The 112689-nt window shown below is 66.9% G+C and carries 90 protein-coding genes and 1 pseudogene (1 of these 91 cut by a window edge); 32 read left to right on the top strand and 59 right to left on the bottom strand.

Annotated features, from left to right (window positions below):
- The 5 genes and pseudogenes from AC5P6E_RS18195 to AC5P6E_RS18175 all read left to right on the top strand — a co-directional run.
- Positions 1-382: pseudogene (locus AC5P6E_RS18195) on the top strand (methyl-accepting chemotaxis protein); the annotation flags it as partial.
- Positions 383-419: 37 nt separating this feature from the next.
- A complete protein-coding gene (locus tag AC5P6E_RS18190) occupies positions 420-1289 on the top strand; it encodes a CheR family methyltransferase (RefSeq protein ID WP_019338555.1) in 870 nt (289 codons plus the stop codon).
- The gene (gene cheD, locus AC5P6E_RS18185) at positions 1286-1882 is read left to right on the top strand and encodes a chemoreceptor glutamine deamidase CheD (protein WP_014037083.1); all 597 of its coding nucleotides are present in this window, start codon (positions 1286-1288) and stop codon (positions 1880-1882) included. Before AC5P6E_RS18190 ends, cheD begins: the two co-directional genes overlap by 4 nt.
- A complete protein-coding gene (locus AC5P6E_RS18180) occupies positions 1879-2952 on the top strand; it encodes a protein-glutamate methylesterase/protein-glutamine glutaminase (protein ID WP_019338554.1) in 1074 nt (357 codons plus the stop codon). The genes cheD and AC5P6E_RS18180 overlap by 4 nt, the downstream gene beginning before the upstream one ends.
- Before the next feature lie 238 nt (positions 2953-3190).
- Positions 3191-3562: a hypothetical protein gene (locus AC5P6E_RS18175; RefSeq protein ID WP_043398942.1), complete on the top strand. Its 372-nt coding sequence runs from the start codon at positions 3191-3193 to the stop codon at positions 3560-3562.
- Between the two features lie 140 nt (positions 3563-3702).
- Here AC5P6E_RS18175 and acnB read toward each other — a convergent pair whose 3' ends face one another.
- From acnB to AC5P6E_RS18160, 3 genes are read right to left on the bottom strand one after another with little or no spacing between them, the layout of a single operon-like run.
- Complete coding sequence (gene acnB / locus AC5P6E_RS18170) at positions 3703-6294, bottom strand: bifunctional aconitate hydratase 2/2-methylisocitrate dehydratase (protein ID WP_019338552.1); 2592 nt, start codon at positions 6292-6294, stop codon at positions 3703-3705.
- Between the two features lie 43 nt (positions 6295-6337).
- On the bottom strand, positions 6338-6736 hold the full coding sequence (locus AC5P6E_RS18165) for a type II toxin-antitoxin system VapC family toxin (protein ID WP_010482492.1): 399 nt from the start codon (positions 6734-6736) through the stop codon (positions 6338-6340).
- 6 nt (positions 6737-6742) lie between these two features.
- Positions 6743-6967, bottom strand: coding sequence for an AbrB/MazE/SpoVT family DNA-binding domain-containing protein (locus tag AC5P6E_RS18160; RefSeq protein ID WP_005409505.1), 225 nt, complete (start codon positions 6965-6967; stop codon positions 6743-6745).
- A gap of 301 nt (positions 6968-7268) precedes the next feature.
- On the opposite strand from AC5P6E_RS18160, the gene acnA reads away from it, so the two are divergent.
- Positions 7269-10022, top strand: a complete 2754-nt coding sequence (acnA, locus tag AC5P6E_RS18155; RefSeq protein WP_483698904.1) for an aconitate hydratase AcnA — start codon at positions 7269-7271, stop codon at positions 10020-10022.
- Positions 10023-10100: 78 nt separating this feature from the next.
- Here the strand turns inward: acnA and AC5P6E_RS18150 are convergent, their stop codons facing one another.
- Both AC5P6E_RS18150 and AC5P6E_RS18145 read right to left on the bottom strand, forming a co-directional pair.
- Positions 10101-10544 (bottom strand): hypothetical protein, encoded by a 444-nt coding sequence (locus tag AC5P6E_RS18150; protein ID WP_029550860.1) that lies wholly within the window; start codon positions 10542-10544, stop codon positions 10101-10103.
- 92 nt (positions 10545-10636) lie between these two features.
- On the bottom strand, positions 10637-12187 hold the full coding sequence (locus tag AC5P6E_RS18145) for a BCCT family transporter (RefSeq protein ID WP_019338549.1): 1551 nt from the start codon (positions 12185-12187) through the stop codon (positions 10637-10639).
- 170 nt (positions 12188-12357) lie between these two features.
- Here AC5P6E_RS18145 and betI point away from each other — a divergent pair, with 170 nt between their 5' ends.
- From betI to rpfF, 5 genes are all read left to right on the top strand, one after another.
- A complete protein-coding gene (betI, locus tag AC5P6E_RS18140; protein WP_005409501.1) occupies positions 12358-12948 on the top strand; it encodes a transcriptional regulator BetI in 591 nt (196 codons plus the stop codon).
- Positions 12949-12986: 38 nt separating this feature from the next.
- The gene (gene betB, locus AC5P6E_RS18135; protein ID WP_019338548.1) at positions 12987-14459 is read left to right on the top strand and encodes a betaine-aldehyde dehydrogenase; all 1473 of its coding nucleotides are present in this window, start codon (positions 12987-12989) and stop codon (positions 14457-14459) included.
- 101 nt (positions 14460-14560) lie between these two features.
- Positions 14561-16243: a choline dehydrogenase gene (gene betA, locus AC5P6E_RS18130; RefSeq protein WP_010482497.1), complete on the top strand. Its 1683-nt coding sequence runs from the start codon at positions 14561-14563 to the stop codon at positions 16241-16243.
- Positions 16244-16414: 171 nt separating this feature from the next.
- Positions 16415-18091, top strand: a complete 1677-nt coding sequence (locus AC5P6E_RS18125; protein ID WP_010482498.1) for a long-chain fatty acid--CoA ligase — start codon at positions 16415-16417, stop codon at positions 18089-18091.
- Between the two features lie 200 nt (positions 18092-18291).
- The gene (gene rpfF / locus AC5P6E_RS18120) at positions 18292-19161 is read left to right on the top strand and encodes a diffusible signal factor synthase RpfF (protein ID WP_019338547.1); all 870 of its coding nucleotides are present in this window, start codon (positions 18292-18294) and stop codon (positions 19159-19161) included.
- A gap of 12 nt (positions 19162-19173) precedes the next feature.
- Here the strand turns inward: rpfF and AC5P6E_RS18115 are convergent, their stop codons facing one another.
- The 8 genes from AC5P6E_RS18115 to AC5P6E_RS18080 all read right to left on the bottom strand — a co-directional run bounded on the left by AC5P6E_RS18115 (position 19174) and on the right by AC5P6E_RS18080 (position 31550).
- Positions 19174-21897: a response regulator gene (locus AC5P6E_RS18115; RefSeq protein WP_099560710.1), complete on the bottom strand. Its 2724-nt coding sequence runs from the start codon at positions 21895-21897 to the stop codon at positions 19174-19176.
- Between the two features lies 1 nt (position 21898).
- A complete protein-coding gene (rpfG, locus tag AC5P6E_RS18110) occupies positions 21899-23038 on the bottom strand; it encodes a cyclic di-GMP phosphodiesterase response regulator RpfG (RefSeq protein WP_006364528.1) in 1140 nt (379 codons plus the stop codon).
- A 205-nt stretch (positions 23039-23243) separates the two neighbouring features.
- Positions 23244-24755 (bottom strand): lysine--tRNA ligase, encoded by a 1512-nt coding sequence (gene lysS, locus AC5P6E_RS18105; RefSeq protein ID WP_019338545.1) that lies wholly within the window; start codon positions 24753-24755, stop codon positions 23244-23246.
- A 164-nt stretch (positions 24756-24919) separates the two neighbouring features.
- Positions 24920-26560, bottom strand: coding sequence for an acetolactate synthase large subunit (locus tag AC5P6E_RS18100; RefSeq protein ID WP_019336233.1), 1641 nt, complete (start codon positions 26558-26560; stop codon positions 24920-24922).
- A gap of 63 nt (positions 26561-26623) precedes the next feature.
- The gene (locus AC5P6E_RS18095) at positions 26624-28009 is read right to left on the bottom strand and encodes an aldehyde dehydrogenase family protein (RefSeq protein WP_019336234.1); all 1386 of its coding nucleotides are present in this window, start codon (positions 28007-28009) and stop codon (positions 26624-26626) included.
- A gap of 551 nt (positions 28010-28560) precedes the next feature.
- Positions 28561-29343, bottom strand: a complete 783-nt coding sequence (locus AC5P6E_RS18090) for a helix-turn-helix transcriptional regulator (RefSeq protein WP_008267447.1) — start codon at positions 29341-29343, stop codon at positions 28561-28563.
- A gap of 153 nt (positions 29344-29496) precedes the next feature.
- A protein-coding gene (gene prfB / locus AC5P6E_RS18085) for a peptide chain release factor 2 (RefSeq protein WP_097048047.1) occupies positions 29497-30622 on the bottom strand; the annotation gives its coding sequence in 2 pieces (ribosomal slippage) (positions 29497-30546 and positions 30548-30622; 1125 coding nt in all).
- A gap of 70 nt (positions 30623-30692) precedes the next feature.
- Entirely contained in the window at positions 30693-31550 is an 858-nt protein-coding gene (locus AC5P6E_RS18080) for a LytTR family DNA-binding domain-containing protein (RefSeq protein ID WP_019336235.1), read from the bottom strand.
- A gap of 175 nt (positions 31551-31725) precedes the next feature.
- On the opposite strand from AC5P6E_RS18080, the gene AC5P6E_RS18075 reads away from it, so the two are divergent.
- Positions 31726-32925, top strand: a complete 1200-nt coding sequence (locus tag AC5P6E_RS18075; RefSeq protein WP_019336236.1) for an acyltransferase family protein — start codon at positions 31726-31728, stop codon at positions 32923-32925.
- Between the two features lie 102 nt (positions 32926-33027).
- Here AC5P6E_RS18075 and AC5P6E_RS18070 read toward each other — a convergent pair whose 3' ends face one another.
- The 7 genes from AC5P6E_RS18070 to dapB all read right to left on the bottom strand — a co-directional run bounded on the left by AC5P6E_RS18070 (position 33028) and on the right by dapB (position 44947).
- Positions 33028-35937 (bottom strand): DUF2135 domain-containing protein, encoded by a 2910-nt coding sequence (locus tag AC5P6E_RS18070; protein WP_495231166.1) that lies wholly within the window; start codon positions 35935-35937, stop codon positions 33028-33030.
- A gap of 145 nt (positions 35938-36082) precedes the next feature.
- Complete coding sequence (recJ, locus tag AC5P6E_RS18065; protein WP_019336238.1) at positions 36083-37840, bottom strand: single-stranded-DNA-specific exonuclease RecJ; 1758 nt, start codon at positions 37838-37840, stop codon at positions 36083-36085.
- Positions 37841-38015: 175 nt separating this feature from the next.
- Positions 38016-38933, bottom strand: a complete 918-nt coding sequence (locus AC5P6E_RS18060) for a hypothetical protein (RefSeq protein WP_019336239.1) — start codon at positions 38931-38933, stop codon at positions 38016-38018.
- 4 nt (positions 38934-38937) lie between these two features.
- Positions 38938-39402, bottom strand: a complete 465-nt coding sequence (greA, locus tag AC5P6E_RS18055; protein ID WP_026347191.1) for a transcription elongation factor GreA — start codon at positions 39400-39402, stop codon at positions 38938-38940.
- An 8-nt stretch (positions 39403-39410) separates the two neighbouring features.
- Positions 39411-42653, bottom strand: a complete 3243-nt coding sequence (carB, locus tag AC5P6E_RS18050; RefSeq protein WP_019336240.1) for a carbamoyl-phosphate synthase large subunit — start codon at positions 42651-42653, stop codon at positions 39411-39413.
- 148 nt (positions 42654-42801) lie between these two features.
- The gene (carA, locus tag AC5P6E_RS18045) at positions 42802-43929 is read right to left on the bottom strand and encodes a glutamine-hydrolyzing carbamoyl-phosphate synthase small subunit (RefSeq protein WP_010482524.1); all 1128 of its coding nucleotides are present in this window, start codon (positions 43927-43929) and stop codon (positions 42802-42804) included.
- 289 nt (positions 43930-44218) lie between these two features.
- A complete protein-coding gene (dapB, locus tag AC5P6E_RS18040; protein WP_029550629.1) occupies positions 44219-44947 on the bottom strand; it encodes a 4-hydroxy-tetrahydrodipicolinate reductase in 729 nt (242 codons plus the stop codon).
- A gap of 90 nt (positions 44948-45037) precedes the next feature.
- On the opposite strand from dapB, the gene AC5P6E_RS18035 reads away from it, so the two are divergent.
- From AC5P6E_RS18035 to AC5P6E_RS18020, 4 genes are all read left to right on the top strand, one after another.
- Positions 45038-45799, top strand: coding sequence for a 3-oxoacyl-ACP reductase (locus tag AC5P6E_RS18035; protein ID WP_414610382.1), 762 nt, complete (start codon positions 45038-45040; stop codon positions 45797-45799).
- A gap of 4 nt (positions 45800-45803) precedes the next feature.
- Positions 45804-46199, top strand: a complete 396-nt coding sequence (locus AC5P6E_RS18030) for a MerR family transcriptional regulator (protein ID WP_019336244.1) — start codon at positions 45804-45806, stop codon at positions 46197-46199.
- A 55-nt stretch (positions 46200-46254) separates the two neighbouring features.
- A complete protein-coding gene (locus AC5P6E_RS18025; protein ID WP_029550630.1) occupies positions 46255-46836 on the top strand; it encodes an NAD(P)H-dependent oxidoreductase in 582 nt (193 codons plus the stop codon).
- Positions 46837-46952: 116 nt separating this feature from the next.
- Positions 46953-47414, top strand: coding sequence for a DUF4304 domain-containing protein (locus AC5P6E_RS18020; protein WP_019336246.1), 462 nt, complete (start codon positions 46953-46955; stop codon positions 47412-47414).
- 79 nt (positions 47415-47493) lie between these two features.
- On the opposite strand, the gene AC5P6E_RS18015 is transcribed toward AC5P6E_RS18020, so the two are convergent.
- The 3 genes from AC5P6E_RS18015 to AC5P6E_RS18005 are packed head-to-tail and all read right to left on the bottom strand — an operon-like array spanning position 47494 to position 49864.
- Positions 47494-47748, bottom strand: a complete 255-nt coding sequence (locus AC5P6E_RS18015; RefSeq protein ID WP_010482530.1) for a DUF6587 family protein — start codon at positions 47746-47748, stop codon at positions 47494-47496.
- Complete coding sequence (gene feoB / locus AC5P6E_RS18010; RefSeq protein ID WP_019336247.1) at positions 47748-49613, bottom strand: FeoB small GTPase domain-containing protein; 1866 nt, start codon at positions 49611-49613, stop codon at positions 47748-47750. Before feoB ends, AC5P6E_RS18015 begins: the two co-directional genes overlap by 1 nt.
- A complete protein-coding gene (locus AC5P6E_RS18005) occupies positions 49610-49864 on the bottom strand; it encodes a FeoA family protein (protein ID WP_005416370.1) in 255 nt (84 codons plus the stop codon). The genes feoB and AC5P6E_RS18005 overlap by 4 nt, the downstream gene beginning before the upstream one ends.
- 119 nt (positions 49865-49983) lie before the next feature.
- On the opposite strand from AC5P6E_RS18005, the gene AC5P6E_RS18000 reads away from it, so the two are divergent.
- The 5 genes from AC5P6E_RS18000 to yeiP all read left to right on the top strand — a co-directional run bounded on the left by AC5P6E_RS18000 (position 49984) and on the right by yeiP (position 53555).
- Positions 49984-50772 (top strand): enoyl-CoA hydratase-related protein, encoded by a 789-nt coding sequence (locus AC5P6E_RS18000; protein ID WP_019336248.1) that lies wholly within the window; start codon positions 49984-49986, stop codon positions 50770-50772.
- A 2-nt stretch (positions 50773-50774) separates the two neighbouring features.
- Positions 50775-51176, top strand: coding sequence for a VOC family protein (locus AC5P6E_RS17995; RefSeq protein WP_019336249.1), 402 nt, complete (start codon positions 50775-50777; stop codon positions 51174-51176).
- Positions 51173-52069, top strand: coding sequence for a hydroxymethylglutaryl-CoA lyase (locus AC5P6E_RS17990; RefSeq protein ID WP_049453505.1), 897 nt, complete (start codon positions 51173-51175; stop codon positions 52067-52069). Before AC5P6E_RS17995 ends, AC5P6E_RS17990 begins: the two co-directional genes overlap by 4 nt.
- Positions 52070-52169: 100 nt before the next feature.
- Complete coding sequence (locus AC5P6E_RS17985) at positions 52170-52940, top strand: SDR family oxidoreductase (protein WP_049453502.1); 771 nt, start codon at positions 52170-52172, stop codon at positions 52938-52940.
- A 48-nt stretch (positions 52941-52988) separates the two neighbouring features.
- On the top strand, positions 52989-53555 hold the full coding sequence (gene yeiP, locus AC5P6E_RS17980) for an elongation factor P-like protein YeiP (protein WP_019338531.1): 567 nt from the start codon (positions 52989-52991) through the stop codon (positions 53553-53555).
- Positions 53556-53719: 164 nt separating this feature from the next.
- On the opposite strand, the gene AC5P6E_RS17975 is transcribed toward yeiP, so the two are convergent.
- The 4 genes from AC5P6E_RS17975 to AC5P6E_RS17960 all read right to left on the bottom strand — a co-directional run bounded on the left by AC5P6E_RS17975 (position 53720) and on the right by AC5P6E_RS17960 (position 59203).
- Complete coding sequence (locus AC5P6E_RS17975) at positions 53720-54412, bottom strand: MliC family protein (protein WP_019338530.1); 693 nt, start codon at positions 54410-54412, stop codon at positions 53720-53722.
- An 83-nt stretch (positions 54413-54495) separates the two neighbouring features.
- Complete coding sequence (locus AC5P6E_RS17970; RefSeq protein WP_019338529.1) at positions 54496-54888, bottom strand: DUF4440 domain-containing protein; 393 nt, start codon at positions 54886-54888, stop codon at positions 54496-54498.
- Entirely contained in the window at positions 54869-58018 is a 3150-nt protein-coding gene (locus tag AC5P6E_RS17965; protein WP_313208084.1) for a multidrug efflux RND transporter permease subunit, read from the bottom strand. Before AC5P6E_RS17965 ends, AC5P6E_RS17970 begins: the two co-directional genes overlap by 20 nt.
- Positions 58019-58054: 36 nt before the next feature.
- The gene (locus AC5P6E_RS17960) at positions 58055-59203 is read right to left on the bottom strand and encodes an efflux RND transporter periplasmic adaptor subunit (RefSeq protein WP_019338526.1); all 1149 of its coding nucleotides are present in this window, start codon (positions 59201-59203) and stop codon (positions 58055-58057) included.
- Between the two features lie 129 nt (positions 59204-59332).
- Between AC5P6E_RS17960 and AC5P6E_RS17955 the strand changes: the two genes are divergently transcribed.
- Positions 59333-60049: a response regulator gene (locus AC5P6E_RS17955; protein WP_020424480.1), complete on the top strand. Its 717-nt coding sequence runs from the start codon at positions 59333-59335 to the stop codon at positions 60047-60049.
- Complete coding sequence (locus AC5P6E_RS17950) at positions 60049-61125, top strand: ATP-binding protein (RefSeq protein ID WP_019338525.1); 1077 nt, start codon at positions 60049-60051, stop codon at positions 61123-61125. The genes AC5P6E_RS17955 and AC5P6E_RS17950 overlap by 1 nt, the downstream gene beginning before the upstream one ends.
- On the opposite strand, the gene AC5P6E_RS17945 is transcribed toward AC5P6E_RS17950, so the two are convergent.
- The 3 genes from AC5P6E_RS17945 to AC5P6E_RS17935 all read right to left on the bottom strand — a co-directional run bounded on the left by AC5P6E_RS17945 (position 61103) and on the right by AC5P6E_RS17935 (position 64759).
- Positions 61103-62998: a DUF7844 domain-containing protein gene (locus tag AC5P6E_RS17945; protein WP_483698885.1), complete on the bottom strand. Its 1896-nt coding sequence runs from the start codon at positions 62996-62998 to the stop codon at positions 61103-61105. The two genes, AC5P6E_RS17950 and AC5P6E_RS17945, sit on opposite strands and share 23 nt — an antisense overlap.
- Before the next feature lie 10 nt (positions 62999-63008).
- Complete coding sequence (locus tag AC5P6E_RS17940; RefSeq protein ID WP_019338523.1) at positions 63009-63308, bottom strand: DUF2388 domain-containing protein; 300 nt, start codon at positions 63306-63308, stop codon at positions 63009-63011.
- Positions 63309-63370: 62 nt separating this feature from the next.
- The gene (locus tag AC5P6E_RS17935; RefSeq protein ID WP_019338522.1) at positions 63371-64759 is read right to left on the bottom strand and encodes an FAD-binding oxidoreductase; all 1389 of its coding nucleotides are present in this window, start codon (positions 64757-64759) and stop codon (positions 63371-63373) included.
- Positions 64760-64928: 169 nt separating this feature from the next.
- Between AC5P6E_RS17935 and serA the strand changes: the two genes are divergently transcribed.
- Positions 64929-66170, top strand: a complete 1242-nt coding sequence (gene serA, locus AC5P6E_RS17930; protein WP_010482552.1) for a phosphoglycerate dehydrogenase — start codon at positions 64929-64931, stop codon at positions 66168-66170.
- A 94-nt stretch (positions 66171-66264) separates the two neighbouring features.
- On the opposite strand, the gene AC5P6E_RS17925 is transcribed toward serA, so the two are convergent.
- Positions 66265-66879 carry an NUDIX hydrolase gene (locus AC5P6E_RS17925; RefSeq protein ID WP_019338521.1) on the bottom strand — a complete coding sequence of 205 codons (615 nt, stop codon included), beginning with the start codon at positions 66877-66879 and terminating at the stop codon, positions 66265-66267.
- 133 nt (positions 66880-67012) lie between these two features.
- Between AC5P6E_RS17925 and AC5P6E_RS17920 the strand changes: the two genes are divergently transcribed.
- The 5 genes from AC5P6E_RS17920 (at position 67013) to mtnC (ending at position 72562) form a co-directional block, all read left to right on the top strand.
- A complete protein-coding gene (locus tag AC5P6E_RS17920) occupies positions 67013-68488 on the top strand; it encodes an amino acid permease (RefSeq protein ID WP_010482554.1) in 1476 nt (491 codons plus the stop codon).
- Between the two features lie 82 nt (positions 68489-68570).
- Positions 68571-69998 carry an amino acid permease gene (locus tag AC5P6E_RS17915; protein ID WP_010482555.1) on the top strand — a complete coding sequence of 476 codons (1428 nt, stop codon included), beginning with the start codon at positions 68571-68573 and terminating at the stop codon, positions 69996-69998.
- 572 nt (positions 69999-70570) lie between these two features.
- Complete coding sequence (locus tag AC5P6E_RS17910; protein WP_029550637.1) at positions 70571-71212, top strand: methylthioribulose 1-phosphate dehydratase; 642 nt, start codon at positions 70571-70573, stop codon at positions 71210-71212.
- Positions 71213-71305: 93 nt separating this feature from the next.
- A complete protein-coding gene (locus AC5P6E_RS17905) occupies positions 71306-71863 on the top strand; it encodes a 1,2-dihydroxy-3-keto-5-methylthiopentene dioxygenase (RefSeq protein ID WP_019336326.1) in 558 nt (185 codons plus the stop codon).
- A gap of 3 nt (positions 71864-71866) precedes the next feature.
- Positions 71867-72562 carry an acireductone synthase gene (gene mtnC / locus AC5P6E_RS17900; RefSeq protein ID WP_019336325.1) on the top strand — a complete coding sequence of 232 codons (696 nt, stop codon included), beginning with the start codon at positions 71867-71869 and terminating at the stop codon, positions 72560-72562.
- 115 nt (positions 72563-72677) lie between these two features.
- Here mtnC and AC5P6E_RS17895 read toward each other — a convergent pair whose 3' ends face one another.
- The 6 genes from AC5P6E_RS17895 to AC5P6E_RS17870 form a co-directional block, all read right to left on the bottom strand.
- The gene (locus AC5P6E_RS17895; RefSeq protein ID WP_483698881.1) at positions 72678-75296 is read right to left on the bottom strand and encodes a beta-mannosidase; all 2619 of its coding nucleotides are present in this window, start codon (positions 75294-75296) and stop codon (positions 72678-72680) included.
- Between the two features lie 77 nt (positions 75297-75373).
- Positions 75374-76600 (bottom strand): AGE family epimerase/isomerase, encoded by a 1227-nt coding sequence (locus AC5P6E_RS17890; RefSeq protein ID WP_313208078.1) that lies wholly within the window; start codon positions 76598-76600, stop codon positions 75374-75376.
- Positions 76597-77592 (bottom strand): carbohydrate kinase family protein, encoded by a 996-nt coding sequence (locus AC5P6E_RS17885; RefSeq protein ID WP_495231158.1) that lies wholly within the window; start codon positions 77590-77592, stop codon positions 76597-76599. The genes AC5P6E_RS17890 and AC5P6E_RS17885 overlap by 4 nt, the downstream gene beginning before the upstream one ends.
- Before the next feature lie 7 nt (positions 77593-77599).
- Positions 77600-78856: an L-fucose:H+ symporter permease gene (fucP, locus tag AC5P6E_RS17880; RefSeq protein ID WP_392422457.1), complete on the bottom strand. Its 1257-nt coding sequence runs from the start codon at positions 78854-78856 to the stop codon at positions 77600-77602.
- A 117-nt stretch (positions 78857-78973) separates the two neighbouring features.
- Positions 78974-80023 carry a LacI family DNA-binding transcriptional regulator gene (locus AC5P6E_RS17875; RefSeq protein ID WP_010482566.1) on the bottom strand — a complete coding sequence of 350 codons (1050 nt, stop codon included), beginning with the start codon at positions 80021-80023 and terminating at the stop codon, positions 78974-78976.
- Positions 80024-80119: 96 nt separating this feature from the next.
- Complete coding sequence (locus AC5P6E_RS17870) at positions 80120-82585, bottom strand: GH92 family glycosyl hydrolase (protein ID WP_392422455.1); 2466 nt, start codon at positions 82583-82585, stop codon at positions 80120-80122.
- Between the two features lie 1080 nt (positions 82586-83665).
- Here AC5P6E_RS17870 and AC5P6E_RS17865 point away from each other — a divergent pair.
- Together AC5P6E_RS17865 and AC5P6E_RS17860 are read left to right on the top strand one after the other, a co-directional pair.
- Positions 83666-86743, top strand: a complete 3078-nt coding sequence (locus AC5P6E_RS17865; RefSeq protein WP_057504288.1) for a TonB-dependent receptor — start codon at positions 83666-83668, stop codon at positions 86741-86743.
- A 199-nt stretch (positions 86744-86942) separates the two neighbouring features.
- Positions 86943-87137: a heavy-metal-associated domain-containing protein gene (locus AC5P6E_RS17860; RefSeq protein ID WP_010482571.1), complete on the top strand. Its 195-nt coding sequence runs from the start codon at positions 86943-86945 to the stop codon at positions 87135-87137.
- A 77-nt stretch (positions 87138-87214) separates the two neighbouring features.
- Here the strand turns inward: AC5P6E_RS17860 and cueR are convergent, their stop codons facing one another.
- The 19 genes from cueR to hisS form a co-directional block, all read right to left on the bottom strand.
- Entirely contained in the window at positions 87215-87670 is a 456-nt protein-coding gene (gene cueR, locus AC5P6E_RS17855; RefSeq protein WP_010482574.1) for a Cu(I)-responsive transcriptional regulator, read from the bottom strand.
- An 11-nt stretch (positions 87671-87681) separates the two neighbouring features.
- Positions 87682-90183: a heavy metal translocating P-type ATPase gene (locus tag AC5P6E_RS17850; protein ID WP_392421575.1), complete on the bottom strand. Its 2502-nt coding sequence runs from the start codon at positions 90181-90183 to the stop codon at positions 87682-87684.
- Positions 90184-90311: 128 nt separating this feature from the next.
- On the bottom strand, positions 90312-93269 hold the full coding sequence (locus tag AC5P6E_RS17845) for a TonB-dependent receptor plug domain-containing protein (RefSeq protein ID WP_392421576.1): 2958 nt from the start codon (positions 93267-93269) through the stop codon (positions 90312-90314).
- Positions 93270-93678: 409 nt separating this feature from the next.
- On the bottom strand, positions 93679-94416 hold the full coding sequence (locus AC5P6E_RS17840) for a copper homeostasis protein CutC (RefSeq protein ID WP_495231156.1): 738 nt from the start codon (positions 94414-94416) through the stop codon (positions 93679-93681).
- Entirely contained in the window at positions 94413-95411 is a 999-nt protein-coding gene (locus tag AC5P6E_RS17835) for a glycosylasparaginase (RefSeq protein WP_495231154.1), read from the bottom strand. The genes AC5P6E_RS17840 and AC5P6E_RS17835 overlap by 4 nt, the downstream gene beginning before the upstream one ends.
- Before the next feature lie 51 nt (positions 95412-95462).
- Positions 95463-96485 (bottom strand): glucokinase, encoded by a 1023-nt coding sequence (locus AC5P6E_RS17830; protein ID WP_241888310.1) that lies wholly within the window; start codon positions 96483-96485, stop codon positions 95463-95465.
- A gap of 84 nt (positions 96486-96569) precedes the next feature.
- Positions 96570-96854, bottom strand: coding sequence for a hypothetical protein (locus AC5P6E_RS17825; protein ID WP_005409434.1), 285 nt, complete (start codon positions 96852-96854; stop codon positions 96570-96572).
- A 34-nt stretch (positions 96855-96888) separates the two neighbouring features.
- Entirely contained in the window at positions 96889-98478 is a 1590-nt protein-coding gene (locus tag AC5P6E_RS17820; RefSeq protein WP_495231152.1) for a calcineurin-like phosphoesterase C-terminal domain-containing protein, read from the bottom strand.
- Between the two features lie 98 nt (positions 98479-98576).
- Positions 98577-99197: a bifunctional phosphoribosyl-AMP cyclohydrolase/phosphoribosyl-ATP diphosphatase HisIE gene (hisIE, locus tag AC5P6E_RS17815; protein ID WP_049436248.1), complete on the bottom strand. Its 621-nt coding sequence runs from the start codon at positions 99195-99197 to the stop codon at positions 98577-98579.
- Positions 99187-99963 (bottom strand): imidazole glycerol phosphate synthase subunit HisF, encoded by a 777-nt coding sequence (hisF, locus tag AC5P6E_RS17810; protein ID WP_012480036.1) that lies wholly within the window; start codon positions 99961-99963, stop codon positions 99187-99189. Before hisF ends, hisIE begins: the two co-directional genes overlap by 11 nt.
- Positions 99957-100691, bottom strand: coding sequence for a 1-(5-phosphoribosyl)-5-[(5-phosphoribosylamino)methylideneamino]imidazole-4-carboxamide isomerase (hisA, locus tag AC5P6E_RS17805; protein ID WP_329836142.1), 735 nt, complete (start codon positions 100689-100691; stop codon positions 99957-99959). The genes hisF and hisA overlap by 7 nt, the downstream gene beginning before the upstream one ends.
- Positions 100688-101290 (bottom strand): imidazole glycerol phosphate synthase subunit HisH, encoded by a 603-nt coding sequence (gene hisH / locus AC5P6E_RS17800; protein ID WP_019338503.1) that lies wholly within the window; start codon positions 101288-101290, stop codon positions 100688-100690. Before hisH ends, hisA begins: the two co-directional genes overlap by 4 nt.
- Positions 101287-102360, bottom strand: a complete 1074-nt coding sequence (hisB, locus tag AC5P6E_RS17795; RefSeq protein ID WP_329836139.1) for a bifunctional histidinol-phosphatase/imidazoleglycerol-phosphate dehydratase HisB — start codon at positions 102358-102360, stop codon at positions 101287-101289. Before hisB ends, hisH begins: the two co-directional genes overlap by 4 nt.
- Positions 102357-103451 (bottom strand): histidinol-phosphate transaminase, encoded by a 1095-nt coding sequence (gene hisC / locus AC5P6E_RS17790; RefSeq protein ID WP_043397215.1) that lies wholly within the window; start codon positions 103449-103451, stop codon positions 102357-102359. Before hisC ends, hisB begins: the two co-directional genes overlap by 4 nt.
- The gene (gene hisD, locus AC5P6E_RS17785; RefSeq protein WP_312717393.1) at positions 103448-104743 is read right to left on the bottom strand and encodes a histidinol dehydrogenase; all 1296 of its coding nucleotides are present in this window, start codon (positions 104741-104743) and stop codon (positions 103448-103450) included. Before hisD ends, hisC begins: the two co-directional genes overlap by 4 nt.
- Positions 104740-105651: an ATP phosphoribosyltransferase gene (hisG, locus tag AC5P6E_RS17780; protein WP_019338500.1), complete on the bottom strand. Its 912-nt coding sequence runs from the start codon at positions 105649-105651 to the stop codon at positions 104740-104742. Before hisG ends, hisD begins: the two co-directional genes overlap by 4 nt.
- Before the next feature lie 34 nt (positions 105652-105685).
- Entirely contained in the window at positions 105686-105994 is a 309-nt protein-coding gene (locus AC5P6E_RS17775) for a YerC/YecD family TrpR-related protein (RefSeq protein ID WP_108754790.1), read from the bottom strand.
- A gap of 415 nt (positions 105995-106409) precedes the next feature.
- Positions 106410-106706: a hypothetical protein gene (locus AC5P6E_RS17770; RefSeq protein ID WP_495231148.1), complete on the bottom strand. Its 297-nt coding sequence runs from the start codon at positions 106704-106706 to the stop codon at positions 106410-106412.
- Entirely contained in the window at positions 106703-108100 is a 1398-nt protein-coding gene (hisS, locus tag AC5P6E_RS17765) for a histidine--tRNA ligase (RefSeq protein ID WP_312717392.1), read from the bottom strand. Before hisS ends, AC5P6E_RS17770 begins: the two co-directional genes overlap by 4 nt.
- A gap of 127 nt (positions 108101-108227) precedes the next feature.
- Here hisS and AC5P6E_RS17760 point away from each other — a divergent pair, with 127 nt between their 5' ends.
- The gene (locus AC5P6E_RS17760; RefSeq protein WP_043397202.1) at positions 108228-108980 is read left to right on the top strand and encodes a Crp/Fnr family transcriptional regulator; all 753 of its coding nucleotides are present in this window, start codon (positions 108228-108230) and stop codon (positions 108978-108980) included.
- Positions 108981-109109: 129 nt separating this feature from the next.
- On the opposite strand, the gene thrC is transcribed toward AC5P6E_RS17760, so the two are convergent.
- The 3 genes in view from thrC to thrA are tightly spaced (at most 29 nt apart) and all read right to left on the bottom strand, a layout consistent with a single transcriptional unit that may run on beyond the window.
- Positions 109110-110399, bottom strand: a complete 1290-nt coding sequence (thrC, locus tag AC5P6E_RS17755; RefSeq protein ID WP_495231146.1) for a threonine synthase — start codon at positions 110397-110399, stop codon at positions 109110-109112.
- Positions 110400-110428: 29 nt separating this feature from the next.
- Positions 110429-111343, bottom strand: a complete 915-nt coding sequence (locus tag AC5P6E_RS17750; protein ID WP_312717390.1) for a homoserine kinase — start codon at positions 111341-111343, stop codon at positions 110429-110431.
- Positions 111340-112689, bottom strand: partial view of a bifunctional aspartate kinase/homoserine dehydrogenase I gene (gene thrA, locus AC5P6E_RS17745; protein ID WP_495231145.1) — the 3' portion only. It continues 1155 nt past the right edge of the window; only the last 1350 of its 2505 coding nucleotides appear in the window; the start codon falls outside the window, past its right edge; the stop codon is at positions 111340-111342. Before thrA ends, AC5P6E_RS17750 begins: the two co-directional genes overlap by 4 nt.

Raw genomic sequence — 112689 nt, 5'->3', positions numbered from 1 at the left:
CTCGGTGCAGCGCGTGACCGACATCATGGCCGAGATTTCCGCTGCTTCGCAGGAACAGTCGGCCGGCATTGAGCAGGTCAACCAGACCGTGGTGCAGATGGACGAGACCACCCAGCAGAACGCCGCGCTGGTGGAGGAAGCTACCGCTGCCGCGCGCGCGATGGAAGAACAGGCTGGCCAGCTGGCCGACGCCGTGGCGATCTTCCGCCTGGACAACCAGGTCTCCGCCGCAATGAAGGCGGTGGCCGCGCGTGTCGAACCGGTGCGTGTTGCCACCGCCGTGGCGCGCCCGCAGCCGGTTCCAACGCCGGCACCGGTCCGCCGCACCGGCAGCAACGCCAGCACCTTCGTCGCCAGCGACAGCGACTGGCAGGAATTCTGAGACCCACCCGCGGCGGCTTCGGCCGCCGCCTCTGCCGATGGACACGTCCCCCGTGCAAAGTCCTACTCCCATCGTCACCGGCCCGCGCGAATTCGAGTTCGCCGACCGTGATTTCCGCCGCGTCTGCGACCTGATCTACCAGCGCGTGGGCATCGCCCTTGCACCGGCAAAGCGCGACATGGTCTATGGCCGCCTGTCGCGCCGCTTGCGCACGCTGGGCATGCGCAGCTTCCAGCAGTATCTGGACCATCTGGAGCAGGAAGACGGCGACGAGTGGCAGGCGTTTACCAACGCCCTGACCACCAACCTGACCTCGTTCTTCCGCGAGCCGCACCACTTCGACAAGCTGCGCGAGGAACTGCAGCAGCGCTCCAGCCGCACGCCGCTGCTGCTGTGGTCATGCGCGGCGTCCACCGGTGAAGAACCCTATTCGATGGCGATCACCGCCTGTGAGGCCTTCGGTACGCTGAAGCCGCCGGTGCGCATCGTCGCGACCGATGTTGATACCCAGGTACTGGCCACCGCCGGCCGTGGCGTCTACAACATCGACCGGGTCACCAATCTCGACCCGGATCTGCGCCGGCGCTATTTCCAGCGTGGCAGCGGCCCCAATGAGGGCCAGTGCCGCGTGCTGCCGGCACTACGCGAGCTGATCGAGTTCCGCCCATTGAATCTGCTCGCCCCGCGCTACGACGTCGGCGGACCATTCGACGCGCTGTTCTGCCGCAATGTGATGATCTATTTCGACAAGCCGACCCAGCGTGCCATCCTCGGCCGCCTGGTGCAGCACCTGGCCGATGACGGCCTGCTTTACACCGGACACTCGGAGAACTACCTGCACGCCGCCGACCTGATCCAGCCCTGCGGCCGTACGCTGTATCGCCGTGCGGCAAAGGCCGGCGCATGAACGCCTCGCTGCGTACCGACGATGTGATGCGCTACCAGGATGCGCGCTTCCAGACCATCGCGGCCAAGCTGCTGCCGACCCAGTACCTGGTGGTGGACGACACCACCGCGCTGACCACCACGCTGGGTTCCTGCGTGGCCGCGTGCCTGCGCGACCCGGTACTGAAGATCGGCGGCATGAACCACTTCCTGCTGCCCGAGGGCAATGCCGGTGACGGCGCGCCCGCGCGTTACGGCAGCTATGCGATGGAACTGCTGATCAACGACATGCTCAAGCGCGGCGCCCACCGCAAGCGCATCGAAGCCAAGGTGTTCGGCGGCGCCAACGTGCTCAAGGGCTTCACCAGCAATCCGGTCGGCACGCGCAACGCCGAGTTCGTGCGCCAGTACCTGCAGGCCGAGCATATTCCGATCATCGCCGAGGACCTGTGCGGCATCCATCCGCGCAAGATCTGGTTCTTCGCCGATACCGGCCGCGTGGTGGTGCAGCGCCTGCCGCACGCCCATGAAGCCGAGGTGGCCGCGACCGAATCGGCGGTGCGTGCACGCCTGTCCAAGGCCCCTGTCACCGGCGGCGTGGAGCTGTTCGAATGACCTTGACCGGCAACGCCCCCTGCCGGGTCCTGATCGTCGACGACTCCGCCGTCGTGCGGCAGATGCTCACGGAAATCCTGTCCAGCGATCCGGCCATCGACGTGGTCGGCACCGCCGCCGACCCGCTGCTGGCGCGCGAGAAGATCAAGCGCCTGGCCCCGGACGTGATCACCCTGGACGTGGAAATGCCGCGCATGGACGGGCTGGCGTTCCTGGAAAACCTGATGCGCCTGCATCCGCTGCCGGTGGTGATGATCTCCTCGCTGACCGAGCGAGGCGCCGACACCACGCTGCAGGCACTGGCGCTGGGCGCCGTGGATTTCGTTTCCAAGCCCAAGCTGGACGTGGCCCGCGGCCTGCAGGGCTACGCCGACGAGATCATCGCCAAGGTCAAGATGGCGGCGCGCTCGCGGGTGCGCCCGCTGGTGCGCGCTGCAGTCCCGAAACTCATGCTGGACGCAGCCCCCTCGATGCGCCCCGCCTCACCGCAGTTCCGTACCACCGATCGCCTGATCGCGATCGGCTCGTCAGCCGGTGGCACCGAAGCGCTGCGCGTGGTGCTGGAAGGCATGCCCGCCGACGCGCCCGCCGTGGTGATGACCCAGCACCTGCCGGCCAGCTTCAGCAGCGCCTTTGCCGAACGCCTGGACCGACACTCGGCGATGGCCGTGCGCGAGGCCAGCGACGGCGAAGCGGTGCTGCCCGGCCACGCCTACCTCCCACCCGGCGGCAAGCACCTGCGCATCATCCGCGATGGTGCGCGCTGGCGCTGCCGCGTCGATGACGGCCCGGCAGTGAACCGGCACAAGCCCGCGGTGGACGTGCTGTTCCGTTCGGTCGCGCAGAACGCCGGCAGCAACGCCATCGGTGCCATACTCACCGGGATGGGCGATGACGGCGCACGCGGCCTGCTGGAGATGCGCCAGGCCGGCGCGCCGACACTGGTGCAGGACGAGGCCACCAGTGTGGTCTGGGGCATGCCCGGTGCAGCGTTCAAGCTTGGCGCCGCCGAGGAACAGGTGCCGCTGGAGCGGATTGCCGAACGTCTGCTCGCCCTCGCCCGCGGCTGATTGCGCGCCGCGGCCCAAGGACTCCGCGAGCGGTAGATCCACGCCATGCGTGGATGCCGGTGTAGAGTCGAGCCACGCTCGACTCAGCGCGCATCGCACGAACAGCAGCCAAGCATGGACTCGGCGCTACAGGCCATCAGGCAACAGAAAAAGGCGCCGGTTTTCATCGGGGTTCTTCGTTTCAACGCGTTACCCGCATGTGTGCTTTGATAGCGGTATTGCACAAGGAATGCTGCACATGATCAAAGGCATATGGAAGGCCGCCCTGGCGGCCGTACTGCTTTCATTGCCACTGGCACCCGCCAGCGCCAGTGGCGATCTGTTCTACTTCGAGGCCAAGCAGGGTGATGTGTTCTTCATGCTGATGCTGGTGGGTCGCGAAGACCCCGGCGCGGTAAGCGTCAGCTGGAAAGGCGCGTCGATCCCGCCGTACCCCAACGTGCATCGCCGCTACTACATCGAATTCAACCGTGCAAAGCGCCAGGCCTACGTGCGTCCACTTGACCGTGATGGACTGCCCTGGTTCGAGATGGATGTCTCCGGTAAGCGCGGCAACGTGCTGATCGGCGGCCGTCGGTTGCAGGGCAACGCAGACTGGACCGTGCAATAGCGGATGCAGCAGACAAAAACCCCCGGCTTTCACCGGGGGTTCTTCGTTTCAACGGGAGGCCGGCCAGCGGCCGGCACTACCGTGCATCGTCGGCGCACAAAAAAACCCCCGGCGCGAGCCGGAGGTTTTTCGTTACCTCATCAAGCAGCGACCGTCTTGGCCACGTCCTGGTATTCCTCGATCTGGTCGAAGTTCATGTAGCGGTAGATTTCCGCGCCGCTGGCGGCGATCACGCCCACATCGGCCATGTACTCTTCCTTGGTCGGGATGCGGCCCAGGCGCGAGCAGATCGCGGCCAGTTCCGCCGAACCCAGGTACACGTTGGTGTTGCGGCCCAGGCGGTTCGGGAAGTTGCGGGTCGAGGTCGACATCGCGGTGGAGCCTTCGCGGATCTGCGCCTGGTTGCCCATGCACAGCGAGCAGCCCGGCATTTCCATGCGTGCGCCGGTGGCACCGAAGGTGCCGTACACGCCTTCCTTGGTCAGCTCCGAGGCATCCATCTTGGTCGGCGGGGCCACCCACAGGCGGGTCGGCAGGTCACGCTTGCCTTCCAGCAGCTTCGCAGCGGCACGGAAGTGACCGATGTTGGTCATGCACGAACCGATGAACACTTCGTCGATCTTGGCGCCAGCGACTTCGGACAGGGTCTTCACGTCGTCCGGATCGTTCGGGCAGGCCACGATCGGCTCGTGGATGTCGGCCAGGTCGATCTCGATGACGGCAGCGTATTCGGCGTCCGCATCCGGCTCCAGCAGCTGCGGGTTGGCCAGCCACGCTTCCATCTTCTCGATACGGCGCTGCAACGAACGCGGATCCTGGTAACCCTCGGCAATCATCCACTTCAGCAGCGTGATGTTGCTGGTCAGGTACTCGATGATCGGTTCCTTGTTCAGGCGCACCGAGCAACCGGCGGCCGAACGCTCGGCCGAGGCGTCGGACAGTTCGAACGCCTGCTCGACCTTCAGCTCCGGCAGGCCTTCGATTTCCAGGATACGGCCGGAGAAGATGTTCTTCTTGCCAGCCTTGGCCACGGTCAGCAGGCCGGACTTGATCGCGTACAGCGGGATCGCGTTGACCAGATCACGCAGGGTCACGCCCGGCTGCATCTTGCCCTTGAAGCGCACCAGCACCGACTCCGGCATGTCCAGCGGCATCACGCCGGTGGCCGCGGCGAAGGCGACCAGGCCCGAACCGGCCGGGAACGAAATGCCCACCGGGAAACGGGTGTGCGAGTCACCACCGGTGCCGACGGTATCCGGCAGCAGCATGCGGTTGAGCCAGCTGTGGATCACGCCGTCGCCCGGACGCAGCGAAACGCCGCCACGGGTGGAAATGAACTCCGGCAGGGTGTGGTGGGTCTTTACGTCCACCGGCTTCGGGTAGGCGGCGGTGTGGCAGAACGACTGCATCACCAGGTCGGCCGAGAAGCCCAGGCACGCCAGGTCCTTCAGCTCGTCGCGGGTCATCGGGCCGGTGGTGTCCTGCGAGCCGACCGAGGTCATCTTCGGTTCGCAGTACGTGCCCGGGCGCATGCCCTGGCCTTCCGGCAGGCCACAGGCGCGGCCGACCATCTTCTGCGCCAGCGAGAAGCCCTTGCCGGTGTCGGCCGGCTGCACCGGCAGGCGGAACAGGTCGGTCGGGGCCAGGCCCAGCGCTTCGCGCGCCTTGCCGGTCAGGCCACGGCCGATGATCAGCGGGATGCGGCCACCGGCACGCACTTCGTCGAACAGCACGTCGGACTTGACCTGGAACTCAGCGATCACTTCGCCGTTCTTCAGCGCCTTGCCTTCGTACGGACGCAGCTCGACCACATCGCCGTGCTCCATCTTCGACACGTCCAGCTCGATCGGCAGCGCACCGGCATCTTCCATGGTGTTGTAGAAGATCGGCGCGATCTTGCCGCCCAGGCACACGCCACCGGCGCGCTTGTTCGGGATGTACGGAATGTCATCGCCGGTCCACCACAGCACGCTGTTGGTGGCCGACTTGCGCGAGGAGCCGGTGCCGACCACGTCGCCGACGTAGGCAACCAGGTGGCCCTTGTCCTTCAGCGACAGGATCTGCTGGATCGGGCCGCGCTTGCCGTCTTCTTCCGGGGTGAACGGCGCGTCGTCGCGCTTGTTCTTCAGCATCGCCAGGGCGTGCATCGGGATGTCCGGGCGGGTGGTCGCGTCCGGCGCCGGCGACAGGTCGTCGGTGTTGGTCTCGCCCGGCACCTTGAACACGGTGACGGTCAGGCTCTGCGGCACTTCCGGGTTGCCAGTGAACCACTCGGCATCGGCCCAGCTCTGCAGCACGGCCTGGGCGTTGGCGTTGCCGGCCTTGGCCTTTTCCTGCACGTCGTGGAAGGCGTCGAACACCAGCAGGGTCTTCTTCAGGCCGTTGGCGGCGATGGTGCCGACGCTGGCGTCGTCCAGCAGCTGCACCAGCGGAGCGACGTTGTAACCGCCGAGCATGGTGCCCAGCAGTTCGGTGGCGCGCTCGCGGCTGATCAGCGGGTTCTGCTCGCTGCCCAGCGCGATCGCGGCCAGGTACGAGGCCTTGACCTTGGCGGCGTCATCGACGCCGGCCGGCACGCGGTGGGTCAGCAGGTCGAGCAGGAACTCGGCCTCGCCCTGCGGCGGGTTCTTCAGCAGTTCGATGACATCGGCCGTCTGCTGCGCGCTCAGCGGCAGCGGCGGGATGCCAAGCGCAGCGCGCTCGGCGACGTGGTGGCGGTAGGCTTCCAACATGACAACTCCCGGGTAATGCGTAGGTTGAAATAACAAAGTGGGCTCAGGCGTGCGGCACGATCAGCTTCAGGCCCTTGAAGTAGTCGCGGTAAAACGTGTCGTTCCAGGTGATCAGGCCATCGCACTGCAACAGTGCGTGGGCGCCGACCATGAATTCGTCCAGGCTGCGGCGGCTGCCGCTGCGCTGGCGGTGGCGACGGTGCATCTCGCCGGCGCGCAACGCCGACTTGGCTTCCATCGGGTTGAAGTGCACGCCCATTTCTTCCAGCGCTTCGAGCACCTCGGCGCCGCCGCGCAGCGATGCGCAGACCTCGGCCAGGGTCGCGCCGCAGACCACCACGCGGCCGCCGACCAGGCTCTGCCGGAGGATGGCTTCCACGGCATCGGCCTGCGGGCCATTGCTGAGCAGCTCGACCAGTACCGGTGAATCGACGGCGATCATCACGGCTTATTCCTCGTCGCGCACCGCGCGTACTGCCGCATCGGACGACTCGAAGCCGTCCAGCGCGAACTTGCCGCGCGCCCGTGAAATGGCATCGTCAACACTCTTGCGCAGGATGATGCGGCTGCCGTCCAGCTCGACCTTCAGCAGCGTGCCCTTGGTCAGGCCGAGGGCATCACGCACCGCCTTGGGCAGGGTGATCTGTCCGCGTTCTGCAACAGTGGCTTCCATCGGTAGGCCCTCCAGAGTATGCACAAATTATACATACTTCCCCGGGCATACTTCCACCCTGAACAGGACCGGCGACCCGCCAGCCCTTGCCTCGCAAAGGATCGGCCACAAACGTGACATACGCCATACACCTTCCCCTGTAGTCTGGAACCGATGCCGCAGGCCGGACCCGGCCCGGGTGAATCCATTCAGTTTCGGGTTCATACTGGAACCTCCGGGGCCACCAGGCCCGCGGCGACCGCAAGCAGGTCCGCCCATGCGCGGGCCACTGCAAGCCATCCGCAAGAAGGAGTTACCCCGCATGAGCGATTCGTTCTCCACCCGCAGCCAACTGAACGTCGGCGGCAAGACCTACGACTACTTCAGCCTGCCCACGCTGGGCCAGCGCTTCGACATCTCCCACCTGCCCTACTCGATGAAGATCCTGCTGGAGAACCTGCTCCGGCACGAGGATGGCGGCATCACCGTCGGCAAGGACCACATCGAAGCAGTGGCCCGCTGGAACCCGGCGGCCGAGCCGGACACCGAGATCGCCTTCATGCCGGCGCGCGTGGTCCTGCAGGACTTCACCGGCGTGCCCTGCGTGGTCGACCTGGCCGCGATGCGCGATGCGGTGGTCAAGCTCGGCGGCAAGCCGGAGCAGATCAACCCGCAGATTCCCTCCGAACTGGTCATCGACCACTCGGTGCAGGTCGATGTGTTCGGCAAGCCCGACGCGCTGGACCTCAACGGCAAGATCGAATTCCAGCGCAACCAGGAACGCTACGGCTTCCTGCGCTGGGGCCAGAAGGCCTTCGACAACTTCAAGGTGGTGCCGCCCAACACCGGCATCGTCCACCAGGTGAACCTGGAAAACCTCGCCCGCGTGGTGATGACCGCGGACAAGGACGGCAAGGCCGTGGCCTACCCGGATACCGTGTTCGGCACCGACAGCCACACCACCATGATCAATGGCATCGGCGTGCTGGGCTGGGGCGTGGGCGGCATCGAAGCGGAGGCCGCCATGCTCGGCCAGCCGTCGTCGATGCTGATCCCGCAGGTGGTCGGCTTCAAGCTGACCGGCAAGCTGCCCGAAGGCGCCACCGCCACCGACCTGGTGCTGACCGTCACCCAGATGCTGCGCAAGCTGGGCGTGGTCGGCAAGTTCGTCGAGTTCTACGGTGACGGCCTGCAGCATCTGCCACTGGCCGACCGCGCCACCATCGGCAACATGGCCCCGGAATACGGCGCCACCTGTGGCATCTTCCCGATCGACGCCGAGTCGTTGAACTACCTGCGCCTGTCGGGCCGCAGCGAAGAGCAGATCGATCTGGTCGAGGCCTATGCCAAGGCGCAGGGCCTGTGGCACGACGCCAACAGTGCACATGCGCAATACAGCACCACGCTGGAACTGGACATGGGCACGGTGAAGCCGTCGCTGGCCGGCCCCAAGCGTCCGCAGGACCGCGTGCTGCTGGAAGACGTGCAGAAGAACTACCGCGAAGCGCTGGTCGGCATGACCGCCAACCGTGACAAGCGCAGCGACGACGTCTCCTCCTTCGTCAATGAAGGCGGCGGCGCCGCGGTCGGCAACGAGCAGCTGGCCAAGGGCTACGCCGACATCGAGATCGAAGGCCGCAAGGTGCGGCTGAAGGATGGTGCAGTGGTCATCGCCGCCATCACCTCCTGCACCAATACCTCCAACCCGGCGGTGATGATCGGTGCCGGCCTGCTGGCCCGCAACGCGGCCGCCAAGGGCCTGAACCGCCAGCCGTGGGTCAAGACCTCGCTCGGCCCAGGCTCGCGCGTGGTCACCGACTACCTGGAAAAGGCTGGCGTACTGAAGGAGCTGGAGAAGATCGGCTTCTACGTGGTCGGCTACGGCTGCACCACCTGCATCGGCAACTCCGGCCCGCTGCCGACCGAAGTCAGCGCCGGCATCGCCACCGGCGATCTGGTGGTCACCTCGGTGCTGTCGGGCAACCGCAACTTCGAGGGCCGCGTGCACCCCGAAGTGAAGATGAACTACCTGGCCAGCCCGCCGCTGGTGGTGGCCTACGCCATCGCCGGCACCACCGACATCGACCTGACCACCCAGCCGCTGGGGACCGGCAGCGATGGCCAGCCGGTGTTCCTGCGCGACATCTGGCCGAGCAACAAGGAAATCGGCGATGTCATCGCCGCCACCATCGGCCCGGAGATGTTCAAGCAGAACTACGCCGATGTGTTCAAGGGTGACACCCGCTGGAACACCATCGCCTCGCCGGACGGCAACCTGTACGAGTGGAGCGACGCCTCCACCTACATCAAGAACCCGCCGTACTTCGATGGCATGACCATGCAGACCGGCAGCATCGACGACGTGCATGGTGCACGCGTGATGGGCCTGTTCGGCGATTCGATCACCACCGACCACATCTCCCCGGCCGGCAACATCAAGAAGGACTCGCCGGCAGGCCGCTTCCTGCAGGAGCGCGGCGTGCAGCCGGCCGACTTCAACAGCTACGGCAGCCGTCGCGGCAACGATGACGTGATGGTCCGCGGCACCTTCGCCAACATCCGCATCAAGAACCTGATGTTCGGTGGCGAGGAAGGCGGCAACACCCTGCACTACCCCGCCGGCGGCGGTCAGCCGGAGAAGCTGGCGATCTACGATGCGGCCATGAAGTACAAGGCTGACAAGGTGCCGCTGGTGGTGCTGGCCGGCAAGGAATACGGCACCGGCTCGTCGCGCGACTGGGCGGCCAAGGGCACCCTGCTGCTGGGGGTGAAGGCGGTCATCGCCGAAAGCTTCGAGCGCATTCACCGCTCCAACCTGGTCGGCATGGGCGTGCTGCCGCTGCAGTTCCGCAACGGCGAAAACGCGCAGTCGCTGGGCCTGGACGGCTCGGAGGTGATCGACATCACCGGCCTGCAGGACGGCGCCAGCAAGCGCGCCACGGTCACCGCCACCAAGGCCGACGGCACGAAGAAGACCTTCGAGGTGTCGGTGATGCTGCTGACCCCGAAGGAAGTCGAGTACTTCCGCCACGGCGGCCTGCTGCAGTACGTGCTGCGCCAGCTGGCAGCCAAGTAGAGTCGAGCTCGCTCTACTGCGACCACCTGCATTACCCAGACGGCCGGATCCAAGGATCCGGCCGTCTGCTTTACACGCTCAAGGTCGCACACCAAAGAGATGCCACGGGGCATTCTGGAGCGGACCATGAGCATCCAGGAAGCCCAGCCCCTCTTCCCAGGCGGTGTGTCCATCAGGTGCGTCGACGTTGACGACCTGCACCACCATCACGCCTCCAGCATGCGGCACGTCCTCGGTGCGATAGCAGACCGCGCCGCGGCCTTCGCCATACAGGTTGGACTGGAAGCCCGGCGGGCACTGCACACTGGTCACCTCGTAGCCACTGACTACTGCGCTGTACCTGCTGTTCGTGTGGATCGAGTAGGCAGCCAGCCCGCCCGCATGCGGAGCCAGTTGCAGGCGTACCGGCGCGGTTTCGCCCAGCGCCAGCACCGGGAAATCAAGCTGCACCGGAGGTGCGGCCAACGCCGCAGGCAGGAAGGAAAGGGACAAAAGTAAAGAAAGACCCAGCGTGCGAATCATCACTCGACTCCAGCAGCGAAATGTCGAGCGATGATTGCAGCCGGCAGGCGCAGCTGTCTTTCAGACAACAACGAAATCGCGACCTCCTGACCTCAGCGCCGCGGCGCGTCCGGGTCGGTACGCAGCGCCTTCAGCAGGCCCCACATGTAGAACGCCAGGGTGAACGAGAACGGCAGGCCGCACAGCACCACCGCGGTCTGCATCGCACTGAAGTTGCCGGCCAGCAGCAGGCCAACGCTGGCCACGGTGATGCCTACAGCCCAGAACACGCGCAGCCAGATCGGCGCGTCATGGCCATCTTCCACGCCATCGTCAACGCGACGGGTGCACAGGTTGGCGATCATCAGCGTGCCCGAATCGACCGGGGTCAGGAACAGCACGAAGCCGATCACCACCGCAGCACCCGCCACGTACGGCGCGCCGGGCAGGTATTCCAGCAGCTTGAACAGCGTCATCGCCGCATCGTGCTGGGCCACCTCACCCAGGATCGCCTGGCCATGGTTGAGCACCAGGTCGATGGCGGTGTTGCCGAAGATCGACAGCCAGGCCAGGGTGAAGCCGAGCGGGATCAGCAGCACGCCCATGATCACTTCACGGATGGTGCGGCCACGCGAGATGCGCGCCACGAAAAGGCCGACAAACGGCGCCCAGGCGATCCACCAGGCCCAGTAGAACAGTGTCCACGAACCCATCCACTCACGGCCCTTCGGGTCGTTGAGGTACATGTCGAAGCTCTTGCGCACGAACGCGCCGAGGTAATCGCCGGTGTTCTGGATCAGGCCGTCGAACAGGTGCAGGGTCGGGCCGGTGACCAGCACGAACAGCAGCAGGCCGCACAGCAGGCGCACGTTGAGGTTGGAGAGCCAGGCAATGCCCTTTTCCACGCCAGCAACCACGCCGATGGTGGCCACCACCATCATCACCAGCACGATCGCCACCAGCACCTGCGGCGTATCCGGGATATGGAACAGGTAGACCAGGCCGGACTGCACCACCAGCGCACCGATGCCGAGGTTGGTCACCATCGAGATCAGCGTAGCCAGGATACCGAAGCCATCCACCATGTCGCCGATGCGGCCATGGATGCGCTCACCGAAGATCGGGTACAGCGCCGAGCGCAACGCCAGCGGCAGGTCGCGGCGGTAGGCGAAGTAGCCCAGCGCCACGCCGACCAGCGCGTACAGCGCCCAGCCGTGCAGGCCCCAGTGCAGGAAGGTCAGCACCATCGCCTCGCGGCCGGCGGCCACAGTCCCGCCGGGCTGCCCGGGCGGATTGAGGAAATGGTCCAGCGGTTCGTAGGCACCGTAGTACAGCAGCGCGATGCCGATGCCGGCCGAGAACAGCATCGACACCCATGCGACGTAGCCGAAGGCCGGTGATTCCTCGTTGTGGCCCAGGCGGATGCGGCCATACGGCGAGAACGCCAGCCACAGCACGAAGCCGAGGCACAGCACGATCAGCAGCATGTACCACCAGCCGAACGCGGCCGACACTTGGGCCTGCGCCCATTGCAGCCAGTGCTCGCTGCCTTCGGGATAGAGAACGGTGAGCAGCCCGAGGATGCCGATCGACACCGAGGAACTGAAGAACACGAAACGGTTCAAGCGCAGGGGCGAACGCTTGGGATGAGCCAGGGAAGACATGGGGTCGTCTCATCAAGTCCGAGGGAGCACATGGGCGGGGCCGGACCGGTAAACCGGGCCCATGGCGTGGGGCGCGAGCGCATCCTATGGTTTATTGATTGAACGTTCAATCAATAAAAAGCATAATGGCGGGCAGCCCGATCCTTCGGGTCGCAATCCGTGGAGAGACAATGCCGAAGAAAGGCGTGGAACCGGTACGGCGCGAGCAGCTGATCCGGGCCACTTTCCAGACCATCGACGAGATCGGCATGGCCGATGCGACCGTCGCCACCATCGCGAAGAAGGCCGGGCTGTCCAGCGGCATCGTCGCCCACTACTTCGGCGACAAGGACGGCCTGCTCAATGCTGCAATGCGGCAGATCCTGCGCGAACTGAAGGACGCGGTCGCCCGCTACCGCGCCGACGCCAGCGACGACCCGCGCGAGCAGCTGCGCGCCATCGTCGATGGCAACTTCGACGACAGCCAGATCAACGGCACCGCCATGCGCGTCTGGCTCACCTTCTGGGCCGCGAGCATGCACCAGCCGGAACTGGCCCGGCTGCAGCGCGCCAACGACCAGCGCCTGTTCTCGAACCTGTGCCACCAGTTCAACCGCCTGCTGCCCCACCCGCAGGCCCGCCTGGCCGCCCGCGGCCTGGCCGCGATGATTGACGGCCTGTGGCTGCGCGGCAGCCTGGTCGGCGGCCAGTTCAATGCCGAGAAGTCCCGGCGCATCGCTTACGGCTATATCGACTTCCAGTTGCAGGCTGTCGCGCTATAAGCGCTTCAGCACCCGCCCCCTTCCAAGGAGTACGCCCCATGACCACCCTGCCCGTCCAACAGCTCTACATCCACGGCCAGCGCGTCGATGCCACCAGCGGCAAGACCTTCAAGACCATCAACCCGGCCACCGGCGAGGTGATCGCTGAAGTGCAGGTCGCCAGCCAGACCGACGTCGAGCGTGCCGTGCAGAGCGCAGCCGAAGGCCAGAAGGTGTGGGCCGCGATGACGGCCATGGAGCGTTCGCGCATCCTGCGCCGTGCCGTCGAGCTCCTGCGCGAGCGCAACGACGAACTGGCCCACCTGGAAACCCTGGACACCGGCAAGGCGCTGGCCGAAACCACCACCGTGGACATCGTCACCGGCGCCGACGTGGTCGAGTACTACGCCGGCCTGGCCACCGCCATCGAAGGCATCCAGCTGCCGCTGCGCGAATCGAGCTTCTTCTACACCCGCCGCGAGCCGCTGGGCGTGGTCGCCGGCATCGGTGCTTGGAACTACCCGATCCAGATCGCCATGTGGAAGTCGGCCCCGGCCCTCGCCGCCGGCAACGCAATGGTGTTCAAGCCCTCCGAAGTCACCCCGTTGACCGCGATCCGGCTGGCCGAGATCTACACCGAAGCCGGCGTGCCGGCCGGTGTGTTCAACGTCGTGCAGGGCCCGGGCCGCGAGATCGGCCAGTGGCTGACCGAGCACCCGGTGATCGAGAAGATCTCCTTCACCGGCGGCGTCGCCACCGGCAAGAAGGTCATGGCCAGCGCCGCGTCCTCGTCGCTGAAGGAAGTGACCATGGAGCTGGGCGGCAAGTCGCCGCTGGTGATCTGCGATGACGCCGATCTGGACCGTGCCGCCGACATCGCGGTGATGGCCAACTTCTTCAGCTCCGGCCAGGTCTGCACCAACGGTACCCGCGTGTTCGTGCCGCGCAGCATGCTGGCCGCGTTCGAAGCCGCTGTTGTCGAGCGCGTCAAGCGCATCCGCATCGGCGACCCGATGGCCGCCGAGACCAACTTCGGCCCGCTGACCAGCTTCCCGCACATGGAAAACGTGCTGCGCTACATCGAAAGCGGCAAGACCGAAGGCGCCCGCCTGCTGACCGGCGGCGGCCGCGCCACCGAAGGCGCGCTGGCCAATGGCGCCTACGTGCTGCCGACCGTGTTCTCCGACTGCCGCGATGACATGACCATCGTCAAGGAAGAGATCTTCGGGCCGGTGATGAGCATCCTCGCCTACGACGACGAGGACGAAGTGGTGCGCCGCGCCAACGACACCACCTTCGGCCTGGCCGCCGGCGTGGTCAGCAAGGACGTCAGCCGCGCCCACCGCATCATCCACCGCCTGGAAGCCGGCATCTGCTGGATCAACACCTGGGGCGAATCGCCGGCCGAAATGCCGGTCGGCGGCTACAAGGAATCCGGCGTCGGCCGCGAGAACGGCATCTCCACCCTCGGCCACTACACCCGCATCAAGTCGGTGCAGGTCGAGCTGGGCGACTACGCCAGCGTGTTCTGACCGGCGCGCGCTGCGCGCGCCCCATCGTCCGGCCATCGTGCCGATCCGACATTCCGCCGGGACGCCTGCATGCAGCGCGCCCCGGCCTGCAGGAGACACCCATGAGCACCCATAACGAGTACGACTACATCATCATCGGCGCCGGTTCGGCCGGCAACGTGCTGGCCACCCGCCTCACCGAAGATGCCGATGTCAGCGTGCTGCTGCTGGAAGCCGGTGGCCCGGACTACCGGCTCGACTTCCGTACCCAGATGCCGGCGGCACTGGCCTTCCCGCTGCAGGGCAAGCGCTACAACTGGGCGTACAAGACCGATCCCGAGCCCTTCATGAACAACCGCCGCATGGACTGCGGCCGCGGCAAGGGCCTGGGCGGCTCGTCGCTGATCAACGGCATGTGCTACATCCGCGGCAACGCGATGGACTACGACAACTGGGCCAGCATGCCGGGCCTGGAAGACTGGACCTACCTGGACTGCCTGCCCTACTTCCGCAAGGCCGAAACCCGCGACATCGGCCCCAATGACTACCACGGTGGCGACGGCCCGCTGCGCGTGACCACGCCGAAGGCCGGCAACAACGAGCTGTTCGCGGCGATGGTCGAAGCCGGCGTGCAGGCTGGCTATCCGCGCACCGACGACCTCAACGGCTACCAGCAGGAAGGCTTCGGCCCGATGGACCGCACGGTGACCCCGAAGGGCCGTCGCTCCAGCACTGCCCGCGGCTACCTGGACCTGGCCAAACCGCGTCCGAACCTGACCATCGTCACCCACGCGCTGACCGACCGCATCCTGTTCTCGGGCAAGCGTGCGGTGGGCGTGCAGTGGCTGCACAACGACCAGCCGCAGCGTGCCACCGCCCGCCGCGAAGTACTGCTGTGCGGCGGCGCCATCGCCTCGCCGCAGATCCTGCAGCGCTCGGGCGTCGGCCCGGCCGACCTGCTGCGCAGCCTGGACATCGACCTGGTACACCACCTGCCCGGCGTCGGCGCCAACCTGCAGGATCACCTGGAGATGTACCTGCAGTACGAGTGCAAGAAGCCGGTCTCGCTGGCGCCGGCACTGAAGCTGTACAACCAGCCGGCCATCGGTGCCGAGTGGCTGTTCCTGGGCACCGGCATCGGCGCCAGCAACCAGTTCGAAGCCGGTGGCTTCATCCGCAGCGATGCCGAATTCGACTGGCCGAACCTGCAGTACCACTTCCTGCCGGTGGCGATCAATTACAACGGCTCCAACCCGATCAAGGCGCACAGCTTCCAGATGCACGTCGGTTCGATGCGCTCGCCCAGCCGCGGCCGCATCCATGTGCGTTCGAAGGATCCGCGCGAACATCCGAGCATCCTGTTCAACTACATGTCGCACGAGCAGGACTGGCGTGAGTTCCGCGCGGCGATCCGCATCACCCGCGAGATCTTCGCGCAGCCGGCGCTGGCACCGTACAGCGGCCGCGAGATCTCGCCGGGCAGCGCGCTGCAGACCGACGCGCAGATCGACGCATTCGTGCGCGAGCATGCCGAGACCGCCTACCACCCGTCGTGCTCGAACAAGATGGGCCATGCCGATGACCCGATGGCGGTGGTCGATGGCCAGGGCCGCGTGCACGGCCTGGAAGGCCTGCGCATCGTCGATGCCTCGATCATGCCGCAGGTGGTGACCGGCAACCTCAACGCGCCGACCATCATGATGGCCGAGAAGCTGGCCGACGTGATCCGCGGCCGCACCCCGCTGGCCCGCAGCACCGCGCCGTACTACAAGGCCAACGGCGCACCGGTGCGCAAGCAGGGCTGACGCAAGCGGCCCGATCGAGCGCAGATGCCGGCCAGCGGCCGGCACTACCCAGCAAAGAGGCCCTTCGGGGCCTCTTCGCGTTTTCCCTACGGCGGGGTATGCTGCAATGAACGGCCATTGTCGCTACGCTCAGGGCCGAACCTAATACATCACGATTCCTGGAGGGGGAATATGAGTCTGGATCGTCCCTGGCTGCAGAGCTATCCGAAAGGCGTTCCCGCCGAAATCGACGTCAACGAATTCCATTCGGTCGCCTCGGTCTTCGACGCTTCCGTCGCGAAATTCCGCGACCGTCCCGCCTACTCCAGCTTCGGCAAGGTCCTCACCTATGGTGAGACGGATGCGCTGGTCACCCAGTTCGCCGCCTACCTGCTGGGTGAGCTCAAGCTCAAGAAGGGTGACCGCGTCGCCCTGATGATGCCCAACTGCCTGCAGTACCCGGTGGCCACCTTCGGCGTGCTGCGCGCCGGACTGACCGTGGTCAACGTCAACCCGCTGTACACCGCGCGCGAACTCAAGCACCAGCTGGTCGACGCGGGCGTCAGTGCGCTGGTGGTAGTCGACAACTTCGGCGACACCGTCGAGCAGGTCATCGCCGACACGCCGGTCAGGCACGTGGTCACCACCGGCCTGGGCGACCTGCTCGGCGCCAAGGGCGCGATCGTCAACTTCGTGCTGAAGTACGTCAAGAAGATGGTGCCCAACTACCACATCAAGGGCGCCGTCCGCTTCAAGCAGGCGCTCAAGCTGGGCAGCCGCCACGCGCTTCCGCCGGTCGAGATCGACCACGACGACATCGCCTTCCTGCAGTACACCGGCGGCACCACCGGCGTGGCCAAGGGTGCGATGCTGACCAACCGCAACCTGATCGCCAACATGCAGCAGGCGTCGGCGTGGCTGTCCACCTCGGGCATCGAGCCGGGCAAGGAAGTGATCATCACTGCCCTGCCGCTCTACCACATCTTCGCGCTGACCGCTAATGGCCTGGTCTTCATGAAGTTCGGTGGCTGCAATCACCTGATCACCAACCCGCGCGACATGAAGGGCTTCGTCAAGGAGCTCAAGGGCACCCGCTTCACTGCCATCACCGGCGTCAACACGCTGTTCAACGGCCTGCTCAACACCCCGGGCTTCGACGAGATCGACTTCTCTTCGGTCAAGTTCACTCTGGGCGGCGGCATGGCGGTGCAACGTGCCGTGGCCGAACGCTGGAAGAAGGTCACCGGCGTGACCCTGGTCGAAGCCTACGGCCTGACCGAGACCTCGCCGGCAGCCTGCATCAACCCGCTCACCCTGCCCGAGTACAACGGCGCCATTGGCCTGCCGATCCCGTCCACCGATGCCTGCATCAAGGACGACAACGGCAATATCCTGGCGCTGGGCGAAGTGGGCGAGCTGTGCATCAAGGGCCCGCAGGTGATGAAGGGCTACTGGCAGCGGCCGGAAGAAACCGCCACCGCCATCGACGCCGACGGCTGGCTGCACACCGGCGACATGGCGAAGATGGACGAAAAGGGCTTCTTCTACATCGTGGACCGCAAGAAGGACATGATCCTGGTGTCCGGCTTCAACGTGTACCCGAATGAGGTCGAAGACGTCATCGCGATGATGCCGGGCGTGCTGGAAGTCGCCGCCGTCGGTGTCCCGGACGAGAAGTCCGGCGAAGTGGTCAAGGTCGTGATCGTGAAGAAGGACCCGAACCTGACCGCGGAAATGGTCAAGGAACATGCGCGGGCAAACCTGACCGGTTACAAGCACCCCAGAATCGTAGAATTCCGAAAAGAGCTGCCGAAGACCAATGTCGGCAAGATTCTCCGTCGCGAGCTGCGTGATACGCCCGCCCAGTAAGGGTTTCCGGGCAACGGGACAATACAGGGACCCCGCCGGAGACGGCGGGGTCTTTCTGTTACCGGAACATGGCCGGTACAGCGCTTGCGGGCGGTTCACGACGGGTGCATAGAATCAGTCGCCGCCGCACGTTCAGCCCGCCCCCCTCACTCCTCTCCGTCCGCTCTGCGGTTGGCCGGACGGTCACACGGAGAACTCCCATGTCCGCAGTACGCCCCATCATCACCCGCCCCTCGCAGCACCCTACCCTGCGTATCACCGAGGAGCCCGAGCGGGATGTCTACTGGATCCACATGCACGCCAACCTGGTCAACCAGCCAGGCCGGCCGTGCTTCGCCTCGCGCCTGGTCGATGACATCGTCGACTACCAGCGCGACCTGGGCGACCGCCTCAGCGCCTCGCACGCCCTGTCACCCCATGTCGTTCTTGCCTCGGACAGCGACGTGTTCAACCTGGGGGGCGACCTCGAACTGTTCTGCCGCCTGATCCGCGAAGGCGACCGCGCCCGCCTGCTCGACTATGCCCAGCGCTGCGTGCGCGGCGTGCATGCCTTCCATGCCGGCCTGGGCACCCGTGCCCACAGCATCGCCCTGGTCCAGGGCAATGCACTGGGTGGCGGCTTCGAGGCCGCACTCAGCTGCCACACCATCGTCGCCGAGGAAGGCGTGCTGATGGGCCTGCCGGAGGTGCTGTTCGACCTGTTCCCGGGCATGGGCGCCTACTCCTTCCTGTGCCAGCGGATCAGCCCGCGCCTGGCCGAGAAGATCATGCTGGAAGGCAACCTCTACACCGCCAGCCAGCTGAAGGAGATGGGCCTGGTCGACATCGTGGTGCCGGCGGGCGAAGGCGTTGCTGCGGTCGAACAGGTGATCAAGGAAAGCCGACGCATTCCGCACGCATGGGCAGCGATGCGTGAGGTCAACGAGATCGCCACCATGGTGCCGCTGCATGAAATGATGCGGATCACCGAGATCTGGGTGGACACCGCCATGCAGCTCGGCGAGAAGTCCCTGCGCACCATGGATCGGCTGGTACGGGCGCAGGCCCGGCGCAATGGCGACCCGGCCTGAGCGTCTGGCGGGTCAGGACGGGCTGCGCTCGCTGTCGTCGCGGTGCGGTGCCCCCGCGCCACGGGCAGCCAACGCATTCCTGCCGTTGCGCAGGGCGGTCGCCAGGCTGCCGAGGCGGGCGCTCCATTCACCCTTCAGCTGCCAGTCCGCCATGCGCATGATTTCGCCACTGGAGGCGGCAACCTGGACAAGCCCCAGGTTGCTCGCCACACCGCGCAGCGCGTGTGCGTGCTCGCGGAAATCCTCCCAGGCCTGGCGCTCGCCGCAGCCCTGCAGCTGGCCCATGCTCGCGTCGACGTCCGCCAGGCATTGGTCGATGAACTTGCGTTCGAAGCCATCGCCCATGCCCAGCGACGCCAACTCGTCCAGTACTGCGGTATCGAGCACGCCATCGCCGACCGGCAATGCCGGCACCGACTGGATGCCGGACTCGGCGCGGGTGTTGGCGGCGACATCGGCCAGCACTTCAAGCAGGCGGGTGGCCACCACGGGCTTGGCAAGGAAGGCGCGGGCACCGGCCTGCTCGCAACGCAGGATGGACTCGGGGGTGACGTCCGCGCTCAGCACCATGACTGGAACGTAAGGCATGCCACTGGCCTGCATCACCCGCAACTGCTTGAGCAGATCCAGTCCGCTCATGCCGGGCATGTGCAGGTCGACGATCGCCGCGTCGTAACTGGCCTGCTCCAACGCATCCAGCACTTCGGCGCCGCCATTGACGCAGGTGACCTTGTGGCCGGCCTTCTCCAGCAACCGCTGCAGCACCATGCGGTTGGCTTCGTGGTCGTCGGCCACCAGAACCCGCAGGCTGCGCACCCGTGCACGATGGCGCAGGAAGGGATTGGAAAACGCGATGACATTCCCAGCCTCAGCCACCTCGGACGGAACCGCCGGGGCTGATGAGGTGTCTGCGACGTCCAGCGTGATCTCGACCCAGAACACGCTGCCGCGCGGGCTGTTCGGCGCATAGCCGACCTGCCCGCCCATCGACTCGACCAGGCCCTTGGCAATGGCCGTGCCCAGACCGGTGCCTTCATGGCGACGGGCCAGGCCGACATCGCCCTGCTCGAAGGCATTGAACAGGCGCCCGCGCAACGCCATCGGCACGCCGATGCCGGTATCGACGATCTCGAATCGCAGGCGCATCCGCTCGCTGCCCAGCGCATCGGGGCTGGACACGCGCAGATGCACGTAGCCGCTGTCGGTGAACTTGACCGCGTTGCCCATCAGGTTCAGCAGGATCTGCTGCAGATGCCCGGCATCACCCAGCAGGCGCGGCGGCACGTTGTCGTCCACCTGCACGCGATAGTCCAGCGATTTGGAGCGGGTCTGCGGGGTGAGGATCAGGTTGATCGCCTGCAGCACATCGGCCAGCGCGAACTCGTGCCACTCCACGCGCACCTTGCCGGCTTCGATCGCGGAGATGTCCAGCACTTCTTCCACCAGCGCCAGCAGGCTGCGCGTCGAGGCCTGGATGGTGTTCAGGCACTCGCGCTGTTCATCGTCCAGGCGGGTGGTGGCCAGCACCTCGGTCATGCCGGCCAGCCCGTTCAACGGCGTGCGGAATTCATGGCTCATGTTGGCCAGGAAGCGGCTCTTGGCTTCATTGGCCTGGCGCGCCTCGGCCACCGCCCGGGTCAAGGCATGCAGCAGCGAATCGAAGTACAGCGGAATCGCGCCCAGGCCCAGCAGCAGGCCCCAGCCCAGATAGTCGTGGCCGCGCCAGTATGGCGACAGCATCACCGTGCACAGGAAGGCCAGGCAGCCCATGGCAGTGGCCACGCGCAGGTAGGTGCTGCCGTAGCGCATGCCGTTGCCGATCGTGACCCACAGCATCACCGCATACAGCGGTGCCGCCGGCTCGCCCTGGATCGTCATGATCCAGGCCATGCAGGTGTAGTCGGTCAGCATGCCGATCACCCTGCGCACATGCGACACACCCGGATTGACCAGGATCGCGGTCAGCAGGCCGGCGGAAATGGTCAGCTCGAAGGCGAGGATCAGCCACGTCGTCGTCAGCGCTTCACCGCCACCGCTCAGCGAACGCCAGCCGAGATAGCTGATGAACAGCGCCGTGATGATGATGCGGATCAGGTTCTGCGCGTGCTCGCTGTCCTCGCGCCCGGACAGGCGCTGCTTGAAGCGGGCCAGCAGCGAGCGCTTGTCGGAGCCAGCGGCGGGCGTCGTATCCATGGTCGGATGTCGCATCCTTCGGCGCAGCAGGGAGGAGCAGCACAACGGTACTGCCAGCAACCCCAACCACAGGGAAATGGCCAGGCCCAGATTGGCCTGCCAGTAAGGGGTCAACAGCACGGTGGTGCCGAAACTGACCATCGCCAGCACGATGGCAGCGGCCAGGTAGCGCGGCCCGAAGCGCAGGCCGTTGCCCACCGTGACCCACATCACCACCGCGTACACCCACGCCAGCGGCTCGCCCATCTGGATCATGCCGACCGCGATCAGGCCGTAATCGGCCAGCATCCCGGCCACCCGCCGCGGGTCCGAGCGCTCAGGCTTCCACAGCAGCCAACCGCACAGCAGTAGCGACAGGCCCAGCCCGGTCAGCACCGTTGCCAGCACGCCCTGGTACTGGTCCAGCCGGTGCAGGCGGGCACCTGACAACAGTACATAGACCAGGATCAGCGAGATCAGCACCACCCGCACGATCGCCTGGCCATGTTCCGAATCCGGACGCTGCGCCAGCCGACGCCTCACGCGTGCGAACAGGTCCTGCATGTCACCCACCCGGTCGCGTCGATGCCGTCGAGTGCTGGGCGCAGATATCCATCAACTGCTGGTGACCGCGCATCAGCGCATCCACGCAGCGCGGGTCGAACAGTCGGCCACGCTGGGCGTACAGATAAGCCAGTGTGGCTTCCATGGTCCATGCTTCCTTGTACGGACGGGGTGAGATGAGTGCGTCGAAGACATCGGCCACGGCGACGATGCGCGCTTCCAGCGGAATCGCCTCACCGACCAGCCCATCCGGGTAGCCGCTGCCGTCGTATCGTTCGTGGTGGCGCAGCGCGATCAATGCGCCGACCTGGATGAAGCGGTTCTGGCTGCCGCTGAGCAGTTCATGGCCGATGCGCGGGTGACGGCGCATGATCGCCAGCTCCTCGTCGTTGAGCTTGCCCTGCTTGAGCAGCACGGCATCGGGAATGGCGATCTTGCCCATGTCATGCAGGGGCGCGGCCATCTCGATCAGGCGCACGTCGTCTTCGGGCAGGCCCAGCTGCTCGGCGATCAGCCCTGCCACGCGCGCCATGCGCTCGAGGTAGGCACTGGTGCCGGCATCACGGAACTCGATCGCCCGCGCCAATCGCGACAGGGTCTCGCGTTCGCGTTCCTCGACCTCGTGCATGCTTGCCAGCAAGCGCTGCTCCAGCGACAACGCGCGTTGCTTCACGTTCTCGGTCTGCTGGCGCAGCTGCAGCAGGTTGTAGCAGCGCGCGCGCAGTTCGCGCGGGCGGATCGGCTTGACCAGGAAGTCGATGACCCCCGCTTCCAGCGCCGCCTGACGAATCGGCTCGTCGCCGACCACGGTGATCAGGATCACCGGAATGTCGCGATGCTTGGGCAGGCGGCGGAAACGGCGGGCGAACTCCAGCCCGTCCATCTCTGGCATGCGGTAATCGAGCAGCAGCAGGTCGACCGGATGCGCCTCGCACCAGGCCAATGCGGTCAGCGGATCACCGAAGTCATACACGCTCAGTTCGGGCGCGATGTCCTCGATGACGTGACGCAGCATCGTCCGGGCGGACGTCTGGTCGTCAACAATGACGATGTTCAACGCGTACTCTGCCTGGTTTCTCGACCATGCTGGATCATCAGCAGGCGAGGATACCCTGCCGCTGCGAACGCTCGCACCCTGCATCGGCCTGACTCCCGTGTCATGCGTCCCGGTTCATGATCGTCATCACATTGTGAAGCGGACTCTCCACAATGCGCACTCCCCCTGGCGCCGATCACGCCATAACAGACGTCAAGGTAGTGCATTAACGATACGCCGAGTGCGGGAGGCGTCAATCGCGCCGTCTCATTTCGCGACGGCGCGCACAAACAGGAGTCAAAAAGACGACTTACTGCTCCGGACGCATGTACGGGAACAGCAGCACGTCGCGGATCGAGCTGCTGCCGGTCAGCAGCATTACCAGGCGATCGACGCCGATGCCGAGGCCGCCGGTCGGGGCCATGCCGTACTCCAGCGCACGGATGTAGTCGGCGTCGTAGTGCATGGCCTCGTCGTCGCCACCCTCCTTCGCCGCCACCTGCGCCTGGAAGCGCTGGGCCTGGTCTTCCGGGTCGTTCAACTCGGAGAAGCCGTTGGCCAGCTCCTTGCCGTTGACGAACAGCTCGAAGCGGTCGGTGTAGCCCGGATCGTTGTCGTTGGCGCGGGCCAGCGGCGAGACTTCCACCGGGTGGTCGGTGATGAAGGTCGGCTGGATCAGCGTGTGCTCGACAGTGGCCTCGAAGATCTCCAGCAGCAGCTTGCCCCAGCCGTAGGACGGCTTGACGCGGATCTTCAAGCGCTCGCAATGGCGCAGCAGGGCGTCGCGATCGGTGCAGTCGGCCGCGGAGATTTCCGGGTTGTGGTGACGCACCGCCTCGTCCATGCGCCAGCGGCGGAACGCCGGACCCAGGTCGATCTTCGCACCGTCCCACTCCACCTCGGTGCCGCCGTTGACCGCCTTGGCCACGTCACGGATGACGCCTTCGGTCAGGTCCATGATCTCGTTGTACGTGGCATAGGCCTCGTACAGCTCCATCATGGTGAATTCCGGGTTGTGGCGGGTGCTGACGCCTTCGTTGCGGAAGTTGCGGTTGATCTCGTACACGCGCTCCAGGCCACCCACGGTCAGGCGCTTGAGGTACAGCTCCGGCGCCACGCGCAGGTACAGGTCCAGGTCCAGCGCGTTATGGTGGGTGGTGAACGGCTTGGCCGCCGCGCCGCCGGGGATGTAATGCATCATCGGCGTCTCGACTTCCAGGAAGTCGCGGTTGTCCAGCCACGCGCGCATGGCGCGGATGATCTTCGAGCGCTTGATGAATACCGCGCGCGATTCCGGGGTCACGATCAGGTCGACGTAACGCTGGCGATAGCGCTGCTCGACGTCGGCCAGGCCATGCCACTTGTCCGGCAGCGGGCGCAGCGACTTGGTCAGCAGGCGGATCGATTCGGCCTTGACCGACAGCTCGCCGGTCTTGGTACGGGTCAGGCCGCCTTCCACGGCGATGATGTCACCCACGTCCCAGCCCTTGAAGGCGGTGTAGGCATCGCCCAGCACGGCGCCCTGCAGGAACAGCTGGATGCGGCCGGACTCGTCCTGGATCTGGGCGAAGCTGGCCTTGCCCATGATGCGCTTGGCCATCAGGCGGCCGGCCATCTTCACCTGGCGGCCGTTACCTTCCAGGGCCTCGGCGGTCCACTGTTCGGCATCGGCGAACTCTTCCTGCAGGCGGCCGGCGAAGTCCTCGCGACGGAAGTCGTTCGGGTACGCGATGCCCTGCCCACGCAGCGCTTTGAGTTTCTCACGGCGCTCGGCAATCAACTTGTTTTCGTCGACGGGGGGGGTATCGGTAGCTTCGCTCATGGATCTGCGGGAATCGTGTAGTGAGGGGGGATGCTGCGCCGGCAAAGCCGGTTGGACAGCATACCAAAACCGCCCCGCCCCGGCCCCGGCAGCGCCCGGTAGCGCCGGGCCATGCCCGGCGGTCGGTCGGCGCACGAATCCGCCGGGCGTGGCCCGGCGCTACCTCAGCCGTTCCCCGGGAAGGCCTGCCGCAGCTCGTCCACCAGTACCCGCTGGTTCTCCGAGTAATCGATCGGCACCGACACCAGGTGCACGCCTCCCTCGTTGAACGCCGCCTCCAGTGTCGGGATGAACTGCTCGATGGCGGTCACCTCATGGCCCTTGCAGCCATAGGCCTGCGCGTACTTCACGAAATCGGGATTGCTGAAGGTCATGCCGTAGTCGGTGAAGCCATCCACCGCCTGCTTCCAGCGGATCATCCCGTAGGCGCCATCGTTGAGGATCAGCACCACCAGGTTCAGGCCCAGCCGGCGCGCGGTCTCCAGCTCCTGGCTGTTCATCATGAAGCCGCCATCACCGCACACCGCCAGCACCCGCCGCTGCGGATGCAGGATCGAGGCCATGATCGCCGACGGCAGGCCCGCACCCATGGTCGCCAGCGCGTTGTCCAGCAGCAGCGTGTTGGCCACCTGGGTGCGGTAGTTCCGCGCAAACCAGATCTTGTACATGCCGTTGTCCAGCGCCACGATGCCGTCCGGCGGCATCACCTGGCGCACGTCATGCACCAGCCGCTGAGGAGTGAAGCCGTCCTCCTCGGCACGGGCGGCCAGGTGCTCCAGGATGGTCGCGCGCAACGGCAGCAGCGCATCGGCGTTCGGCACCGCGCCTTCGATGCGGTCGGCCAGCTGGGTCAGCGAGCGGCCGATATCGCCGATCACTTCCACCTGCGGGAAGTACACCTGCTCCACCGCCGCCTGCGAATAGCCGATATGGATCACGGTCGGCCCACCCGGACGCATCACGAACGGCGGCTTCTCGGTGACCTCATGGCCGATGGTCACGATCACATCGGCCTGGTCGATGGCCATGTGCACGTAGTCGCGCTCGGTCAGCGCCGCGGTGCCCATGTACAGGCCCGAACCACCGGCCACCGCGCCCTTGCCCATCTGCGTGGTGAAAAACGGGATGCCGGCACGCAGCACGAACGCCGACAGCGCCTCGCTGGACTGCGGCCGCGACGCCGCCGAAGCGATCATCAGCAACGGTCGCTTGGCATTGCGGATGATCTCCGCCGCACGGTCCAGTGCTTCCGGACTGGCGATGGGACGATCCACCGCGTGCGGCGGAATCAGCGCCACGTCCCCGACCTCATCGGCCGCGATGTCTTCGGGCAGCTCCAGCAGCACCGGGCCCGGGCGCTCTTCCAGCGCGGTGCGGAATGCCTCGCGCACGATCGTCGGGATGGTGCGCGCCGAGACGATCTGCCGCGCCTGCTTGGTCAGTGGCTTCATCGTGCTGACGATGTCGACGATCTGGAAGCGTGCCTGCTTGCTGGCCACGATGCCCTTCTGGCCAGTGATCATGATGACCGGCCACGCACCAAGCAGCGCGTAGGCGGCGCCGGTGGTGAAGTTCAGCGCGCCCGGCCCCAGCGTGGCCAGGCACACCCCGGGCTTGCCGGTCAGGCGGCCATAGGTGGCCGCCATGAATACCGCTGCCTGCTCGTGGCGGGTGATGACCAGCTCGATGCTGGAATGGCGCAGCGACTCGACCACGTCGAGATTCTCTTCGCCGGGGATACCGAAAATGCGCTCGACGCCTTCGTTCTCAAGTGCGGCGACAAGCAGATCTGAACCCTTGGACATTGGAATGCCGTCCTTTTCGCTGGACTGATGATGGATCGTTGCAGGAAGGATGGAAGCTGCGCGTCAACGCTTGTCGAACCAGACCGTCTGCGCGTTGACGAACTCGCGGATGCCGAAGTGCGAGAGTTCGCGGCCGAAGCCGCTCTTCTTCACGCCCCCGATCGGCACGCGCGGGTCGGAAGCAGAGAATCCGTTGACGAACACGCCGCCGGTCTGCAGCCGGCGCGCCAGCTGCATCGCACGGGCGCGGTCGCCGCTCCACAGGTTGCCGCTGAGGCCGAACTCGCTCTGGTTGGCCAGCTCCACCGCATGGTCGGCATCACGAGCGCGGCTGATCGAGGCCACCGGACCGAAGGTCTCGGTATCGAAGGCCTGCATGCCCGGCTCCACGTCGGCCAGCACGGTGGGTGCGTAGAACGCGCCCGGGCGATCCAGCTGATGGCCACCGACCAGCAGCTTCGCGCCCGCGTCCACCGAAGCGCGCACCTGCGCGTCCAGCTGTTCCAGCAGGTCCTGGCGTGCCATCGGACCAATGCGATTACCCGCTTCACGGCCATCGCCGATGGTCAGCGCCTGCACCTTCTGGCAGAACTGCGCCACGAAACGGTCGTATACCGCGTCTTCAACGATGATGCGCTTGCCGGCGATGCAGACCTGCCCGGTGTTCTGGAAGCGTGAGGCCACCGCCGCATCGACGGCAGCGTCCAGATCGGCGTCGGCCAGCACGATGAACGGATCCGAGCCGCCCAGCTCCAGCACCACTTTCTTCAACGCCTGCCCGGCCTGGGCGGCGATGCTGCGGCCGGCCGCCACGCTGCCGGTCAGAGTCACCGCCGCGATGCGGTCATCGGCGATTGCACGACTGGTGCCGTCGCGGCTGATGTTGGCGGCGATGAAGGTGCCTTCCGGCAGCCCTGCATCACGCCACGCCGCGTCGAGCAGCTGCGCGGTACCGACGATGTTCTCGGCCGGCTTCAGCAGGAAGCCGTTGCCGCCCATCAGGATCGGCACCGCCGCGCGCATCACCTGCCAGTACGGGAAGTTCCACGGCATGATGCCCAGCACCACGCCCAGCGGCAGGTAGGACACGTAAGCCTTGTCGTCAGGCACCTGGGTCGGCTCGTCGCGCAGGAACTGCGCACCGTGGTCGGCATACCAGTCGCACAGCACGGCGCACTTCTCGATTTCGGCCAGGGATTCGGCCTGGACCTTGCCCATTTCGGCGGTAGCCAGCGCAGCCAACTTCTCACGGTCGCGGCGCAGTACCGCGGCCATCGCACGCAGTACATCCGCGCGCTGTTCGAGGCTCTTGGCGCTCCAGGCCGCGAAGCCGACCTGACCGCGGTCGAGGATTGTTTCCAGTTCGGCGTCGGTGGCGAAGGGATGGCTGGCGATCTGTTCACCGGTGGCCGGATCGCGCGAAATGGCAGTGCTGGGGGCAGCGGACATGCAGGGCTCCTGTTGTCTCGAAAACGGGCGGTGGCCCGTCTCCTGCACAGGAATGTGGACCCGATTGGCGGAGGCAACAAGGCGTCTGCTTATCCTGTGACCTGCACTTACCTGTCTGAATGGGGGAGGTGTCGGCAGGGCTGCGCCCTGCACCCGCAGAGGCCAGGGCAACGTCAAGGTCAAAGGCCTGCATTCCGTGGGATGGCGGGGTGGGTCCGCGATCTGTCGGAAATACTTTTGGGGTCAGATCCGTTTTCCTGTGGAAAACGGATCTGACCCCCGGAATTTCATTCGATATCTGACAGATGTGTCGACCAAGGTCGACACCTACCTACAGCCACTACCTACAGCCACGTGAACCTGTCGAAGGTGGGGCGGTGTCGGAGTGCGGGGTGTCAGCCGCATGGATGCGGCTGCCAAGCCCCCAGGGACGGGTTTACGGCGTCCCCGCACTCCGACACCGCCCCGCCATCTCACGGAATGCCCGCTGTTGCTGTTGCTGTCGCTTCGGCCTCTGCTGGTGCAGGGCTGCAAGCCTTGCCGAACACCCCCTACTTCCGCGGCAGGTAAGTCACCAGGGACAGATCGTGCCGGCTCTCCGGCACCAGCGCCACGTACTGCAGGTCCAGCAACCCGCGCGTGGGATGGTTCAGCTTCTTCGCCCCTTCATCGAACCGTCGCACGTCGTGCTCCGGCCACCACTGGCGGAACTCCTCGCTGTGCGCGGCGATGTCCTCGACCAGCGCCAGGAACGGGGCCTTGTCCGGCGCCTGCGCCATCGCCGCGCGGAAGCCTGCCAGCAGGCCGCGGGTCATTTCTTCCCAGTTGAGGATCAGCGTGCGGTAAGGCGGGTACAGGAACATCAGCCGCAGCGTATTGCGCTCATGCGGCGCCAGCTGGCTGTAGTCCACGAACAGCTCGGCGATGGCCGGGTTCCAGGCCAGGATGTCGAAGCGTGTATTGCGCACATACGCAGGGATCGGCTGCATCGCCTCCACCAGCTGGCGCAGGCCATCGGTCACGCTTTCGTCCGGTGATTCCAGTGGCACGCCATAGCCGGACAACGCGAACGCATAGGCGCGTTCGTCGTCGCTCATGCGCAGCACCTGCGCCAGGCGCTCAAGCACCTCGGGCGAGGCACGCACTTCGCGGCCCTGCTCGATCCAGGTGTACCAGCTGACGCTTACGCCGATGGCCAGCGCCACTTCCTCGCGCTTCAGGCCCGGGGTGCGCCGGCGCCCGGCCGGAAGGCCGAGCGTGGCGGGATCGACACGGGCGCGGCAGGCCTTGAGGAAGCCGCCCAGTTCCTTGCGTTCACTTTCGCTGCGCATCATCGCTACCGCCGTGCCCGTTGTAGCGTCGAGCCATGCTCGACGCATCTGCTACCCCGCGAAATGCAGCTGAGCATGGCTCAGCTCTACAGGACGTGTGATCGACCACCCTCGGCGTTGCGCACGAGGGTGACGATATCCGCGCAGGCGCGCCGATCAGGCATCGACGCGCTTGGAGCCCACAGCCAGGCCGGCCTTCAGGCTGGCCTCGACGAACTCGTCCAGGTCGCCATCCAGCACCTTCTGCGTATCTGAACGCTCGATGCCGGTGCGAAGGTCCTTGATGCGGCTCTGGTCCAGCACGTAGTTGCGGATCTGGCTGCCCCAGCCGATGTCGGACTTGGTGGCTTCCACCGCGTCCTTCTCGGCGTTGCGCTTCTGGATCTCCAGCTCGTACAGCTTGGCGGCCAGCATCTTCATCGCGTTGTCGCGGTTCTGGTGCTGGCTGCGGCCGGTCTGACAGGCCACAACGATGTTGGTCGGGATGTGGGTGATTCGCACCGCCGACTCGGTCTTGTTCACGTGCTGGCCACCGGCACCGGACGAACGGTACACGTCGGTACGCAGGTCGGCCGGGTTGATGGTGATGTCGATGTTGTCATCGATCTCCGGCGACACGAACACCGAGGTGAAGCTGGTGTGGCGGCGGTTGTCCGAGTCGAACGGCGACTTGCGCACCAGGCGGTGCACGCCGGTCTCGGTCTTCAGCCAGCCATAGGCGTAGTCGCCTTCCACGCGCAGGGTGGCCGACTTGATGCCGGCGACGTCGCCACCGGAGACTTCCATCAGCTCGGTCTTCCAGCCGCGCGATTCACACCAGCGCAGGTACATGCGCAGCAGGATCTCGGCCCAGTCCTGGGCTTCGGTGCCACCGGCACCGGCCTGGATGTCGACGAATGCGGCCGCATTGTCCATCTCGCCGGAGAACATGCGCTGGAATTCCAGCTTCTCGACGTGCGACTGGTGCTTGTCCAGGTCGGCGACCACGGCCAGCGCGGTGTCCTCGTCCTGCTCGGACTCGGCCAGCTCAAGCAGTTCGGTGGCATCAGCCAGGCCGTCGAGCACCGAGGCGATGCCGCCCACGGTCTTTTCCAGGCTGGAGCGCTCGCGGCCCAGATTCTGGGCGTACTCGGCGTTGTTCCAGACGTCGGGGCTTTCCAGCTCCCGCGTTACTTCTTCAAGACGCTCTTTCTTGGCGTCGTAGTCAAAGATACCCCCGAAGCGACAGCACGCGATCGGTCAGATCGGTGATGCGCTGGCGGACAGGATTCAGTTCGATCATGTCGGCGGTTATGCATTCAAAAGATGACTGGTAATGATACCGCAGGCCGGGGATGCCCGGAATGAGGGCCTCATCCGGCCCCCAACGCCTGCCGCAGCAGCGGCAGCTGGCGCCGGCTGCAGGGCACCTTGGCCCCGTCAGCCATGTGCAGCAGGGCCTCGCCGCCGTCCAGCGGCTCGATCGAGCGCAGCTGGCCCCGATGGATCAGCCAGCTGCGGTGCGGGCGCAGGAACTCGCCCGGGTCGAGCCGCTGCTCCAGCACTGCCATGGTGATCCGCAGCGGATAGTCGTGGCCGCGTACCCGCAGGTTCACATAGTTCCCTGCGGCCTGGGCGTACTCCACGTCCGCCGTGGCGACCAGGAACTCCTTGCCCAGCTTGCGCACCAGGAAGTGCTGGGGGCGCTCGACCGGCTCCACCGGCGGGCCGACGTCCGGCTCGGCCAGCAGGCTCGCCTCGCCCTGCCTGCGCCGGCCGAACCAGCTGGCAAAGTGCTCCAGTGCCACGAATATCGCAAACGTGCGTACATCCTTCAGGTATTCGTAGGCAAAACGCTCCAGCCAGCCGGCATCATCCTGGTAGCGATGGCCCAGCGACCCGTAGGCCAGGTGCCGCAGCAGCACCATCCCCACCACGTGCAGCAGCGACCAGCCGACGCTGGCCAGCAGATACAGCGGCAACCGCTGCTTCCAGGTATCGGCATGCAGCGGCCAGCGCTCGCAGCCCCACCACAGCAGCGGCAGGGTCAACAGGACCAGGCCGAGGCTGCTGAACTCCCAGATCATCGGCTCCCACAGCCCGAGATCGGCGCCGCGGCGACTGGCGTCCATCACTTCCACCAGCGCATTGGTCACTGCCGAGGCCGACAGGATCGTCGCCCATACCAGCAGGCGCGTTGAAGTACGCCAGCGCGGTCGGCCCTGGGTCATTGCTGCATCCATGTCGTTGCGGTGCTCCAGCCTGCCTCAAGGGACCAAAGGTAGCCGCTCCATTGGTCCCGCCACCCCCGCCATTGGTCACTGCGCGGGTTCCGGCGGCCCCTTGGCAGTGGCTGCACAGGCCGGACGGCGTCACGTTGGCTCGACCTTCCGGCACACCTCCACCATGACCCGACGCCACGACATCGACGCCCTGCGCGTGTTCGCCTTCGCCCTGCTGATCCTCTACCACACCGCCATGGCCTATGTGGACGACTGGGGCTTCCACCTCAAGAGCGTGCATACCGCCGAATGGCTGCAGTGGCCGATGCTGTTCGTCAACCGCTGGCGGATGTCGCTGCTGTTCCTGATTTCAGGCATCGCCATCGCGCTGATGCGGCCGGAAAGCAGGCCGCTGCGCTTTGCCGGCCTGCGCACGTGGCGGCTGCTGCTGCCCCTGCTGTTCGGCATGTTCGTGATCGTGCCGATCCAGCCCTACTGCGAGGGCGTGGCCAACGGTCATGTTGCGCCCGGCTTCGGGCATTTCCTGCTGCGCTACTGGCAGGTGCGGCCGTGGCCGGAAGGCAGTTTCGCCGGCTGGCAATACGGCATCACCTGGAACCACCTGTGGTACCTGGCCTATCTGTGGAACTACACGCTGGCCCTGGCCCTGCTGATGCCATTACTGGGAACGGCCGTGGTGCGCCGTGCGATCGCGTTCTGCGCCGCCTCGCCGATACTGCTGATCGGAATTCCGTCTGCGCTGCTGCTGGCCTGGGTGATCTGGCTGGAGCCGGTCTATCCGTCCACCAATGCCCTGCTTGGCGACTGGTATCAGCACGCGAAGTACGCGACAGTGTTCCTGGCCGGCTACCTGCTCGGTCGTGAGCCGGTGTTCTGGCAGCGCCTGGTCTCCCTGCGCCGCACCACGCTGTGGCTGGCGCTGGCGGCGGTCGGCTGGTATCTGGGGTTGCGCATCCTCGGCCAGGTGCTGCCGGCTGACTCCTCGCTGCGGCAATGGCCTGAAACGTTCTGGGACCTGCAGGGCAGGACCAGCCAGTCGGTGTACGTCTGGACCGCGCTGCTGGCCATCCTCGGCTGGGGCAAGGTCTTCCTCGACCGCCCGTTCGGCTGGCTACCGTACTGCACCGAGGCCATCTATCCCTGGTACATGCTGCACCAGAGCCTGATCATCGTGCTGTTGTTCTGGCTCAAGCCATTGCAACTGGGTCCTTGGCTGGAGCCGTCGCTACTGCTGGGCGGCACCGTCGGCGGCTGCCTGCTGATCCACGAACTGCTGATCCGTCGCGTGCGCTGGCTGCGCCCCCTGTTCGGCCTGCGCGCCAATCCGCCAGCATCGCCGGTTGCACACGCTGCGCAGTTGTAGAGCCGAGCCAACGCTCGGCTGCCTCTGCCATGAGCCGAGCATGGGCTCGGCTCTATACCAACGTGGTCGAGCGCGCTCGACTCCATACGGGCGTGCGAGCGGTCAACGCACCTCGAACTCGCCCACCAGCACGGTTTCGGCTCGGTCCTTCAACCGCATCGTGACCATCTGGTCCTTCTGCTTCGACGTGCCCCAGTGGGTGGTCAGGCGCAGCATCAGCTTCGTCGCCCCGGTCACCAGCTGCTGGCGGCTGCCGAAGTAGTTCGCCTCCACCTTGTACTTGCCCGGCTTGGCGTTGCGTAGCGAGAACTGCTCGGGACCATAGCCGCCGGTGAAGTCCTGCGACATCTGCCCGCCCTGGTAGGTCAGGCGGTTGCCGTAGTAGGCGCGCTCGCCGTTCGGGTCGGTCACCCACAGGTCCATGTCGCTGTTGTCGGCATCCCACGACAGCACCACCCGCAGGTCCAGCGGCATCGCCTGCAGCAGGCGCGGGTCGATGCCGGTGGTATCCAGCCGGGGCGTGCTGCGGGCCACCAGGTTCGTCAGTTCATCCAATGCGATCAGGGCGATGCCATCGAAGCGGCTGTCCCACGGCCGCACCACCACCTGGTACAGCGGCGCCAGCGCCTGCTGCGGCTTGCCGGCCGCCGCCAGTGCCAGGCCGAGGTCGCGGAAGCTCTGCGGTTCCTCCTGGCCCATCGCCAGCACCTGCTCGAACACCGGCACCGCCAGCGCGGGAGCATCGGCCTGCATCAGTCGGTAACCGAGCACGCGCAGCAGGTGGCGGTTGTCCAGGTCCATCTCGGCCAGGTTCGACAACACGCGCAGTGCCAGGTCGCGCTGACCCTGCGCCAGCAGCAGGTCGGCCACGTCGAGGAAGAATGCGCTGCTGTCGGCATGGGCATCGCGCTCGGCCAGGTAGCGGTCATACAGTTGCGACGCCGGGCCCTGGCGCAGGCGCCGGGCGATGGCCGAGTCCGGCTGCCAGGCCGCCAGCTGGATGCCGAGCTCGCCCTCGTTGGCGGCAGCGGGCGCAGCGACACGGCCACCCGTGACCGTGATTGAATCCAGGGCCTTGTTCGATGCAGGCGCCGAGCGACGTGCACGCGCGCTGCTGGCTTCCATGCGCTGCTCGGCGGCGGCCATCGGTGCCGGGGCGGGCGGTGCCGCAGGGGCCGGCGCGGCGAGCATCGCCACCGGCGCCGATTCCATCGCGTAGTCCGCGGAGGCCACTTCCAGTGCCCCGCCCTTCGGCTGCGGCGGCATTCCCTTCGGCCAGCTGCGGTTCCACCATTGCTGGCGCTCCTTCCAGCGTGCAGCCACTTCATCCAGGCGCTCGCGATCCGCAGCGGCGCGATCCGCCACCTGCACGGCGAATCGTGCATCGTATTCGGTGCGGAGCGTGCCAGACGGACGGATCGCATAGCGCAGGTAGTCATCCAGGGTTTCCAGCACGATCAGCGAGGTATCCGGCCCCACCAGGCCAAACTGCTGGGACAGGCGCTGCATGGCCTCACGGTTGCTGCGGCGGTCGACGGCCAGTTGCTGCAGGCGCGCCTGCGCCCACAGGCCGGCCAGCAGTTCGCCGTCATCGCTTTTCTGCGTGGCCGGCAGCGCCTGCCATTCGCCGCCACCCACGCGCACCCGCATCGGCACACCGTCGGCCGCTAGTCGTGCGTGCAGCCACAGCCAGCCCTGGGCTTCACTGCGACGATCGATCACCACGTCCTGCACGCCGCGCCCCGCATCGACCTGCACATCCAACGGCGACGACAGCAGCTCGCGCGCCGCTGCATCGACATCCTCACCCAGTGCAACAAAGCGGCCACCATGCGCTTCGCTCCAACCACGCAGTCGCACGGCATCGGTGCGCGCACCGGCGCTGCTGATCGCAAACAGGCGTTGATCCGCCACCATCGCCGGTAGCTGTTCCGGCCCATAGGTCAGCAGGCCATCGCTGACCAGCAGGTATTCCTTCACGCCCGGCTGCGGCTGCCACTGTGCCAGCGCGCTGGCACCGTCCGGGCGCACGGCCTGCAGGGCTGCGCGCAGTTCACTCCAGTTGCCGGCGCGGATACGGAATCGACGCACCTGTTCGGCGCGATCGCGCAGCACGGTCAACGCCACGGTGCCGTCACCCATCGCGGCGAAGTACCGATCCAGCAGGGCGAACTCGCGCGTGCGGTCACGCTGCCCACCCGAGCCGGAGCCATCCCACAGCAGGCCGATCTCGCGGGGCAACGTGCGCGGCGTGCTGCCGGTCGACACCGGCAGCTGCGCCAACAGGTAGTGCCCGTCCTGCCAGGGCGCCACCTGGACCTGCGCCTGACGTGCTGCGGGCAGGCTCCACTGCAGCTGCTTCGGCAACTGCGCGCCCCTGCCCTGCCACTGCAGCTGGCCCGCGCTGATGCGGAATGGCGCCGTACCCGCGGCCGTCGCGCCCGGGGCCTGCAGCTTCAGTTCAACCGAGGCTGCACCGGCGGCGAACTGCAGCGGCAGCGTCCATTGCCAGCCGTGGCCGTCGAAGGCCAACGGCTCACGCATCACCAGCTGCACGCGCCGACTGCCGCCGGCCGGCAGCGGGTAGATGCGCAGGCGGAACTGGTTGCCAGCGGTCTGTTCCAGCAGGCCCGGGTCGACGCCGCGGCGGGCAATCTCCTCGAATACCTGACGACCGCGGTCCTTGGGCACCGGCACCGCGTCACGCAGCTCGCCGTTGATATCCAGCGCGAAGCCGCTGATCTGCTGACCGTCGCCCAGCGGGAACTGCAGCTCACCTTCCAGCACGCGCCGGTTCGGGTTATGGAATTCCAGGGTGATCCGGGTCTGGGCGATGCCCGCCTGGACTTCGCCCTCGATGCGTGCGCGCTGCAACTGCACCGGTTGTTCGGCGGCCGGCGCGATCAGCAGCGGCGTGGCGGCCTGCGGCCGGGAGATCGGGGGCGACTGCGCGCCAGCGGGCCAGGCCACAAGGGCCAGCAACAACACAGTGCAGCATCGGACGAAGACCATGACCGGACTCCAGTGGGATCGTAGACCGTTGAACGCACGAGCTGCCGGAACGGGGTTGGCGGGGTCCCAAAAAAGGGGACGGAGGGGATTAAGTCGCAATAGCAACCAAGGCAAAAACGACTTGATCCCCTCCGTCCCCTTTTCTTCAAGCGGGGAGGCTGTGCTCCACAATCAGCTGGATGGCGCTGCCGCCGCGATAGTCGTCGCAGGCGAGCCGGTAGGCGAGATGCACGTGGCGGCCCGGTGCGTTGCCGTGCCAGCCGCCGAAATGGATCGCGTTGATCGTGCCGGGTACGCCCGGCAGGCGCAGCTCCAGCTTGAGGTGGCGCTCCTTCAGCACGCGCCAGTTGGCCACTTCGAAGTAGCCGTCGAACAACGGTTCGGGGAAGCCCTGGCCCCACGGTCCGGCCAGGCGCAACGCGACGGCGTGGCGATGATCGAGCTCGTCGGCGGCCAGTTCGCCGTCGCTGAGAACCTGCTGCTGCAGTGCCGCCGGATCGAGCATTTCCAGCACCACGGCCACAAAGGCGGCCTTGAAGTCATCGACGTGATCCAGGCGCATGCTCAGTCCAGCCGCCATGGCATGCCCACCGAAGCGTTCGATCAGACCCGGATGGCGCGCATCGACCAGCGCCAGTGCGTCACGGATGTGCAGGCCAGGGATCGAGCGCGCCGAGCCACGCAGGGTGTCGGCGCCCGGTTCGGCCGGCGCGAAGGCGATCACCGGGCGATGCAGGCGATCCTTCATCTTCGATGCAACCAGACCGACCACGCCCGGATGCCAGTCCGCGTCGAACAGGCAGGCAGCCACCGGGCGCTGGCCGGCCATGTCCAGCACCACGCGGGTCAACGCCTGCTCGGCGTCGTCGGTCATCGACTGCTGCACGGCGCGCCGTTCCGCATTGATCTGCTCCAGCGTCTGCGCGATCTCGCGCGCCTGCCGTGGGTCTTCGGTCAGCAGCAGCGCGATGCCCAGCACCATGTCTTCCAGCCGGCCCGCCGCGTTCAGGCGTGGGCCGAGTGCGAAGCCAATATCGGTGGCCGTCAGTCGCGTGGCGTCACGGCCACTGGCTTCGATCAGCGCACGCAGGCCGACACAACCCTGCCCTGCGCGCAGACGGCGCAGGCCCGCGCTGACCAGCGCCCGGTTGTTCGGGTCCAGCGCCACCAGATCGGCGACGGTGCCGACCGCCACCAGGTCCAGCAGCGTGGTCAGGTCCGGTCCCTTGCCATCGGCAAAGACACCGGCCTCGCGCATCTGCCGGCGCAACGCCATCAGCACGTAGAAGATCACGCCGACGCCTGCCAGCGACTTGCTGGGGAAGGCGTCGCCGTCGAGATTGGGATCGACGATGACATCGGCCGGCGGCAACTGCGGACCGGGAAGATGGTGATCGGTGACCAGCACCTGCCAGCCACGCGCCTTGGCCGCGATGACACCGGCGTGGCAGGCAATGCCGTGGTCGACCGTGACCAGCAGGTCCGGCTGCAGCGCGGCCAGCTCCTCCACCAGCGACGGCGACAGGCCGTAGCCGTGCACCATGCGGTTGGGCACCGCGTGGAAGACATGCTGCGCGCCGAGCATGCGCAGGCCACGCACGCCGACCGCGCAGGCGGTGGCACCATCGCAATCGAAATCGCCGACCACCAGGATGCGCTTGTCGTTGGCGATGGCCTCGACCAGCAAGCCCACCGCATCGTCGATGCCGGTCAGCAGCTCGGGGGCGTGCAGATTGCCCAGTTTCGGCTGCGCCAACTCCGGTGTACCTGCACCGCGACTGGCGTAGAGCCGCGCCAGCAACGGCAGAGTGCCCTCCGGCCAGAGGCCGGGCACGACCGCATCGCGGCGGCGGATCATCGGCGTATCAGAGGACGACTGCACAGCATCGGCGGCAAGGGACATCGGCATCGCCGGTTACGAAAGACAGAGGGATGATACCGCGCGTGGGAGAGGCTGGCGGGATTGCGCCCGGCAGCTGCGGTAGTGCCTGCCGCTGGCCGGCAACCCCGGCAAACATCGGGGTCAGAGCCGTTTTCCGATGGAAAACGGATCCGACCCCGCTCTGCCGAGGCCCCACTCAGTCGTGAAGCTGGCGCGGCTTCTTCCAGAACTGCCAGCGCTGTCCACGGTCCAGCTGGAACTGCAGGCCGTCTTCGAAATCCAGCACCAGCCGCTGCAGCTCACCACGCTTCAGCGCGGCCAGCAGCGGACGGATCGCTTCATTGCCGAGCTGCTGCAGGGAACGCAGCTGGCGCAGATCCACCAATGCATCCACCGCCTGCTCGCCGTCCACGGCGACGCCAGCCGCCAGGGCCAGGCCCTGCAACAGGGCATCGCGGCTTCGCACCTGTGCGTGCGGCGTGCTGACCGACACCGGCATCACGCCACCGCCCCAGAACCACAGCGAATTGATCGGCTGTTGTCCCTGCACGGCGCGCTGCTGGTTCCAGGAATGGTTGTGCAGCAGTACCTGCGCTTCGGTCATCAGCGCCCGCCAGCGGCGGCCGCCCTCGCCTTCGGGCAGGTGAGAGAACAGGTCATCGCCCAGCACCTCGTCCGGACTGTCGAAGTCCGGCAGGGCCAGGTCGATCGGAAGCCGCAGGTACCAGCGCGACGGGTCCGGTGCGTCGAGCACGAATCCGGCATCGGCAAACAGCGGCTGCAGCACCGGCAACAGGGCCAGGCAGTCCGCCAAGGTCGGCCGCAGCGTCTCGCCGTAGGCCATCATCCGCGCGCCGTGCATGTCCGGCACCATGCAGGCCGGGTCGGCACGCAGCCAGCTGGCGCCGGCTGCATCGCCGACGTCGCGCTGGCGGGTCAACGCGGCCACCGGCCAGTGCGGCGCGGCAACCGTGAAATGGCGCGTCAGTTGTGCGCGTTCGCCCGGTGCGACCTGCACCATCGTGGCACGGCCGAGCGCACGCGCCACATCGTCCGGCAGCGCAGCCGCGGCAAAGCGGCTGCGTGCAGGCAACAGCAGGGTCGCCGTCGCCACGTGGTCAGTCCACGTAGCTGACGCTGACGATCTCGTACTCGCGCTGGCCGGCCGGGGCGTCGATCACGATCGAATCGCCTTCCAGCTTGCCGATCATCGCGCGCGCGACCGGCGAGGAAATCGCGATCAGGCCCAGCTTGATGTCCGCTTCCAGGTCACCAACGATCTGGTACTTCTTCTCTTCGTCGGTTTCCACGTCGGCCAGCGTCACGCTGGCGCCGAACACCACCTTGGAGCCGGCATTGAGCTTGCTCACGTCGATGATTTCGGCGTGCGACAGCTCACCTTCCAGCTGCTTGATGCGGCCTTCGATGAAGCCCTGTTCCTCGCGCGCGGCATGGTACTCGGCGTTCTCCTTCAGGTCACCGTGCTCACGCGCCTCGGCGATCGCGGCGATCACCTTCGGGCGCTTGACCGACTTCAGGTGATCCAGTTCGTCGCGCAGCTTCTGCGCGCCCTTCATCGTGATGGGGGCTCTCATGCATTCAACTCCTTGTGCAGCTCCTGCAGCGACCAGACGGGGCCGGTGCCGCGGAATTCCAGTGAATCCACCAGCGCCTTGGCGCCGGCAATGGTGGTCGAGTAGGTGACGCGATGCTGCAGTGCCTCGCGACGGATCGAGAACGAGTCGTTGATCGCCGAACGACCTTCGGTCGTGTTGACGATGTAGACGATCTCGCCGTTCTTGATCGAGTCGACGATGTGAGGACGGCCTTCGACCACCTTGTTGATGATCTCGCAGTCCATGCCATGCTGCTGCAGCCACGCGGCGGTGCCACGGGTGGCGACCAGGCTGTAGCCACGCGCCAGCAGCGCCTTGGCCACCGGCAGCACGCGCTTCTTGTCCGGATCACGCACCGAAACGAAGGCCTTGCCGACCGGCGGCGCCTTGATGCCACCGGCTTCCTGCGCACGCGCGAAGGCGGCGTTGAAGGTGCGGCCTACGCCCATCACTTCACCGGTGGAGCGCATCTCCGGCCCGAGGATCGGATCGACGCCCTGGAACTTGGCGAACGGGAAGATCGCTTCCTTCACCGAGTAATAGTCCGGCACGATTTCCTTGGTTGCACCCTGCTCGGCCAGGCTCTTGCCAGCCATGCAACGGGCGGCGATCTTGGCCAGCGGCATGCCGGTGGCCTTGGACACGAACGGCACGGTGCGCGAGGCACGCGGGTTCACTTCCAGCAGGTAGATGGTGTCGGAACCTTCGTCGCTGGTCTGGATCGCGAACTGGGTGTTCATCAGGCCGACCACGTTCAGGGCCTTGGCCAGCTCCACCACCTGGCGGCGCAGTTCGGCCTGGGTTTCAGCCGACAGCGAGTACGGCGGCAGCGAGCAGGAGGAATCGCCCGAGTGCACGCCAGCTTCTTCGATGTGCTCCATCACGCCACCGATCAGGACGTTGCCATCCTTGTCGGCGATGATGTCGACGTCGCACTCGACGGCGTTGTCGAGGAAGCGGTCCAGCAGCACCGGCGAATCGTTGGACACCTTCACCGCGTCGCGCACGTAGCGGGCAAGGTCGGCTTCGCCGTAGACGATCTCCATCGCACGGCCGCCCAGCACGTAGCTCGGGCGCACCACCAGCGGGTAGCCGATCTCGCGGGCCAGCAGCAGGGCTTCCTGGTCGTTGCGGGCGATGCGGTTCGGCGGCTGCTTCAGGCCCAGCTTGTCGACCAGCTGCTGGAAGCGCTCACGGTCTTCGGCCAGGTCGATCGAGTCCGGGCTGGTGCCGATCACCGGCACGCCGTTGGCTTCCAGCGCGCGCGCCAGCTTCAGCGGGGTCTGGCCGCCGTACTGCACGATCACGCCCTTCGGCTGTTCCAGCTCGACGATTTCCAGCACGTCTTCCAGGGTCAGCGGTTCGAAGTACAGGCGGTCGGAGGTGTCGTAGTCGGTCGACACGGTTTCCGGGTTGCAGTTGACCATGATGGTTTCATAGCCATCCTCGCGCAGCGCCAGTGCCGCGTGCACGCAGCAGTAGTCGAACTCGATGCCCTGGCCGATGCGGTTCGGGCCACCGCCCAGGATCATGATCTTGTCGCGGTTGCTCGGCGCGGCCTCGCACTCGTCCTCGTAGGTCGAGTATAGGTAGGCGGTACCGGTGGAGAACTCACCGGCACAGGAGTCAACGCGCTTGTAGACCGGACGTACCTTGTGCGCACGGCGCAGCGCGCGGATGGCCGCTTCGTTGGTGCCGGTCAGCTGCGCCAGGCGGGCGTCGGAGAAACCGGCACGCTTCAGCTTGCGCAGGCGCGCAGCGTCCAGCGCGTCGATGCCATCGGCGGCGACGGCGGTTTCCGCGGCAATGATTTCCTCGATCTGGTCCAGGAACCAATGATCGATGAACGACAGTGCGTAGATCTCTTCCACGCTCATGCCAGCGCGGAACGCATCGGCGACGAAGAACAGGCGCTCCGGACCCGGCGCCTTCAGCTCGCGACGCAGGGTCTGCAGGTCTTCTTCGTTGCTCAGGTCCAGGCCGGTCGGGTCGAAGCCGACCTTGCCGGTTTCCAGGCCGCGCAGGGCCTTCTGCACCGACTCCTGGAAAGTGCGGCCCATCGCCATCACCTCGCCCACCGACTTCATCTGGGTGGTCAGGCGTGCATCGGCAGCCGGGAACTTCTCGAAGGCGAAGCGCGGGATCTTGGTGACGACGTAGTCGATGGACGGCTCGAACGAGGCCGGGGTCAGGCCACCGGTAATTTCGTTCTTCAGTTCGTCCAGGGTGTAGCCCACGGCCAGCTTCGCGGCGACCTTGGCGATCGGGAAGCCGGTGGCCTTGGAGGCCAGCGCCGAGGAACGCGACACGCGCGGGTTCATCTCGATGACCACCACGCGGCCGGTCTTCGGGTTGATGCCGAACTGCACGTTCGAGCCACCGGTATCGACACCGATCTTGCGCAGCACGGCGATGGAGGCATCGCGCAGGCGCTGGTATTCCTTGTCGGTCAGGGTCTGCGCCGGCGCCACAGTGATCGAGTCACCGGTGTGCACGCCCATCGGGTCCAGGTTTTCGATCGAGCAGACGATGATGCAGTTGTCCGCAGTATCGCGGACCACTTCCATCTCGAATTCCTTCCAGCCCAGCACCGACTCTTCCACCAGCACTTCGGTGGTCGGCGACAGTTCCAGGCCGCGGCTGACGATCTCGACCAGCTCTTCGCGGTTGTAGGCAATGCCGCCACCGCTGCCGCCCAGGGTGAAGCTGGGGCGGATGATGGTCGGGTAGCCGACGCGGGTCTGGATCTCCAGCGCTTCGTCCAGGGTGTGGGCGACGGCGGCGGTCGGGCATTCCAGGCCGATCTCACCCATGGCCACGCGGAACAGCTCGCGGTCTTCGGCCATGCGGATCGCTTCGCGCTTGGCGCCGATCAGTTCGACGTTGTACTTCTCCAGCACGCCGTTGTCGGCCAGGTCCAGCGCGCAGTTCAGCGCGGTCTGGCCACCCATGGTCGGCAGCAGCGCGTCGGGCTTTTCCTTGGCGATGATCTTCTCGACCGTCTGCCAGTTGATCGGCTCGATGTAGACGGCGTCGGCCATCTCCGGGTCGGTCATGATCGTGGCCGGGTTGCTGTTGACCAGCACCACGCGGTAACCCTCGTCACGCAGGGCCTTGCAGGCCTGGGCGCCGGAGTAGTCGAACTCGCAGGCCTGGCCGATGACGATCGGGCCAGCACCGATGATGAGGATGGTCTTGAGGTCAGTGCGCTTGGGCATTTTCTTCTCTAAGTCAGTACAGCGTGACAAGGGGGGTGATCGCACGCTGTCGATCAGGAATCTTGATCCGCAGCGCCGCGCCGGGGGCAGCAGCGATGCGGGGTTTACGGTCCATCGCGACGCCACCGGGGGGCCGGCGGCGTACTGATCACGCCTTGGCCTGCTCCATCAGCACCACGAAGCGGTCGAACAACGGACCGACGTCGGTCGGGCCCGGCGACGCTTCCGGGTGGCCCTGGAACGAGAACGCCGGCACGTCGGTGCGGGCCACGCCCTGGTTGGTGCCGTCGAACAGCGAACGGTGGGTCACGCGCAGGGTCGGCGGCAGGGTCGCTTCATCGATCGCGAAGCCGTGGTTCTGCGAGGTGATCATCACCCGGCCGCTGTCCAGGTCCTGCACCGGGTGGTTGGCACCGTGGTGGCCGTGGCCCATCTTCATGGTCTGCGCGCCCGAGGCCAGGCCCAGCAACTGGTGGCCCAGGCAGATGCCGAAGGTCGGGATCTTCACGTCGATGAAGGTCTTGATCGCTTCGATGGCGTAGTCGCACGGTTCCGGGTCACCCGGGCCATTGGACAGGAACACGCCGTCCGGCTTCAGCGCCAGCACTTCGGCGGCCGGAGTCTGCGCCGGTACCACGGTCACTTCGCAGCCACGCTCGGCCAGCATGCGCAGGATGTTGGTCTTCACGCCGAAGTCGTAAGCCACGACCTTGAACCGGGACGGCACGCTGACGAAGGCGTTGGCATCCAGGTCCAGCTGGCCCTCGGTCCAGGTGTAGGTCTTCTCGGTAGTGACAACCTTGGCCAGATCCATGCCCTTCAGCCCCGGGAACTTGCGGGCGGCTTCCAGTGCCTTTTCCACGTCGATGTCGCCGGCCATCAGTGCGCCGTTCTGCGCGCCCTTCTCGCGCAGGATGCGGGTCAGCTTGCGGGTGTCGATGCCGGCGATGGCGACCACGCCGCGCTGGATCAGCCAGTCCTGCAGCGACACCTGGCTGCGCCAGTTGCTGGGACGGCGGGGAACGTCGCGCACGATCAGGCCGGCCGACCACACCTTGGACGCTTCATTGTCCTGGTCGGTCATGCCGGTGTTACCGATATGCGGATAGGTCAGCGTGACCATCTGCCGGGCGTAGGACGGGTCGGTCAGCACTTCCTGGTAGCCGGTCATGGCGGTGTTGAACACCACCTCACCGACGGACAGGCCGGGCGCGCCTACGGATTCGCCCTCGAATACGGTGCCGTCTTCGAGGACGAGGATTGCGGCTTGGGTCACGGGAATCTCACTTTGGCTACCGAGGGGGCTGCCGAAGTCACGCCTGCGCTTCACGGAAATCCGGTTGCAAAAAAGCGCGGACGTACGGTCTGGGACCGGTCCGGCTTTCGTGATTCGGCGAGTGCGAATTGTAGCGCTGCCGGGGCGCTCGCGCCAGCGGTTATCGCGCTTGATGAACAGGCGATTGCGTATTCATTTCAATCCGGCGGCGTATGCGGCGCCCGCTGGTAGCGCCGGGCCATGCCCGGCGGAACCGACACCGACGCCGGGCACGGCCCGGCGCTACCGGTTAACGCGGCCCGTCCAGTAGATCCCGCACCCGGTAGCTGCCCGGAGCCCGGCCCTGCAGCTGGCGGGCGGCGAACAGCGCGCCGCGGGCGAAGATGTCGCGGTTGGTGGCCCGGTGCACCAGCTCGATGCGCTCGCCCAGCCCAGTGAACTGCACCAGGTGCTCGCCGACGATGTCACCGGCGCGCAGGCTGGCGTAATGCGGTTCCGCCCCACCCCGCTGCGCTGCCGCGCCCAGGGTCAGCGCGGTGCCCGACGGCGCATCCTTCTTCTGGGTGTGGTGCGACTCGACGATGTCACAGTCCCAGCCGGCCAACGCCTGCGCCGCGCGCTCGACCAACTCGTCCAGCACCGCCACGCCCAGGCTGAAGTTGGAGGCCCAGACCAGCGGGATCTTCGCAGCCGCCGCGTCCAGCGCCTGGCGCTGCGTGCTGGAGATCCCGGTGGTGCCCGACACCAGCCCGGCACCCCGCTCCACGCACAACGCCAGCATCGGGTCGAAACCCTCCGGCAGGCTGAAGTCGATCGCCACGTCGAACACCGGCGCGCCGGGCAGTTCGCTGGCACCGAAGAACGGCACGCCGTCGACCACGCGCTGCGCCGGCGCACGGCCGGCCACTGCGGCCACGATCTGCAGGGTTTCGGGATGTTCGGCGGCCAGCCGCAGCAGGGCCTGGCCCATGCGCCCGGAGGCACCGTGAATGAGCAATCGCAGGGGAGTCTGGTTCATGCCTGAAGGCTAGCGGCAGCAAGCCCGCTCGGGCAAGCGCAATCGCTGCTACGCTGCATGCCCTTTCATGCAATGGATGGCAGCTCCCTCATGCAGATCAGCGAACAGCTGGTGCTGGTCACCGGTGGCGGACGCGGACTTGGCCAGCACATCGCCCGCGCGTTCGCTGCACAGGGTGCGCGCGTCATCGTCAACTACCACCACAGCGAAGGCACCGCTCGGGCGCTGGCCGCCGAGCTGGGCGGACAGGCGATCGCACTGCCGGCCGACGTCACTGATCGCCGCCAGGTCGATGCGATGCTGCAGCACGCCCTGGCCCACTTCGGCCAGGGCGTCACCACGGTGGTCAACAACGCACTCGCAGCGTTCTCGTTCAATGGTGATGCCCGCGACAGTGCCGCCACCATCGGTTGGCCCGCCTTCCAGGCACAGTTCGAGGGCAGCGTGCGCGGCGCGCTGAACACCGTGCAGGCGGCCCTGCCCGGCATGCAGGCCCGTCGCTTCGGCCGGGTGATCAACATCGGCACCAACCTGTTCCAGAACCCGGTCGTGCCCTACCACGACTACACCGCCGCCAAGGCCGCACTGCTGTCGCTGACCCGCACCCTGGCCGGCGACCTCGGCCCGCATGGCATCACCGTGAACATGCTGTCCGGTGGCCTGCTGCGCACCACCGATGCCAGCGCCGCCACGCCCGAAGCGGTGTTCGACTACATCGCCGCCAACACGCCACTGCGCAGCGTCACCACACCGGCCGAATTCGCCGATGCCGCGCTCTTCTTCGCCAGCCCCTGGTCGCGCGCGGTGACCGGCCAGAACCTGGTGGTCGATGGCGGACTGGTGCGGAACTGAACCGATGCGCATCTCCGAGGTCAGCCGCCTGACCGGTGCCAGCGCCAAGGCCATCCGACTATACGAGGCGCGTGGCCTGTTGCCGCCGGTGCCACGACTGAACCGCTATCGCGACTACAGCGAACAGGACGTGGCCTGGGTGCAGCTGATCCGCCAGGCACTGGCGCTGGGTATCACCCTGGCGGCGATCTCGCGCCTGCAGGGCCGCGACGGGCGGCTCGACTGGCCTGCGGTGCTGGCCTTGCTGGAACAGCAGCGCACACGCATAGCCAGCGAACGGGCGCGGCTGGCGCAGGTCGAGCGCGCTTTGCAACAGGTCAGCGACGAACTGCAGCAGTGGCTGCGCTCCGGCAGCAGTGACTGCGTGCTGGAACCCAGCGGCTGCACGAACCGGGCTTGACTCTGCCCCTGGGGCAGACCGCAGCCTCGCGCACTTTCCATTGCCCGAGGTTGCCGTGTCCCGTTCCATCCTGATCCTGCTCGGCCATCCCGACCGCGAGAGCCTGTGCGGCTCGCTCGCCCAGCGCTATGCCACCGCCGCTGAAAACGCCGGCCACCGGGTACGCCTGATCGCACTGGGCGACCTTGAATTCGACCCGGTGCTGCGCCACGGCTACCGCCAGATCCAGCCACTTGAAGCCGATCTGCAGGACGCCGCCGAGGCGATCGAAGCCTGCGATCATCTGGTGCTGGTCTACCCCACCTGGTGGGGTGCAATGCCGGCCCTGCTGAAGGGCTTCTTCGATCGCGTGCTGCTGCCGGGGTACGCCTTCCGCTACCGGCGCGATTCGGTGTGGTGGGACCGGCTGCTGGCCGGACGCAGCGCACGGGTGATCACCACCCTGGACACGCCGCCCTGGTATTACCGCTGGATCTACCGCGACCCGGGCATCAGCCAGATCCGCGCCACCATCCTGCAGTTCTGCGGCATCCGCCCGGTGCGGGTCAGCCGCGTGGGCGCGGTACGCAGCAGCTCGCCGGAGCAACGCAATCGGTGGCTGGCGCTGGCAGCAGAGCTGGGCTCACGCGCCCGGTAGATCCACGCCATGCGTGGATGAAATGCTGGCCAGTGTTCCGGATGTCGCGTTTGCCAATTGACCGTCAGGCACTGCGCCTCAAGGCTGTGGCCCGTCTTCCGGCCCAGGCAGAACCCATGAAATCCTCGACCGTCTTCAGCAAGTGCGCCAGGAAGACCGGCTTTGCCGGAACGTCTACGACCCGCTACCGCTTGCTGGATGCCGCCCTGCTTGTCGTGAATCACCAACGCGCCAACGAAAACCGGGGCTTCTATGTGAATGCTGGACTCTACTTTCCAGAGCTGCTCGAGTATCCGCTCGCGCCTGACGATCTTGAAACGGCCTTCAGGTACCGCTCCAGCATTCCCACGCCCCATGTCGACTGGCGGATCGAAGAGACGCCAGGCCTGCGCCGGACCTTCATCCAGCAGGATCTTGAAGATCTGCTGCAGGCCGGCAACCGCGACGCGCTGAAAGGCCTGCTGCTCTTTGCCCTTGCCGACGTGGCCGGCTTCGCGGCCAGCCATGGAAACCGGGAATCGGTGCGGCGATTGAATCAGGATGGCCGCTTCCGGGCGGTCATCCGCAAAGAGGTCTAGTAGATCCACGCCATGCGTGGAATGAACCCCGCAAGCGTGCGAACCAGGGTTCGCACCCACCAGCGCAGGAAAAGCAGCGTCAGTGCTGCTTCGGTGGAGTTGGCCCGCAGCTGTCACAACCACCACAGGCACCACCACCTCCAGTCGCCGGCGGCGCAATCTTCCGCCCCAGCGCCTGCATCCAGCCGGGGCGACCCGGCTTCAGCAGGGCCAGCGCCAAGGCCCCGCGCAGCGTGCGCACGGTGCCCGGGAACTGCTTCTTCAGCACCACCCAGGCACTGACCAGCACGGCCACCGCGATGATCAGGTACTGGATCAGCAGGCCGGTATCCATCAGCCGCCTCCCAGCGCCTTGGTCACCTGGTAGGTGATCAGCGCAGCCACATAGGCCGCGGCGAACAGGTAGAACGCGGCGAAGCCCATCTGCTTCCACGAATTGGTCTCACGCTTGATGGTGGCCAGCGTCGAGATGCACATCGGGGCGTAGATGTACCAGACCAGCAGCGACAGCGCGGTCGCCAGCGACCAGCCGTCGCTGATCAGTGGGGTCAGCGCCTGGCTGGCGGCATCGTCATCGGCCGCGGACAGCGCGTAGACCGTGGCCAGCGACGATACCGCCACTTCGCGCGCGGCCAGGCCCGGGATCAGTGCGATGCAGATCTGCCAGTTGAAGCCCAGCGGCGCGAAGAACACGGCCATCGCATGGCCGATCTGGCCGGCGTAGCTGTAGTCGATGGCCGGCATCGTGGCGCCAGCGGGAGCCGCCGGGAACGACAGCAGCACCCACAGCAGGATGGTCAGCGCCAGGATGATGCCACCGACGCGCTTGAGGAAGATCATGCCACGCTCGTACAGGCCCACGGCCAGGTCACGCGCATGCGGCAGCCGGTACGACGGCAGCTCCAGCATCAGCGGGTGCTCGCTCTTGTCGCGGCGCCACTTCTTCATGATCCACGACATCGCCAGCGCGCTGAGGATGCCGGCCGCATACAGGCCGAACAGCACCAGGCCCTGCTGGTTGAACACGCCCCACACCGTCTTCTGCGGGATGAACGCACCGATCAGCAGCGCGTACACCGGCAGGCGTGCGGAACAGGTCATCAACGGCGCCACCAGGATCGTGGCCAGGCGGTCACGCGGGTCTTGGATGCTGCGCGTGGACATGATGCCCGGCACCGCGCAGGCGAAGCTGGACAGCAGCGGGATGAACGAGCGGCCGGACAGGCCGGCGGCGGCCATCATGCGGTCGAGCAGGAACGCCGCACGCGGCAGGTAGCCGGATTCCTCCAGCACCAGAATGAAGAAGAACAGGATCAGGATCTGCGGCAGGAACACCACCACGCCACCGACGCCGGCGATGATGCCGTCGGTCAGCAGGCTGGCCAGCGGCCCTTCCGGCAGCACGCTGCCGACGAACTGACCCAGCCAGGCAAAGCCGGCCTCGATGCCGTCCATCAGCGGCGTCGCCCAGGCATACACGGCCTGGAAGATCAGGAACATCACCACCGCCAGGCTGACCAAGCCGAACACCGGGTGCAGCAGCCAGCGGTCCAGCGCGTCGTCAATCTTCGCGGTCCGCGCCGGCATGCGCACGGCCACCGACAGGATCTGGCGCACCTTGGCGTGGTAGTCGATGCCACCTTCCGGCCCGGGTACCGGCGCATCCAGGTGCGGCACCATCGCGTCCAGCCGCTCGACCAGGGCCTTGGCACCCTGCTTGCGCACCGCCACGGTCTCCACCACCGGCACGCCCAGCTCGCGCTCCAGCGCGGCCACATCCACCCGGATGCCACGGCGCTGGGCGGCGTCAACCATGTTCAGGGCCACCACCATCGGCTTGCCCAGCTCGCGCAGTTCCAGCGCGAAACGCAGGTGCAGGCGCAGGTTGGTGGCGTCGATCACGCACAGCAGCACGTCCGGCGCGGCCTCACCCGGATAGAAGCCCCGGCACAGGTCACGGGTGATCGCCTCGTCCAGGCTGGCCGGATGCAGGCTGTAGGCCCCCGGAAGGTCGAGTACCGCGAACTCGCGGCCGGACGGCGCACGCAGGCGGCCTTCCTTGCGCTCGACGGTGACGCCGGTGTAGTTGGCAACCTTCTGCCGGCTGCCGGTCAGCTGGTTGAACAGTGCGGTCTTGCCGCTGTTCGGGTTACCGACCAGCGCAACGCGCAGGGGGGCGGTAGTGGCAGTAGCAGTCATGCGCGTCGTTCCTGGCTGGCGGCGTCGACCACGACCCGCTTTGCTTCACTGATCCGCAGCGCGAAACGGGTGAACCCGACCTGCACCAGCAGCGGCTCGCCCCCCACCGGACCCTTGGCCACCAGGCGTACTTCCTCGCCATTCACGAAACCCAGCTCGCGCAGGCGACGGGCAATGGCATCGTTGGCATGCAGGTCCTGCACGGACTCGACCACGGCCGAGGTGTGCAGCGGCAGTTCGGACAGCGTCATCTAGCGTGTTCTCTGCTGGATGTAAATGGTTCTCGATTCTAACATTCCCGCGTCGCGTCATGGCCCATGACCAATGGCCCGCTATGATCCATACAGGTATGGAGTGACCCTGGAATCCCATGAACGATGCTTTGCAGATCGAGCGCAGCGGCGCCGTCCTCACCCTTTGGCTGAACCGGCCGGAGTTGCACAACGCCTTTGACGCCGGGCTGATCGCCCGCCTGACCGCCGCACTGGAGGCCGCCGGCCACAATGATTCGGTGCGCGCGGTGGTACTGGCCGGCCACGGCGCCTCCTTCTCGGCAGGTGCCGACATGCAGTGGATGCGCGGCATGGCGGCGGCCAGCGAAGCCGATAACCGCGAGGACTCGCTGGCCCTGGCCCGGCTGATGCGCACCCTGGACGAGCTGCCCAAACCGACCCTGGCCCGGGTCCATGGCGCGGCCTTCGGCGGCGGCGTCGGCCTGGTCGCCTGCTGCGACATCGCCATCGCCAGCACCTCGGCCCGCTTCGGCTTGACCGAAAGCCGCCTCGGCCTGCTGCCGGCGGTGATCTCGCCCTATGTGATCGAAGCCATCGGCCCGCGCCAGGCCCGCCGCTGGTTCGCCACCGGCGAGCATTTCGACGCCGACACCGCGCTGCGCATCGGCCTGGTCCACCAGCTGGTCGAGCCCGAACGCCTGGACGAGGCCTTGCAACGCCAGCTGGCCCTGCTCGACAAGGCCGGCCCGATCGCCTCGTCCACCGCCAAGCAGCTGGTCCGCCAGGTCCGCGACAGCCATGACCGCGACACCCTGGATCGCGATAATGCCGCCCTGATCGCGCGCCTGCGGGTGTCCGCCGAGGGCCAGGAAGGCCTCGGCGCCTTCCTCGACAAGCGCGCGCCCCACTGGGTCACGGAAGCCTGAACATGCTCGATCATCTTGGTTTGACCAGCGCCGACCTGGCGCGCAGCAAGGCCTTCTTCCTGCAGGCACTGGCGCCGTTGCAGATCGGCGTGGTGATGGAAGTGACCGCCGAACAGACCGGCGCCCACGACCACATCGGCTTCGGCAACGACGGCAAGCCGTTCTTCTGGCTTGGCAATGGCGGCACTGCCAGCCACGGCGTGCACGTGGCTTTTGCCTGCGCCAGCCGCGCCCAGGTGGACGCCTTCCATGCCGCCGCGCTCGCCGCCGGTGGCCGCGACAATGGCGCCCCGGGCCTGCGCCCCTGGTACCACCCGGATTACTACGGCGCCTTCGTGCTCGACCCCGACGGCAACAACATCGAGGCGGTCTGCCACCGCCCTGCCAACGGGGCAACCGCATGAGCGACTACGTCCGCATCGTCGAGGTCGGCCCGCGTGACGGCCTGCAGAACGAAAAGCAGTCGGTGTCCACCGCCGACAAGATCGAACTGATCAACCGCCTGTCGGCCACCGGCCTGCGCAGCATCGAGGCAACCAGCTTCGTCAGCCCGAAGTGGATCCCACAGCTGGCCGACGCCGCCGAGGTCTATGCCGGCATCCAGCGCCGGCCGGGCATCCACTACCCGGTACTGGTGCCGAACGAACAGGGCTACGACCGCGCCCGTGCGGTGGGCGTGGAGGAAGTAGCGGTGTTTACCGCTGCCTCCGAAGCGTTCAACCGCACCAACACCAATGCCGGCATCGACGAATCGCTCGCCCGGTTCGAGCCGATCCTGCGCCGCGCCGCCGCCGATGGCGTGCGCGTGCGCGGCTACGTCTCCACCGTGCTCGGCTGCCCCTACCAGGGCGAGGTGCCGCTGGCCGACGTGGTGCGGGTGGCGCGCGCCCTGCACCAGATGGGCTGTTACGAAATCTCACTGGGCGACACCATCGGCGTCGGCACCCCGCGCAAGGCACGGGCGATGCTGCAGGCGGTCGCCGCCGAGATCCCGATGGCGGCGCTGGCCGTGCATTTCCACGACACCTACGGCCAGGCCATCGCCAACATCGCCACCTGCCTGGAAGAAGGCGTGCGCGTGATCGACAGCGCGGTATCGGGGGCCGGTGGCTGCCCGTATGCGAAGGGCGCCAGCGGCAACGTCGCCAGCGAGGACGTGGTCTATCTGCTGCAGGGGCTCGGCCTGGACAGCGGCGTGGACCTGCCGGCCCTGGCCGAGACCGGCCGCTGGCTGGCCGGCCTGCTCGGCCGCGCCACCGCCAGCCGCACCGGCCAGGCGCTGGCCGCCGCCGGTTGATGGTGGCACTGCGCCGCCCTTGCCGGGCGGCGCAGTGCACAACGGCGAAGGTCGCGGCTTCCGTTAGAATCGGCGGTTCTCGAACCTGCAGGACCGTTCAATGCAGCTGTCTTCCGTACGTGCCGTGATCACTGGCGGCGTCTCCGGCCTCGGCCTGGCCGTGGCCCAGCACCTCGTCGCCCAGGGCGGCAAGGTGGCCCTGTTCGACCTCAACGACGACAAGGGTGCAGCCGCCGTTGCCGGGCTGGGTACCGACAAGGCCCGCTATTTCAACGTCAACGTCAGCGATGAAGCAGCCGTGGCTGCGGCCATCGACCAGGCCCACGATTTCCTCGGCGGCCTGAACGTGGCGATGAACTGTGCCGGCATCCTCGGCGCCGGTCGCGTGCTGGGCAAGGAGGGCCCGATGCCGCTGGCCGGCTTCCAGGGCACGGTGATGGTCAACCTGGTCGGCAGCTTCAACGTCGCCAAGGCCGCGGCCAACCGCATGCAGCACAACGAAGCCGGCACCGACGGCGAGCGCGGCGTGATCATCAACACCGCCAGCATCGCTGCCTATGAAGGCCAGATCGGCCAGGCCGCGTATGCCGCCAGCAAGGGCGGCGTGGTCTCGATGACGCTGCCGATGGCGCGCGAACTGTCGCGCTTTGGCATCCGCGTCAACACCATCGCCCCGGGCGTGTTCTGGACGCCGATGGTCGATGGCATGCCCGAGGCCGTGCAGCAGTCGCTGGCCGCCTCGATCCCGTTCCCGTCGCGTCTGGGCAAGCCGGAAGACTTCGCCAGCCTGGTCGGCTTCATCCTTGGCAACACCTACCTCAACGGCGAGACCATCCGCCTGGACGGCGCTACCCGCCTCGCTCCGAAGTGATTCCCCCGGGCGCCGGGACGGCGCCCTCCCCCAACGACCTAGATCACCATGAAAGCCAACGACATCAAGAAGGGCAACGTCGTCGAGTACAACAACGGCGTGTACCAGATCCGCGACATCGAACGCAGCTCGCCGCAGGGTCGCGGCGGCAACGTCCGCTTCCGCTTCATCATGTACAGCGTGCCGGGCGGCAACAAGCTCGACGCCAGCTTCGATGCCGACGACAACCTGGTCGAGGTCGAACTGCTGCGCCGCCAGTCCACCTATTCGTACAAGGATGGCGATGCCTTCGTGTTCCTCGATGACGAGGACTACACCCCCTACACCCTGGACGCGGACGTGATCGGCGATGAAGCCGGCTACATCACCGACGGCCTGACCGGCATCTACGTGCAGGTGATCGACGAGCAGCCGGTGGCGATCCAGCTGCCGGCCTCGGTGGTGCTGGAAGTGATCGAGACGCCGCCGGAGCTGAAGGGTGGCACCGCCACCAAGCGCCCGAAGCCGGCCAAGCTCAACACCGGCATCGAAATCATGGTGCCGGAGTACATCGTCAACGGCGAACGCGTGCTGGTGAACACCGCCACCGGCGAATTCGCTGGCCGTGCCGACTAAGCGCCTTGCGCTGATCGGCTGCCTGTCCCTGCCTGCGGCGTGTTCGCCGCAGGCAGCAAGCAGCGCATCGTTGACAGCAGTGGTGTAGAGCCGAGCCCACGCTCAGCTGCAGTGCCTGTGCAGAGCACAACGCAGCCGAGCGTGGGCTCGGCTCTACAGAGGGCTTACGGCTGCTTCGCGCCGAAATTGCCACAGCCGTGGTACTGGCGCGTGCCGACTGTCAGCATCACCTTGGCCTCGAACGCCTCGCCACTCATGTCGTCCTGGCAGGTGGTGCGCTGGAAGCTGAGCTTGACGTCGGTGCCATCGGATGCCTTGCCACTCCAGCCATCAGCACCTTCGGTGGGCTTGGCGACATCGAAGCGGCGCTCGCCATAGTCGACTTCCACCTGCAGGCCCGGCGTGTCGCCATCAACGACCGCAAGCCACCCCGGCTCGTTGCCGGTGGCACGGAACGCGGCGTTGCCGGCACTGCCATCGCCTTCAGCGGCTTCGACCGCATGGCACTCGCGATCGGCTTCGCCCTTCAGGCTCAGCAGGCCGTCATCACTGCCCCTGGTCCAGAAGCTGTTGCCCTGGCCATCGCCATACTTGGCGCCGGACGCCGCGCGTTCGGAGGTCATGGCGAAGGTGCGGTCGCCGATCACCACCGTGGCTGCATCCTCGCCATTGAAGGTCGCGCGCACGCTGAGATCACCACACTGGTAGGTGGTCTCGCTGCCACCTTCGGTGCTGGCACTTGGCTGCGGCGTCGCAGGCGGGGCATCATTGCCGCCTGCGGCGGGCGGCGGGGCTGGCTGGCACGCGGCCAGCACCACCCCGAGGGAGGCTGCCAACAGACTGGGAACTACACGCATGGCTCGACTCCTTGTCGACACTACAGAGAGGCTCGACCCTACCATCTGCCGGTGAGCGGGGCCTGAAAGCGGCCTGACCGCACTCAGGCGGCCAGCACCGCCATCGACAGCAGCTGTGCGCCACTGCCGCCGGAACTGCAGGTCCACACCCGCAGCAGCCGCAGTTTCAGCTCGCGCTCCTGGCCCTGCGCGCGCACCGACAAGCGCACGTCGCTGGACAACAATGCCAGGCGTCCGCACAGCAGCGTTTCCACCGCGTACGACTGCAGGCCGCGCACCTGCAGGTTTCCGGCCAGCCAGTCGCCCAGCCAGGGTAGATCGAGCAAGCGCCCGCCCTGCCCGTCCATCATGAACAAGGCCGGCGATACCAGCGCGGTGAGCGCATCGTGGTCGTCATCCAGCAACGCCTGCCGCAGGCGCTGCTCCAGCGCCGCCAACTGCCGCTCATGCAGGTCTTCAACGATGTCCCGTTCCATCCACGGATCCTTCCGGCATCGGCCGGCGCCTGCGCAGGCGTTGCGCGATCCACTGCCGCGCGCCCTGCACTACTACATAGAAGACCGGTACGAAGAACACCGCCAGCACGGTCGCACTGACCATGCCGCCGAACACACCGGTTCCAATCGCCTGCTGGGTTTCCTTCGACGCGCCCTGCGCCAGCATCAGCGGCACCACGCCCAGCGCGAATGCCAGCGAGGTCATCACGATCGGCCGCAAGCGCAACCTGGCCGCTTCCAATGCCGCCTCGACCAGGCCGCGACCCTGCTGCTGCAGCTGGCGCGCGAACTCGACGATGAGGATCGCGTTCTTCGCCGACAGCCCGATCACGGTGATCATGCCGACCTTGAAGAACACGTCGTTGGGCATGCCCCGCAGCAGCACCGCGGCGACCGCACCGAGCAGGCCCAGCGGCACCACCAGCATCACCGCCAGCGGGATCGACCAGCTCTCATAGAGAGCCGCCAGCACCAGGAACACCACCAGCATCGACAACAACAGCAGCCACGGTGCCTGCGCCCCCGACTCCCGCTCCTGCAGCGACTGGCTGGTCCACTGCAGGGCAAAGCCGGACGGCAGCTTCTGCGCCAACCGCTCCATCTCCGCCATGGCCTGGCCGGTCGACACGCCGGAGGCCGGTGCGCCGGACAGGTTCAGCGCCGGGAAGCCGAGATAGCGCTGCAGCTGCAACGGCGCCTCGGTCCAGTGCGGCGTCACCAGTTCCGACAACGCCACCATGCCGCCTTCGCTGTTGCGAACGTACAGCTTCAGCACATCCTCCAGCTCCATCCGGTGCGGTGCATCGGCCTGCAGGATCACCTGCTGCAGCCGGCCCTTGTTGGGGAAGTCGTTGACGTACTGCGAGCCCATCGCCGCCGACAGCGTGCTGCTGATCTGCTCGAACCCCACGCCCATCGCCTCGGCCTTGGCGCGGTCGATGTCCAGCCGCACGCTGGTGCCTGCTGGCAGGCCATCGGCATGCACCTCCGACAGCAGCGGACTGGCCTCGGCCAGCTTCAGCAGCTGCTGCAGGGCCGCGCGCAGCTCTGCCTGGCTCTGCCCGGTGCGCGCCTGCAGCGCCAGTGAGAAGCCGGAGGAGCGTCCCAGGCTGTCGATGGCCGGCGGCATCACGCTCATCACCTCGCCCTCGGCAATCGTCGCCATCGCCTTCTGCGCGGCCTCCACTTCGCCGGCCGCGGTGGCTCCTGCACGCTCGCCCCAGTCCTTCAGCATGGTGTAGGTCAGCGCCGCGCTCGGGCCGGACCCGGAGAAGCTGTAGCCGAGGATCGACTGGTTGGAGCCGATGCCCGGGCGTGACGCCACATGCCTTTCGTAGGCTTCGACCACGGCCAGCGTGCGCTCGGCCGTCGCTTCGGCCGGCAGCTGGATCGAGGTCATGAAGTAGCCCTGGTCCTCTTCCGGCAGGAATGCGCCCGGCAGCCAATGCAGGCCCAGCAGCAACGCCGCCACCAGCGCGGCGAACACGCCCATGACCCGCCCGCTCCGCTGCAGCACCGACGCCACACTACGCTGGTAACGCCCGGTCATCCGCTCGAAGCCACGGTTGAAGGCGCCGAACAGCCCACCACGACCATGATGGCCATGGCTGTTCGGGCGCAGCAGCGTCGCGCACAGCGCCGGCGTCAGGCTCAATGCCAGCAGCGCCGAGAACAGGATCGACACCGCCATCGCCACGGTGAACTGGCGGTAGATCGCGCCCACCGAGCCGCTGGCCAACGCCATCGGGATGAACACCGCGGTCAACACCAGGGTGATGCCGATCACTGCGCCGGTCAGCTCACGCATCGCCTTGATGGTGGCCTCGCGCGGCGGCAGCCCTTCTTCGGCCATGATCCGTTCCACGCCCTCGACCACCACGATCGCGTCGTCGACGATGATGCCGATTGCCAGCACCATGCCGAACATGGTCAGCACGTTGATCGAGAAGCCCAGCGCCAGCATCACAGCGAAGGTGCCCAGCAGTGCGATCGGTGCGACCAGCGCCGGGATCAGCGTGTAGCGCCAGTTCTGCAGGAACAGGTACATCACCGCGAACACCAGCAGCATCGCCTCCAGCAGCGTCTGCACCACCTTCTGGATCGAGATCTTGACGAACGGCGCGGTATCGAACGGAATGCTCGCTTCCACGCCGCGCGGCAGCAGCGGTGCCAGCTCGGCCATGCGCTCACGCACCGCCGACGCGGTGCGCACCGCGTTCGCGCCAGGACGCAGCTGCACGCCGGCGGCGGTGGCCGGATGGCCGTCCTCGCGGGTGCCCCAGGCATAGCTCTGGGCGCCCAGCTCGACGCGGGCGACATCGCCCAGCAGCACCCGCGAGCCGTCGGCCCCGGCGCGCAGCACGATGGCAGCGAACTGTTCCGGCGTGGACAGTTGGCCGTCGGCACTCAACGGCACGGTAATGCGCTGGCCCGGCACACCCGGCGAATCGCCGATGCGTCCCGGCGAGATCTCCAGGTTCTGCTGCTCGATGGCGGCGGCGACGTCGCCCATGGTCAGGCCGTAGCCGGTCAACCGGGTCGGGTCCAGCCACACACGCATCGCCTGCTCGGCGCCGAACAGCTGCACGCGGCCGACGCCATCGATGCGGCGCAGCTCTTCGATGATGTTGCGCGCCATGAAGTCGCCCAGCGCCGCTTCGCTGACGCTGGCATCCGGCGAACGCAGGCCGACCAGCATCAGGAAGCCGGAATCGGCGGCCTCCACGAACAGGCCGTTCTGGCGCACGCTGCGCGGCAGGCGCGGTTCGATCGCCTTGATCCGGTTCTGCACGTCCACCTGCGCCAGCTCCGGGTTGGTACCCGGCTTGAAGGTCGCAGTGATCGAGGCTTCGCCGGAGGTGTCCACCGACGACTCGAAGTACAGCAGGTGCTTGACGCTGGACAGCTCGCGCTCGATCAGGCCGACCACCGCGTCATTCAGCGTCTGCGGGCTGGCACCGGGGTAGCTGGCATAGATGCTGACGCTGGGTGGCGCCACCGCCGGATAGCGCTCAACGGCCAGCCGTGGGATTGCCAGTACGCCAGCCAGGATGATGAAGATCGCCAGCACCCAGGCGAACACCGGGCGATCGATGAAGAAACGTGCCATGTTGGATTTCCCTGGAGGGACCAGCCCGGTAGAGGCTCAGCCCTTGCTGCCGGCCTGCACCACGCCGGCGCTGGCGACCGGCATCTGCCAATCGCGCGCATCGACCACCACGCCTTCCTGCAGGCGTTCCTGGCCCTCGACCACTACCTTTTCGCCCGCCTTCAGGCCCGTGCGCACCAGCCACTGGCGATCAACGCTGCCGTCGACCTCCAGCGTGCGGATCACCGCCTTGCCATCGCCACCGATCACCCAGGCATAGGCCTGGCCACCGGCGCTGCGCAGCACGGCCTGCTGTGGCACGGTCAGTGCACTGGCCGGCGCACCACGCGGCACCCTCGCGCGCACGTACATGCCCGGCAGCAGCTGGCGCTGCGGGTTGTCGACCAGAATGCGGAGGATCACATCACCGGTACGCGCATCGACGTTGATGCCGGAGAACAGCATCTGGCCGCGCTCGGACAGCGGCTTGCCGGCCGCACCGATGATCGTCACCGGCAGCTCGCCGCCACCGGCAGCGCTGCGCTGCAGTGATTCCAGCTGGGCCGCCGGCTGGCGCACATCGACGTAGACCTGGTCGATCTGCTGCACCACCGCCATCGGCTCGGCATCGGCCACGCCCACCAGTGCGCCTTCGGTCACCAGCGCCTGGTCGATGCGGCCGGCAATCGGTGCACTGACCGTGGCATAGCGCAGGTCAAGCTGGCGACGGGCCAGGATCGCGCGCGCCTCGTTCACCGCGGCACGGGCCTGTTCGTACTCGGCACTGGCATCGTCGCGGTGCTGCTGGCTGACCGCCTGCGCGGCCGCCAGTGCATGCAGGCGCTGTGACTGCACGCGGCTGCGGCCCAGCGCCGCTTCGCTGCGCTGAAGTGCTGCCAGTGCCGAATCCACGTCTGCACGGAATGCCGCCGGATCGATCTGGAACAGCGCCTGGCCGGCGCTCACTTCTGCGCCCTGGTCGAACAGGCGGCGTTGCACGATGCCGCCCACCTGGGCACGGATCTGTGCGGTGCGCACGGCAGCCACGCGGCCGGGCAGTTCGTCATCGCGCTGTACCACCTGCGGGCCGACGGTGACCACGCTGACACGCGGCGTGGCTTCCGGCGTAGCTTCGGGGGTTGAGCAGGCCGTCATGGCCAGGGCGAGGGCCGCGATCAACGTGGACGGAGTCCTGAAGGTTCTCATTGCTGTGCACAATGCCGCGCAGGCGGCTGATAGGTTCTGAAGCGTGAAGTGTGCGTGGCAATGATGGGGTTTCGATGGAGGAACTGTGGAGATACGATGGAGGCAAGCACCTTAAGGCCCCGCCCCTGCATGCATGCCGCCCCTGCCCTCGCCGCCCTCGTCCTGATCGTCGAGGATGAGGCCGAGATCGCCGATATTCTCACCGCCTATCTGGAACGCGAAGGACTGCGTACACTGCGCGCCGCCGACGGCCACAGCGCACTGGACCTGCACCGCAGCGCCCGCCCCGACCTGGTCCTGCTCGATGTGCAGCTGCCGCGCCTGGATGGCTGGAGCGTGCTGACGCAGCTGCGCCAGCGCGGCGAAACGCCGGTGATCATGCTGACCGCACTGGACCAGGACCTGGACAAGCTGACCGCACTGCGCATGGGCGCCGACGACTACGTGGTCAAGCCGTTCAATCCGGCCGAAGTGGCAGCACGCGTGCGCGCCGTGCTGCGGCGTACGTTGCGCGCCTCGCGCGTGGATGCACCGACCGCGCTGCGGGCCGGCCCGCTGCTGATCGACTCGGCCACCCATGCCGTGCATGTGGAGGGCGAAGGCTACAGCCACGAAGTGCTGCTCACGCTCACCGAGTTCAAGCTGCTGCACTGCATGGCGCTGGCGCCGACCCGCATCTTCAGCCGCAGCGAACTGATGCACGAATGCCTGCCGGAAAGCGAAGCGCTGGAACGCACCGTCGACAGCCATGTCAGCAAGCTGCGCCGCAAACTGGACGAAGTAGGCATGGTCAATGTTCCGGCCAGCGTGCGCGGTGTCGGCTACCGGCTGATGGCCGACCGCTGATGGCGCACCTGCGCCGCTCCGGGCTCAGCCGACACATCATCGTCTCGATGTCGTTGATGGTGATCGGCGTCATCGTGATGATGATCCTGTCGTCATGGCTGCTGTACGCGGTGCTGGTCGAGTTCTTCCCCGGCAGTGCCGAGGAACCGGAAAGCTGGCTGCCGACCGGCCCTGAGCTGGCATGGATGGTCGGGGTGATCCTGACCGGCCTGGCACTGGCCATCGCCGCCTCGTTCCGACTGGCGCATCGCATCCTGTCGCCCTTGAATTCGCTGGTCGACAGCGTGCGCGCGCTCGCCGGCGGCGACCTCGGTGCGCGCGCCAGCGTCGAGGAAAACTCACCGGGCGAAGTGGCAACCCTGGTCGAGGATTTCAATGCGATGGCGCGCCGCCTGCAGCACATGGAGAGCGAGCGCGCGATGTGGCATGCGGCTATTGCCCATGAATTGCGGACCCCGGTGACGATCCTGCGTGGCCGCCTGCAGGGGCTGGCCGAGGGCGTGTTCCAGCCGGACGAGTCGCAGTTCCGCAGCCTGCTTGCCCAGGTCGAAGGGCTGTCCCGCCTGATTGAAGATCTGCGCGTGCTGAGCCTGTCCGACAATGCGCGGCTGGACGTGCGTCGTGCGCGCACCGACGTGGTGGCCGAGGTGCATTCGGTGATGACCCTGGTCGATCCGCAGTTCCGCGCTGCAGGCTTCGTGCTGGAGCTGGAAACCAGCCGCGAGGAACACAACGCGCACTGTGATCCCACGCGCCTGCGCCAGGCGCTGCTGGCGCTGCTGGAAAACGCGCGTCGCTATGCCAGCCCGGGCAAGGTACGGATTGCCGTGCATGACACACCAGGCCATGTACAGGTAGCAATCGAGGATGAGGGCCCGGGCATCGATCCGGAGCTGCACGCCGACATCTTCAGCCCGTTCATGCGTGCCGACGGCTCGCGTTCACGCCAAGGCGGTGGCAGTGGCCTCGGCCTGGCGGTGGTCAAGGCCATCGCCGACGCGCACGGCGGCCGCGTCTACTGCACGGCGGGCAACGCCGGTGGCAGCCGTTTCGTCATCGAACTGCCGCGCCAGTAGCGGGCGCGGCTGCCTGTTCCCGCAGGCGCGCGCCGAGTGCAGCGAGGTTGGCATCGATCGCATCCATCTCGTTGCGCTGGCCTGCCGGCAACTGCTGGCGCAGCTGCACGCGCAGCGCCTGCCAGGCCGGCACCGCCTGTGCGCTGGCGGTGGCAACCGCTTCGGCCAGCACCACCTGCTCATCGACCAGCGGCAACCCATAGCCACCGTCCGCCAGCAGCGTACCCGGGCGCAACCATTGCCCACCCTGCTCCAGCAGCTGGCGCAGGCCGCGCGTCTCGGCACTGTCCGGTGCGGCCAGCAAGCGTCGTTTCAGCACATCGCGCGCACGCAGCTCGGCGCGGCGTTGCGCCGCCTGTTCCAGCAGCAGCAACCCGGCGCTGGCACGCAGGTCACCCTGCAGCAGCCACGGCGCACGCTGCGGTGCGGGCAGCTTCAGCCAGCCGCGCACATCGCGCACCGGCAGCCCCAGCTGTGAGCTCGCCACCGCGAACAACTGCTGATAGTGATCGCGCGCCGAAGCAAAGTAGTAGCCCTGCGCCTGCGCTGCATTGCGGTCCGTGAGCACCTGCTCGTCCAGCACATGCAGCCTGGACAGCCGACGCTTCAACCCGCGCGGACTCAGCTGGGCCAAGCCCGCCTCACCCAGGCGCGGCACACCCGTCTGCAGCAGCTTTGCGGTTTCCACCGCGCAGTTGTTGCCGACGAAGTAATAGCGCCCGTCATAGCTCCAGTGCACCTGTGCAGTGCGCTCGAGCAGGCTGGCGATCTCGCCGGGCGACAACTGCAACGGCAGCGACTGCAACCCACGCAGTTCCACCTTGGTGTACTCGTCCACCACCTGCTGCAGCGGCAGCACGAACAGGCGCGACGGGTAGCCACCGGTCAGGCCACGCCAGTTGGAAATCTGCACATCGCCGACGAACGCGCGGAACGACAGCACGCGGTGGTATTCCAGGTCCAGGCGACAGTCCGGCCCCGGCGTGCGGCCGGGCCGGCAGATCACCAGCCGCAGCATGCTGTGGCCCCAGCGGCTCATCGGCTGCGCACTGCCTTCGGCGAACAGGTAGTCCACGGCATGGACACGCGCGGGGTCGAGCTGCAGCAGCGATGCGGCACCCTCTTCTGAGTCGGCCTGGAGCAAGGGCAGCGTCGTAGCGCAGTGCGACTGCGGCAGCGATGGCGGGGTTCCGAAATGGACCTGGTACCACTGCGCCAGCGCGGGGCGCCGGCAGGCGAACTCAGCGTCCAGCAGGAAATGCTCGGCGTTCACTGCCAGGTACTCGGCCGGGCCCTTCAGTTCATACGCATCGGGACTGCGGTCACGGAAGTCGTTGTCGCCACGGCCGAGATGCCAGGGCTTGCGCTGCCATCCGGCCAGATCACGCCAGCGCACACTGCGCGACCAGTTCGCCCCCGTACGGTCGGCGACATGGGCCAGTTCGTGTACCAGCGCGCTGCGGCGTGCGCGACGCGCGCCGGGCACGGCATCATCCAGCAGCTCGCGACGCAGGGCGATGCGCCCGGCGAAGGCCCGGCCGTGCACATCGGCCGGCAGGTCATCACGCCAACGCACCTGGACCTGTGACGGCAATGCACGCAGCAGGCCATCAGGCAGCAGGGACTGCACGTCGGCCAGGGTCTGGCTGGCGAGCTGCTGCTGCGCCGGGTCGAGACCGGACGGATCAAGCTGCAGGCGATCAGCCGCGTGCGCGAAAGGGATGAGCAGCCACGCCAATGCGGCGATCCACCCGCACCGCCCGCTGTGCCTCTTTAGAGCCGAGCCATGCTCGGCTGAATGCCCGGCGCATGCGGATCGCAACAGCAGCCGAGCATGGCTCGGCTCTACAGAAGGCGATGACGCCGAGGTCATGCAGCCTGGATCAACGTGCCAGCAGCGCGCGGGCCAGTTCCAGATCGCTCTGCTGCTGTGCCGCGGCGCTCTGCTCACGCAGGTGGATCAGCGCGGCCTGCAGGCGGGCGCCACGAATCTCGCCATCGCTGGCGACGAATGCAGCCGCATCGTCGCGTGCAGCCAGCACCACCTTGTCATCACCCGAGCTGCTGCCCGAGGAACCGGAGGACGCACCCGTGGCCGAACCGGCCGACGTACCGGCGAAGCTGGAAGCGAAGCCGGCCAGCGGCAGGGACAGCAGGGCGAGCAGCAGAAGCGGACGGGTCATCGGTTCGAAGCCGGTTGTGAGGAAGCGTGGAGCGTAACGGGTGCGTGAAGGATTTGTCCGGCTCAAACGTCGAACAGCTTGCCGGGATTCAGCCGCGCTTGGGGATCGAACGCGCGTTTGACCGCCTTCATCAGCGCGATCTCGGCCGGGCCGCGGGTGCTGTCCAGGTAGCCCTTCTTGACCAGGCCGATGCCGTGTTCAGCCGAAATGCTGCCGTCGAAGCGCGCCAGTACCTGCGCCAACAACTTGGTCACCTGCTCGCACTGCGCCACGAAATCGGCGTCGCTGGTGTCATCCGGCTTGAGCACGTTGATGTGCAGGTTGCCGTCACCGATATGGCCGAACCACACCACGTCGAAGTGCGGGTATGCCTGCCCGATCAATGCCTGGGTTTCAGCCAGGAACGCCGGCATCGACGAGATCCGCACCGAGACATCATTCTTGTAGGGCTTGTAGCGCGCCAGCGACTCGGTGATGCCTTCGCGCAGGCGCCACAGCTGGGCGGCCTGGGCGTCGCTGGCGCTGATCACCCCATCGCTGACCCAGCCGTTGCCCATGCAGTCCTCGAAGGCCGCCATCGCCGCCGCTTCCTGAGCGTCGTCGCCGGCGGCGAACTCGGTGACCACGTAGTACGGATGCACCTCGTCGAACGGCGCCTGCGCACCGTGCGCCAGCACGTGCTCCAACGCCCGGTCGGTGAAGAACTCGAAGGCCTGCAACTGCAGGCGCGCGCGGAACGCAGCAAATACCTGCATCAGCACTTCGAAGCTGGGCAGTGCCAGCAGCATCACATTGCTGGCCGGCGGCGGGTCGGTCAGCTTCACCGTGGCTTCGACGATCACGCCCAGCGTGCCCTCCGAGCCGATCAGCAGCTGGCGGAAGTCATAGCCGCTGGAGTTCTTGATCAGGCCCTTGTTGAGCTCCAGCAACTCGCCGCTGGCGGTGACCACCTTCAGCCCGGCGATCCATTCGCGGGTGTTGCCGTAGCGGATCACACGGATGCCGCCGGCATTGGTGGCGATGTTGCCGCCGATCGTGCAGGACCCGCGCGCGGCGAAATCCACCGGGTAGATCAGGCCGTGGTCCAGCGCGGCATTGTGCACAGCTTCCAGTGGCATGCCGGCCTGCACCACTAGGGTGCGATCGACCGGGTCGTAGGCCAGTGCCTTGTTCATCCGTTCCAGGCTGAGCACCAGCTCACCGTTGGCCGCCACCGCGCCCCCGGAGAGGCCGGTGCGGCCGCCGGACGGCACCACGGCAACGCCCTCGCCTGCACTCCAGCGCATCAGCGCCTGCACCTCCTCGACCGTGGCCGGCAGTGCGATCGCCAGCGGCGCCGGCGTCCAGCGCCGGGTCCAGTCGCGCCCGTAATGCTCCAGGTCGGCCGGGTCGGTCTTCAGCTTCAGGCCGGGACAGGCCTGCTGCAGCGAGGCAATGCGGGAATCGGTCATGACGGTCCAGCGCGGTGCGTGAAGAACGGGCAAGCGTGCCAGCGGCGCGCGCCAGCGTCCAGCCCCGCAGCCGCGCCGATCGCTACGGATGCAACCAATTGCGCACTGCACCATGGGGGCTTCGATCTGGCATAGTGGTCAGCCCCTGTCCCACTGGCCGTGTTGCCCCATGTCGCCGAAGAAGACCTCGTTCCCGAAGCAGGATATCCGCGTGCTGTTGCTGGAGGGGGTCAGCCAGACCGCCGTGGAGGTGTTCAGCGCCGCCGGCTACAGCCAGATCGAGGCGCACACCAAGGCGCTGCCCGAGGACGAACTGAAGGCGCGCATCGCCGAGGCGCACATCGTCGGCATCCGCTCGCGCACCCAGCTCAGCGCCGAGGTGCTGGCCGAGGCCAAGCGCCTGATCGCGGTGGGCTGTTTCTGCATCGGCACCAACCAGGTGGACCTGGACGCGGCCGAGCTGGCCGGTATCCCGGTGTTCAACGCGCCCTACTCCAATACCCGCAGCGTGGCCGAGCTGGTGATCGCCGAGGCGATCATGCTGACCCGCGGCATTCCGCAGAAGAACGCCGAATGCCATCGCGGCGGCTGGTCGAAGTCGGCCAGCGGCAGCCATGAAGTGCGCGGCAAGACGCTGGGCATCATCGGTTACGGCCACATCGGCACCCAGGTCGGCGTGCTGGCCGAATCGCTGGGCATGCAGGTGATCTTCCACGACGTGGAAACCAAGCTGGCGCTGGGCAATGCCCGTGCTGCCGCCAGCCTGGACGATCTGCTGGCGCGCGCCGACATCGTCACCCTGCACGTGCCGGAAACCCCGTCCACGCAGTGGATGATCGGCAGCACGGAGCTGGCGAAGATGCGCAAGGGCGCGCACCTGATCAACGCCGCGCGCGGCACCGTGGTCGACATCGATGCACTGGATGCCGCACTGGCCAGCGGTCACGTCGGCGGCGCTGCACTGGACGTGTTCCCGGTCGAGCCGAAGGGCAACGGCGATATCTTCGAATCGCCGCTGACCCGCCACGACAACGTGATCCTGACCCCGCACGTAGGCGGCAGCACGCTGGAAGCGCAGGACAACATCGGCGTGGAAGTGGCGGCCAAACTGGTGCGCTACAGCGACAACGGCAGCACCCTGTCGGCGGTCAACTTCCCGGAAGTGACCCTGCCCGAACACGAAGACAGCCTGCGCCTGCTGCACATCCACCAGAACGTGCCGGGCGTGCTGTCCAGGGTCAACGAGATCTTCTCGCGCCACAACGTCAACATCGACGGCCAGTTCCTGCGCACCGACCCGAAGGTGGGCTACGTGGTGATCGACATTACCGCCAGCGAGGCGCAGGCCGCCGCCGTGCGCGACGAGCTGGCCGCGATTCCGGGCACGCTGCGGACGCGCATCCTGTATTGACGCGCGTCCCGCCTTGCACGTGTAGAGCCGAGCCCATGCTCGGCTGCGGTTCCGGCCCGCATCGAGCCGAGCATCGGCTCGGCTCTACAGGTTGCTAGCGCGCCAACCACCGGCGCGCCATGCGCTGCATCGACTCATCCGATTCCGGATCGGCGGCGACTTCCGTCACCGGCCGCCACGCCAGCTCCAGCGACTCTTCGCTGAGCACGAAGGCCTCGCCACCCAGCGCCCGGATCACGAAACGCACGTCGTAGTGCCAGTGTCCCGGCACGTCCTTGCGCTCCGGAATCCAATGCTTGTCCAGATCGAAGATGGCCGGGTCTTCCAGCACCAGGCCGCTCAAGCCGGACTCCTCCTCGGCTTCCTTCAGCGCCACCTGGGCCAGGTCGCGGTCGCCGTCGGCGTGGCCGCCCAGCTGCAGCCAGCGCTGCAGCTTGCGGTGATGGGTCAGCAGCAGGCGCTGGCCATCGGCACTGACCAGCCAGCAGCTGGCGGTGAAGTGGCCGGCCAGGCGCTCGCGGCGGAACGGATCTTCCGGATCGTCCAGCAATGTGCCGAATTCGGCAGCCAGTGCGTCGTGGGCAGGCTCGCGGCGGGCATAGTCCCGCAGCAGGCCACGCAGGCGATCGTCAAGCACGGCAAGGGTTTCGGCGGTCTGGCTCATGAATGGGCGGTGTTTGGAAAAATACTGCTCATTATCGCCGTTCATTGTTGCGATTGCGCTTGTGCGTTGGCTTCAGCTTTGGCTAAGGTACAGCGGGCCGTTCGCGCGGCCTTCACCATTCCAGGGTTGCCGGCAACGTATCGGCGGCCCACCCCATCCGATCACTAGGAAGTACTGCATGCTGAAAGCTCTGTTGAGGGTCAAGCCGGTTGAACCGGCCGGGCACGTCGATGCCGGCGAACCCATCGAAGGCAGCCTGGACGGCGAAGCCACGTTGAAACGGACCCTCACGGCTAAACACCTCATCCTGCTTGGCGTGGGTGCGGTGATCGGCGCAGGTATCTTCGTGCTGACCGGCCAGGCCGCGGCCAACCACGCCGGCCCGGCCGTCATGCTGTCGTTCGTGATCGCCGGTTTCGCCTGCGCCCTGGCGGGCCTGTGCTACGCCGAGTTCGCGGCGATGATGCCGGTCTCCGGCAGCGCCTACTCCTACTCCTACGCCACTCTCGGCGAAGGCATGGCCTGGTTCATCGGCTGGTGCCTGGTGCTGGAATACCTGTTCGCTTCGGCCTCGGTCGCGGTGGGCTGGTCGGCCTACCTGATCAGCTTCATCACCACCACGCTGCACATGCCGTTCCCGGATGCACTCAGTGCCGCGCCCATCGCCTGGACAGGCAGCGAGTTCATCGCCTCCGGCAAGCTGTTCAACCTGCCAGCGGTGCTGATCGTGGCGGCGGTGTCCGGCCTGCTGTACGTGGGCGTGACCCAGTCGGCCTTCGTCAACGCGATCATCGTGGCGATCAAGGTCACCGTCATCTGCCTGTTCATCGGCATCGGTGCGGCCCACATCGACCCGGCCAACTGGCAGCCGTTCATCCCGGAAAACACCGGCGTGCCGGGTGAGTTCGGCTGGAGCGGCGTGTTCCGCGCGGCCACCATCGTGTTCTTCGCCTACATCGGCTTCGATGCGGTCTCCACCGCCGCCGGTGAAACCAAGGATCCGCAGCGCAACATGCCGATCGGCCTGCTCGGCTCGCTGGCCGTGTGCACCCTCGTCTACATCATCGTCTGTGCGGTGCTGACCGGCATGATGCCGTACCACCTGCTGGGCACCGACAAGCCGGTGGCGACCGCGCTGGAGCCCTACCCGACCCTGTCCTGGCTGAAGACGTTCGTTGAGATCGGCGCCATCGCCGGCCTGTCCTCGGTGGTGCTGGTGATGATGATGGGCCAGACCCGCATCGCCTACACCATCTCCCGCGACGGCCTGCTGCCGAAGTTCTTCGGCAAGGTCCACGCCCGTTTCCGCACCCCGTACGTCGCCACCATCGTGGTCGGCGTGATCGCCGCCGCACTGGCTGGCCTGGTGCCGCTGAACGTGCTGGGTGAACTGGTGTCGATGGGGACCCTGCTTGCCTTCGCCACGGTCTGCATCGGCGTGCTCGTGCTGCGCTATTCCAAGCCGGAGATCCATCGCCCGTTCCGCGTGCCGATGGTGTGGATCATCTGCCCGCTGGGCGCGGCCACCTGCCTGTTCCTGTTCTGGCAGGCGTTCGTGGTGCACTGGCACCTGTTCGTGGGCTGGACGCTGCTCGGCCTGCTGATCTACCTGGGCTACGGCATCCGCAACAGCAAGCTGGCCAAATCGCCCTGATCCGCCTACGGGCCGGCCTCGCGCCGGCCCGTCCGTTTTCCCCGCGCGCCGGTCATGGCGCGCTTCGACAAGACCACCACACATGTTCAAGCAACTGTGGGCCACCAAGCACCCGCATGCCGCCCATGAAGACGCCAACGGCCTGAGCCTGCGCCGCCACCTCGGCCCCTGGGGCCTGACCGCCCTGGGTATCGGCGCGGTGATCGGCGGCGGCATCTTCGTCATCACCGGCCAGGCCGCCGCCAACCACGCCGGCCCGGCCATCATGCTGTCTTTCGTGCTGGCCGCCATCTGCTGCGCTTTCTGCGCGCTGGCCTATGCCGAGTTCGCCTCGATGGTGCCGGTCTCCGGCAGCGCCTACACCTACACCTACGCCACCTTCGGCGAGCTCTCGGCCTGGTTCATCGGCTGGATGCTGGTGCTCGAATACGGCGTCTCCGCCTCGGCGGTGGCGGTCAGCTGGACCGGCTACTTCCTCAGCCTGCTCAGCCAGTTCGACATCCATCTGCCAGCGGCGCTGGTCAGTGCGCCACTGGACGCACAGCTGCGCCCCACCGGTGCGATCGCCAACCTGCCCGCCGCGGCACTGGTACTGTTGCTGACCTGGCTGTGCTACGTCGGCATCAGCAAGTCATCGGCAATGAACATGGCGATGGTCGTGCTCAAGACCGGCCTCATCCTGCTGGTCATCGTGGTCGGCTGGAAGTACGTGGACACCAGCAACTGGACGCCGTTCATCCCCGCCAACGAAGGCCCCGGCAAGTACGGCATGGAAGGCGTGCTGCGTGGCGCGGCGATGGTGTTCTTCGCCTACATCGGCTTCGAGGCGGTGTCGGTGGCGGCGCAGGAATCGAAGAATCCGCAGCGCGACATGCCGTTCGGCATGATGCTGTCGCTGGTGATCTGCACCGTGCTGTACATCGCGATGGCCGCGGTGATGACCGGGCTGGTGCCGTTCCAGCTGCTCGGCACCGACGAGCCGGTGGTGACTGCCGTGGCCGCGCATCCGCAGCTGGGCTGGCTGCGCTGGGTGGTCGAGGTCGGCGCGCTGGTCGGCCTGTCCTCGGTGGTGCTGGTGATGATCATCGGCCAGCCGCGCATCTTCATGATCATGGGCCGCGACGGCCTGCTGCCGCCGGTGTTCACCAAGATCCACCCGAAGTACCGCACCCCGCACATCAACACCGTGATCACCGGTATCGGCATCGCGCTGCTGGCGGCGCTGTTCCCGCTGGACATCCTCGGTGAGCTGACCTCGATGGGTACACTGATCGCGTTCGCCGCCGTGTGTGCCGGCGTGCTGATCCTGCGCCGCACCCAGCCGGACCTGCCGCGCCCGTTCCGCATGCCGATGGCCTGGCTGATCTGCAGCCTGGGCGTGCTGAGCTGCCTGGCGCTGCTGTCGGCGATGACGATGCACAACTGGATGCTGATGGGCGTGTGGACGTTCGTCGGTTTCGTGATCTATTTCTGCTACGGGTTCAGGCACAGCCGCCTGCGGGGTAAGTAAGGTTTTCTGAATTGCAGGGCCTGCGGCCCTGCACCCGCCTTTTAAGCCGGAGCAACGGCAACGGCAACAGCTGGGTTGAGGGTTTGGCGGGGCGGGTTGGGTTCGCGGGGGACGCCGTTAACCCGTCCCTGGGGGCTTGGCCGCGGCATCCATGCCGCGGACACCCCCGCGAACCCAACCCGCCCCACCTCCGACAGTCTGCTGGCACGTCCAGTAGATCCACGCCATGCGCGGATGAAACGTTCTCATGAACGAATGTTCCTGAATGAATGTTTCTGTAGAGCGGAGCCATGCTCCGCTCCGAGCAAGCGCAGCGAAGCGACCCGCTTTCCGCTTTTCCTTCTTCCTCCGTGGCCGGCCGCACGCCGGAACCTGTCAGAGGCGGGGCGGGTGGGCCGTGCAGGGGCGTTGGCGCCATGGATGGCGCCATCGAGCTTACAGGGACGTAGTTGCAGCGTCCCCTGCACGGCCCACCCGCCCCGCCACCTCCATGAACCGCTTTCCGTGACCAACCAACCACCTCTCAGCCACGAGGGGCTCAGCCGTTGGCCGAATCCAGTAAAATCGCCGGCATGAACGCCCCCACCTTCCCGTACGACACCGCGCGCCTGAGCGAACTGGCCCAGCTGCTGATCGACAACGTCCGCGAACTGGCCCACGCCGGCTGGACCCCGGCCACAAGCAGCAACTTCTCCCACCGCCTGGACGACCGCCACGCTGCGATCACCGTCTCGGGCAAGGACAAGGGCCGCCTGATCGAGGACGACATCATGGTGGTGGACTTCGACGGCCAGGCCGTCGGCCGCCCGCTGCGCCCGTCCGCCGAAACCCTGCTGCACACCCAGCTGTACCGTCGTTTCCCGGAGATCGGCTGCGTGCTGCACACCCATTCGCCGGTGCAGACCATCGCTTCGCGCCTGTACGCGCCGCAGGGCCATATCCGCCTGGAAGGCTACGAGCTGCTGAAGGCCTTCGCCGGCAACAGCACCCACGAGATGGCCATCGACGTACCGGTGTTCGCCAACACCCAGGACATGAACGTGCTTTCAAAGCAGGTCGATGACCTGCTCGACCAGAAGAACCTGTGGGGCTACCTGATCGATGGCCACGGCCTGTACGCCTGGGGTCGCGACATGGCCGAGGCGCGCCGCCACCTGGAAGCCTTCGAGTTCCTGTTCCACTGCGAGCTGGAACTACGCAGGCTGCGCGGCTGAACCCTCGCGCAGGTGCAGATGCCGATCCGGAATCTGCGCCTCGCCCCCACCCTGCTACCCTGTCTTCCCCCCCGAGACGTTCAAGCTGCCGCCATGAGCCGACTGCGCATCTACGACGACACCCGCCCCGAATCGCCGCTGCTGGACACCCAGGACGGCGCGCTCATCGCTGCCGAACTGCAGAAGATCGGCGTCACCTTCGAACGCTGGCAGGCCACCGCACCGGTCGCGCCCGGTGCCAGCCAGGAGGAAGTGTTCGCGGCCTACCGCGCCGACATCGACCGCCTGGTCGCCGAGAACGGCTTCAAGAGCGTGGACGTGGCCTCGATCGCCCCGGACAACCCGAACCGCGCCGAGCTGCGCAAGAAGTTCCTCGACGAGCACTTCCACAAGGAAGACGAGGTGCGCTTCTTCGTCGCCGGGTCCGGCCTGTTCACCCTGCACGTGGAAGACAAGGTCTACGAGATCGAGTGCGTGAAGGACGACCTGATCGCCGTGCCCGATGGCACCACCCACTGGTTCGACATGGGTGAGGAGCCGAGCTTCGTGGCGATCCGCTTCTTCACCGAGCCGGATGGCTGGGTCGGTCACTTCACCGGTACCGACATCGCGCAGAAATTCCCCCGTTACGTACCTACCCAGGCGTCCTGATCCATGCAGCCCCGCGTCATCCTGACCGACATCGAAGGCACCACCAGCAGCATCTCGTTCGTCAAGAACGTGCTGTTCCCCTATGCCCGCAAGGCCTTGCCGGCGTTCGTCGCCGAACATGGCCAGCAGCCGGAGGTCCGCCGCTGGCTGGATGCGGTGGCTACCGAGATCGGCGGTGCCTGCCAGGACAGCCTGGTGGCCGAGACGCTGCAGGGCTGGATCGACCAGGACCGCAAGCACACCGCACTGAAGGCGCTGCAGGGCCTGATCTGGGACGAGGGCTACCGTCGCGGCGATTACACCGCGCACTTCTACCCGGAAGTGGCGCCGGTGCTGAAGGGCTGGCACGCCTCCGGCCTGCCGCTGTACGTGTACTCCTCCGGTTCGGTGCCGGCGCAGAAGCTGTTCTTCGGCTTCAGCGACGCCGGTGACCTCAGCCCGCTGGTGTCGGGCTGGTTCGATACCGAGATCGGCGGCAAGCGTGAAGCCGACAGCTATCGCCGCATCGTGCAGGCCATTGGCGTTCCGGCCGGCGAGATCCTGTTCCTGTCCGATGTGGTGGAGGAACTGGATGCCGCCCGCGAAGCTGGACTGCAGACCCGCCTGATCGACCGCTTGGACGATTACCCGCTGCCGCGTACCGGCCAAGCCGCCAACGGCCACGAGCGGGTCGAGAATTTCCAGCAGATCCAGCTGTAAGGGTGTGCGGACCTACGGTCCGCACCCACCTCAACGGTCCACACCCACGCCGGGCATGGCCCGGCGCTACCGTGGTCCATGAATGGTAGCGCCGGGCCATGCCCGGCGGATGCCCTCAACGGTCGTTGAGGGTTTTCACCTTCAGCGCTTCGCGCAGCGTCGTCATATCCACCGGGCCGCGTACGGCGATATCGCGGGTTTCGCCCGGCAGCAGGTCCAGCAGGTTGTCTTCGACCTGCACATCCAACGCACCGAAATCAATCCACGCCGCGCGCACGTACGCCGCGCTTTCCAGCCGTAGTCGATAGTGGCCGCCTTCGATGGACAAGGTGGCCTTGAGCTTCTGCCGCGGCAACACCTGGTCCTTGGCTTCGACGAATCCGACCACCTGCCGCGCGCTCACCGCCCCATTCTGCAGCAGCTCGAACACGGCCACCGTGCGCTTCGGGTCGGCACCGGCCAGCAGCTCCGCGTCGCGGAAATCACCGATCGAGGTGACGCCTGACGCCGTCAACGTCACCGCGTCCTCGCGTCGACGCAGCACCTTGCCGTCCATGTCCATCACCCGCAGCCGCCAACGCGCATCCTGCGCGGCGCCATCATTGATCAGGCGCACCCGCGTGCTGCCCTCGTCACGCAGCGCCGCCACCGTCACCGGCGCGAAGAAGCGCCGCGCGGCGAAATGCAGTGCCTTCCAGCGGCCAAAATAGTCCACGCTGGACCAGGAAGCGCCCGGCCAGACGTCGTTGAGCTGCCAGTACAGCGAGCCCATCGTGTACGGCCGCGAGGCGCGGTGATGCAATGCCGCCAGCGCGATGCCATCGGCCTGCATCACTTGGCTCAGGTAGACGAAGTCCTCGAAGTCCTTCGGCGTGCCGTAACCCAGTTCGATGTAGTGCAGCAGGCGGCTGTTGCCCTCGCCCGCCATGAACTTCTGGTGCGCGCGAATCACCGGGCTGTCGATGCGCTGCTCGGCGCGGGTGGCGATCTGGTCCACCGTCGCCACCGACGGCCACGCCTGCAGCCCGTACTCGGACATGAAGCGCGGCGTCTCGCGCAGGTAGGCCTGCACCGGCAGCGCCGGATTGCCCCAGACCTGCCAGTAGTGCTTGTCGCCGCGAGTGGAATCGTTGGCTTTCTCATCCAGGTCGTTGCTGGGCGAGCTGGACCAGTACGGCACGCCCAACCCCTCCTCACCTACTACCTGGCGCAGGTCATTGCCGAACAGGTCGACATAGCCCTGCCACACCTTCGCTGCAAATGCCGGGTCGGCCGCCTTCAGGTCGCGACCATGGCCCCAGTCCTTCCAGGCGGTTTCTTCCTCGTTGTTGCCACACCACAGTACGATGCTGGGGTGGTGCCGCAGGCGCCGCACGTTGTCGCGCGCCTCGGCCACCACGCTGGCACGGAAGGCCGGATCGTAGCCCGGCTGCATGCCACCGCCGAACATGAAGTCCTGCCAGACCAGCAGGCCCAGCTCGTCAGCGATGTCGAAGAAGGCGTCGTCCTCGTAATAGCCGCCGCCCCAGTTGCGCAGCATGTTCATGTTGGCGTCGCGCGCGGCCGTCAGCACCTGGCGCAATCGCGCGGCATCGACGCGCGCGGGGAAGGCATCGAACGGAATCACGTTCGCGCCCTTGGCGAAGATCGGCACGCCATTGATGACGAAAGCGAAGCCCTGCCCGCCCTTGCCGTCTTCCTCGCGGCGAAGTTCAACCGTGCGCAGGCCGATGCGCTGCTCGCGTGCCAGCTCCGGCGCGCCACCGTCGCCCAGGCGGGCCTGCACCGTGTAGCGGTCCTGCGCACCGTGGCCTACTGGCCACCAGCGCCGCGGATCGGCCAGTTCAACCGGAACCTCGATGCTGTTCTGGCCGGGCTTCAGCAGCACCGTGCGCTTCACCAGGGCCACGCTGCGACCCTGCGGATCGCGCACATCCACATTGACCACCGCAGAACCGGCGGCATTCCCCTGCTCCACCTGCAGCAGCACCGCCAACTTCGCCTGCTCCGCGCTCAATGCATCGGTGCGCACAGCAAGATCGGTCAATCGATGCGTATCCCAGGCCTGCAGATCGACACCGCGCCAGACGCCGGCAGTGACATAGCGCGGGCCCCAGTCCCAACCAAAGTGGTAGGCCGGCTTGCGCGCGAAGTTGCCGACCATCGCGTCTTTGGGCTCGTCGCCATAGGGCGAAGGATAGTTGCCGGCGATCTTGTGCGGCATCGCCTGTACGCCCGGAAGCAGCGTGCGGATCGGCGAACGGAACACGATCTGCAGTTCATTGCCGTTCGCGCGCAGGCGCCCATCCACGCGCGCACGCCACGTGCGGTGCGCGTTGTCCGCACGCAGCAGCGGCTTGCCGTTGAGGCTGACTTCGGCATAAGTGTCCAGCCCGTCGAAGCGCAGTTCGGCATTGGGCTTGGCTAGCGTCGCCGCATCCACGTCGAAGCGCGCGCGGTACTCCCAGGCCGCCAGGCCGATCCATTGCAGCTCGGCTTCGGGCGCACCCACGTACGGGTCGCGGATCAGCGCATGCGCCAGCAGGTCGGTGTGCACGCTGCCCGGCACCGTGGCCGCACGCCATTGCTGCAGACCCGGGTGGGCGGCGCCCTGCGCGTCGCCCGGCAACATGCGGAACTCCCACTGTGCCTGCAGAGGCACTGCAGTTGCCGGGAAGGCGGAGGCCGCGATCAGCAGCAGGAGCAGGCGGACAACGAGGGAAAGACGATGCACGCGGAGCTCCTGTTTTTCCGCCGGGCGCGGCCCGGCGCTACTGATTCCGATTCATCATGCGTACGGCGACACGCGCCTCAACGCACCACGTTCAACACTTCGTAGCACGCACCCATGGTGTGGTAATCCACCTTGCCGGCCGGGCTCTTCTCGTCGCTGTACTTGCGGTTGTCGGCATCGAGGATGCGGAACCAGGCGCCGTACTGATGGTCGACGAAGTGCTCCCACGCGTACGCCCAGATGCGCTCGTACCACTGCCAGTAGCGGTCATCACCGGTGCGCTTGGCCATCAGTGCGGCGGTGGCCAGCGTTTCGGCCTGCACCCAGAAGTACTTGTCGTCGTCGCAGACGAAGCTGTCGCCACCGATCGGCGCGCCCTCCATGCCCGGCTGCCGGCGCGATTCCGGTGCGAAGCCGTAGTACAGGCCGCCTCGCGCGTCGTCCCAGCTGCGCGCCACGGCCACGTCGAACAGATGCTGCGCGGTCGGCACCAGCCAGTCGGCCTGCACGTGGCGATCGAGGATCAGCAGCAGCTTGGCCCACTCGGTCTGATGCCCCGGCTGGAAGCCCCATGGGCGGAACAGGTGCTTGGGATCGTCCAGGTTGTAGTCCCAGTCGATCTCCCAGTTGGAATCGTAGTGCTCCCAGACCAGACCACCAGCCTTGGCGGCCTGGCGGCGGGTCATGTTGTCGGCCAGTTGCAGCGCGCGTTCCACGTAGCGCTGCTCGCCACTGGCCTCGAACGCCGCCAGCATCGCCTCGCACATGTGCATGTTGGCGTTCTGGCCGCGGTAGCCGGTGAAGTTCCACTGGCCATCGGCCTCGTCCTTGTACAGGCCGTGCTGCGGCTCCCAGAAGCGCGCTTCCAGAAGCTGCCAAGTCTCGTCCATCCATGCGCGGGCCTGCTCGACACCGGCCTTCAGCGCACAGCTGTAGGCCAACAGCACGAAGGCCACGCCATAGCAGTGGTTCATGTCGTCCTCGACCTTGCCGTCGCGCAGGGTCCAAGCATAGCCACCGGTAACCGGATTGCGATGCACCTCGCGCAGGTAGCGCACGCCGTGCTCGACTGCATCGCGGTATTCGGCATTGCCGAATTCGCGGTAGGCCATCGCGTAGTTGAAGACGAAGCGCGTGCTGCTCACCAGGTGGCGGTGGCTGGCATCGTATATGCTGCCGTCGTCACGGAAGTAGTGGAAGAAGCCGCCGTTCGGATCGATGCAACGCGGGTGGTAGAACGCCATCGTGTCGGCGATGTGCGCACGCAGGAACGCGGGTGAACGGAAATCAGGCGAGGTGCTCATGCGGGAATGTCCTGGGCCTGCAGCAGCTGCTGCACTTCATCGAGCGAGGGCATCGCGGCGAACGCGCCCTTGCGGGTAACAGCCAGTGCGCCGACCGCAGCGCCGAAGCGCAGCGTGGCGGTGATCGCCTCCGGGTCCTGGCAGAACGCGGCAAAGCCTGCGCCCGCCCCGCCACGCTCCAGCAGTCCGACCAGCACGCCACCGACAAAGGCATCGCCAGCGGCCGTGGTATCGACGGTGGCTACGCGGAAGCTGGTGACCGTGCCGTGGTTGTCGCGCGTGTACCAGTGCAGCGTGGCCGCACCATCGGTAACGATTACCCAGCGTGCCTGCGCGGCCAGCAGGCGCTTCAGTACCACTACCTCACCCTCGGCACCCAGCGGTGCCGCCAGGTAGTCCAGCTCCTCGCGCGACAGCTTGACCAGGTCGGCACGCTGCAGCGCCTGCCACAGGCGCGGCGTCGGATCTTCGCTCGCCGGCCACAGCGCCGGGCGCAGATTGAGGTCCAGGCTGACCACCGCACCGGCGTCACGGGCGCGCTCCATGCCGGCGAAGGTCGCCTCGGCAATGGCCGGCTCGGTCAGGCTGTTGGAGCAGACATGGAAGCACTGCGCGCTGTCGAAGCACGAGGCCTGGAAATCGCTGTCACGGAACAGCAGGTCGGCGGCCGGCGGGCGGTAGAAACTGAAGCTGCGCTCGCCGCTGGCATCCAGCGCGACGAAGGCCAGTGCGGTCTTGGCCGCATCGGTGCGCACGATGTAATCCGTGCCGACGCCGTGTTCGACCAGGCTTTCGGCCAGGAAGTCACCGAACATGTCGCGGCCCAGCATGCCGACGAACTGGGTCTTCGCACCAAGGCGCGCTGCCGCCACCGCAACATTGGCCGGCGCACCGCCGGCGTACTGCAGGAACGCGCGCGGGGTGTCGGTCGAAGCCGGCGGCTGCGCCAGTAGATCGATCAAAATTTCGCCGAAGCAAACGATGGAACCCATTCCGGACTCAGCCTCCCTGCGTGCGGACAGCCGGCGGGCGCGAGCCCACAAGACCGTAGAAAATGATATAGACGTAGCAGATCACCGGCAGCACGAAGCTCAGGTGCAAGCCGATGCGGTCGGCCAGCATGCCCTGCAGCAGCGGGATGATCGCGCCGCCGACGATGGCCATGATCAGGAGGCTGGAGGCCTTGTTGGTCAGCGGTCCCAGGCGTTCGATGGCCAGCGAGAAGATGGTCGGGAACATGATGGAGTTGAACAGACCGGTCGCCACGATGCCGTACAGCGCGACTTTGCCGCCCGACGCCAGGGTGACGGCCAGCAGCACCACGTTGGCAGCGGCGAAACCGGCCAGCAGGCGGCGCGGCGAGAATTTGGCCAGCAGCCACGCGCCGGCGAAACGGCCGACCATCGCGCAGCCCCAGTAGGCCGACACGTAGTTCGTGGCCTGTTGTTCGGTCATGCCGCCGATCTCCGGCAGCGCCAGGTAGTTCACCATCAGGCTGCCGATGGACACTTCGGCGCCGACGTAGAAGAAGATGGCCAGCACGCCGAACAGCACGTGCGGGTGCTTGAGGGCATCCAGCAGCGTGTGGTGGCCGCTGTCGGCCTGCTCGGTCGACTCAGTCAGGCTGGGCAGGCGGAACAGGTAGACGAACACCGCCAGCAGCACCAGCGCGATGGCCAAGCCCACGTACGGGCCCTGCACCGACTGCGCCTCGGCGGCACGGTAGGCCATCTGCTCGGCCCCCGGCATCGCGTCGATCTCATCGCCGCTCTTCACTGCGGTGCTGAGGATCAGCAAGCCACCAAATAGCGGTGCCAGCGTGGTACCCAGCGAATTGAGCGCCTGCGCCAGGGTCAGACGGCTCGATGCGGTCTGTTCCGGGCCAAGCAGCGCGACGTAAGGATTGGCGGCGACCTGCAGCACGGTGATGCCGCTGGCCAGCACGAACAGCGATGCAAGGAACGCTTCGTAGGTGCGCAGCGCGGCCGACGGCCAGAAGCCCAGCGCGCCCACGCCTGCGATCAGCAGGCCCGCGATGATGCCCCTCTTGTAGCCCAGACGGGCCACCAGCCGACCGGCCGGCACCGACATCAGGAAGTACGCGCCGAAGAAGGTGAACTGCACCAGCATCGCGCGGGTGTAGTTCAGCTCGAACACCGCCTTCAGATGCGGGATCAGCACGTCGTTGAGGCTTGTCAGGAAGCCCCACATGAAGAAGATGGTGGTGGCGACCGCCAGAGCAGCACGGGCATTCATGACCGGTGCCTGGCTGCTGGAGGAACCCGATGGACGGGGCGTTGCGGAGATCGGCATGCGGTACGCGCCTCGATGCGCGGAAGGTCGTTGTTGCGTGGAAGGGGTATGTGGAAGGAATCAGTTCGGCCGTGCGGCACTGCTTTCGCGGATGCGCAACTGCACCGGCGCGACCGTGCGCCGTGGCGGCGCGTCCGGTTCGTCCAATCGTTGCAGCAGCAGCGCGGCAGCTTGCCGACCCCGCTCGCGCGGATCGGCGGTGAGCGTAGTCAGTGGCGGTACCGCGACCGACGCCTCGGAAATATCATCGAAACCGGTGACGGCAAAATCACCGCCCGGACGGATGCCGCGTGAATTCAAGCCCAGCATCAGGCCCAGCGCGACGGTGTCGTTGTAGCAGACCGCCGCACTCGGGCGATGGCCGTCGGCAAACAATTCATCGGTACGCGCCGCGGCTTCCAGGCGGTTCGGCGCCGACTCGATCATCCAACCCGGCGGCAGTGACAGGCCCGCTTCGGCCAGCGCCTGCTGGAAACCGGCGCGGCGCTGGTGGCACGAGCTCGATGCAGCATGGCCGCCGAAGAAGGCAATCTGGCGATGGCCGCGCTCGATCAGGTGGCGCGTGGCCAGATAGGCACCGTGCTGGTTGTCCAGGGTCAGGAAGTCCCAGTCGGCGCCGTCCAGTTCACGATTGAACAGCAGCACGTTGGCATTGGCACCCAACGCCTGCCGCAACTGCGCGGTATCGCTGCCCTCGGCCGGCGACAGGATCAAGCCGGCCGGGGTGTGTTCCATCAGCGTGGACAGCACCGCCTGCTGGCGCTCCGGCGATTCACCGGTACTGCCCAGCAGGGTCACGTAGCCGCGCCCGCCCAACGCCTCGTCCACGCCGGAGGCGAATTCGGCGAAGAACGGGTTGGACAGATCGTTGATCACCAGCGCGATGCTTGACGACGTACGACGACGGAGGTTGGCCGCCGCGCGGTTGTAGACATAGCGCTGGCGACGCAGTTCGGCCTCGACCTTGGCGCGGGTATCGACGTTGACCAGTGGGCTGCCACGCAGCACCAGCGACACGGTTGCCCGTGACACGCCGATGGCACGCGCGATGTCGGTCACCGTCACCGCCTTGCCGGCGCGCTTGCTGGGACTGCTGCCGTTGTCGTTCATCGTCTTCCCGGACTCCGCTGGAGGCTCAAGCCTAATGGATCAGGGCCGTGTCGTGCCGTGCCGTTCGCTGGGTGACCGCGAACGGCACAGTCCGGCTCAGCGCAGCTGGCTGCCCGGTGCCGCGCACCAGGACACCGGCAGGTCCTTCACCGCCGTACCCCAGCCCTGCTCCGGCGCCTTCGCATCGAGCGCGAAGTGCAGGCGCGGGCCCTGCTGCAGGCGGTTCCAGTCCAGCCACACCGGTGCATGCGCCTGGCCATCGACCTGCACGCCCTGCACGTACTGCAGGCGGCGGCCATCGGCACCCGGCGCGTCGATGCGCAGCGTGCGGCCATTGCCCATGTCCACTTCCACCTTGCTGAAGCGCGGGGTGTGCAGCAGGAACTGGCCGCTGCCCGGCACCGCCGGGTACACGCCGATGGCGCTGAACAGGTACCAGGCCGACATCGTGCCGAGGTCATCGTTGCCGGTCACGCCGTTGGGCGCGTTGGTGAACAACTGCTGCGCGGCGCGCACCACGGCGGCGGTCTTCCACGGCTGGCCGATCAGCGTGTACAGCCACGGCGAGTGCAGGTCGGGCTCGTTGTTCGGGTTGTAGCGGAACTGGTTGTAATAGCTGTACGGCCCGACCACCCACTCTTTGCGGGCGGCATTGAGCGGGTCGGCCTGCAGCGCGTCCATCGCGAAGAAGGCATCGAGGCGGCGGCCGGCCTGTTCGCGGCCGTCCATCGCCTCGACCAGGCCCGGCACGTCCTGCTGCGCCAGCCACTGGTACTGCCACGCTGTGCCTTCATGGAAACCGTGATGCGAGCGCGGGCTGTAGTGGCCATCGGCCGGCGTGTACCACTGGCCATCTTCGGTGCGCGGGCGCGGAAAACCGGTGAAGCCGGTCTCGGCGTCACGCACCTGCGGGTCCCACACCTTGCGCCAGTTGCGGCCGCGCTCACGCAGCGTCGCCGCGTCCTGCGCGTGGCCGAGGCCATCGGCCATCTGCGAAAGCGCACAGTCGGCCAGCGCGTATTCCAAGGTGGCCGAACCGCCATGGTGCGGATCGACGTCCATGCCCTTGGACGGGAACGCGCGGTCGTAGACCACGTGGCCCTTGTCCAGATAGGTCGGGTTGCCGGAACGGCCGGCCATGCGCGAGTTCAACGGCGGCGTGCCGAAGGCGTTGCGGCGCAGCGCATCCCAGGCCTGCGATTCACGGCCCTTGAGCGCGCCGAAGCGCCACAGGTCGACCATGAACGGGGTGACCGGGTCTCCGGTCATGATGTTGGTCTCGAAGTTGGCATAGCCCCAGCGCGGCAGCCAACCACCCTGCTCGTCGATCGCCAGCAGGGTACGGCCGATATCGCGTGCCACGTCCGGGCGGGTCAGCGCCAGCCACTGGTTCTGCGCGCGGTAGGTATCCCACAGCGAGAAGTACTCGTAGTAGGTCCAGCCGTCGGCACGGTGGATACCATCGTCATAGCCGCGGTAGCGCCCGTCGGCGTCGTTGCCGGTCATCGGCTGCAGCAGCGCGTGGTAGACCGCGCTGTAGAACACCGCGCGGTCGTCGGCGTTGCCACCCTGCACGCGCACCCGGCCCAGCTGCTCGCGCCAGGATTGCTGGGACAACGCACGCATGCGGTCGAAACCGAGCAGCGCCCCATCCTGCATGCCGTCCGCGCGCAGGTTGATGCGCGCGCCTTCGGCATCCACGTGCGAGATCGCGCTGACCGCCGTCACCGACTGGCCCTTGGCCAGATCAAAGCTGAGCCAGGCCCCATTCGGCTTCTGTTCGCCTTCCATGCTGTGGCGTGCGCCCGGCAGGCCGCCACCCTCGCCCCAAGTGCCATGCGCCTTGAACGGGCGATCGAACTCGATGCGGAACCAGGTGGTGTACTGGTGGCCGCCACAGAAACTCTTGGTGACCAGCTTGCCTTCCACCACGCGGTCGCCGACCACATCGACCACGCTGCCGATCACCGAATGGCGCTCGTTGGCCTGGCCGACATTGACCAGCACGTGGCCATCGCCCTGGCGCTGGCTGAAGGTGTAGCGCTCGGCTGCGGCGCGCGTACGTGCGGTCGATTCTGCGTCGATGCCGCCGTAGCTGGTCAGCCGCACTTTGTAATAGCCGGCCTGGCCGACCTCGCCGTCATGGGTGTACGACGAGGCATACGCCTTGTGGTCAAACTGCTTGGCGTTGCCGGTATCGAAATCGCCGCCCGGGCCGATCGAACCGGTCACCGGCAGCACCGACACCTGGCCGCCCTGCTCCCAGCAACCTGCGCCGGAGATGAAGGAGTGGCCGAAACCGCGGATCTTCTCGTCGTCATAGCGCCAGCCCGAGTAGTGGCTGCCGATCGGGCTGACCTGGATCAGGCCGAACGGTGCCGACGCGCCTGGGAACGTGTTGCCGTCGTCCTTGCTGCCGATGAAGGTGTTGACCTCGCGCTCCAGCGCGGCCGGCGCGGCCTGCAGCAGCATCGGCGACGCCGACAGTGCGAGCAGGCAGGCCAGCCGCGCCAGCGGGCGCGAAGACAATGGGACGGCGGGAGCGGACGGCACTGGACGCATGTCGGGTTCCTGTAGTCGATGACACGGAGGCAGACGGCCGGGGCCGTCCGGCACCGTTCCGCTGAGCTCCGCCACAACTGGCAGAAAGCTCCCCCTGGAATGACGCCCGACCCGTGCGACCGTGAATTTAGATCGATTCAAGTAGAGCATGCTGGTTCAGCCGAATGCATTCTGCGGCGCAGCATGAGAGGGGGTGTTCGGCAGGGCTGCGCCCTGCACCTGCTACGAGCTGGAGCAACAGCAACAGCAGAAGCTGGTTTCCTGTGGGGAGTCGGGGTGGGTCCGGTTGCGGGGGACGCTGCAAGTACGTCCATGTAAGCTCGGTCGCCGCATCCATGCGGCTCACGCCCCCGCAACCGGACCCACCCCGCCTTCGACAGATCTCTGCGGTCTGTGGATCCACGCCATTCGTGGATGAATCTCTGTCGGATATCGAAATCAATCGGGGGTCAGATCCGTTTTCCAACGGAAAACGGATCTGACCCCAAGCCATTCCCCATGCCGTCCCCAGGACCCATCCAACCGTCACCGGGAAACTGTCGAAGGCAGGGCGGTGTCGGATTGCGGGGTGTCCGCGGCATGGATGCCGCGGCCAAGCCCCCATGGACGGGTTTACGGCGTCCCCGCAATCCGACACCGCCCTGCCCAACCCACAGACAACCCAGAGCCGTTTTGGCTTTGGCTTTGGCTTTGGCTTTGGCTTTGGCTTTGGCTTTGGCTTTAGCTTTCGCTTTGGCTTCGGCAGGTGCAGGGCGCAGCCCTGCCGACCCACCCTCCCCTGCGCACGAAAACGATTTCACTGTTTTCAGCAAACCGTCATCCCTTCGCCACGCCAGTACCATATTGCGGAGCAGCATGCGCCCGCGCGCGACCCATGCTAAAAAACGCCCGCCCATCGCTTAGATCGATCCAAGAACGATGCTGCGATGGCCGGGAGTTGGGAGAGCAGCAACAGGACGTACCAGGCCACGCGCACGGTGCTACTGCCACTGCATGGCAATAGCGACAATGTCACTTCAAATTAGATCGATTCAAGTTGTCCGTGCCACGTCACCGGATCAATCCAGGAGAGAGGGAGAGATGGGAATGAAGCATTCAACACGTACGCATGGCCAGGACGCACTGGCGTTGGCCATCGCGCTGGCCTTGGCCGCCGCCGTCATTCCGGCTGGCGCCGCCGCGCAGCAGGCCGCTTCCACCGGCGCGCAGGACGCCACCAACCTGGACAGCGTCCAGGTCACCGGCTACCGCTACGCCATTGAAAAGAGCCTTGAGCAGAAGCGCGACGCCAACGCCGTGGTCGAAGTGATCACCGCCGAAGACGTCGGCAAGTTCCCCGACAAGAACGTGGCCGACGCACTGCAGCGCGTGCCCGGCGTGGTCATCACCCGCAGTGGCGGCGAAGGCAAGACCGTCAGCGTTCGTGGCCTGGCACCAGACCTGACCCTGACCCAGTTGAACGGCAACTACGTCGCCACGTCGGAAACCAACGACGAAGCGACCCGTTCGTTCAACTACACCCTGCTGCCGTCGAACATGCTGTCCAGCGCGGAGCTGTTCAAGTCGCCGGAAGCACGCATCGACGAAGGCGGCATCGGCGGCACGGTGATTCTGCACACCCGTCGTCCGCTCGACATGGAGTCCAACTCGGGCTTCGTCACGCTTGAGGGCACCTCATCCGATACCCACCACGATATCGACCCGCAAGCCTCGGCCCTGTATTCGTGGCACAGCAAGGATGAGCGTTTCGGCGTGCTGATCGGCGTGACGCAGCAGAAGCGCACCACCCGTACCATGGAAGCCAGCACCGAGGACTACCAGTGGTATGGCGCCGGCAAGGCGCGCGATGCCTATGGCAACGTGCAGGCGCAGGATGGCATCCACTACTGGTGGGGCAAGTCCGGTTTCAACAACCAGACCGGCGGCAACTACAGCGATTTCTTCATGCCGACGTCGGTCAACTTCGCGGTGAAGGAAGAAAAGCGCGAGCGCAAAGGCGGCCAGCTGACCTTCCAGTTCAAGCCGGTCGACAACGTCACGATGACGGCCAACTACTTCCGCTTCGAACTGCAGGGTGATTACACCCAGAACATGCTGAAGATTCCGGAATGGAGCATGGCCCGCTTCAATGGCGATGGAAACTGGGCCGGTGGCCGCCTGCTCAACGGCCTGGACTTCGATCCCAGCGGCAACACCGTTACCGGCGCCCAGTTCGAAAAGCTGGCGGGGAAAACCTACTACTGCAATGAAGACCAGGCCAAGGCCGCCGGCCTCAAGCCCGGCGGCTGGGGCCCGGACGACTGCACGGTTCCGACGCCGCAGCTGACCGGTGGCTACAGCAAGGAAAAGGCGCTGTCGCAGACCGCTGACCTGACCATCGACTGGGACATCAGCCCGCTGTGGAAGGCCTCGTTCACCGGCGGCCGCACCTGGTCCGAAGGTGGTCCGTCGATGAACTTCCGGATGTCGGCCAAGCCGCGCCGCAAGGTCGGCAACGATTACCTGTCGGGCAATCTGTACAGCGCCTGGGATCTGACCGGCACGCCTTCGGCCACCTTCTCGCCCGACCTGCAGCAGCAGCTGATGAACGGCATCGCCGAAGTCGACACCGGCTCGACCGATTCGTCGTGGAAGCGCACCGAGGTCAAGCAGAACTACTTCCAGGCCGACGTCACCAAGCTGTTTGAATCCGGCTGGCTGGACTCCATCCAGTTCGGTGCCAAGTACCGTGATGGCAAGGTCCACCGCAACACCGGCAACACCTACTGGGTGTGCCCGGGCCGTGACCCGGCCGACTATGACAACAGCCGCTACCAGAGCGGCTGCGATCCGACTGCCGGCGATGCGCAGCCTGGCTTCTTCCTGTCCAACCCGATCAGCAACATCGCTGGTGGCTTCAATGCCAACGTGTTCCCGGGCATCAACTACCCGGCCTACATCGACTACCTGAACAAGACCTACGGCGGTTCGCACAACCGTACCGAGGAAGACTTCGTCTACAACGTCAACGAGAAGATCTACTCGGGCTACTTCCAGGCCAACTTCCGCACCGAGCGTCTGCGCGGCAACGTTGGCGTGCGCGTGGTGCGCACCAAGCAGTTCGCGCAGTCCTCCGACTCGATCGAGAAGTTCAACGACTACTTCCTGGACAACGCGTCCGGCGCGCCGATGGCGTGTACCGATCCGGCCGCTGCAGCCTACCCGACCTACAGCTGCGAGAGCGGCTTCGTGCGCCTGCCGCACGACCTGGCGCAGAGCAAGACCTACAGCCTGATCGGCGTGGATCGCACGTACACCGACGTGCTGCCGAGTTTCAATATCGCCTGGGACATCACCGACACGCTGGTGCTGCGTGGCGCCGCATCGAAGGTGATCGCCCGCCCCGGCTACACCGACATCGCAGCACCGGGCGCACTGAGCTATTACAGCGAAGAGTACGTCAATGATCGCCGCGTTGCCGGTGGCGCATCGACCGCAGGCTGGGTGGGCCAGGGCAGCAACAAGCAGCTGGAACCGTTCAAGGCCACCCAGTTCGACCTGGGCCTGGAGTGGTACTTCCAGCCGGGCGCGGTCGCCGGCGTCGGCCTGTTCCGCAAGAACGTGGACAACTTCACGCTGCCGGTGGTGCGCGACACGCCGATGGTCATCAACGGTGAAGCGGTGAACGTGCAGCGCTACGAGACCCAGGCCAATGGCCGCGATGGTGTGTCGCAGGGCGTCGAGCTGTATGGCCAGTACACCTTCGATTTCGGCTTCGGTGTGCAGGCCAACTACACCTACAACGACACCAACCTGGCCTCGATTGTTCTGGACGGCCAGGAAATCGGCTCCTCGCCGCTGGTTGGCAGCGCCAAGAACCAGGCCAACGTCACGGTGTTCTACGAGAACGAGAAGTTCCTCGCGCGCGCTTCGTTCAACCGTCGCGGCCAGGTGGTCGGCGGGCTCAACAATGGCCTCACCGTCTACACCGAACCGTATGACCAGCTGGACCTGAATGTTGCCTACAACCTGACCCCGGACTGGACCCTGACCGCCTCGGTGATCAATGCCACCAAGTCCGAGCAGCGCGTGCACCTGGGCAATGACACCAAGGCCCGTCTCGTCTCCAACACCTACGCAGGCCGCCAGCTGTACTTCGGCGCCACCTGGAAGTTCTGAAGCACCACGGGTTGCGCAGGTACGCCCGGCGCAACCCACGCCCTGCTCCGGCGGGGACGTTCCTCCACGGCAGCCACGCTGGTACAGGTGGCTGCCGTTTTTTGTCGGCGCCTTGCCTGTCGTTCAGCCCGGCGCTTGACCCTGCCATCGTTGGAAGGTGCACACTGACTCCACCCCAAGAGCACCGAAGGAGCTACAGATGGAATTCCATGTTGAAGGCATGACCTGCGGTGGTTGCGCGCGCAGCGTGACCCGCGCGATCCAGCAGATCGATCCGAACGCCAGCGTGGTTGCCGACCCGCCGACCGGCCTGGTCAAGGTGCAGACCACCGCGTCGCAGGAACAGGTGTTCGCCGCGGTGAACGATGCCGGTTTCCCGCCGCGTACCGTCTGACCCCTGCCCTGCGTCCACAACGAAGCCCGCCCCGTGCACTGTCACAGGGCGGGCTTTTTGGTTCACGCGATATCGATTCAATGCTTCTGTGCGCGTCGCCGCACTGCACCGGTCTTCGCGGTATCAACCGGCACCGGTGTCTCATCGTCCTCACCCAGCCGCTGCAGGATCGGGCACTCAGGGCGCTCGTCTCCCGCACAACAGCTGATCAGCGACTTCAGCGTGTCGGCCATCTGCCGCATGTGCTCGATGCGCTGTTCCAGATCGGCGATGTGCTGTTCGGCCAGATGCTTCACGTCGGCACTGTGCCGCGAGGTGTCATTCCAGAGGCCCAGAAGATCGGTGATCTCGGCCACCTGGAAGCCGAGATCGCGCGCACGGCGGATGAAACGCAGGCGGTGGATGTCCGCCTGCGAATACGCCCGGTAGCCCGACTCGGTTCTATCAGCTGCGGGAATCAGGCCGATCTGCTCGTAGTAGCGGATCATCTTCGCCGACACGCTGGAGGCCTTGGCAGCTTCACCGATGTTCATGCGGATCTCCTTCAGTGGGTGGCAGCGGCGGCATCCGCCATCGGCGGCTGGAAGCGGCGCAGTCGCAGCGCGTTGCCCAGCACGAACACGCTGGACAATGCCATCGCACCGGCCGCGAACACCGGCGACAGCAGCACGCCCCACACCGGGTACAGCACGCCGGCCGCTACCGGAATCAACGCGGTGTTGTAGGCGAAGGCCCAGAACAGGTTCTGCCGGATGTTGCCCAGCGTCGCCTTGGACAGCGCGATGGCATTGGGCACGCCCTGCAGGTTGCCCGACATCAGCACCACATCGGCCGACTCCACCGCGATATCGGTGCCGGTACCGATGGCCAGGCCGACATCGGCTTCGGCCAGTGCCGGTGCATCATTGATGCCATCGCCGACGAAGGCGACGTGGCCATGCGTGGCCTTCAGGCGGCGCACGGCCTCGACCTTGCCTTCCGGCAGCACCTCGGCCACCACCTCATCGATGCCCAGCTCGCGCGCGATCGCCTGCGCGGTACCGGCGTTGTCACCGGTGATCATCGCCACCTTCAGGCCGAGCTGGTGCAGTGCCGCGATCGCGGCCGGCGTGCTCGGCTTGATCGGATCGGATACCGCGATGATCGCGGTCAGGCGGCCGTCGATGGCGGTATACAGCGGCGACTTGCCCTGCGTTCCAAGCTGGGTGGCCAGCGCCGCGAACGGCGTGATATCCACCCTCAGATCGCGCATGAAACGATCAGCCCCCACCTCCACGCGCGCGCCATCAACGCTGGCACGCACGCCCATGCCGGTGACCGATTCGAAATCGGCCATCGCCGGCAACGCGATGCCCTGCTCGGTAGCCGCATCCACGATGGCGCGGGCGATCGGATGCTCCGAGCGCGATTCCACTGCGGCCACTGCCGCCAGCACCGTGCTGCGATCGAAACCGTCCGTGATCTCGAAGTCGGTCAGGCGCGGGCGGCCCTCGGTCAGCGTGCCGGTCTTGTCCACCGCCACCACCTGCGCGTCCTTCAGCAGCTGCAGCGCTTCACCCTTGCGGAACAGCACGCCCATCTCCGCGCCACGGCCGGTACCGACCATGATCGAGGTTGGCGTGGCCAGGCCCATCGCGCAGGGGCAGGCAATGATCAGCACCGCCACCGCATTGACCAGCGCGAAGCTCAGCGCCGGCGATGGTCCGAAGATCAGCCAGACTGCGAAGGTTGCCAGCGCGGCCAGCATCACCGCCGGCACGAACCACAACGTGACCTTGTCGACCACCGCCTGGATCGGCAGCTTCGAGCCCTGCGCCTGTTCGACCATGCGGATGATCTGCGCCAACATCGTCTGCGCGCCCACCGCCGTGGCTCGCACCGTCAGTGCACCCTTCTGGTTGACCGTGCCACCGACAACGCTGCTTCCCGGCTGCTTCTCGACCGGAATAGGCTCGCCGCTGATCATCGACTCGTCGATGTAGCTGCGACCCTCGACCACCTCGCCATCGACCGGCACGCGCTCGCCCGGGCGCACTTCCACCACGTCGCCGCTCTGCACTTCATTGACCGGGATGTCGACGGTGCGGCCGTCACGGATCACATGGGCGACCTTGGCCTGCAGGTTGACCAGGCGCTTGATCGCCTCGGAGGTACGGCCCTTGGCCCGAGCTTCAAGGAAGCGGCCGAGCAGGATCAGCGCGACGATCACCGCCGCCGCTTCGTAGTAGACGTTCACCGTGCCCGGCGGCAACAGCCGCGGTGCAAAGGTCGCTACCACCGAATAACCGAACGCCGCGGCGGTGCCCACCGCCACCAGTGAATTCATGTCCGGCGCCAGCCGCAGCAGTGCCGGGAAGCCCTTCTGGTAGAAACGGCGGCCGGGAATGGCCAGCACCAGGAGGGTCAGCACGAACTGCAGGTACCAGCTGGCCTGCATGCCGATGGTGGCCATCACCCACTCGTGCATGCCGGGAATCAGGTGCGAACCCATCTCCAGCACGAACACCGGTAGCGCCAGCGCGGACGCCACGATCAGGTCGCGTTTCAGTCCGGCGCGCTCGGCATCCTTCTTTTCTGCAGCCTCATCGTCGGACTGCACGCCGGCCTCGATCAGGTGTGCGGCGTAGCCGACCTTGTCGATGGCCGCCACCAGCGCGTCAACGCCCGCCACGCCGCGCACGGTCGCACGCTCCGTGGCCAGGTTCACGCTGGCCTGGCTGACGCCCGGCACCGCCAGCAGCGCACGCTCCACGCGGCCCACGCAGGAAGCGCAGGTCATGCCTTCCACGGCCAGTTCAACGGTAGCGGCGGGCACGTCATAGCCCACCCGCTCCACCGCCTGGATCAGCGCGGCCCGATCGACCGGGCCCGACGGGCGGATATCCGCGCGCTCGGTGGCCAGATTGACCGAAACACTGCCCACACCTTCGACTTTGGACAGCGCGGCCTCGACCCGGCCGACACAGCTGGCGCAGGTCATGCCCTCGATGGGCAGGCTGATGGTGGCGGGGCTTGCGGGGGCTGCAATGGCGCGGGGCGTGCTCATGATCGGAATCCCGGGGTTCCTTCTGGATGCGGACAGGCTAAACCTTGCCATCGTGGGAAGGTCAAATCCAGCCGCCACGTCCAGCCGGTATCGCCGGGCCAGGCCCGGCGTACCGCCCGCAATCCGCCTCAGAAGGTGAACACGTACTCCAGCGCGAACTCGCGGCCCACCGCGCCGAGCAGGCGGGTCGGGGCGAAGTCATAGTCCAGCTTGTACGGATCCTTGTGGTTCCAGCTGGCCGAATTGAACACGTTGTTGACGTAGACGTTGACCTTGGCGCGTTCGGTCACCTGGTAGCCGATGTTGAAGTTCCAGGTGATGAACGGCCCGACCCGCCCGTAGTAGCGCGTGGTCTGCTGGCCGGCGTTCGGGTTCGGGTTGGGCGAGCCATCCGGACGTGTTGCCGGTTCCAGGCAGTTCAGCGACGGGCTGTCGCTGGGCACATAGCCATCAGCGAACGGCAGGCAGCCACCCGGGTTGTTCAGGCGATCGGTGCCCCAGTGGTAGCGCACGCCCGGCACCGAACCGATGCGGTCGGCATAGACATTGGCGTTCCAGTTGCCGCGCTGCCAGGCCAGGCTCGCGCGCAGCTTGCTGCGCAGGTCGCGGTCACGACGCTCCGGGTTCGGGTCGTTGGCGTAGCGCTGTTCCTTGGTCGAGATCTGGTTGGTGTAGTTCAGGCCCAGCTGGAAGCTGCCCCACTGCGCGGTTTCCAGGCGATAGCGCGCGGTCAGGTCGATACCACGCACTTCGCGGCTGGCCAGGTTGAACGGCCCGCGCTCGATCGATACCAGACGGCCGTTGCTGTCGCGGTTCACGCGGGCCAGGATGCCGGCGCAGTATTCGCCACCGGCCGGATTGGCCCACGGTGTACCGTCGATGTTCTTGCCGGTCAGGCAGCCGGCTTCGCTGGCCAGCACCTCGTCGGCGCCGACGTCGACGATCATGTCTTCCAGCTTGATCGCCCAGTAGTCGGCACTGACCGACAGATTGGGCATCACATCCCAGACGAAACCGACCGTCCACGAATCGCCGGTTTCCGAACGCAGCAGTGGCGTGCCGCGGCGGTTCACGTCGAAGGTGTACCAGACGTCGGTGTTGCCCACGCCGCAGTTGTTGACCAGGAAAGCGCCGCTCTGGATGCAGCGCAGGCGGTCATAGGTCTGCACTTCGGAGCTGCTCGGCTGGCCCAGCAGGTAGTGCATGTCCGGCGCATGGAAACTGGTGGCGTAGGAGCCACGCACCAGCAGCGACTCCACCGGGCGCCATTCCAGGCCGACGTTCCAGGTGGTTTCCTTCTGGCTGCCGATGTCCAGCGCTTCGCCGCTGTTGTCAGCCTTGTAGTTGCCATAACGGTCATAGCGCGCGGCCGCAGTGGCGGTCACGCTCTCCAGCAGCGGGATCTTGAACTCGACGCCGGCCGAATAGCGGGTGCGCTCGCCGCCGCCGCGATCGACGTTCTGCAGGTCGAAGTCGATACCTGCACGCGGATCGGGGCTGAGGTGATAGCCCTGCTGCGCGACTTCGGCCACTGCCGCGAACGAAATCGGACCCGCCCAGCCCTGGAACAGCTCGCCGGTAATGTCCGCTGAAGCCTGGTTGACCCACGATGACGCGCGGTTCCTGGCCACCGTGCCCATCTGCCAGTACTGGTCCGGCGTCAGCGGATTCCACCAGCGCGATTCGTTCAGTGCGTAGATCGCCTCGCCATCGGCGGTGGTGCCCAGCTTCGGACCCAGGAAGTAGTCATACGACTTCTGCTTGTCGACCACGTTCTGCCGTTCTTCAACGCGGTAGTAGGAACGCCCCACTGTGGTGCTCCAGTCGAAGCGGTCAGCGAGGCGGCCACGCAGGCCGGCGCTCCAGTCCCAGGACAGTTCGCGGTTGGTGTTGCGCAGCGTATCCAGGCCCCCGACTTCGTTCGGCGTGAACTGGCGCACGCCCAGGATCGGGCGGTTGCGGTTGGCGTCCCAGTAGTAGCCGTTGTCGTCGTCGATCAGCGACACGCTCGGCGGATTGGTGCCCCAGATCGCTTCGGAGCGGTAGACGGCCAGGTTGGTCCAGGCCTGCAGGTCATTGCTGAAGTCGAAGGTGGCATACAGGTTGCCGGACACGTTCTCGGCACCGCCCGTAAGCAGCCAGTTCGCATAGTCCGCACTCATGCCGCACAGGCGGCCGGTGTTGGTGATGGTGTTGGCGGCGTAGTTGTAGACCAATCGATCGGCGGTGTAGTACTCGCCGTCGAACTTCTCGCAGGTGCCGGTGGGCGGCGCCAGGCGCTGGCCGGTGGTCGGATCGATCAGCGCCAGGCCGGCGGTGGGACGGAAGCCGACCTTGCGTTGTTCCATGTTCCAGGACGGATACGGTGCATCATCGGCATCGTCCATCTGCGGGCGGTCACGGCCAAACAGCGGGTCGCGCTTGGTGTACTGCAGCGCGTAGGTCACGCTCCAGTTGTCGCCGGTCCTGCCGCCGGCCCAGGACAGATCCCACGTATCGCGGCCGCCTTCGGTGGAGGTACCGCCGCGCACGCGCACTTCGTCGCCGTCGTAGTTGGTCTTGAGGATGACGTTGACCACGCCGGCGATCGCATCGGAGCCATAGATGGCCGAGGCGCCACCGGTCAGCACTTCGATGCGCTCCACCGCCGCGGCCGGAATGTTGCCGTAGTTGGAGAAGTTGGTTTCACCGCCATACGGCAGCGGGTAGTCCGCCACGCGACGGCCGTTGACCAGCAACAGCGAGCGGTTCGGGCCCATCCCGCGCAGGTTCAGGCCGCTGGCATTGGGCGTATGCGAGCCCCACTGCGAGGCGGCTTCAACAGTGCCGGTCGCTTCGGTGAGGGTCTTCAGCGCGTCGTACACGCTGACGAAGCCTTCCTTCTGGATCTGCGCGGCGGTGATCACATTGACCGGTGCCGGGCCTTCGACACTGGCGCGCTTGATGCGCGAGCCGGTGACGGTGACCGCATCGAGATCCTTGGTGGACGAGCTTGGGGCTTCCTGCGCATTGGCAGCCAGGGGAAGCAGGGCCAGGACCAAGGCCTGGGACAGCAGGTGACGGCGCTTGCGGACGATCTGAGCCATGGGTGGTTGCTCTTCGAAAGTGTGAACGCATGGACGGGTGGTGGTGCGGCACTACCGGTGATCCGGGCGCCTGGATCGGTTCAGGACCGTCGCAGCACCCTCCCCTGTGGATCGATCCAAACTAAAGCACAGCTGAATCACACCCGGCATGCGGCGACGCAGCAACAGCCCGCGGAATGCCGCTACCGGCCGCCGTCATCCCGAACAATCAAAGGGTTGCGAAACATCGCTGAGAGAACGGCTCACACGTCAATGACACGATCGCGACAATCGCGCGCGGAACTGTTTTGTCCGTGATGGCGTGTACGGTCGACAGCGCGTCGTTGTAGAGCCGAGCCCGCGCTCGGCTGCTGTTGTTCGCCGCGAAAAGCAGCCGAGCGAGGGCTCGGCTCTACAGAGAAGAAACGGGTTACCTTGCGCCGTCCAGCGCCTGCCGTAGGGCGGCCACGGTCGCGGTGCTGGTCTGGCTCCAGTCCGGATCCAGTCCGCGCAGGGCCGGATTCTGGAACTGCATGGCCGAGCGCCGCAGGCCTTTCGCCGAGGCGTGCAACTCGGCACAGCCGCTCCGTCGCGCGACGGCGGCGATATTGGCCGGGCCCAGTCCGGCGCCGGCCATCACCGTGATGCGCCCCGCCGACTGGGTGACCAGGCCCGCCAGCACCTCGGCACCGGCCTCGGCGCTGACCTGGCCGCCGGAGGTCAGCACGCGCTGGCAACCCAGTTCGATCACCTGCTCCAGTGCCGCCGGCAGATCGCGGGCGGCGTCGAAGGCGCGATGGAAGGTCACCTGCAACGGCCCGGCGGCCTGCATCAGTTCACGGCACAACGCCACGTCAACGCCGCCCTGCACGTCCAGTGCGCCGATCACCACGCCATCGCAGCCCAGCGCGCGGCACTGCGCGATGTCACGCAGCATCAGTTCGGTTTCCAGCGCGTCGTAGTGGAAATCACCCGGGCGCGGGCGCACCAGTACGAACAGCGGAATCGACAGGCGTTCGCGGGCAATCGCGATGGTGGCAAACGACGGCGTGGTGCCACCCTCGACCAGGTTGTCGAACAGCTCGATGCGGTCGGCCCCGCCGGCCTGCGCCGCCAACGCCGAGGCCAGCGAGTTGCTGGCGATCTCCAGGGTCAGCCGCGTGCTCACGCCTGGGTGCTCGTGTAGATCGACGGCGAATCGCGCAGATCATCCTGGCGCTGCGCATCGCACACGGCGTAGACGAAGCCGCGATGCAGCGCGTAGGCGCCCACCTCGCCCTGCTTGTTCATGGCCAGGAAGCACACCTGCAGGGTCTTGCTCGCCTCCGGCCGCTTGCGCACCACACGGTCGATTGCCTCGCGGCAGGCCTGGGCCGGCGAGCGCCCCTGGCGCATCAGCTCGACCACCAGGAACGAGGCGGCGTTGCGGATCATCTCCTCACCCACGCCAGAGGCGGTGGCCGCACCCACTTCGTTGTCGACATACAGGCCGGCACCGATGATCGGGCTGTCGCCCACGCGTCCGTGCAGTTTCCAGGCCATCCCACTGGTGGTGCAGGCACCGGCCAGATGGCCCTTGGCGTCCAGTGCCAGCATGCCGATGGTGTCGTGGTTGTCGCTGTTGCCGGGAATACCCCGGCGCTCGGCATTGATCTGTGGCTGGTACTTCTCGGTCTTCAGCCACTCGCGCCAGGCCGCTTCGGCCTGCGGCGCCAGCAGGTGCTTGCGCTCGAAACCCTGCTGCACCGCGAACTGCTGCGCGCCCTCGCCTACCAGCAGCACATGCGGGCTGTTCTCCATCACTTTGCGGGCCACCGACACCGGATGCAGGATGTCGACCAGCGCGGCCACCGCACCACAACGGCCATCGCCATCCATAATGCTCGCGTCCAGGCTCAGCACGCCGTCGCGATCCGGGTTGCCGCAATGACCGACGGTGGGGTTGCACAGCTCGCTCTCGGCCCAGCGTGCGCCCGCTTCCACCGCATCCAGTGCGCCGCCGCCCTGCGCCAGCACCTTCCATGCGGCCTGGTTGGCCGGCACGCCGAAGTCCCAGGTCGAAACCACCTTGGCCCCACCCTGCGTGCGCGCCTGCACGCCCGGCAAAGCCGCCATGCCTGCGGCCAGTGCGCTGGCCTGCAGGAACTGCCTGCGATCCACCATCTTCCCCTCCCAGTCTGCAATGCACGGCCGGCCCGATGCCGGTCGTGCCGATCAGTCGTGCGTGGGCTGTCGTGCGGCGTGCCAGACCGCTGCACCGAGTACGCCCAGCTGGCCGTGCTCCACGCGCCATACCGGCACCTGGCGCAGCACCTCGGTCAGCACGCCCTTGTTGAGGAAGCGCTCACGGAAGCGGCCATCGGCCAGGAAATCCTGCACGTGCGCGGAAATGCCGCCGGCCAGGTACACCGAGCGTGCACCGACGGCGATCGCTGCGTCGCCGGCCAGGCTGCCCAGCCAGGCGCAGAACACCTGCAGCGTCTCCACCGCCAGCGCGTCTTCACCGCTGCGGGCGGCACCGATCAGTGCTTCGGTACTGGTCCACACCGGGGTGACGCCGCGCAGCTCGCACAGGCACGGATACAGGTTCATCAGGCCACTACCGGACAGCACGCGCTCGTTGTCCACGTGCGCCCAGCGCTGCAGCAACTTGCCCAGCACCTGCAGTTCCAGCGCGTTGCCGGCGCCAAGCGCGGCGTGGCCGATCTCGCTGGCCAGCACCGGGCGCTCGCCATCGGCAAAGCGCAGTGCGGCGCCCAGGCCGGTGCCCGCGCCCAGCACCAGCGCCGGGAACGCCTGTGCCGGATCGGCGTCGCCGTTCAGTGGCACCAGGGTTTCCGGCTGCAGGTACGGGATGGCCAGCGCCACCGCTTCGAAATCATTGATCAGCTGCAGTTCGTGCAGCCCGGACTGCGCGCGGGTGGCCGACAGCGAGACCGTCCACGGCAGGTTGGAATTGATCAGTACATCGCCATCGAGCAGGCCGGCGATGGCCACCACCGCAGTCTGCACCGGCTGGCCAAGGCCTGCGGTGAAATCGGCCAGGATCGCCGCCAGGCTGGGATGCTCGGCGCAGGCGTAGGTGCGATGGCTGCCCAGCAGCGGCGCCTGGCCAAGTTGGGTTTCAGCCAGCGCAAGGCGGGCGAAGGTGCCGCCGACATCGGCGACCACCAGACTGCGCGGAGGACCGCCGCAGGCGGAGTCGGAGGAAACCGGGGACGCTGCTGCGATGGTCACGCTGGCCTGCTTGGATCGATTGAATCGCCCCGATTCTCAGGCATCGGGGCGGCTTTGCCTAGCACGCCGATGATTCAGGTTGGCCTACATGCCTTCCTGTTCGGCCACCTGCACACCATCCACCAGCACGCGCAGCCGCTGCGGGCGGAAGCCGGCAAACAGCAGCGGCCGGGTACGCTCGACCAGCACTTCGTGGCCTGCGATGTGGCGCAGCCACGACTGTACCAGCGAGAAGGAGAAGTGCGTGCCCGGATGCAGCGGGTGCTGCACCCAGACCTTCTCGGTGGCGCTCTGCAGCAGCATCGCGCCGGTGAACCAGTGGCGGCTGAGGGTCACCGGCGTGGTGCCGGCCATGAAGCGGATATCCATGCGGGGTCCTTTCGCTGGGGCCGTGATGCGGAGGTCAGGGCTGGGCAGTCTGCAGGCTGTAGCGGGTGGTGGCGGTGAACACCGCACCGTCAGGCTGGGTGGAGCGTACTTCGACCTTGTGGCTGCCCACGGCCAGATCGGTCGGCAGCGCGCCACGCCACAGGTGCGGCGATGCGGTGGCCTCCGGCGAGCGGTCGTAGCCACGCAGGCTGTCAGCCAGATCGTCGGCCACGTTCTCCACCATCAGGCGCGGATCGGGCTGGCTGACCTGCTTCATCGGCTGCCAGGCGCCGCCATCGACGCGGTACTCGACCACGCTGGCATCCTCACCCATGTAGACGTTGGCATAGATGCCCCACGCCGGGTAGGCCCCCTGGCGGAGCACCTTCGGTGCGTGCAGGCCGATCTGCTCGCTGGCCGGCTTGCCGGCCACGCGGTACTGCAGTTTGTAGCTGCCATTGCCGGCCACGTCGAGCAATGCATAGCCCTTCGGCGTGCCATCGCTCATGGTGCTGTCCGGCACGCCGGCGGCATTCTTCACGCCCGACCAGAACGCGCCGCAGTTGGCACCCACGTTGTATTCGTGCAGCGGCTTGTCGCCGTTCCAGCCCTCGGCCTTGCCGTGGTAGACGTGCTGCTGGGTGTGGCTGTGGCCGCTCAGCACCAGCACGTTGCGGAAATCCTTCAACAGGTCGAACAGGCGCTGGCGGTCAGCATGGCGGAAGGTCTCGCGACCCGGTGCGGCGTCGAAAAGCGGGATGTGCATGCCCAGCACCAGCAGGCGGTCCTTGTGCAGGCCCTTCAGGTAGCTGGCGAGGAAGGCGAACTGGTCTTCGCGCAGGCCGCCGATGTACTTCGGCTTGGCCTTGGGGTCGTACACCACGTCGTCCAGGAACACGAAACTGGCGCCACCCTCCTCCACCGCGTAGGTATCCGGGCCGTAGATGTTGCGCCAGCTGTCCAGCGAGTGCTCATCGCTGGCGGCGTCGAAGTCGAGGTCGTGGTTGCCCGGCACATGGAACCACGGCACGCCAAGTTCGGTGGTGACCTTGTTGATCGCCGGATACAGGGTCAGGTCATCGTTGACGATGTCACCCAGGGTGGTGCCCATGCGCGCCCTGGTCTGGCCGACCAGCGGCGCCACGATCGACTGCTGGTAGTAGCCGATGTCCTTCAGGCTGGCGGTCTGCGAATCGGTGAACACCAGCATCTGGAAACCACGGCGGCTGTCATGGCGATCCGACTGCAGGGCGAAATCCCAGTTGCGGGTGGCGTCGCTGGTGGCGGCGATGCCGCCGTACTTCAGCGCCGGCGAACCGTTCGGACGGTAGTGGCGCCAGAACGAGGGCAGGCCATCGGCCGCCTTCGGGAAGGAATACGCATCGGGCTTGATCACGAACACGGTCTGGCCATCACGCACCGGCAGGCTGTAGCTGCCGTCGGCGGCGGTCTTGACGAGGGTCTCGCCGTTGGAGACCTGCACCCCGGCCAGGCCCGGATCGGTCGCACCGCGACCCGGCCGGCCGTCGCGTTCCAGATAGACCTTGCCGGTGACCACAGTGTCTGCGGCCCAGGCCGGCGAGGTCAGCAACAGGCAGCACAGCCAGGCGGCAGGCAGTTTCATGGGCGGTCCGGGAAAGAAGAAGACCCTGTATTGTAGAGCCGAGCCAAGCTCGGCTGCATTGCAAAGGTGGATGCGGACCGCTGGTCCGCACGCCTTCCTCAACGATGGCGCTTTTCCAGCACCGCCCGCGCATCCTCCAGCGACAAACCACGCGCGCGCAGCAGCACCAGCAGGTGGTACAGCAGGTCCGATGCCTCGCCCAGCAGCGCTTCATCGTCCTGCGCCACCGCCGCCAGGGCGGTCTCCACGCCCTCCTCGCCCACCTTCTGCGCGATGCGGCGGATGCCGCCCTCGAACAGGCTGGTGGTGTAGCTGCCCGGTGGCCGCTGTGCCTCGCGCATCGCCACCAGCTGGCCCAGCCCGCCCAGGAAGTCCTTCGGCGCCTGGTCGAAACAGCTCTCGGCGCCGGTATGGCAGGTCGGCCCGGCGGGACGTGCCATCACCAGCAACGTATCGGCATCGCAGTCGACGCTGATCGACTGCACCACCAGCACGTTGCCGGACTGCTCACCCTTGGTCCACAACCGTTGCTTGCTGCGGCTGAAGAACGTCATGTGCCCGATCGCCAGGGTGGCCGCCAATGATTCGGCGCTGACATAGCCCAGCATCAGCACCTGCAGGGTATCGGCATCCTGCACCACCGCCGGCAGCAGGCCGTCGCCCTTGCCCCAGTCCAGCGCCTGCAACGCGTCCAAGGACGGCCTGATTTCAATAGACATCCCGCACCTCGATCTGCTGTCCGCGCAGGTAGCGCTTCAATTCCGGAATGGCGATGGCACCGCTGTGGAACACACTGGCCGCCAGCGCGCCGTCGACGTCGGCCTGGTCGAAGGCTTCGGCAAAGTGCTCCATCGCGCCGGCACCGCCAGAGGCGATCAACGGTACCTGGCACAGTGCCCGCGCCTGTTGCAGTTGCACGACATCGTAGCCACGGCGCACGCCATCGCTGTCCATGCAGTTCAGCACGATCTCACCGGCGCCCCGCCGTTGCGCCTCGACAATCCAGTCCAGGGTGCGCAGTGGCACCGCCTGGGTCTTGTCCGGGTCCCCGCTGAAGCGGCGCACCCGCCACTGTCCATCGGTCTCGCGTACCGAATCGACACCGACCACTACACACTGCACGCCGAACTCGTCGGCCAGTTCAGTGATCAGTTCCGGACGGCCCAACGCCGGCGAGTTGATCGACACCTTGTCGGCACCGGCGAACAGCACGCGACGCGCGGTTTCCACGCTGTCGATGCCACCGGCCACGCAGAACGGAATGTCGATCAGCCGCGCGATGCGCTCGATCCAGGCCACGTCCACCGAGCGCGCCTCGGGGCTGGCGCCGATGTCATAGAACACCAGCTCGTCGGCGCCCTGGTCACGGTAGCGCTGCGCCAGCTCGGCGATATCGCCCATGTCGACGTGGTCGCGGAAACGCACGCCCTTGACCACGCGGCCATCGCGCACGTCCAGGCACGGAATGATGCGCCGGCTCAACATGCCAGTGCCTCCGCCAGGTCCATGCGCTGCTCCAGCAGCGCCTTGCCAAGGATCGCGCCACCGCAGCCTGCACGTCGCGCTTCGGCAACGTCGGCCACGTCACGGATGCCGCCGGAAGCCTGCACCGCCACACCCGGCAGCAAGCCCGACAGGTGCTGGTAGAGGCCGATGTTGGGCCCGGCCAGCATGCCGTCGCGGGCGATGTCGGTGCACAGCAGGTGGCGCATGCCGGCGCGCGCGTAGCGCTGCGCCAGCTCATCCAGGGTTACCCCGGCGTTCTCGGTCCAGCCGTGCACCGGCAGCTGCCATTGGCCCTGCGCATCCCGACGAGCGTCCAGCGCAATGGTGATGCGATCGGCGCCGAATTCCTCCAGCCAGCCGACCACTTCATCGGGACGACGCACGGCCAGCGAACCGACCACCACGCGGCCCGCGCCGGCATCGAGGATGCGCGCTACATCGGCGCGGCCGCGCACGCCACCACCGGTCTGCACCTGCAGCGGCGTCTGCGCGCGGATCGACGACAGCAGCGGTGCCAGCGTGTAGCCACCGGCGCGTGCAGCGTCCAGGTCGACCAGATGCATCCACTGCGCACCTCGCGCGGCGAAGGCCTGCGCGCGTGGCAATGGATCGTCGCCATAGGTGGTTTCCTGCGCGTAGTCGCCCTGGCGCAGCCGCACCACGCGGCCATCGCGGATATCCAGCGCGGGGTAGACGATGAAACTCATGCAGCGGTGCCCTCGAGGAAATTGCGCAGCATCAGCGAGCCGGTCTCGCCGGAGCGTTCGGGGTGGAACTGTGCGCCGTAGTAACGCCCCTGCTCCACCACGGCAGTGAACAGGCCGCCGTGGTCACAGGCAGCGACGGTGTGGGTATTGAGGGGCGCCGCGTAGCTGTGCACGAAGTAGGCGCTGGCCCGCTCCGGGACACCTTGCAACAGCAACGACTCCCGCAGCGGCAGCAGCCGGTTCCAACCCATGTGCGGCACGCGGATGCCACAGGCCGGCACCAGCTTGCGAACCACGCCGGGAATCAGCCCCAGCGTTTCCACGCCCGCTTCCTCGGAGCGTTCGAACAGCAATTGCATGCCGAGGCAGATGCCCATCAACGGCACTTCCAGTCGCTGCAACGATTCCACCAGGCCCTGCGCGTGCAGGCGCTGCATGCCGGGACCGGCGGCGCCGACACCGGGCAGGATCACCCGCTGCGCCCCGATCAGGCCGTCCGCATCGCGCACCAGCCGCACCGTCGCACCCAGACGCTCCAGTGCATAGCGCACCGAGCCCAGGTTGGCACCGCCGGCATCGATCAGCGCGACGTCGCTCACAACGCCCCCTTGGTGGAAGGCAGCGCGGTGCCCTGCCGGGCCAACGCTGGACGCAGCGCACGCGCCAGCGCCTTGAAGCAGGCCTCGACCTTGTGGTGATCGTTGTCACCGCGCACCTGCAGGTTGAGGTTCAGGCCGCTGGCATCGCACAGCGAACGGAAGAAGTGCGGCACCAGCTCGGTCGGCATGTCGCCCACCCGCTCGCGCTTGAACTCACCCTCGAACACGAAGTACGGCCGGCCGCTGAAATCCAATGCCGCGCTGGCCAGGGTCTCGTCCATCGGCAGGGTGAAACCGTAGCGACCAATGCCGCGCTTGTCGCCCAGCGCCTCGCGCAGGGCCTGGCCCAATGCGAGCCCGGTGTCTTCGATGGTGTGGTGCTCGTCAATGTGCAGGTCACCATCGGCCTGGATGTCCAGCGCGAAGCCACCATGCTTGCCGATCTGTTCAAGCATGTGGTCGAAGAACGGCAGGCCGGTGGAGATGCGTGCATCGCCGGCACGATCCAGGTCCAGCTCAACGCGGATCTTCGTTTCCTTAGTATTGCGCTGGACTACTGCGGTGCGTGGCGCGTCGGCCAGCGCGTGGGCGATGCCCGGCCAGTCCCACTCGCCACCGAACTGCTCGGTGCGCAGCTGGAAACCGCGGATGTTGAGGTTGTCGGCAAACTGCAGATCGGTGATGCGGTCACCCACCATGCCCGAACGCGCCCAGTCGATGCTGCGGTCCTGCAGGTAGGCGGTCATCAGGCCGATGCCCGGCTTGCGGGTCGGCGCATTGTCCTGTGGCCAGCTGCAATCGATCAGCACGTCACGGAAGGTAATGCCCTGGCTCTCAAAGATCTGCAGCATCAGATCATTGGGGCCATCGAAGCTGGCGCGCGGGTAGCTGTCGCTGCCGAGGCCATCCTGGTTGGTGACGATCACGAACTGGTAGCCGGCATCCCGCAGCTTCAGCAGCGCCGGGATCACCTGCGGCACGAAGCGCAGCTTCTCGTAGGCGTCGATCTGGAAATCGGACGGCTCCTCGATGAGGGTGCCGTCGCGGTCGATGAACAGGATCGGGGTCATGCTGCGGCCCTCCGCGCCGACAGGGCCGCAAGCACGCGGTCGTTCTCTTCGGGGCTGCCGATGCTGATGCGCAGGGCATCGCCCAGTTGCGGCGCGGCGCGCTGATCGCGCACCACCACGCCAGCAGCCAGCAGCGTATCGAACGCGGCCTGGGCATCGGCGAAGCGCACCAGCAGATAGTTGCCGGACGAGGCATACACGCGGCGCACGCCGGGCAGGCCAGGCAGCGACGCGAACAGGCGTTCGCGCTCGGCGATGACCGTGGCCACGCGCTCAGCAGTGCGTGCCAGCGCGGCCGGCTGCAGTGCCTGCACGGCCAGGTCCGCGCATGGGGTCGGCACGGGGTACGGTGCTTGGCAGCGGCGCAGCACGGCAATCAGCTCCGGTGCGGCGATAAGGGTGCCGATTCGGGCCGCGGCCAGCGCGTGCGCCTTCGACAGCGTACGCAGCACGGCGACGTTGGCATGCGTGGTCAGCAGCGTGGTTGCCGACGGGCGTTGTGCGTACTCAACATAGGCCTCGTCGACCACTACCAGCGCCTGCCCGCGCAGAGCAGTGGCCACCCGCTCGATCTCGTCCAGGCCGATATCGCTGCCGGCCGGGTTGGACGGTGCGCACAGGAAGACCAGCTTGGCGTTGCGCGACTTGGCCGTATCGATCACCGCATCCAGATCCGCACGCAAACCGTCTTCGGTATCCACCAGCGGCACTTCAAGCAGTGCGGCGCCCTGCAGGCGTGCACAGACCGCGTACATGCCGAACACCGGCGGTGTGACCAGCACGCCATCGCGGCCCGGCACGCACAGCGCGCGCACCAGCAGATCAATGGCTTCGTCGCTGCCGCGACCGATCAGCAGCTGCTGTGGCGTCACGCCGTACAGCGCCGCCAGTCCCTCGCGCAATGCCAACGGCTGCGGCTCGGGATAGCGCCGACTGCTGCCTGCGGCATCAGCGGGATTGGCCCAGGCCGACTCATTGGCGTTCAACCAGACCTCGCCCTGCACCGCCGCACTGCGCGCCGAGCTGTAGCCGGCGAAGGCCTGCAGATCCGGGCGCACCAGTGCCAGCACGTCATCAATGGCGGCGCTCATGCGGCGGCCTCCATGCGCAGGGCAACCGCACGTTCGTGCGCGTCCAGGCCTTCAGCGCTGGCCATGATGCGTGCGCAGCCGCCGATTGCCGCCAGGCCGGCGGCGCTGGCGCTCTGCACGCTGATCAGGTTCTGGAAGCTGGCCACGCTGACACCACTGTAAGCACGCGCGGCACCGGCCGTGGGTAGCACGTGGTTGGTGCCGCTGCAGTAGTCGCCCAGTGCTTCGGGGGTGTAATCACCCAGGAACACCGAGCCGGCCGCCTGCACCTTGTCCAGCCACGCGCGCGGGTCGCGCAGGGCCAGGATCAGGTGCTCGGGCGCATAGCGGTTGCTGATCGCGAAGGCTTCGTCCAGCGAATCGACCTGGATCAGGCGCGAGGCCGACAACGCCTGGCGTGCGATCTGCTGGCGCGGCAGCAGGGCCACCTGGCGCTCCACTTCGGCCTCGACCGCCGCCAGCATCGCGGCATCGTCGGTCAGCAGCAGCACCTGCGAATCCGGGCCGTGCTCGGCCTGAGACAGCAGGTCGGCGGCCACGAAGGCTGGATTGGCGCCGGCATCGGCAATCACCAGCACCTCCGAAGGACCCGCCGGCATGTCGATGGCGGCGGCGCCGTCCTGTGCCACCTGCTGTTTGGCTTCGGTCACGAAGCTGTTGCCGGGCCCGAACAGCTTGTCGCAGGCCGGAATGCTGGCCGTGCCGTAAGCCATGGCCGCGACGGCCTGCGCGCCGCCCAGCTTGAATACACGCTGCACGCCGGTCAGCCGCGCGGCCACCAGCACCGCCGGATCCGCGCTGCCATCGGCGCGCGGCGGCGTGCACAAGACCACCTGCGGGCAACCAGCCAACCGTGCCGGCACACCCAGCATCAGCGCGGTGGACGGCAGCGGCGCACTGCCGGCCGGTACGTACAGGCCGACCCGGCCGATCGGCCGCAGCATGCGTTCGCAGACCACGCCCGGTGCGGTCTCCACGGCATAGCCCTTGCCCATGCCAGCCTCATGGAAGCGCGTGATGCGCTCGGCAGCTTCGACCATCGCCTGGCGCAGTTCGGCCGGCACCGCCGCTTCGGCGGCCGCGAACTCGGCTTCGGACACTTCAAAGGAGACCAGCTCGACACCATCGAAACGTGCGGTGATCGCACGCAGCGCGTCGTCGCCCTGCCCGCGCACCTGGGCGATCAGCGTAGCCACCGCGTCACGGGTCTGTTGCGCCACGGTCTGCACCGGGCGGGTCAGCGCCGCGCTGCGCGCGGCCTCATCAAGTTGCGACCAGATCAGACGGTTCATGCCAGCGACCGCTCCACGCTCAGTACCATCAGGCCTTGCGCACCCGCGCGCTCCAGTTCTTCCATGCGCTGCCAGCTCAACGGGCCGGGGCACATGGTCTGCAGGCGCAGCGCACCGCCATCGGCCGGCAGCCGCACCAGCGGCTCGGCATCGGCCAGCAGCTGTGCCAGCGCATCCACGCGGTCTTCGCTGGCGCGGAACATCAGCAGCTTGCGGTCCTGGCGCTGCACCACGCCGTCGAGACGGCGCAGCAGCATCGCCCGCAGCGACGCGCGTGCGTCATCCGGCACCCGCACCGCGCCCGCCAGCACCGCCTCGCTGTCGAGCAGGTTGTGCACCGGGGTCAACTGGTTGGCGCGCAGCGTGGCGCCGCTGGAGACCAGGTCGCAGATCAGGTCTGCGGTACCGAGGCGTGGCGCGATCTCCACCGAACCGGACAGCTCGACCACCTGTGCATCCACGCCCTGCTCATCCAGCCACTGCTTGAGGATGGCCGGATAGCTGGTGGCGATGCGGGTGCCGGCCAGCTGCGCCGGGCCCTGCCACTGCCATTCCTCAGGCACCGCCAGCATCAGCCGGCACTGGCCGAAGCCCAGCCCGCGCAGCGCCTGGTAGGCATCGGGCAGGCCGATCTGACGGCGGGCCGCGGCCTGTTCATCCAGCTCGTTGCGGCCGACGATGCCGAGGTCGCAGACGCCGTCGGCGATCAGGCCCGGGATGTCGTCATCGCGCACCAGCAGCAGGTCCACCGGCAGCGATTCGCCGTAGCAGAACAGCTTGTCGCGGCTTTCGCGCCAGCTCAGGCCGCAGGCACTGAGCAGGTTGCGAGCGGGCTCGGCCAGCCGGCCACTCTTCTGGATGGCGATACGCAACCGGTCTCGTGCCGGCGCTGCCTGGGTTGCACTCATGGGGGAGGTCTCGAAGTTCGGAACGGGGCGCGGGTCAGCGCGAAGCAAGGCGGTCGATGGCGGCGGCATAGCCTCGATGGCCATGCTCGAGCGTGCGTGCCACCCGTCCGGTGGTGGTCACGCTGACGCCGGTGCGCTCGTGGATCTCGCGGTACGGCACACCCTGCTGCAGCAGCGGCACCACCTTCCAGCGGTCGGCCATGGCTTCCAGTTCGGCGGGGGTGCACAGGTCGCGCAGGAAGGCCGCCACTTCGTCGGGGGCGCGCAGGGCGGCAAAGGCCTGGGCCAGTGCGTCCAGGTCGGCCTGCGGGTCTTTGGCGGCAATGTCGGGGCGGGCTTTCACGGGGCGGATCTCTTGCGTCAATGTAATAGCGCGTTAGTACATTAGCGCATTCTTGCGCGGTGCGTCAAATCGAGGGTTGGGGGGGATACGGCATGGCTGCGCCCTGCACCCGCAGAAACAAAAGCCAGTGCAACAGCAAAGGCCTGCATTCCGTGGGATGGCGGGGAGGGTCCGGTGGCAGGGGGCGCCGTAAACCCGTCCATGGGGGCTTGGTCGCGGCATCCATGCCGCTCACACCCCTGCCACCGGACCCTCCCCACCTTCGACAGTTGGCTGCGATCTGGCGGATCTCGCTGGAAAGCTGATCGGAACCGGCTTTTATCGAGTCGAGCCATGCTCGACTGCTCTTTCCCATAAACGCAGAACGCCCACCAAAGGTGGGCGTTCTACTTTGAAATCAATACGCTGGCGACGCTCAGGGCTGGCAGTGGATCTTCGCCTGCAGCGCACCGCGCCGCAGGCATTCGCCGAACAGGCTGCCCTGTCGGCTGGGATGAGACTGCAGGTTCTGCAGCCTCCCTGCCCCGCGCGGGCACGTCCGCGTGGCCAGGGCCTGCAGATCCTGCTCAAGCTGCGCCCGGTCGATCACATGGCAGCGATCAACCACCAGCTGGTACTGGGCCGGGCCGATCCGGGTGCTGCGCAGCGCCGGATCACTCTGGCAACCCGCCAGCAGGAGCAGCGTCAGCGCCCCTGCGGCGGCACGCTTCACGCCATGACCCGCGACTGCTCCAACTCCACCTGCAGGGTGCTGGCCAGCTCGTCGCGGGAGACTTCGAACTGCTGCTCGCGCAACAGGTCCTTCACCGCCACCACGCCGCGCGCCAGCTCGTCCTCACCGGCCAGCACCACGAAGCGGATGCCGGCCTTGGCGGCGTACTGGAACTGCTTGCCGATCTTCTTCGGTTCCATTTGCACTTCGGTATTGATGCCACCGGCGCGCAGGCGGCGCGCGATGTCCAGCGACTGCGGCATACCCTGCTCGTCCATCAGCGCCACCAGCGCCTGCACGCTGCTGGCTTCGATGCCGTCGATCAGGCCCGCTTCGCGCAGCTGCCAGAACAGGCGCGACAGGCCGATGGAAATGCCCACGCCCGGCAGCTTCGACTTGCTGTAGTGGCTGGCCAGGTCTTCGTAGCGGCCGCCCGAGCAGATCGAGCCGATCTGCGGGTGATCGGTCAGCGTGGTCTCGTAGACGGTGCCGGTGTAGTAGTCCAGGCCGCGCGCAATAGAGAAGTTCAGGCAGTACGCGGTTTCCGGCACGCCCAGCGCCTGCACCAGCTGCAGTACTTCGCGCAGTTCGGCAACACCGGTACGCAGGATCTCCGAAGAACCGGCGTCGGCTTCAAGCGTGGCCAGCTGCGCCAGCGCATCGGCATGACCCTGCGAACGCACGGCCACGAAGGCCAGGATCTTCTCGACCTGCTCGGCCGGAATCTCGAAGCCCTCGCCCACCAGCGTCTCGCGCACGTAATCGGCACCGCGCTTGTCCAGCTTGTCCACTTCGCGCAGTACCGCCAGCTGGCGCTCGCCTTCGGCCACGCCCAAGCTTTCGAAGAAGCCGCGCATCAGCTTGCGGTTGTTCAGCTGGATGCTGAAGTCACCGATGCGCAGTTCCGAGAACACCGCGTGGATGACCGCCAGCACTTCGGCGTCGTAACGCACGCTCAGGCTGTCCTTGCCGATCACGTCGATGTCGCACTGGTAGAACTCGCGGAAACGGCCGCGCTGGGCACGCTCGCCACGGTACACGCGCTGCATCTGGTAGCGACGGAACGGGAAGGTCAGTTCGTGCTCGTGCTCGGCCACATAGCGCGCCAGCGGCACGGTCAGGTCGAAGCGCAGCGCCATTTCCGGCAGCGAACGGTCACCCGATTCGGCGGCGTTGGCCAGCGCACCGGTGGACTGCACGAAATACACCTGGCGCTCGGTCTCGCCGCCGGACTTGGTCAGCAGCACGTCGGACAGCTCGAACACCGGCGTCTCCACCGGCAGGAACCCGAAGCGCTCGTAGTTGCGGCGGATCACGTCCAGCATGCGCTGGAACGCAATCTGCTCGCGCGGCAGCAGTTCAAGGGTGCCGGGCGGGGTACGGGGCTTGATCACGGGCGGAACTCCTGCTGGAACGGGACGTGGGAGGGGGCGACATTCTAGCGCCCCCGCCTCGGGCAGGGTCGAACGGCCGCTTGAAGTATCATAAGGCCCTCCCTCGCCCGCGATACGCCCCCGCAACATGTCCCGGCCTTCCGGCGCTCCGCCCGCCACCAACGATCCCGCCTCGCCGTCCTGCGCCACGCTGGACTGCCTGCACTGCTCGGTTCGCCACCTTGCGGTGTGCTCGGCGCTGTCGCCCGATGAAGTGCAGGCGCTGGAACAGGTCACCGTATCGCAGCAGGTCAGCATGGGCAGCACGCTGGCCCGCACCGGTGAAGAGCGCGACCATGTCTATACATTGACCGGCGGCGCACTGCGCCTGGTGCGCACCCTGGCCGACGGCCGCCGCCAGATCAACGGCTTCGTGCTGCCCGGCGACTACCTGGGCCTGAGCGGCAGCGACCACCACCGCTACGACATCGAGGCCATCGCCGACAGCCGGGTATGCCGCGTTGCGCTGCCACAGATGAAGGCGTTGCGCAGCCGCTTCCCGCACCTGGAGCGCAAGCTGCTGCAGCGCGCCTGCCAGGAACTGGATGCCGCACAGGATGCTGCGCTGGCACTCGCACGCCTGCAGCCTGCCGAAAAACTGGCCGATTTCCTGCTGCGCCTGGCTGCACGCGAGGCCAAGCTGGGTGGCGACGGCCTGCGCGTGTCGCTGCCAATGGGCCGCGGCGACATCGCCGACCACCTGGGCCTGACCATGGAAACGGTCAGCCGCACCTTCACCAAGCTGCGCCAGCAGGGGCTGATCGCCCTGCCCCACCTGAACGTGGTGGAGATCCTCGACGAGGACGGGCTGCGCACGCTGGCCGGTGAAGGGTTGATCTGACCGCATTGCGGTTGGTGGGGTTGCCGGCCAGCGGCCGGCACTACCCGTGTTGCGCGAAGGGCATTGTAGAGTCGAGCCATGCTCGACTCATCGCGCCGTGCGCGAACAGCAGCCGAGCATGGCTCGGCTCTACATGGGAGCCAACACCTCACGCAACGCCGCGTAATCGGCGGCCAACGGTTCGGCGTGCGCCGGCCGCTGCAACAACGCATCCAATGCAGGCGGCACGGCCACGGGTTCGCCGATCAACGGTTCGACCACAGCCTCGAACTTGGCCGGATGGGCGGTAGCCACCACCGCCCAGTCACCCTTGGCACCACGCGCGCGCAGGTCCTGCAGCACCTTCACCGCCGTCGCCGTGTGCGGGCAGAACAGTTCGCCGCGGCTCGCATACGCTGCGGCAATCGTGGCGCGGATGGTCACGTCGTCCACCGCGAACGCACGGAACGCAGCGCGCAGCTCGGCATCATCTCCGTGGTAAAGCCAGCGCAGGCGTTCGAAGTTGCTTGGCGCCCCTACGTCCATTGCATTGGCCACGGTGGCCACACTGGCCTGCGGCTGGTAGTCGCCGCCGCTGAAGTACGCTGGCAGTACCACATTGGCATTGGTGGCCAGCACGATCTGTCCGATCGGCACGCCCAGCGCACGCGCCAGCACCGCAGCCATTGCGTTGCCAAGGTTGCCGGTCGGCACCACCAGGTTGAGCCGGCGACGGGTTTCAGCATGATGGGTCAGTGCCGCATGCGCGTAGTAGCTCATTTGCGGCAGCAGGCGGCCCAGGCTGATGCTGTTGGCCGAGCTCAACGGCACCTGCGCCTGCAGTTCGCGGTCAGCCAGCGCCTGCTTGACCATCGCCTGGCAGTCGTCGAAGGCACCGGCCACGCGCAGCGCCTGGATGTTGTCGCCGAAGCAGCCGAGCTGATGCGCCTGCCGTGGTGACACGCGGCCGTCCGGATACAGCACCACCACGCGCACGCCGGGCTGGCGATGGAACGCCGCCGCCACCGCGGCACCGGTATCGCCGGAGGTGGCGACGACGATCGTCAGGTCGCGATCCTGGCCAGCCTGCAGCCGCGACAGCGTACCGGCCAGGAAGCGCGCACCGATATCCTTGAACGCCGCCGTCGGCCCATGGAACAGCTCCAGCACATGGTCACCGCCGCCCAGTGGACGCAGCGGTACCGGAAAGTCGAACGCCTCGCGGCAGATCGATGGCAGCGCTGCCTCCAGAGCATCGCCTGCAAAGAACGGTGCCAGCAGATCGGCGGCGGTATCGGCCAGCGTTGCGCCGGCCTGCAGCTCACGTGGCGCCGGCAGCACCTGCGGAACATACAGCCCACCATCGGGCGCCAATCCTGCAGCGATCGCCGCGCTGAGGCCAACAGCCGGGGACTGGCCGCGTGTCGAGACAAATTGCATGGGTTGGGTATCCAGTAAAGGGGAAGGATTCAGCACAAGCGGGCTCCCGGTGCATCCAGCGGCGACACCCAGGCATCGCTGTCGAAACCGGCGGCGGCGAATGCCGCCTGCACCGGTGCGGCAGCGGCTCGGGCCTGGTCGGCGTCCTCGAACCAGGCGAACACGCTGGGGCCCGCGCCCGAAATGCCCGCGCCCAGCGCATGCACAGACAGCGCCGCATCGCGTGCGGCCTCGAAGCCCGCAATCAGGCCGGCGCGGCGCGGCTCCACCAGCACATCACGCAGGCCAGCACGGACCAGCGCGGCGTCGCTGCGATGGCAGCCGCTGAGTACCAGCGCGAGGTTCGCACTCTGTGCCACGAATTCACCCAGCGCATAGTTGCCCTGCAGCGCCTGGCGTGCGCGGCGTGTTTCCAGCACCGAGTGCGGATGCACCAGCAGGCTGTGCCAGGTAGCCGGTACCGGAATCGGCAGCAGGCGGTCGGCCGTGCACAGCGCAAGCCCGCCCAGCAGCAATGGCCCCACGTTGTCACCGTGACGGCCACCACTTGCCACCGCCTCGCCATCCAGCGCAAACGGATACAGCGCCTCGCGCGTCAGCGGCGCATCCAGTAGTGCATTGGCGGCAACCAGCGCAGCAACGCACGACGCTGCCGAACCGCCCATGCCGGAACCGAATGGAATGCCCTTGTCGATCTCCACCGCGAATCCGAAGTCCAGCGCCAGCCCTGCGCGAAGCGACATCAGCGCAGCACCTGCGGTGTTTCCAGCCGCATCCAGTGGCAACTCGACGACACTGCCGCGAATCGCATCGATGCGCACCACCGGCTCATCGATGCGGCGCACGCTCACGGTATCGCCAACGCCGGCAATGGCATGACCAAGAATGTCGAAGCCCACCGCCACGTTGGCCACCGAGGCAGGCGCGAACGCACGTGCGATCACAGGCGCGCTCCTTCGCCGGCGGCCACCCGCAGCAGGTCGGCGAACACGCCCGCGGCGGTCACTTCCGGTCCGGCGCCGGGCCCCTGCACCACCAGCGGGTTGTCGCAGTATCGACGGGTGCGGAACTGCACCACGTTGTCGGTCAGCCGCAGGTTGGCGAAGGCGTGATCGGCGGGCAGTTCCTGCAGGCCCACCGAGGCGCCGTCGGCACCCAGCTGCGCCACGTAGCGCAGCACCGCGCCACGCGCCCGCGCGTCCTGCAGGCGCTGAAGCAGGCTGGCATCGGACTCGCCCAGCCGCGCCATGAAGTCATCCACGCTGCCCTCGCGCAGCAGCGCCGGCACCAGGCTTTCCACCTGTACCTGTTCCAGGCTGAGTGCGTGGCCGGCTTCGCGCGCCAGGATCACCAGCTTGCGCGCCACGTCCACGCCCGACAGGTCATCGCGCGGGTCCGGCTCGGTGTAGCCCATCGACCGCGCCTGCGCGACCAGCTGCGAGAACGGCTGGCTGCCATCGAAGCGGTTGAACAGCCAGGCCAGCGTGCCGGAGAAGATGCCCTCGATCGCCAGCACTTCATCACCGGTATCAACCAGGTCACGCAGCGTGGTGATCACCGGCAGGCCTGCACCCACCGTAGCCTCGTAGCGGAAGCGTGCGCCACTTGCCGCCGCCGCGGCGCGGATGCGCTGGTAGCGCGGCAGCGGCCCGGCCCCGGCCTGCTTGTTCGGGGTGACCACATGGATGCCGGCCGCCAGCCAGCCCTCGTAGCGCTCGGCCACCTCGGCGCTGCCGCTGCAGTCGATCACCACCGCATGCGGCAGGTGCGCGGCCAGCAGGTGTTCGGTGAAGCGATCCAGATCGCTGCACTCGCCGGCGTCCTGCAGAGCCTCCCGCCAGTCGGCGTGCAGGCCGTCCACTTCCAACCGCATGCGCGAGCGTGAGGCCAGTGCACGCAGGCGCAGGTCGACATTGGCCTTGGCCAGCAGCTGCGGGCGGGCCGCCAGCAGCTGGTCCAGCAGTGCGGCACCGACATTGCCCGGCCCGATCACACCGACCGCGAAGGTCTGCGGCGACAGCCAGAAACCGGCATGCGCCGCGCGCAGCGCGCGGGTGGCATCGGCGCTGTCCACCGCGACCGAGATGTTGCGTTCGGACGAGCCCTGTGCGATCGCCAGGATGTTCACCTGCGCACGCCCCAGTGCCTCGAACAGGCGTGCGGCCACACCGGGCTGGCCGGCCATGCCGTCACCGACCGCCGCCAGTACGCTGACGCCCTCACTGACCTGCACGCGCTGCACCTGACCGACCGACAACTCGTGCGCGAACGCGTGCAGCAATGCCTCACG

The organism is Stenotrophomonas sp. YJH_SMC_16 (genome assembly GCF_059367875.1).
Note: the sequence above shows the minus strand (reverse complement) of the source record. Positions and strands in the feature narration are given on the sequence as shown.

Excerpts from the sequence above, each read along its gene's own strand:
- acnA (WP_483698904.1), top strand. The coding sequence starts at position 7,269 with ATGAGCGATTCGTTCTCCACCCGCAGCCAACTGAACGTCGGCGGCAAG.
- AC5P6E_RS18035 (WP_414610382.1), top strand. The coding sequence starts at position 45,038 with ATGCAGATCAGCGAACAGCTGGTGCTGGTCACCGGTGGCGGACGCGGA.
- AC5P6E_RS17910 (WP_029550637.1), top strand. The coding sequence starts at position 70,571 with ATGAACGCCCCCACCTTCCCGTACGACACCGCGCGCCTGAGCGAACTG.
- AC5P6E_RS18005 (WP_005416370.1), bottom strand. The coding sequence starts at position 49,864 with ATGACGCTGTCCGAACTGCCGCTGCACACCTCGGCCGTGGTCGAGTCC.
- mtnC (WP_019336325.1), top strand. The coding sequence starts at position 71,867 with ATGCAGCCCCGCGTCATCCTGACCGACATCGAAGGCACCACCAGCAGC.
- recJ (WP_019336238.1), bottom strand. The coding sequence starts at position 37,840 with ATGTCCCTTGCCGCCGATGCTGTGCAGTCGTCCTCTGATACGCCGATG.
- AC5P6E_RS18100 (WP_019336233.1), bottom strand. The coding sequence starts at position 26,560 with ATGTCCAAGGGTTCAGATCTGCTTGTCGCCGCACTTGAGAACGAAGGC.
- serA (WP_010482552.1), top strand. The coding sequence starts at position 64,929 with ATGTCGCCGAAGAAGACCTCGTTCCCGAAGCAGGATATCCGCGTGCTG.
- AC5P6E_RS17865 (WP_057504288.1), top strand. The coding sequence starts at position 83,666 with ATGGGAATGAAGCATTCAACACGTACGCATGGCCAGGACGCACTGGCG.
- cheD (WP_014037083.1), top strand. The coding sequence starts at position 1,286 with ATGAACGCCTCGCTGCGTACCGACGATGTGATGCGCTACCAGGATGCG.
- AC5P6E_RS17995 (WP_019336249.1), top strand. The coding sequence starts at position 50,775 with ATGCTCGATCATCTTGGTTTGACCAGCGCCGACCTGGCGCGCAGCAAG.
- lysS (WP_019338545.1), bottom strand. The coding sequence starts at position 24,755 with ATGAGCGAAGCTACCGATACCCCCCCCGTCGACGAAAACAAGTTGATT.
- hisF (WP_012480036.1), bottom strand. The coding sequence starts at position 99,963 with ATGTTGAGCCGGCGCATCATTCCGTGCCTGGACGTGCGCGATGGCCGC.
- betA (WP_010482497.1), top strand. The coding sequence starts at position 14,561 with ATGAGCACCCATAACGAGTACGACTACATCATCATCGGCGCCGGTTCG.
- AC5P6E_RS18145 (WP_019338549.1), bottom strand. The coding sequence starts at position 12,187 with ATGTCTTCCCTGGCTCATCCCAAGCGTTCGCCCCTGCGCTTGAACCGT.
- AC5P6E_RS18020 (WP_019336246.1), top strand. The coding sequence starts at position 46,953 with ATGAAATCCTCGACCGTCTTCAGCAAGTGCGCCAGGAAGACCGGCTTT.
- AC5P6E_RS17860 (WP_010482571.1), top strand. The coding sequence starts at position 86,943 with ATGGAATTCCATGTTGAAGGCATGACCTGCGGTGGTTGCGCGCGCAGC.
- fucP (WP_392422457.1), bottom strand. The coding sequence starts at position 78,856 with ATGAATGCCCGTGCTGCTCTGGCGGTCGCCACCACCATCTTCTTCATG.
- cueR (WP_010482574.1), bottom strand. The coding sequence starts at position 87,670 with ATGAACATCGGTGAAGCTGCCAAGGCCTCCAGCGTGTCGGCGAAGATG.
- hisG (WP_019338500.1), bottom strand. The coding sequence starts at position 105,651 with ATGAGTGCAACCCAGGCAGCGCCGGCACGAGACCGGTTGCGTATCGCC.
- thrC (WP_495231146.1), bottom strand. The coding sequence starts at position 110,399 with ATGCAATTTGTCTCGACACGCGGCCAGTCCCCGGCTGTTGGCCTCAGC.
- AC5P6E_RS17950 (WP_019338525.1), top strand. The coding sequence starts at position 60,049 with ATGGCGCACCTGCGCCGCTCCGGGCTCAGCCGACACATCATCGTCTCG.
- AC5P6E_RS18000 (WP_019336248.1), top strand. The coding sequence starts at position 49,984 with ATGAACGATGCTTTGCAGATCGAGCGCAGCGGCGCCGTCCTCACCCTT.
- AC5P6E_RS17985 (WP_049453502.1), top strand. The coding sequence starts at position 52,170 with ATGCAGCTGTCTTCCGTACGTGCCGTGATCACTGGCGGCGTCTCCGGC.
- AC5P6E_RS18175 (WP_043398942.1), top strand. The coding sequence starts at position 3,191 with ATGATCAAAGGCATATGGAAGGCCGCCCTGGCGGCCGTACTGCTTTCA.
- AC5P6E_RS17820 (WP_495231152.1), bottom strand. The coding sequence starts at position 98,478 with ATGAAACTGCCTGCCGCCTGGCTGTGCTGCCTGTTGCTGACCTCGCCG.
- rpfF (WP_019338547.1), top strand. The coding sequence starts at position 18,292 with ATGTCCGCAGTACGCCCCATCATCACCCGCCCCTCGCAGCACCCTACC.
- AC5P6E_RS17990 (WP_049453505.1), top strand. The coding sequence starts at position 51,173 with ATGAGCGACTACGTCCGCATCGTCGAGGTCGGCCCGCGTGACGGCCTG.
- AC5P6E_RS17835 (WP_495231154.1), bottom strand. The coding sequence starts at position 95,411 with ATGGTGGATCGCAGGCAGTTCCTGCAGGCCAGCGCACTGGCCGCAGGC.
- AC5P6E_RS17845 (WP_392421576.1), bottom strand. The coding sequence starts at position 93,269 with ATGGCTCAGATCGTCCGCAAGCGCCGTCACCTGCTGTCCCAGGCCTTG.
- hisB (WP_329836139.1), bottom strand. The coding sequence starts at position 102,360 with ATGACCCCGATCCTGTTCATCGACCGCGACGGCACCCTCATCGAGGAG.
- AC5P6E_RS17940 (WP_019338523.1), bottom strand. The coding sequence starts at position 63,308 with ATGACCCGTCCGCTTCTGCTGCTCGCCCTGCTGTCCCTGCCGCTGGCC.
- AC5P6E_RS17870 (WP_392422455.1), bottom strand. The coding sequence starts at position 82,585 with ATGCGTCCAGTGCCGTCCGCTCCCGCCGTCCCATTGTCTTCGCGCCCG.
- hisIE (WP_049436248.1), bottom strand. The coding sequence starts at position 99,197 with ATGTCTATTGAAATCAGGCCGTCCTTGGACGCGTTGCAGGCGCTGGAC.
- hisA (WP_329836142.1), bottom strand. The coding sequence starts at position 100,691 with ATGAGTTTCATCGTCTACCCCGCGCTGGATATCCGCGATGGCCGCGTG.
- AC5P6E_RS17965 (WP_313208084.1), bottom strand. The coding sequence starts at position 58,018 with ATGGCACGTTTCTTCATCGATCGCCCGGTGTTCGCCTGGGTGCTGGCG.
- betB (WP_019338548.1), top strand. The coding sequence starts at position 12,987 with ATGACCACCCTGCCCGTCCAACAGCTCTACATCCACGGCCAGCGCGTC.
- AC5P6E_RS17825 (WP_005409434.1), bottom strand. The coding sequence starts at position 96,854 with ATGGATATCCGCTTCATGGCCGGCACCACGCCGGTGACCCTCAGCCGC.
- AC5P6E_RS17890 (WP_313208078.1), bottom strand. The coding sequence starts at position 76,600 with ATGAGCACCTCGCCTGATTTCCGTTCACCCGCGTTCCTGCGTGCGCAC.
- AC5P6E_RS17975 (WP_019338530.1), bottom strand. The coding sequence starts at position 54,412 with ATGCGTGTAGTTCCCAGTCTGTTGGCAGCCTCCCTCGGGGTGGTGCTG.
- AC5P6E_RS17925 (WP_019338521.1), bottom strand. The coding sequence starts at position 66,879 with ATGAACGGCGATAATGAGCAGTATTTTTCCAAACACCGCCCATTCATG.
- AC5P6E_RS18095 (WP_019336234.1), bottom strand. The coding sequence starts at position 28,009 with ATGTCCGCTGCCCCCAGCACTGCCATTTCGCGCGATCCGGCCACCGGT.
- AC5P6E_RS17920 (WP_010482554.1), top strand. The coding sequence starts at position 67,013 with ATGCTGAAAGCTCTGTTGAGGGTCAAGCCGGTTGAACCGGCCGGGCAC.
- AC5P6E_RS18090 (WP_008267447.1), bottom strand. The coding sequence starts at position 29,343 with ATGATGCGCAGCGAAAGTGAACGCAAGGAACTGGGCGGCTTCCTCAAG.
- AC5P6E_RS17915 (WP_010482555.1), top strand. The coding sequence starts at position 68,571 with ATGTTCAAGCAACTGTGGGCCACCAAGCACCCGCATGCCGCCCATGAA.
- AC5P6E_RS18165 (WP_010482492.1), bottom strand. The coding sequence starts at position 6,736 with ATGATCGCCGTCGATTCACCGGTACTGGTCGAGCTGCTCAGCAATGGC.
- AC5P6E_RS18015 (WP_010482530.1), bottom strand. The coding sequence starts at position 47,748 with ATGGATACCGGCCTGCTGATCCAGTACCTGATCATCGCGGTGGCCGTG.
- AC5P6E_RS18030 (WP_019336244.1), top strand. The coding sequence starts at position 45,804 with ATGCGCATCTCCGAGGTCAGCCGCCTGACCGGTGCCAGCGCCAAGGCC.
- AC5P6E_RS17760 (WP_043397202.1), top strand. The coding sequence starts at position 108,228 with ATGTCCCGGCCTTCCGGCGCTCCGCCCGCCACCAACGATCCCGCCTCG.
- AC5P6E_RS17970 (WP_019338529.1), bottom strand. The coding sequence starts at position 54,888 with ATGGAACGGGACATCGTTGAAGACCTGCATGAGCGGCAGTTGGCGGCG.
- betI (WP_005409501.1), top strand. The coding sequence starts at position 12,358 with ATGCCGAAGAAAGGCGTGGAACCGGTACGGCGCGAGCAGCTGATCCGG.
- hisD (WP_312717393.1), bottom strand. The coding sequence starts at position 104,743 with ATGAACCGTCTGATCTGGTCGCAACTTGATGAGGCCGCGCGCAGCGCG.
- carB (WP_019336240.1), bottom strand. The coding sequence starts at position 42,653 with ATGCCCAAGCGCACTGACCTCAAGACCATCCTCATCATCGGTGCTGGC.
- dapB (WP_029550629.1), bottom strand. The coding sequence starts at position 44,947 with ATGAACCAGACTCCCCTGCGATTGCTCATTCACGGTGCCTCCGGGCGC.
- AC5P6E_RS17875 (WP_010482566.1), bottom strand. The coding sequence starts at position 80,023 with ATGAACGACAACGGCAGCAGTCCCAGCAAGCGCGCCGGCAAGGCGGTG.
- AC5P6E_RS18075 (WP_019336236.1), top strand. The coding sequence starts at position 31,726 with ATGACCCGACGCCACGACATCGACGCCCTGCGCGTGTTCGCCTTCGCC.
- yeiP (WP_019338531.1), top strand. The coding sequence starts at position 52,989 with ATGAAAGCCAACGACATCAAGAAGGGCAACGTCGTCGAGTACAACAAC.
- AC5P6E_RS17960 (WP_019338526.1), bottom strand. The coding sequence starts at position 59,203 with ATGAGAACCTTCAGGACTCCGTCCACGTTGATCGCGGCCCTCGCCCTG.
- rpfG (WP_006364528.1), bottom strand. The coding sequence starts at position 23,038 with ATGCAGGGTGCGAGCGTTCGCAGCGGCAGGGTATCCTCGCCTGCTGAT.
- AC5P6E_RS18160 (WP_005409505.1), bottom strand. The coding sequence starts at position 6,967 with ATGGAAGCCACTGTTGCAGAACGCGGACAGATCACCCTGCCCAAGGCG.
- AC5P6E_RS17850 (WP_392421575.1), bottom strand. The coding sequence starts at position 90,183 with ATGAGCACGCCCCGCGCCATTGCAGCCCCCGCAAGCCCCGCCACCATC.
- AC5P6E_RS18150 (WP_029550860.1), bottom strand. The coding sequence starts at position 10,544 with ATGATTCGCACGCTGGGTCTTTCTTTACTTTTGTCCCTTTCCTTCCTG.
- AC5P6E_RS18180 (WP_019338554.1), top strand. The coding sequence starts at position 1,879 with ATGACCTTGACCGGCAACGCCCCCTGCCGGGTCCTGATCGTCGACGAC.
- AC5P6E_RS17935 (WP_019338522.1), bottom strand. The coding sequence starts at position 64,759 with ATGACCGATTCCCGCATTGCCTCGCTGCAGCAGGCCTGTCCCGGCCTG.
- AC5P6E_RS18070 (WP_495231166.1), bottom strand. The coding sequence starts at position 35,937 with ATGGTCTTCGTCCGATGCTGCACTGTGTTGTTGCTGGCCCTTGTGGCC.
- AC5P6E_RS17945 (WP_483698885.1), bottom strand. The coding sequence starts at position 62,998 with ATGACCTCGGCGTCATCGCCTTCTGTAGAGCCGAGCCATGCTCGGCTG.
- AC5P6E_RS18115 (WP_099560710.1), bottom strand. The coding sequence starts at position 21,897 with ATGCAGGACCTGTTCGCACGCGTGAGGCGTCGGCTGGCGCAGCGTCCG.
- feoB (WP_019336247.1), bottom strand. The coding sequence starts at position 49,613 with ATGACTGCTACTGCCACTACCGCCCCCCTGCGCGTTGCGCTGGTCGGT.
- hisC (WP_043397215.1), bottom strand. The coding sequence starts at position 103,451 with ATGAGCGCCGCCATTGATGACGTGCTGGCACTGGTGCGCCCGGATCTG.
- AC5P6E_RS17955 (WP_020424480.1), top strand. The coding sequence starts at position 59,333 with ATGCATGCCGCCCCTGCCCTCGCCGCCCTCGTCCTGATCGTCGAGGAT.
- AC5P6E_RS18125 (WP_010482498.1), top strand. The coding sequence starts at position 16,415 with ATGAGTCTGGATCGTCCCTGGCTGCAGAGCTATCCGAAAGGCGTTCCC.
- AC5P6E_RS18190 (WP_019338555.1), top strand. The coding sequence starts at position 420 with ATGGACACGTCCCCCGTGCAAAGTCCTACTCCCATCGTCACCGGCCCG.
- acnB (WP_019338552.1), bottom strand. The coding sequence starts at position 6,294 with ATGTTGGAAGCCTACCGCCACCACGTCGCCGAGCGCGCTGCGCTTGGC.
- AC5P6E_RS18080 (WP_019336235.1), bottom strand. The coding sequence starts at position 31,550 with ATGACCCAGGGCCGACCGCGCTGGCGTACTTCAACGCGCCTGCTGGTA.
- AC5P6E_RS17885 (WP_495231158.1), bottom strand. The coding sequence starts at position 77,592 with ATGGGTTCCATCGTTTGCTTCGGCGAAATTTTGATCGATCTACTGGCG.
- AC5P6E_RS17905 (WP_019336326.1), top strand. The coding sequence starts at position 71,306 with ATGAGCCGACTGCGCATCTACGACGACACCCGCCCCGAATCGCCGCTG.